We start from the raw sequence: 114,065 nt of genomic DNA, 5'->3' as shown, positions 1-114,065 counted from the left end.
AGGCCCGTGCGCCGTTCCAGCCGGCGCCGACCACCACGCCGATCGAGGCGAGCTCGTCTTCCGCCTGCACGATGGCAAAGCGCTGCTGGCCGGTGGCCGGGTCCACGCGGAATTTGGTGCAGTACTTCTGGAAGGCCTCGGCCACCGAGGACGACGGCGTGATCGGATACCAGGCCGCGACCGTGGCGCCGCCATACACGCAGCCCAGCGCCGCGGCGCTGTTGCCGTCCACGAAGATGCGATGGCCCACACGATCGGCGCGCTGAACCCGCAGCCCCAGGGGCTCGAGGTTCTCCCGCGCGAAGTCGCAGCCCAGGTGCAGCGCCTGCACGTTGGAGGCCAGCAGCTTTTCCTTGCCCTTGTACTGCTCGCCGAACAGCTTCTCGACCACTTCCGGCTCGATGCCCAGCAGGATGGCCAGCGCCCCCACATAGACGATGTTCTTGAACAGCTGGCGCTGGCGCGGGTCCTGATAGACGGCGTTGCAGATTTCGGTCAGCGGCATGCCGATCACGCGGACGTCGCTGCGGAACTTCGACGGCGGCAGCGGCCGCGTGCTGTCGTAGAAGAGATAGCCGCCGGGCTCCAGCTCGGCCAGGTCGGCGTCCCAGGTCTGCGGGTTCATCGCCACCATCATGTCGGTGCCGCCGCGCCGCCCCAGGTGGCCCTCTTCGGTCACGCGCACCTCGTACCAGGTCGGCAGGCCCTGGATATTGCTGGGAAAGATGTTGCGCGGACTCACCGGCACGCCCATGCGCAGGATGGCCTTGGCGAACAGCTCGTTGGCGGAGGCCGAACCCGAGCCGTTGACGTTGGCGAACTTGATGACGAAATCGTTGACCGCTTCGATCTGCGGGATGGCCCCCGCGCTTGTCACTTCGTGTGCTTCGCTGTTCCCCGAGGGGGCCTTCGCGCCTTCGGGCGGCCGTACGGCGCTCATTGCACCACCCCCTGCCCCGCCGGCGTCATCTTCAGCAGGAACTTCTGCATGTCCCACGCCCCCGTGGGGCAGCGCTCGGCGCACAGGCCGCAGTGCAGGCAGACGTCCTCGTCCTTGACCATCACGCGGCCCGTCTTGAGCCCGCCGGACACGTACAGGTCCTGCGCCAGGTTCAATGCCGGCGCCTTGAGCCGGGCCCGCAGTTCGCTTTCCTCGCCGTTGGCGGTGAAGCTGATGCAGTCCATCGGGCAGATGTCCACGCAGGCGTCGCATTCGATGCAGGCGGACTCGGTGAACACGGTCTGCACATCGCAGTTCAGGCAGCGCTCGGCCTCCTTGAAGGCGGTGGCGGCGTCGAAGCCCAGCTCCACCTCCACCCGGATGCTGGCCAGCGCCGTCTCGGCCTTGGCCCACGGCACCTTGTAGCGCAGGTCGTTGGAGGTGTCGTTGTCGTAGCTCCACTCGTGGATGCCCATCTTCTGCGACACCAGGTTGGTCATGGGCGCCGGGCGAACGTAGACCGGTTCGGCGCGCAGCAGCTTGTCGATCGACACCGCGGCCTCGTGGCCATGAGCAACGGCCCAGATGATGTTCTTGGGACCGAAGGCCGCATCGCCGCCGAAGAACACGTGGGGCACCGTGGACTGGAAGGTGTTCTTGTCGAGCGTCGGCAGCCCCGACTTGTCGAAGGCGATGCCGCAATCGCGCTCGATCCACGGGAAGGCGTTCTCCTGGCCCACCGCCACCAGCACCTCGTCGCATTCGAACCAGGCGTCGGGCTCGCCGGTGGGCACCAGCGTGCGGCGGCCCTGCGCGTCGTACTCGGCGCGGACCACCTCGAACGTCATGCCCAGCAGCCTGCCCTCCTCGTGGACGAAGGCCTTGGGCACGTGGAAGTCGATGATCGGAATGCCCTCGTGCTGGGCGTCTTCCTTTTCCCAGGGCGAGGCCTTCATCTCCGCGAAGCCGCTGCGCACGATGACCTTCACGTCGGTGCCGCCCAGGCGCCGGGCCGAGCGGCAGCAGTCCATCGCCGTGTTGCCGCCGCCCAGCACGATCACACGCTGTCCGATGCGGCTGACGTGGCCGAAGGAAACGGATTTGAGCCAGTCGATGCCGATGTGGATGCTGGCCGCCGCTTCCCGGCGGCCGGGAACGTCCAGATCACGCCCGCGCGGCGCGCCGCAGCCGACGAAGACCGCATCCCACCCCTGGGCCATCAGCGCCTTCATCGAACCGATGCGCTCGCCGCCGCGGAACTCGACGCCCAGGTCCAGGATGTAGCCCGTCTCCTCGTCGATCACCGATTCCGGCAGGCGAAAGTGCGGGATCTGGGTGCGGATGAAGCCGCCGGCCTTGGCCTCCTCGTCGAACACCGTCACCTCGTAGCCCAGCGGCGCCAGGTCGCGCGCAACGGTGAGCGAGGCCGGCCCCGCGCCGACGCAGGCGACACGCTTGCCGCTCTTCGGCGCGAGCTTCGGCATGCGCGCGCGCACGTCGTCCTTCATGTCGGCCGCCACACGCTTGAGCCGACAGATCGCCACCGGTTCCGGCGCCTGGGCATTGCTTTCCTCCACCCGCCCGCGCCGGCAGGCCGGCTCGCAAGGCCGGTCGCAGGTGCGCCCCAGGATGCCGGGAAAGACGTTGGAGACCCAGTTGATCATGTAGGCGTCGCTGTAGCGGCCCTGCGCGATCATGCGGATGTATTCGGGGACGGGGGTGTGCGCCGGGCAGGCGTACTGGCAATCGACGACCTTGTGGAAATAGGCCGGGTTGGCAATGTCGGTTCGCTGCAAGGCGTGTCTCCTGACAGTCGCCCGGAACCCCGGAGGGGCCGACGAGCGGCGCTGCGGCAAGTATGCGCCGCGCCGGCGTGCGTAGGGCCTTGGTGAAATCCCGCAGGCGCCCCGCTGCCGGCACTACGATATGCATGAGCACAGCAGACCAGCAACCGACCCAAAAGCACTCAAGAACCATGAAGGCGCAAGAACGAGAAGAGCTTCTCCAGGCACTGAAGGCTCGCTTCGAGCAGAACATGCACCGGCACAAGGCCATCGCGTGGGCCGACATACGAGCCAGGCTCGAGGCCCATCCCGGCGCACTGAGGTCGCTTCGCGAGATGGAGGCAACGGGCGGGGAACCTGACGTCATCGGCCAGGACAGCGAAGCCGGGCGCTACATCTTCTGCGATTGCTCCGCGGAGAGTCCGAGTGGCCGCAGGAGCCTCTGCTACGACCGGCAAGCGCTCGACGCCCGCAAAGAAAACAAGCCGGAGAGCAGCGCAGTCGAGATGGCTGCCGCGATGGGTATCGAGCTTCTCACCGAGGAACAATACCGGGAACTGCAGAAACTCGGTGAGTTCGACATCAAGACCTCCAGCTGGATCAGAACACCGCCCGAGGTCAGGGCGCTCGGAGGCGCCCTCTTCTGCGATCGGCGCTATGGCAGGGTGTTCGCGTACCACAACGGCGCGCAGTCGTACTACGCGGCCAGGGGCTTCCGCGGAGCACTTCCAGTGTGAGCCCGCCCGCCTACTTGCAGGCGAAGCTGGAAGCCGATTCGAGATCGCCGCTCACATAGTTCGCCACCTTCGGATACGGGCACAGGGGCCGCGTCCGGGCGGCCGACCAACCGGCAGGCAACTCCGTGTTGACCACGTTGGCACCGGCCCCGCGCGCGGTGGCGACAACGGAATCCGGCGCCTTGCCCTTCTCTACCCATGCCACCAGCGGCGTCAGCATGTCGAATTGGTCCGTGGCCGGGCCTCGCCCACAGTGGTTCATGCCGGGCACCGGAAAGAAGCGCGCAAAGCCGGACGCATCGCCGCCATTGGCCGCGCGCAGTTCGTCGTACCAGCGCGTCGTGTCGTCCGACGAGAACACCGCGTCGCTGGTGCCGTGGTAGACCATGAGCTTGCTGCCGCGATCGCGCAGCGTCGCGAGGTTGCTCGGGTTCGGCGGCGTCATGAAGGACATGGCCGACTCGGTATAGAGCGCGGTGGTCGCGAAGATGCCCGGCGCATCGGTGTCCATGCTGTAGCCCAGCGCAAAGTCGATGCCCGACGGGCGGCTCGTGCCCAGCGGCGGCGCGCTGAACACAAACCCGACCGCGGCGGTGTCCAGGTTCTGCGAGTTGGAGAACTCCCATTGCCGCCAGTCGGCACCGTTGATGCCCGCGTCGTAGGGGAAGCTGCTGTAGAGCGCGGTGCCCGCGGTGTTGCGCGCGCCGCTGAAGACGTTGTCGAGCACGGTCTTCTGCGCGGCCGTGAGGCAGCTGCCGTCGCGGGCTGCGCCGCACGTGGGTACGTCGGTGGCCAGCTTGAAGGCTGTCTTGCACGCCTGCACATCCGCGACGATGCCGTCGGTCGCGCCATCCAGTGCGTCGCACTTCGACCGCACGGCGCCGGCGACCGTATCCATCTCCGCCTGCGTGAAGGCCGTCTGGAGATCCGGCTTGCCCGCCGGCGTGTTGGCGGTGGTTACCTGGGCGTACTGCTGAACGCCGTAGAGCTGCGCGACCGCAGCCTTCGGCAGGTTGAAACCGGGATTGCCCGCCAGGATGCCGTCGTACGCGTTGGCAGACCGTGCGGCAGCCACCATCGCGTGGCGGCCGCCGTTCGAGCAGCCGCCGAAATAGGAGCGGTCGGCCCCGCGGCCGTAGGCCTGGGCGATCAGGTTCTTGGCCATGGGCGTCAGTTGCGCGACGGCGTTGTAGCCGTAGTCCAGGCGTGCCTGCGGGTCGATGCCGAAGACCGGGATCTGCGCGCCGGAGTGGCCTGCATCGGAACTGATGACGGCAAAGCCCATGTGCAGCGCCGTGGTCGTCGGGGACCCTCCTCCGATGTTGCCCGATGCCGCAACCACGTTCCCGTCCAATCCGCCGTTGGCCTGATAGAAGAAGCGCCCGTTCCAGTCGACCGGCAGGCGCATCTCGAAGCCGATCGCGTAGGTGCGGCCGTCGACGCTGCTGGTGCGTTCGTTCATCTTTCCCTGCACCAGGCAGTGCGCCGGCGTTGGCGTGCTCACACCGGCCACCGTGAACGTGCCGGCCGCCACGGAAGTGACGCTGGTGTAGGCCGTGCCACTGAAGGCGGCCTTGCTCGCGAGATCGCTGCACGACTGCAGCGTGCCGGGGCGAGCCTCCGGGGAAGCCGCGGGCGGCGGAGCGACGGGCGCCGGAGCCGGCGTGTCAGGTGCGGCCGGAGCGATCGGCAGAAACGAAATTCCACTCCCGCCGCCACCTCCACCGCACGCCGCGAGCAATGCGGCCGCCCCCACCACGGCCCATGCCGGCCGCCATGACGATGACACGATGTGATCCATGCTTGTCTCCGCAGCCGGCGGCATTTCGTCGGCCATAAAGGTTATTGAAGATAACCAATATAGTTTTGATTAATAACCAAAAAACGAGGACAAACCCGGATGCGAAGGATTCGCACCAGAGGCGAAAGCAAAAGTGTCAGTTCAAATGTTGTGAATGTTTCATCCAAAAACACCCCCTTGGTGATGGACGTCGGTTTTGTAACGCCTAGTCTCTGACTCATACCTCTCATAACCAATACGGAGGTGGCCATGATTCCTCGCCTGCACAACCCTCGCGTCGGCTGCCATGCGGCGTCCGGCCTCATCCAGCATGACGATGTGCAGGCCTGGGAGCAGCTCAACGAGCAGCCCTTCGCCTTCCGGCACGGCCTGGCCGGCCATCCGCTGTTGTCGATCGAGCGCCTGGCGCGTCTGTCGGAGCGCGCGTTCGACCGCGACCATTACAAGCGTTACTTCAAGGCCGCCGAATTGAAGCTGCCGCGCGACGCGCTCAAGGCCCGGTTTCGCGAAAACATCGAGCAGATCGGCGAGAACGGCAAGTGGGTGGCGCTGCATTACATCGACGAGATGGATCCCGCGTACGGTGATCTTTTCGATCTGCTGCTGGCCGACGTCGAGGAAATCACCCGCCGCCCGGTACGCAGCCAGATGACATGGGGCAGTCTGTCGGTGTTCCTGAGCGCGCCGTGGCTGCCGGTGGCCTACCACTTCGACCACGAGACCAACTTCCTCATGCAGGTGCAGGGGGAAAAGGACCTGCGCCTTTATCCGCGCGAGTTCGGCACGCTGACGCCGCCCGAGATCGAGGACTTCTACCGCCACAACCCGGTGGCCGGCATCTACCGCGACGACCTCGCGGACGCCGGCAGCGCCTGGAGGCTCGTGCCCGGCATCGGCGTCCATCATCCGCCTCTTGCGCCGCACCGCCTCCAGAACGGCAAGGACGTGTCGGTGAGTCTGGCGCTCTACTACGTGATGCCGGAGATGGAGGAGCGCGGGCACGTCTACCAGGTGAACTACTGCATGCGCAAGCTGGGCCTGCGGCCGCGTGCGCCGGGTGAATCGGCGCTGTCGGACCGCATGAAGATCAAGTTCATGCGCGCGCTTTCGACCTCGAACCCGCGCACGCACGACGAGCTGCTTTACTCGGGCGTTTCGCGGCTTGCCGCGCCATTCCGGTGGGTCAAGCAACTGCGGCAGGGACGGGCATAGCCAGCCTCGGCGGTAATGCCGCCGGAACGCGCTTTGCGCTTCAGTTTCAGCTCCGCCAGACCTTCCAGCGCATCGACCGTGCGGCCGGCCTGCACATCCGCCAATCCCTGGTCGACCTCGTCCCGCAATAGCAGGTGGGTCTGAAGCCTTCTCAGCTCTTGCCTCCCATGCAAGTTCGACACGCCGTCTTCTCAGGCACACCAGGTAGCCCAATCTGTTGAATATCGGCCATGCACGGCCGCTGGCACGAGTCGCGCAAAAGTCGCGCATTCGCCGGTTCGCTCCTAAGGCTCATCTCGCCTCAACCCAAGCTGCTTCGCCAACCGAGACAGATAGGGCTGCGTGACCCCGAGTTGCTCGGCGGCACGCGTCTGGTGGCCTCCCGAGCGTTCAAGCGCACGCTGCAAGATCAACCGTCGTGCCGCTGCGACCGCCTCGTTGTAAGGCAGATCGAACAGCTCTTCGGTGCTGGTCACCGGCGTGGCGTCACTGAATGCTCCGCCTACCAGTTCTTCGGACAGATCGAATAGCGAGACCGTGTCGCCGGCCAACAGCGCGCATCGCTGCATCACGTTCGACAATTCGCGCACGTTGCCGGGCCAGCCGTAGCGGAGCACCGCTTGGCGCACTTCTTCAGTCAACTTCGGGATCGTCCGCCCCGCCTCCGCAGCATGCTGCTCCAGAAGCCATTCGGCCAGCGGCAAGATGTCGCCCGCCCGCTCGCGCAGCGGCGGAATCCGGATGCTGATGACTTTCAGCCGATAGTAGAGATCCTCGCGAAAGCTGCCTTCGCGAATCGCCGCGCCCAGATCCCGGTGCGTGGCCGCGATGACCCGGACATCGGCCTTGAGAGTTCGGTCGCTGCCCAGGCGCTCGTACTCCTTTTCCTGCAACAGCCGCAATAACTTCGCCTGCAGCGGCGGCGGCATTTCACCGATTTCGTCGAGAAACAAGGTGCCGCCACGCGCGGTCTCCACGCGGCCCGTGCGCGCACGATCGGCTCCGGTGAAGGCTCCTTTCTCGTGTCCGAACAGCTCACTCTCGAGCAGCTCCCCCTTGAGCAATGCGCAATTGACAGCCAGAAAAGGCTGATCGCCGCGGTTGCTTTGCAAGTGCAAGGCCCGCGCGATCACCTCCTTGCCGGTGCCCGTCTCGCCCAGCAGCAATACAGTCGCATTGCTCGGCGCCACGCGCTCGACCGTGTCGGCAATCCGCGCCATCGCAGGGTCGCTGCCGCGCACCCACAAGTGCTTGCGCCCGAGTTCGCTGCGCAAACTGTGCACGTGTGCCTTCAACCGCCGCGTCTCCAGCGCCCGCCGCACCACAAGCTGGATGGTCGTCGAATCGAAAGGCTTGGCGATGAAGTCGTACGCGCCGGCCCGCATGGCGCGCACGGCCTTGGCCATGTCGCCGTGCGCCGTGATCACGATGACCAGGGGCGCAGCCGGCAGGCTCCGAAGGCTGTCGAGCACGGTGAGCCCATCCATGCGCGGCATCTCCAGGTCCAGCAGCAGCAAGTCGGCGCCTTCGGCCATGCGCAAGGCTTCGACGCCGTCGCGCGCAACATCGACCTCATGGCCTGCGTCCCGGAGCCGGTCGCTGAGGATGCGTGCGATGCCCGCATCGTCGTCTGCAACGACGATGCGATTCATGCCTCGGCCTCCATCGGCAGGCTCAGGACAAAGACGCTTCCTCGCGCCGCGCCGGATTGCAGCGCGATGTCACCGCCATGCAGGCGCGCCAGGTTCTTGGCGATCGCGAGCCCGAGGCCGCTTCCGGCCGCGGCTTCGGCGCCATGGCCACGGTAGAAGCGCTCGAAGAGATGGGGACGGTCTTCGAGCGGCACGCCCACTCCCTGGTCTTCCACCAGAATCTTGACGACTTGCCGATTTGCTTCAATGCGGACATCGACTCGTGACTGCGGCGGGCTGAATTTCACGGCGTTGTCCACCAGGTTGATGAGGATCTGCTTGAGCTTGTCCGCGTCAGCCTGAACATGCACTGTCGATTCGCCATCGGGCATCGACAGCTGCACGCCCTTGCGGTCCGCGACGGGGCGCAGCAGCACTGCGACTTCGGCCAGCATCGGCTGTAGCGGCACGGCTGCCCGATCCAGTTCGATGTGCCCGGCCTGCAGCCTCCCCCACTCCAGCAGTTCATTGACGACGCGAATCAGCCGCCCGCTGTCTTTCTCGATCATGCCCACGTATTCCTGCTGCGCTGTCGTGAGGCCGCCGGCCAGGCCGTCGCGCAGGTTCTGTGCTGAGCCGAAGATGCCGGTGAGCGGTGTGCGCAGCTCGTGCGACACGTTCGACAGCACCGCCGATCGCAGCTTGTCCAGTTCGAGCAGTTCCAGGTTGGCGGCGGCCAGGCGCATGTTCGACTCGCGCAATTCCGAAGTGCGCGCGTCAACCTGCGCGGCGAGTGTTTCGTTCTGGCTCTCGATCACGAACTGCTGTCCGCGCAGTTCCTGAGTTAACGCCATCAGCTTGTGCTGGCCAAAGATCAGATCGTCGGTGCGTTTGTGGTTGGTGAGCCCCTGCCACACAATCACGCCGAGCAGCACGAGCGCAATCAGCTGCTGCGGCAAGCCGGGAGGCATCAGCAGCAGGGACAGCGTGAGCGCTACGAGCGCGAAGCTCCAGCCGTTGGATTGCCACGCATGGCACTGCTTGAGCTCGAGCGTACAGACGCTGCAGCGCCCGTAGGGCTGCGTTTCAACGTTGCGCCGTAGGACGCAATTCAGGTTGATCGCGGGCCTCTTCGCCGTCGATTTTGATGTCGTGGTGATCATCGAAACCTCCTTTCAGCCAGCCGCGGCGGCCGACCAAGTCGCGCCCGAGAACGTAGAACCAGCAGCCTGCGCAGAAGCCCAATGTCGGCGCGATCAGAAACGAGGCCGTCGGCACCGTCAGGAGCACAAATCCGGTGACCGGGAAACCCGCCGCGATCAACGCAAGACAGGCGGATTGCACCACCACGGAAATGGCGCACGCGCCGCGGCTCCCACCCAGGTCGAAGTACATGTCGCCGATCCGGTGCTGGCCGCGAAAGCGCGCGAACCGCGCGACGACCTGAGCAATCGGCGCCCACCGCGGGGACACGGCCTGCAGCAGCGTGAGGATGAACGTGACGTACGCGAAGCGCACGTCCTGCGTGAAGATCGCGGCGATCAGAAATGCCGCCTCGGTCAGGCGCTCGACGCGCATGCCCGGACCGAACTGCAACTCTCGGACTGTATCCATGGTCACCTCGATCAAAGTCTAATGACTACGACTGCGCGGCGCCAGCAGATTCGTCATATCCAAAGAGACATGGGCCATGCAGTTCTACACATGAACGAACCGCCACTTTTGCGGACCAAACTGCCTGGTTTCAGAGGAGAAACGCCAGCTCGAACAGGTTGGCACGCCTTTCGCTGTACGAGTTGCTCCATTCCTCAAGGAGCAATGCAATGGCAGACGAAAGCAGAGAACTGGTGGTGCTCATCACGCACGGCATCGACCACGAAATGTCCTCGGTGGGCTTCACCATCGCCAACGGCGGGATCACCAACGGATTGAAAGTTGCGGTCTTCCTGACCAGCGCCGGCGTGGACCTCGTGCGCAAGAAGGCGGCCGACACCACCCACGTCAAGCCGCTTGATCCGCTGGCCCAACTGGTGCGCGACTTCGTGGCGCGCGGCGGCGCCCTGTACGCCTGTACGCCGTGCGTGAAGGCCCGCGGCTACGAGCAGCCCGACTTCGTCGAAGGCGTGACCATCGCGGGCGCGAGCGTGATCCACGAACGCCTGCTGCGCGGCGCCGCAAGCCTGAGCTTCTGACAGCCTCACCCCAGGAGCCAAACATGGCCGCGCAAGTCGATCGCGCCGAGCTCGAGGGCAAGGTCCAGGCAATGTACAAGGAAGTCGCCGAGCATCCGCACGGTGAGTTCCACTTCGAGATGGGACGGGCGATGGCTGAACGGCTGGGCTACCGGCCAGCCGACCTCGACAAGGTTCCGGCCGAGTCCATCGATTCCTTCGCCGGCGTCGGCTATTACTTCCACCTGCTCGATGATCTCGAAGGCGCGCGCGTGCTCGACCTCGGCAGCGGCTCGGGCATGGATTCATTCGTGGCCAGCTTGCTGACGGGGCCCTCCGGGACCGTGATCGGCCTGGACATGACGGACTCGCAGCGTGCCAAGGCGGAGGGCCTGCGCCAGCGCGACGGCGTGCGCAACGTCACCTACGTGAAGGGCTACATCGATGCCACGCCGTTCGAGGACGGTAGCTTCGACGTCGTCATCAGCAACGGTGTGATCAACCTCGCCGTCGACAAGCCACAGGTATTCCGCGAGATCGCTCGCCTGCTGCGACCTGGCGGCAAGCTGGCCCTGTCGGACATCGTGACCGACGTGCAGTTGCCGGAGAACATCACCTGCAACACCACGCTGTGGGCCGCCTGCATCGGGGGTGCCTGGCAGGCCGCCCGCTACAAGGACGCCATCGAGACTGCCGGCCTGCGCGTCGTAGCCGAGCAGGTCAACGATGAGTACCGCTTCCTCTCCGACAACGCGCAGGGCGCAACGAAGAAGTTCGGCGTGAAGAGCATTTCGCTGCGTGCCGACAAGGTCTGAGGACGAAATGCCAAACCGACCCGAGATTTGGAGTGAACCCCTGTGGCTGGACCGCCGGGCAGCGTCATCCTTGGCGATCAGATGCCGGCTGAACTGCCAGGCACATCGAAGCCGATCTGCTTGTGGTGCTTGATCGCCAACAACTGGACAATGCCCGCATCACCTGGATCGCCATCGGACACAAGGTACAGGACCAGGTATTCGTCCATCACGTATTCGCGCACCTCGGCATTGGGGCGCAAAGCGGGCAGCCGCAGGCCGATGCGTTCGAGAAGCCGCTCCGCCTCCACGGATTCGACGGCGCGTTTCAGGAAATGCCGACCCATGCGAGGATGCCGCTGCAGGTTCGGAACAACGACATCGCTCAGCGCATCGAGCAGGCGCTCATAGCCTTGCGCAAAATCGTTGTCGAGCCAGAACGCTTCGATGCTTTCGAGGTTCGATGCAAAGTTGCGCGCGTACTGCACGCGCGCCAGGGCCGCCCCCTCTTCTTCTTCGCGGCCAGCCATTTCAGCCGGCAGTGCCGCCGGAACGCGCCCTGCACTTCAGTTTCAGCTCCGCCAAGCCTTCCAGCGCATCGATCGTGCGGCCGGCCTGCACATCCGCCAATCCACGTTCGACCTCGTCCAGCAACAGCAGGTGGATGCGTGCACGCTCCAGCCGGTGATAGTGGTCCAGCCGTTTGGCATCGATCATGGCCACGGCCGGTTCGCCGTTCTTCGTGATGATTTTTTCCGCGCCGTTCTGCACCTCCAGTACGAGGTCCGAAAGGTGGGTGCGCGCTGTTGAAAACGGAACAATGTCGCGAACCGAAATGGACATGCGATTCTCCAGGAGCCGAGAAGTGCTCAATATTTTGCTCATTTTAGAGACTCCTTTGCTCTCACGCCTCATGCAAGATCGAGACGCCGTCTTCTCGGGCGCATTAGGCAGCCTGATCTGTTGAATATCGGTCATTCGCGACCGCTAGCACGACCGCCCTGCTTCGCCTCACACCACCGGCGGCAACCGAGGCTCGGGCCTCGGGCCTCGGGCCTCGGGCCTCGGGCCTCGATAAGGAGCATGCCAGGGCTTGCGACGGATGCCAGTCCGGCGCCGGCGAATCGGGCGCTCCGTTTATTGCATCCCCTGCATCAATAGGACCAAATATTGCAATTCCCCTAACCCAGCCTGCATCGCACACTCGCTCCCCACAACTGCTGCCGTTGGATGCAGTCAGCAAAGGAGACACCAGTGGATGCACAGAAAGACCAGCTGCAATCGTGGATCGGGCGCAGCGAGACGATCGAAGACACCGTCAACCCCACGCCCGTCGTCGCGCTGACGGCCACACTGGACCATCCGGCGACGCCGGTCACTGCCGGCACCGCGCTTCCGCCCCTTTGGCATTGGCTCTACTTCCTGCCCATGCACCGGCAGAGCGAGATCGGCGCCGACGGCCATGCCAAGCGCGGCGGCTTCCTTCCACCCGTTCCCCTGCCCCGGCGCATGTGGGCCGGCAGCCAGTTCGAGTTCCGCTCCCCGATCCGCGTGGGCGACCGTGTCGCGCGGACCTCGACCATTGACGAAGTCACGACGAAGGAAGGCCGCACCGGCAAGCTCGTGTTCGTGAAGGTGCGCCACGAGGTGCGCTGCAACGAGGCCGCAGAGCCGGCGCTGGTCGAGTTCCACGACATCGTTTACCGCGAAGCACAGCGCCCGGACGACATCGTGCCCCCACCCCAGGCCGCACCGCCCGAGGTCGCCTGGCGCCGCCGCATCGTGCCGGACGATGTGCTGCTCTTCCGGTACTCCGCGCTCACCTTCAATGGCCATCGCATTCACTACGACCGCCAGTACGTGACGCAGGTTGAAGGCTATCCCGGCCTGATCGTGCACGGTCCCCTGATCGCGACATTCCTGATGGACCTCCTGCGCCGCCAGATGCCAGAGGCCGACGTGGCGAGCTTTCGCTTCAAGGCCGTCCGTCCGACTTTCGACCTGAACGCGTTTCACGTCAGCGGCCAGCCTCTGGCAGATGGCAAGTCGATCCACCTCTGGGCCTCGGACCACGAGGGTTGGCTGACGATGGATGCCACCGCGGTCCTGCGCTGACTCACCCGCCACATCAAGAGAGACCCACCCATGCAGCCACTCAAGGGCATCACCGTCGTCACGCTGGAGCACGCGATCGCCGCCCCCTTCGCCACCCGCCAGCTGGCCGACCTCGGCGCCCGCGTCATCAAGATCGAGCGCCCCGGTTCGGGCGACTTCGCCCGCGGCTACGACGAACGCGTTCGCGGTCTGGCGTCGCACTTCGTCTGGACCAACCGCTCCAAGGAAAGCCTCACGCTCGACGTGAAGCACCCCGAGGCGGCCCAAGTGCTCGAGCGGCTGGTCATGGAAAAGGCCGATGTCGTCGTGCAGAACCTGGCACCGGGTGCCGCAAGGCGCCTCGGACTGGGCTACGAGAAGCTCTCCGGCGCCAAGCCGAGCCTGATCGTTTGCGATATTTCCGGCTATGGCGACGATCCGCACCATCCCGGCCCGTACCGCGACAAGAAGGCCTACGACCTGCTGATCCAGAGCGAGGCCGGCTTCGTTTCCGTGACAGGCACGCCTGAAGAGCCCTGCAAGGCGGGCCCTTCGATCGCGGACATCGCCGCGGGAATGTACGCCTACAGCAACATCCTCGCGGCGCTGTTGCAGCGCGGCCAGACCGGCAGGGGCCAACGCATCGACATCTCGATGCTGGAGTCGTTGGCCGAGTGGACCAGCTACCCGCTCTACTACGCCTTCGAAGGCGCGGAGCCACCGCCGCGTACCGGCGCCAGCCACGCGACCATCTATCCCTACGGCCCGTTTCCTGCCGGCGACGGCACCTCCGTGATGCTGGGCCTGCAGAACGAGCGCGAATGGGTGAGCTTCTGCGACAAGGTGCTGCAACAGCCCGAGCTCGCGACGGCCCCCCGTTTCACCGCCAACTTCAAGCGCGTGGCGGAGCGCGTGGCGTTGCGGCAGATCATCGTCGACGCCTTCAGGCCACTGACCGGTGCGCAGGTGGTCGAGCGGCTCGAACTCGCACAGATCGCCAACGCCCAGGTCAGCACGATGAAGGACGTGTGGGCGCATCCCCAGCTCGAGGCGCGCGGACGCTGGACCGAGGTGGGAACGGCCGTTGGGCCGGTGCCCGCCATGCTGCCGCCCGGTACCTGGGACACCGGCCCGCGCATGGATCCGGTGCCCGCACTCGGCGAGCACACGGACGCGATCCTGGCCGAGCTCGGCTTCAGCGCGGCCGAGATCGACAGGCTGCATGCATCCAACGCCGTCTGAGGTCGCCGTGATGCTCGCCGAATTGCCGCCTCCTGCTCGCACCTACCTCTTCGTGCCCGGCACGCGCCCGGAACGTTTCGACAAGGCGCTGGCCAGCGGTGCCGACAGGGTCGTGCTCGACCTCGAGGACGCCGTGGCCGCCGATGACAAGGCCTCCGCGCGCAGCGCCATCGCGACATGGCTGCAGGCTGCAGCGCCCGCAGACCGGTCGCGCATCGTGGTGCGTATCAATGATGCGGGTTCGCCCTGGTTTGCCGCCGACCTTGCGGCGCTGGGCGGCGCGCCCGCGGCCAGCGTGCTCCTGCCCAAGGCCGAGTCGGCCGCGCAGATTGCCGAGACCCAGGCTGCGTTGCCGCGTGTCGGCATCCTCGCGCTCATCGAAAGTGCACGCGGTGTGTCCGAAGTGGACGACATTGCGGCCGCCGGCGCGCAGCGCCTGGTGTTCGGCACGCTCGATTTCGCGCTCGACCTCGACATCGACACCTCGGCGGACGCCTCCGGCCTTGGCTATGCCGCCAGCCGCATCGCCATCGCTTCGCGCCTGGCCGGCCTGCCGGCGCCGGTGGCAGGCGTGACGCCGCAGCTGGACGACGAGGCACGCTTGCTCTCGGATCTCGCCGATGCGCGGCGGTTTGGCTTCGGCGCCAAGCTGTGCATCCACCCCCGTCAGGTACAGCCGATCCACGCCGCGCTGCGTCCGAGCGCGGAGGCACTGGCGTGGGCTCGGCGCGTCCTGGTTGCCGATGCCGCATCGCCAGGCGCTGCCCGGCTCGACGGCCGCATGGTCGACCGGCCCGTGGTACTCCAGGCGCAACGCACTCTGGCCCTCGCCCGCAACTGACCTCGTTCACTCACTCACCGCAGAAGGAAACAAGCAACATGGCCTCTACCATCATCGACTCGCGCATCTTCGGCGACATGTTCAGCGACGCGCGCATGCGCGACGTCTGGTCCGACGAGAACCGCACCGCCAAGTATCTGGACATCGAGCGCGCCCTCGCCAAAGTGCAGGGCGAGCTCGGCATCATCCCGAAGGAAGCGGCGGACGAGATCGTCCGCAACTGCGAGCTCTCCCAGATCGACTGGGCAAAGCTCAAGGCCAAGACCGAGCAGATCGGCTATCCGATCATTGCGGTCGTCAACCAGATCAACGCCAACTGCCGCGACAAGCTCGGCGAGTATTGCCACTGGGGCGCCACCACGCAGGACATCACCGACACGGCCGCGGTGCTCCAGATGCGCGAAGGTCTCGCGCTGGTCGAGCAGGACCTCAACGAGATCGGCGATGCGCTGGCTGCCCTGGCGAAGAAGTACCGCGACACGCCGGTCATCGGTCGCTCCAACCTGCAGCAGGCCACGCCGATCACCTTCGGCTACAAGATGGCGAGCATCCTGGCGGGGATCGATCGCCACCGTGAGCGCCTGCAGCAGCTCAAGCCGCGCGTCCTCATGGGCGAGTTCGGCGGCGCGTCCGGCACCTTGTCCTCGCTGGAGAAGGGCGCGATGGAAACCCAGGCCGGCCTGATGAAGGAGCTGGGCCTGTCACAGCCCCTGATCTCGTGGCACACTGTGCGCGACACCATCGCGGAAGTCGGCGCCTTCCTCGGCCTGGTGGGCGGCTCGCTCGGCAAGATCGCGATGGATGTCAAGCTCATGATGCAGACCGAAGTGGCGGAGGTCTTCGAGCCGTTCGCGCCGGGCCGCGGTTCGTCGTCGACCATGCCGCAAAAGCGCAATCCCATCTCCTGCCTCTACATCCACGCCAACATCTCGGTGGCGCGCCAGCATGCGGCGGCCCTGATGGATGCGATGGTGGCCGACCACGAGCGCTCGACCGGACCCTGGGAGATCGAGTGGGTCTCGCTGCCAGAGATCTTCTGCCTGATGTCAGGTGCGCTCAAGCAGACCAAGTTCATCCTGAAGGGCCTGGAGGTCGACGCGACCCGCATGCGCGCCAACATCGACATCACGAACGGCCTTGTGATGTCGGAGGCAGTGATGATGGGCCTCGGGCCGTACATCGGCCGCGAATATGCGCACGACCTGGTCTATGACCTGTGCCGCCAGGCACTGGCCGACAGCCGGCCGCTGATCGAGATCCTGGCCACCCATCCGGAGATCAACAAGCACGTCACGCGAGCCCAACTCGACGCAATGTGCGACCCGGCCAACAACCTCGGCCAAGCCGGCGTCATGATCGATCGCGTGCTCGGCGCGCGCCGCTGAGTTCGTCTTCGCTACCGACCAAACCGGCACAGACCGGTGCGCATTTTTGCGCCCCTCATACCGGAGACAACGTCGTGAACATCCGCAAACTCCTGAAGCTGCTCTATGTACAGGTCCTGATCGGCCTGATCCTCGGCATCACCGTGGGCCACTACTGGCCCGACTTCGGCGCCGCCCTCAAGCCCTTGGGCGACGGCTCCGTCAAGCTGGTCAAGATGATGATCGCGCCGGTGGTGTTCTGCACCATCGTGAGTGGCATCACTTCGCTTGGCGATTCCAAGGAGATCGGCAAGACCCTGCTCAAGGCGATGGGCCTCTTCTACGCGTTGACGATTCTCGCGCTCATCACGGGCCTGGTCACCGTCCTGCTGATCCAGCCAGGCGCCGGCATGCACATCGATCCGAAGAACCTCGACGCCTCGGTGGCCACACGGTTCGCGAACCAGGTGCATATCCACGGCTTCACCGACTTCGTCATGCACATCATCCCGAATGCGTTCGTCGGCGCCTTCGCCGAAGGCGAGGTGCTGCCCGTGCTGCTGCTCGCGGTGCTGTGCGGATTCGGGCTGACGAAGATCGGGGCGGCGGCCAAGCCGGTGCTCGAGGGTATCGAAGGCTTCTCGCACATGCTCTTCGCGGCCTTCGGCATCATCATGCGGCTGGCGCCGATCGGCGCCTTCGGCGCGATGGCTTTCACCGTGGGGCGCTACGGCATCAAGTCGATCGGGTCGCTCGGGCTGCTGATCGGCACCTTCTATGTGGCCTGCATCTTCTTTGTCGTCGTGGTGCTCGGCGTGCTGTCGCGCCTGCACGGGTTCAAGCTGTGGCAGCTGATGCGCTACATCAAGGAAGAACTGCTGGTGGTGCTCGGTACCTCGTCCAGCGAACCGGTCCTCCCCCGTCTCCTGCTCAAGCTCGAACGACTGGGTTGCAAGAAGGGCGTGGTCGGACTGGTGCTGCCGACCGGCTATTCGTTCAATCTCGACGGCACGGCCATCTACCTCACGCTGGCGTCCATGTTCATTGCCCAGGCCTGCGACATCCATCTGTCGTGGCTCCAGATCGGATCGATGCTGGGCATCATGCTGCTGACCTCCAAGGGCGCAGCGGGCGTGACGGGCAGTGGCTTCGTCGCATTGGTTGCCACGCTCACGGTCATGCATGATCTGCCGGTGGCCGGCGTCGCGCTGATCGTCGGGATCGATCGCTTCATGTCCGAGGCGCGCGCGCTCACCAGCACCATCAGCAACGCGGTGGCTTGCATCGTGGTCTCGATCTGGGAAAACGCTTGCGACCGCAACGTGCTGCGGCGCGAACTGGCAGCGAACTACGCCAACACCGAGCACGAACTCGAAGACGGGTCCGCGGACCCGCGGCCGCCGCTCGGCCACGCTGGCCCGGCACACTGACGCCAAGCGCCGAGCACTCACCGCGCGGCCGCCTTCCGGCTTCCGCGCTTCGCCTTCATCTCGGCGAAGAACTCGAAGAACTGCATGGCGGCCGGAGAGAGGGTGCGGCCCTTGCGCCGGATCAGGCCCACCTTGCGGCTGACGACCGGGTCGACCAATGGCACGCTGACCAGAAGCGGGTGATCGGCCCCCGGCATGGCGATCGAGGGAACTGCCGCGACGCCGAGCCCGGCTTCGACCAGCCCCAGCAACGTCGTGACGTGCTGCGCCTCGTAGATCGCTTGCGGGCGCCCTGGCAAACCTGACAGCGCCTGGTCCAGCAGCAGGCGATTTCCGGACGCCTTGCTCACCGAGATGTAGTCGTACTTCGCCAGTTCAGTCCAGCTCACCCTGCGTTTGCCAGCGAGCGCATGGTCGCGCCGGCAAGCGGCGACAAAGCGCTCCTCCATCAGCGGCCTGAACTCGATGTCGGGCTCCTGGCCGCCGATGAAGTTGAGCCCGAAATCCGCCTCCCCGCGCGACACCGCGGCCAGCACCTCGTTGGCACTGGCGTCGAAGACCTTGACCCGAACCTTCGGGTATCGCTCGTGATAGCGCGAGATCACCTGCGACACGAAGTAGTAGACCGTCGACGGCACGCAAGCGATGGTGACCTCGCCCATGCGCGTCGTCGCCACGCCGCGGATGCCCAACAGCGTGAGGTCCAGATCGTCGAGCAGCTGCTGCACCTTCCGGTCGAAATCGCGCCCGACCGCCGTCAGGCTCACCCGCCGCGTGGTCCGCTCCAGCAGCCGCACGCCAAGCGCTTCCTCCAGCTTCTCGATGCGCCGGCTGAACGCGGGCTGCGATACGTGCAGCGCCTCGGCCGCCTTGCGGAAACTGCTCAGTTCGGCCACGGCGCGGAACGCCTGCAGGTCGTTGAGGTTGAAGTTGATTGCCATCGCCGCCGTCCCGCGAACTTGTTGACTGATCGACAGTGTGCATCAATCGATCTTAAACATGCAATTTACGGCAGGCATCGAAGCGAACACCATACGTCCACGGTCGAGGAAGCGACCTGGATGCCAATATTTCAACTATCGGAGACATCGATGCAATCTCGTAACGCACCCGTCCTGTGTGCCCTGGCTTCGGCGGCCGTGCTCTTCTGCAGCAGCGCGTTCGCCGCCTATCCCGAGAAAACGATCACCATCGTCGTGCCGACCGCCGCGGGGGGCGCCAACGACGCGATGGCGCGGGTCATCGGCCAGGCGATGTCGGCCGCGCTCAAGCAACCGGTCGTCATCGACAACAAGGCGGGCGCCAACGGCGCGATTGCCAGCGAGTTCGTCATGCGCGCCGCGCCGGATGGCTACACGCTGATGCTGGGCTATGTCGCCACGCATGCGATGAATCCCGCGCTGCAGAAGCTGCGCTACGACCCGGTGAAGGACTTCGAGCCCGTGGCCATGGTCGGCACGTCCGCGACGCTGATGGTCGTGACCCCTTCCGTCACGGCGAACAATGCGAAGGAACTCGTCGCCGCGCTCAAGGCCGCGCCCGACAAGACAAGCTACGCATCTGCCGGCAATGGGACCGCACCGCATTTCGCCGCCGAGATGTTCAAGCTCTCGACCGGCACCAGCATGCTTCATGTGCCGTACAAGGGGTCGGCGCCTGCAATCACCGACACCCTCGGCGGCCAGACACAGGTGATGTTCCCGAGCCTCTTCACTGCCATGCCCTACGTCAAGGCCGGCAAGCTGAAGGCGATCGGCGTGGCCGGTACCAAGCGTTCGCTGCAGATGCCGGACGTGCCGACGCTCAAGGAACAGGGCATCGACAACGTGGATGTCTCGCAGTGGTACGGCATCTTCGCGCCAGCCAAGACCCCGAAGCCCGTGATCGAGCAACTCAACAAGGTGCTCAATGCGGCGCTGGCCGACCCCGGCATCATCAGGAAGCTGGAGGACCACGGGGCCGAGGTGGAGATCATGACGCCCGAGCAAATGCGCACCTATGTGCAGCAGGAGCAGGTCAAATGGAAGAAGGTGGTCCAGTCTGCAAAGCTTTCGGCCGACTAGGATGAAACGCTTCCTATCCAGCCGGTGTGAGTTGCACCGCGTAGCCGATTTGCTGAAGTCGTCGGATCAGGCGGTTGGCGGTTTTGTGAGCGTCGGCGCGGTCGAAGTGAGCGGCACCGAGGTCATGCCATTCGGTGCCGTCGCGCAGCATGTGCCAAGCGGCGGTGAGCATCGAGGCGGCCACGGCGATGATGGCCTTCTTGGCGCCGCGTCGGGCGCGCAGCCGATGGAACTGCGCCTGCAGATAGCCGCCCTTGACCCTCACGGCGGACCAGGCGGCCTGCACCAGCGTGGTCTTGAGCCATTGGCCGCCGCGGCGCAGCCGGGTGGAGCGGCGCTTTCCGGCGCTCTCGTCGTTGCGCGGGCACAGGCAGGCCCAGGACAGCAAGTGGCCGGGCGTGGCAAATCGCGACATGTCGATGCCGATCTCGGCCACGATCACGTGGGCGCTGACAGCGCTCAGGCCCGGCATGGTGCTCAGGAGCTTGGCGGCTTGTCGAAACGGCTCGAGCCCCAGGCCCACCTCCTTCTCGATGGCGGCGATGGCCTGGTCCAGCGCGTCGATATGGCTCAGGTGCAGCTTGAGCATGAAGCGGTGGTGCGTACTGACGCGCCCGCGCAGCGCCTCCAGCAACTCGGCGCGACTGGCCTTGACGCGGCCGATGCAGGAGATCAGGTGCTGCGGGTCGTCCTGGCCGTCGATGATGGCCTGCAGCACTGCGCGCGCGCTCTTGCCCAGGATGTCGCTGAGCACGACGCTGAGCTTGAGGTTGGCGTCCTCGAGCACCTTCTCGATGCGTTGCGCGTGCGCGCTCCTCTCGCGCACGAGCTGCTTGCGCGTGCGCGTGAGCGTGCGCAGCTCCTGCACGGCCACCGGGGGCACGAAGCTGGCGCGGATCAGGCCGTGGGCCAACAGGTCGGCCAGCCACATCGAGTCGTTGACGTCGGTCTTGCGCCCGGGCACGTTCTTCACGTGCGCGGCGTTGGCCAGCACCAGCTCGAAGTGGCCTTCGAGCACATGCCACACCGGCTTCCAGTACACCCCGGTGGCCTCCATGGCGACCACCTCGACCTGGAAGGAGTCGAGCCAGTCGCACAAGCTCAGCAGAGCCGAGGTGGTGGTGGCAAAGGTGCGCACTTCCTGCAACGGGGGGCCGTCGCCAGCGATGCGCACGCACGCCACCACGGTTTGTTTGTGAACGTCCAGGCCCGCGCAGCGGGAATGAATGACTTCCATGATCGCCTCCAATGCGCGGCGACATCGGCGTGCGGCCCACGTCATCGAACTCTAGGATGCGTGCTCAAGGGCGCGAAGCCCCAGGCGACAGTACGGGGTGCTCGTGGAGCCGCGGGTCCCACTGAGATACGGGCTAAACGCACCAAGTTTGAACCGACCTCTGTGCCGGACGCCGCAGCAGCAATTAAAGCCGCGTTTCATGCGGCGCGGAAGGCGCATGGCGCCATGGACCACTGAGATGAGCAGGACCATTCCATGTGTACTGATGCGTGCGGGTACCTCGCGCGGCCCCTTCTTCCTGCGGGAGTGGCTGCCTGAAAGCGACGAGGAGCGCGACCAGGCGCTGATCGGTGCGATCGGTGCCTCCGATCCGCTGCAGCTCGACGGTGTGGGCGGCGGCAGCACCCTCAATAGCAAGGTCGCCATCGTTTCCCGTTCAAAGGAACCGGGCTGTGATCTGGACTACCTGTTCGCGCAGGTAGGCGTCGGCCACCGTTCCGTCGACACCCGGCCGAACTGCGGCAACATGCTGTCGGGCGTCGCACCCTTCGCGATCGAGCAGGGGCTGGTCGAGGCGCAGGATGGGGTCACGCAGGTACGTGTCTTCAACGTCAACACGCGATCGCGCGTTGACGTCACGGTCAGGACGCCCGGCAAGCGCGTCACCTACGAGGGAGACGCGCGCATCGACGGCGTGGCGGGTACGGCTGCACCGGTCCTGCTGAACTTCCTGGACGCCTGGGGCGCTGTGACAGGCAAGGTCTTTCCGACCGGCCGGCGGATCGACACGATCGACGGCATCGAGGTGACCTGCATCGATGCGGCCATGCCGCTCATGATCGTGCGCGCGCGCGACCTCGGCGTCGCCGGCGGCGAAAAGCCTGCGGCGCTGGATTCGAATGGGGCGCTGCTGGAGCGGCTCGAGAAGTTGCGCCTGCAGGCCGGCCTGCTGATGGGGCTCGGGGATGTCTCAGGCAGCGTCATTCCCAAGCCGGTGCTGGTCAGCGTGGGGGACTCGCCAGACAGCATCACCTCGCGCTACTTCACCCCGCGCCGCTGCCACGCCTCGCATGCGGTCACGGGTGCCATCGGCGTGCTCAGTGCCTTCGCACTCCCGGGCACGGTCGCAAGCGCCGCAGCTCGCGAGCCGGGTCGTCACAACCTGGTCCTGCTGCACCCGGCAGGGCAGATCGACGTGGAAGTCGAGCTCGAGGGCCGGGCGGACGACGCAACGGTGAAGGCAGCGGCGCTGGTGCGTACCGCCAGAAAGATCATGCAGGGCGAGATGCAGTTGCCCGACTATGTCTTCACGCGGCCCGAGGCCGCTCCACGCCAGTCGGCCACGTTCCCGCGCAAACCCGTCACGATCATCGTGCCGACCCGTGCAGGCGGCGGCAACGACACGATGGCCAGGATCATCGCGTCCGAATTGAAGCCATTGCTCGGCCAGGAAGTCGTCGTGGACAACCGAGCCGGCGCCAATGGCGCCATCGCAAGCGAGTATGTGGCCCGGGCAGAACCGGACGGCCACACCCTCATGTTCGGCTACGTGGGCACCCACGCCATGAACCCTGCACTCCAGAAGCTGGGCTATCACCCTGTCAAAGACTTTGAGCCGATCGGCTTGATCGGATCGTCGCCGACCCTGATGGTGGCCAACCGGGACGCCGGCTTCGACGACGTGCGCAGTCTCCTGAAGCATCTGCGCAGCGCGCCAGGCGGCATCCGGTATGCGTCGGCCGGTGACGGTACGCCGCCGCACTTCGCTGCCGAACTGTTTCAGCTCAGTACCGGTACCAAGATGGAGGGCAGAACATTCGAGGGAGCCGCGCCTGCCATCCTGGACACATTGGATGGTCGCTCGCAGGTCATGTTCCCGAGCCTGTTTACCGCGCACCCCTTCATCCTCGACGGCCGGCTGCGGGCGCTTGCCGTCGCAGCCCCAGCGCGACTCGATGGTTTGGCAGCGGTTCCCACGCTTTCTGAATCAGGCATCGACGGGGTCGATGTCTCGCAGTGGTACGGCCTGTTCGCACCGGCTGGCACCTCGCCTGCAGTCATCGCACAGATCAACCGCGCCCTGAATGAGGTTCTTGCCAACCCGCAAGTGATTGCCCGATTCGAACGCCAGGGTGCCCGGGTTGAAGCCGGTACTCCCAATGCGTTGCGGGAGCGCGTTCGCCGCGACTTCGGCCGTTGGCAGGACGTGGTGGCGAAGGGCGGCCTCGCGCCGCAAGATGCCCGCCTGCTTGCGGTGGACTGACCGCGGGCCCTGGCGGGCGATGCCAGGCATGCACTTCAGGGAGCGTGCGCAAGATCCTGCTGTTCCTTGATGCCCTGTGACCCGGCAGATGGCGGCTTTTCAACAGTGGTACATCGAAACCCGTCCGATGCAGGCCAGGGCCGCGGCCGAGCGACCGCTATAGCCAGTCAGCACCATCTCACACCACCGGCGGCAACCGATCCAGCAGCTTGTCGAGCGTGATCGGATAGTTGCGCACCCGAACGCCCGTGGCGTTGTAGACGGCGTTGGCCACCGCGGCTGCGACGCCGCACATGCCGAGCTCCCCGACCCCCTTGGCCTTCATCGGCGAAGAGATCGGATCCGTCTCGTCCAGGAAGATCACGTCCTGATGGGGGATGTCGGCGTGCACCGGCACCTCGTAGCCCGCGAGGTCGTGGTTGACGAAGAAGCCATGCCGCTTGTCGAGCGCCAACTCCTCCATCAGCGCCCCTCCGACGCCCATCGTCATGGCGCCGATCACCTGGCTGCGGGCGGAGGTGGGATTCAGGATGCGCCCGGCGGCACAAACCGCGAGCATGCGCCGAACGCGGATCTCGCCGGTGGCGGCATCGACGCCGACCTCCACGAAATGCGCACCGAAGGTGGACTGCTGGTACTTCTTGTCGAGGTCGCCGTACTCGATGCCGTCCTCGGCCACGAGGCCGTTCGCGCCCGCTGCTTCGGCGAGCGGCACCGCACGCTCGCCGGCGCGCACCATGCCATCCGCGAATTCCACGTCGACCGCGCCGAAGCCCAGCTTGCTTGCCACGGCTTCGCGCAGCTTCATGCACGCCGCATAGACGCCCGAGGTCGAGTTGTTGGCGCCCCACTGCCCGCCCGAGCCGGCCGACTCGGGATAGGCCGAGTCGCCCAGGCGCACGAGCACTCTGTCGAGCGGCACGCCCATCGTCTCGGCGGCGGTCTGCGCGATGATGGTGTACGAGCCCGTGCCGATGTCGGTCATGTCGGTTTCGACCGTGACCATGCCCCGATTGTCCAGGCGCACGCGCGCGGCCGACTTGGTCAAGAGGTTGTTGCGGAATGCCGCGGCAACGCCCATTCCCACGAGCCAGCGTCCCTCGCGCTGCTGTCCGGGTGCCGCGTTGCGCTTGCTCCAGCCGAAGCGCTCGGCGCCCGTGCGCAGGCATTCGATCAGCTTGCGCTGGGAATACGGGCGCTGCGGCTGCTCCGGATCGACCTGCGTGTCGTTCCGCACGCGAAACTCGACCGGGTCGAGTGCGAGTTTCTCCGCCATCTCGTCCATCGCGATCTCCAGCGCCATCATGCCCGGCGCCTCGCCGGGCGCGCGCATGGCGTTGCCCTCGGGCAGGTCCAGCACGGCCAGTCGCGTGGTCGTCAGGCGGTTGGCACCGGCGTACAGCAGCCGGGTCTGGTTGACCGCGGTTTCCGGCTGTCCGTCCGGCAGGTCGCCGGACCAGCCTTCGTGGGCAATGGCGGTGATCTTGCCGTCCCTCGCGGCGCCGATGCGGATGCGCTGGATGGTCGCCGGCCGATGCGTGGTGTTGTTCACCATCAAGGGCCGCTGCAAGGCCACCTTCACGGGCCGTTTTGCCGCCCGCGCGCCCAGCGCGGCAAGCACCGCATCCGCGCGCACGAACAGCTTGCCGCCAAAGCCGCCGCCGATGAAAGGCGAGACCAGGCGCACGTTCTCCTTCGGGATGCCGAGCATCTTGGCGACATCGCCGACGCCCCAGGCAATCATCTGGTTCGATGTCCAGACAGTGAGCTTGTCGCCCTTCCACTGCGCAATGGAGGCGTGCGGCTCCATCATGGCGTGCGACTCGTCGGGCGTGGTGTAGGTTGCATCGAGCTGCACGGCGGCCGCGGCGAACGCGCCGGGGAAATCGCCCGTCTTCGTTTGCGGCTCGCCAGAAAACGGACTGGGCTTGGGCATCTGTGCCGCCTCCTTTTCCGCGGCCAGGTCGAAGCGCCCCGGCCCCCGCGTGTACCCGATACGCACCAGCTGTGCCGCCGCGCGCGCCTGCTCGAAGGTGGTGGCGACGACGAGCGCCACGGCCTGGTGGTAGTGATCGATCTCGGGCCCGCCCAGGAGCTTGGCCGTATTGAAGTCACCCTTGCCCAGCTTGCCGGCATTGCGCGCCGTGACGATGGCCAGCACGCCCGGCGCCGCGCGCGCGGCGCCCAGGTCCATCGAGGCGATGCGGCCTTTCGCGATGGCGGCGCCCACCACCCAGCCGTAGGCGGCGTTGGGCACCTCGGTGTGGCGTTCATAGGCGTAGCGTGCGGTGCCGGTGGTCTTCATCGGGCCGTCGATCCGGGCCGTCGGCTTGCCGATGATCTTGAGCTGGTCGATGGGATTGGTCGTGGCAGGCGTGTCGAATTTCATGGTCAGCTCCTCGCTTGCAGCAGCGCCGCAGCCAGCGCGCGCTCGGCCAACGGCAACTTGAATGCGTTCTCGTGCGTCGGCTGTGCGCCGGCGAGCAGCTGCGCGGTCACGGCCTTGGCGCCCTGCGACATCGCGGCCTCCGCGGTTTCCAGGCGCCACGGCTTGTGGGCCACGCCGCCCAGTGCCACGCGGCCCGAGCCATCGCGCTGCACGATCGCCGCGACGGAAACGAGCGCAAAGGCATAGGAGGCGCGGTCGCGGACCTTGCGGTAGATCTGCGTGCCGCCGATGGGCCTGGGGAGCGTGACGCCGGTGATCAGTTCGTCCCGCTCCAGCGCCGTCTCGATGTGCGGCGTGTCGCCGGGCAGGCGATGGAAGTCGGCAATCGGGATCACGCGGGAGCGGCCATCGGGGCGCACCGTCTCGACCGTTGCGTCGAGCACGCGCATCGCCACGGCCATGTCGCTCGGGTTCGTCGCGATGCAGGCCTGGCTCGTGCCGACCACCGCATGCTGGCGTGTGATGCCACCGATGGCGCTGCAGCCGCTGCCGGGCTGGCGCTTGTTGCACGGCTGGTCCGTGTCGTAGAAGTAGGGGCAGCGCGTGCGCTGCAGCAGGTTGCCCGCCGTGGTGGCCTTGTTGCGCAACTGGCCAGAGGCGCCGGCCAGCAGCGCGCGGGACAGCACGCCGTAGTCGCGGCGCACGCGCTCGTCGGCAGCCAGGTCGGTGTTGCGCACCAGTGCGCCGATGCGCAAGCCGCCTTCGGACGTGGGCTCGATCTTGTCCAGCGCAAGACCGTTCACGTCGACCAGGTGCGTCGGCGCTTCGATCTGCAGCTTCATCAGGTCCAGCAGGTTGGTGCCGCCGGCAATGAACTTGGCACCGGGGCTGCGGGCGACAGCCGCCGCAGCCTCTGCCGGGGACTGCGCCCTCTCGTAGGTAAACGGCTTCATGTCCGGCTCCCGGCCACTTCGGTGATGGCATCGACGATGTTGGAGTAGGCACCGCAGCGACAGATGTTGCCGCTCATGCGCTCGCGCAGCTCTTCAGCCGACAGGAGAGGATGCGCGGTGAGATCGGCGCTCACGTGGCTCGGTACGCCGCGCTTGATTTCGTCGAGCACGGCAACCGCCGAGCAGATCTGGCCAGGCGTGCAGTAGCCGCACTGGTAGCCGTCGTGCTTGACGAAGGCGGCCTGCAGCGGGTGCATGTTCTGCGGCGTGCCGAGTCCCTCGATGGTGGTGACCTGCCCGCCGTCGTGCATGACGGCGAGCGTCAGGCAGGAATTGATCCGCCTTCCGTCGGCGATGACCGTGCAGGCGCCGCACTGGCCGTGGTCGCAGCCCTTCTTGGTGCCGGTCAGGTGCAGGTGCTCGCGCAGCGCATCGAGCAAGGTGGTCCGCGCATCGAGCTCGAGCGAATGAACTTGCCCGTTGACGTTCAGCGACAGCTTCACGCGGGGTCCTGCCGCTGCTGCTGCTTTCGGGGCCGCGGCTTCGGCAGGTGCCGAAGACGAAACCGCCGCAGCGGTGGCGGCGCCGGCGATGAGTGCATCACGCCGCGAGATCAAGGGGATCGTGGGACTGTCCATGTCGGCTCCTGTCGTTCGAAGTTCGGGTGCAGCGGCCATCTTTTTTTTGATACCACGCGCCATCGGCGGTCGCAATAGGAGAACGGATGCCATGCACCTGCGAACAGTTTCATCGTGTCTTTGGCTCCTCATTTTTCTGGCGCCACGTGGGGATTGATAGAGCATTCCGCTTGTTTTCTTGCCCAATCCGCTGATGTCGCAACCTCCTGCGAACGGAAGTTCCTATGCCGGGCTCGCCAGCCCTTGCCTGGGCGCCTCGGTGCCCCTGGCGCCTCCCCGCAGCTCCTCGATGTCGCGCTTGGGCGGCGCACCGAACAGGCGGCTGTACTCGCGGCTGAACTGGGAGGGACTTTCGTAGCCGACCTTGAATGCCGCAGCCGCTGCATCGAAGTGTTCGCTCAGCATCAATCGTTTCGCTTCGTTCAACCGCAGCCATTTCTGGTACTGCAACGGGCTCATCGCGGTGAGCTGGCGAAAGTGGTGATGAAACGTGGGTGCACTCATCTGCACGCGGGCCGCGAGTTCGTCGATGCGAAGCGGCGATGCATAGTTCAGCTTCAGCCAGTCGATGGCTCTTGCAATCCGGTGGCCCTGTCCGTCCACGGAGGCGATCTGCCGCAGCCTGGAGGCTTGATCGCTCATCAACAGCCGGTAGTGGATTTCCCGATGGATCAGCGGTGCGAGAACGGGAATGGCTTCGGGCTCGTCCAGCAGCTCCAGCAGGCGCCCGAACGGCGCCAGGATGGCAGGCGTGGCCACACCGATTCCCACCCCCACCCCGACCGGGCGATCGCGATGCGGCGGCAGGCTGCGCTGCGCGATCAGCTCGGCCAGCACGCGCACGTCCAGCTTCAGGACCAGCCCCAGGCAGGGCCGATCAGGGCTTGCCACCCTCACCTCCGAATTGGCGGGCACGTCCAATGAGGTGATGAGGAATCGCGAGGTGTCATAGGGATACGCCTCGCCGCCCACCCACATCTGCTTGGCACCCTGGGCGACGAGGACGATGCTCGGCTCGACCATGCAGACGGCAGGCGGCGCGGGGGATTCGCGCCGAAAGAAGCCGAGGCCGGGTACGGGTGTGTCGAAGTCGCCTGTTTGCGGGGTCCGTGCGCCGATGATCTGCGCCATCGCCTCCTGCGGCGGCCTGCACTGAGCTGCCGTGTCGTGGTGTCTGGATGCCATGCTGCCTGGAGCCTCCGCGGAAGACTCTAACTCGCCAGGCAAATCTCCCTCTACAAAAGAGGATCGAAGCCATAGGATCAGGCAAGAAATCCAGCGAAATGCGCAACCGATTGCGTGGGCATCCTTCGAAATCCGCCTTGAACAACTTGTCGTTCGTCAAGAGGCGGCATTCACCAGCAGACGAGCTGCCGCCGAGACCAGGGCCAAGTAGGTGAGGATCATCCCGAAGCCACGCAGCGCCGCAACATCGCGCAACATGCCGATCGCATGCAGCAGCCGCCCGAAGCCGAGCACGCCTCCCATCGCCGGGAGCATCCAGGCCGGCGCTGCTTGCGCTTCCACCAGGCCCAGGGCGATGAGTGCCAAGGGCACATATTCCACGAAGTTGCCCTGCGCCCTGATGCGCCGGCGCAGTGGCTCGTCCGTGCCCTCGCCTATCAGAACGCCGACCTTGACGCGACGCAGCGTGACAGGAACCGAGAGAGCGACCAGCGCGACGGCAAAGGCTGCCGCGAACAGCGAAGTGACGGGAAGGAATGCCATGGATTTTCACTGGTCCTGTGTCGCGGGGATGCCGATATTGCCGTGCGCGGCCACCACATTGCCGGCCGGGGCGTAAGGCGACGGAATGTCGCGGGTGGCGTTCTGCGTCGCGAACGAGACGACCAGCAGCACGAGGCCCACCGCTGCCGGCAGCGCGCCGCCGGGCTTGCGGACACCCACGTGTGCCGACGCGGACAGCAGCAGGTGAAAAAGCACGCCGGCATAGGCCAGATCGCTCAGAGCCACGCTGACGCGCGACAGGATGGCGGCCACCGCGAGGATCTTCACGGCGGTGAGCATCGGCACAAGATAGCCGGGGTAGCCCAGGTCGGCGAGGGCCCGGCGAACCCAGTCCCTCCTGGCGATGTACATGGTTGCAGAAGCCAGATAAAGCAGGGACAGCAGCGTCGTGCTGGTCCAGTACGAGTAATTTCCAGTCATGAGGTTTTTTTCCAAAGCGAGCGTGATTGCATCGACTTGCGGCAAGGATGTCGCCTAACATGAAAGCCCGCAAGTAGGATGAAAAAATAATGCTTAGTATGGAAAAGCAGACCAAGGGCGGCAGCAAGATCGACATGCACGAGGAAATGCGCCGCGCATTCGCGCTGCTCTCGGGCAAATGGAAGCTGGAAATCATGTGGCTGCTCAACCAGCGCATCTACCGCTTCGGGGAGCTGCGAAAAGCCATTCCCGGCATCACCCAGCACATGCTGACGGCGCAGCTGCGCGAGCTCGAGAAGGATGGCCTGGTGTCGCGCACCGTGTTCGCGGAAGTGCCGCCCCGCGTCGAATACGAGATGACGGCCAAGGCGCGTGCGCTCGGGCCGACGATGCAGGCGCTGGCCGCGTGGTGGCAAGCCTATGGAGACAGCGTGCCGAAGCGGGCGGCCTTGCGCGGGCGCAAGGCCGCAACCAGGTAGTTCAAGCGCCTGCGGCAGGCGATGCCGCCAACGCTCAATCGAGCCGCAGCTTCGCGACCTTGGCCAGAGACTGCCAGGCCGCGAGGTCGCGGCGCACCGTGGCCGCAAACTGGTCTGCGTCCTTGATCGGCGGGCGCGGCATGTTCTGCACGGCGAATTTCTGGATGATCTCGTCGGTCGAGAGGATGCGGTTGATCTCCTGGTTCAGGCGCACGACCACCTCGCGCGGTGTGCCGGCCGGCGCAAAGACGCCGTACCAGCCGTCCGCATCGAAGCGGTAGCCCTGCTCGGTCAGCGTGGGCACATCGGGCAGCGCCGGCCCGCGAGCGGAGCCCGTGCAGCCCAGCGCCAGCAGCTTGCCGCTGCGGATGTGGGGCACCGGCGAAGCGATGTCGACGAAGCCCACGCCGATGCTGTTGCCCAGCAAGTCGCTCAGCAGCGGCGAAACGCCCTTGTAGGGCACGTGCACCATGTCCATGCCGTACTGGGCCTTGATGCCCTCCATCACCAGGTGGCCGGTCGATCCGCTGCCCCAGGAGCCATAGGCCAGCTTGCCGGGGTTGGCCTTGGCATGGCGCACCAGATCCGCCAGCGTCTTGATGCCCGTGGCCGGGTTCGCTACCAGCAGGATGCCTGCGGAGCCGACCTGGGCAATGGGCAGCAAGTCTGCTTGGGCGTCGTAGGGCATCTTCGGCTGGATGACCGGGTTGATGGCAATGGCCGAGGACGGCGACAGCAGGATGGTGTAGCCATCGTGCGGCGCCTTGGCGACGGTGTCGTTGCCGATCAGGCCGTTGGCGCCCGGCTTGTTGTCCACGACCACGGGCTGCTTGAGGGCCTGCTGCAGCGGCACGGCCAGCAGGCGCGCGAAGATGTCCGAACCTGCGCCCGCAGGGCCTGACACGACCATGCGGATGGGGCGTGCCGGCCAGGCGCCGGCTTCGTTGGCGCGCAGCGGTGCTTGCAGGACGAGCAGGCCTGCGCCGGCCAGCAGGCTGCGGCGGGAAATGACGGTTTCGATCATGCTTGGGTCTCCTTGTCTTTGGTCCAGGGCTCGGCCGTGCCGGCGCCGGGCCGCAGCACCTGCCCGGTCAGGAACTGCGCGCGTGGACCGGCGAGGTAGCCGAGCAGCGGCAGGCAGGCATCCGGCGCGAGGCCGGGCGGCAGTTCCAGCGCGTTGATGCGCAGCGCGCGCGCACCCCATTCGGCGGCCAGCGTGGCCACCAGCATGCGGGCTGCTTCGGCGTCGCCGGCCAGCGCCCAGGGGAGTTCCGGTGCGGGCCGGGGCAGCAGCAGCGTGAGGCTGGCCAGCGCCGCATGGCGCGACCGGAAGCAGCGGGCTGCGTGGAGCACGGCATCGAGCTGCGCGCCGGGCTGCGCATCCAGTGCGCGGCCGTCGATGACGCCCGGGTAGCCCTGTCTGCCGGCGCGGTCTGCATGCGAAAGCGCCCACGCGTCCAGTGCGGTCCGCCAGGCCGGCTCGCGCACCGACTCGCAATGCGGCTGAAGCGGCGCCTCGAACGGCAGAGGCGGATGCTCGGATGGCGGCAATGGCTGGCTGCCGCCGCAGACGGAGGAGCCGCCATCCAGCACCAGCAGTTGCCCGGTGAGCACGCGCGCCCCCGGGCTGGCCAGAAAGCACAGCGCCTCGGCCATGTCCTCGGGCTCGGCCATCCGGCCCATGGGGATCTTCGACACCGCCTGCGCCGGGTTCAGCCGGCCGCCATCGATCAGGCGCTGCACGAGTTCGGTTCGCACGAAGCCCGGTGCCAGTGTGGTCACCGTCCAGTCGGGCCGGGCTAGCGCCAGCGCCCGGCCCTGGGCAATCAGGCCGGCCTTGCTGGGGCTGTAGAGCCCGCGCCACGGAATGGCCCGCAGGCCCGCGCCGGACGCCAGGTTGACGATGCGCGCACCCGGCCGCAGCTGCGGCGCACAGGCCTGCACCATGCGCGCCGGAGCCGCCAGGTTGAGCGCCAGCAGGCGTGCGGCCGTGCCGTCGTCGTGGCCGGACGTGGCTTCGGCGCCGCCGGCCGACAGGCCCGCGTTGTTGATCAGTGCGTCGAGCGGCGGGACCTCCTGCCCCAGGTGCTCGATCCGGGTGGCATCCGTCAGGTCGGCCACCAGGCTCAGGGGCCGCTCGGCCTCGGTGGGCCAGAGGGCTTCGAGGCGCTGCAGCCCACCCGCATCCGCGTCGACCAGGACGCAGCGCCATCCCGCGCGCGCAAGGCCCAGCGCCGTGGCGCGGCCGATGCCGGCGCCAGCGCCGGTGACCAGGGCGGTCGCCATCACGAGCCCCGCACTTCGCGCAGCAGCGCATACACGGCGTCGTGCGGCGCCGCGCCGCCGACCGGCTGGCGCGCGCCGAACAGGGCGGCATCGTCCTGCGTCAGCTCGGACCGCGTGCGCTCCTCGATCCAGTCATAGATCACCGTGCGCGCGGCCACGCGCCATTCGCCGCCACGGCGCTCGAAGCGGTCCGCGTAGCGGCCGCACAGGAAAGTCTCGCGATCGGGCTGTGCGGCCGTGGCCTGCAGTGCGAAGAAGCTGCTTTCCACCGCCGCGGCATCGCCGTGCAGCTCGATCAGCACGTTGGTGATCTGGTGGACGCGGCGTCCGCCCTGCCGCAGCCTGGGCAGCGCCTGCGCGATGAAGCCGGTGGCGCTGCCGTTCCAGGCGCCGTGGCAGTCCGTGGCGTCCTCCCAGTAGGCCGAGCGCAGGGCCGCCTCGTCGCAGCGGTCGATGCCGCGGCAATAGCGCAGCAGGCAGTCGCGGATCGCCTCGCGGTCCAGCAGGGCCTGCAGGGCTGCCGGGCCCGGCACGGGGGCACTCATTGGTGCATCCTTGGTGCTGCGTGCCTTCCCGCCAGGCGGGAGCGAGCTTGCTTGGGGCGGCCCGGCGCGGCGCTCATGCGGCCGCGGGCGCGGCGCGCCGGAACAGCTGCACCAGATTGCCCTCGGGATCGCGCAGCGACAGCACGGCGCCGTGGCCGCCCATGTCGCGCAGGCCCAGTACCTGCCCGCCTGCGGCGCCGATGCGCTCCTGTGCGCCCTCGAAGTCGTCCACCTCCAGCACCATCACCAGTCCGCTGGTGGCGGGCGCCGCCTCCTCGGGGCAGGCCAGCGCCACGTTGGTGTTGCCCACGCCGTACTGGATCCAGCGGTCGCCGTCGCGGAACTTCATCGGCAGGCCCAGCGCGCCTGCGTAGAAGGCATGCAGGCTGGCCGGCTCCCTCGCCACGACGAACACGTTCTGCACCCGCCGCGGCGGCCGGATGGCGGCGCTCACAGCGAGGTCTCCGAGGCGCCGCCGTCCAGGCGCAGCACGTCCGCATTGAAGAAGCGCGAGCCGTCGCCGGCCAGGAAGCAGATGGCGTCGGCGATGTCCTCCACCGTGCCGAGCCGCCCCAGCGGCGTGCGGCCGATGCGCCGGGCATCGAGCTCCGCATTGCGATGCTTGGCCGTGCCTTCGGTGGGCACCGCGCCGGGCGCCACCGCGTTCACGCGGATGTTGCGCGCGCCCAGGTCGGCGGCCGATGCGCGGGTGATGCCCAGCACGCCGGCCTTGATGCCGCTGTAGACCACCGAGCGCATCGGTGACTTGAAGGCCGCGATGGAGGCCACGTTGATGATCGAGCCGCCGCGCTCTGGATCCATCGCCTCGGCCGCGGCCTGGATGCCCCAGATCACCGACTTGAAGCCGATCTCCACCATGCGGTCCATGACCTCCGGCGTGATCTCGGCCAGCGGCTGGTAGCGCACCCAGGCGGCGTTGTTGACCATGACGTCCAGCCGGCCCGCATCGCGCGCGAACTGCGCCACGGCCTCGCGCATGCCGTCGCGCGTCGACACGTCGCAGGGCAGCCCGATGGCCTGGCCGCCGAGGGCACGGATCTCGGCCACGGCCTCCTCCACGAACTCCGGCTTCAGGTCGTTGATGCCGACGGTGGCGCCCAGGCGCGCCATGGCGCGGGCGGTGGCGCGGCCGATGCCGTGGCCCGCGCCGCTGATGAAGGCCGTGCGGCCTGACAGGGACATGTTCATTGCTTGTCTTTCATGGCTTGTTCCTCGGGCACGAGCAGCGCGTCCAGCGCATGGGCGCCGCGCCCCTGGTCCAGCACCACCAGGGGGTTGATGTCGATCTCGGACACGCTGTCCGCATGCCGCACCGCAAAGCGCGACAGCGCCGCGACGGCCTTCGCCGCCGCCTGCACGTCGGCCTTGGGGCGGCCGCGCGCGCCGTCGAGCAAGGGGAAGGCCTTGAGCGACCGCAGCATGGCGGTCGCCTGCGCCTCGTCGACGGGCGCCGGCTGCAGCGCCACGTCCTTGAGGATCTCGGCAAAGATGCCGCCCAGGCCGACCATCACCATCGGGCCGAACACCGGGTCCTTCTTGCTGCCGAGGATCAGCTCGACGCCGCCCTGCACCATCTGCGCGACCAGCACGCCGGCAATGCGCGCCCGGGGCGCATTCAGCGCGACACGCGCCAGCAGCTTGTTGTATTCCTCGCGCAGCTGCGCTTCGGAACGCACGCCGACGAACACGCCGCCGACCTCGGTCTTGTGCGCGATGTCCGGCGAGACGATCTTGAGCACCAGCGGAAAGCCCATCGCGCGCGCGGCAGCGAGCGCCTCGTCGAAGCTGGCCGCCATCGCCTCCCGCGGCACGGGCAGTCCCGCCTCGGCCAGCACCGCCTTGGCGCTGGCCTCGGTGGCGAAGGCCTCGGCGGCCAGCGGCGCGCGGTCGATGGCCGGCGGGGCGGCCGGTGCCCGGTTGCGCGCGCCGAAGCGCATCAGCGCAGCCACCGTCGCGCAGGCCGCATCGATGCCCTCGACCACGGGAAAGCCCATCGCGTTGAGCCGTGCACGCACGTCGTCGGGGGCACGCGCGCACAGCAGGATCAGGCGCGCGGGATGGTCCTTGCGCACCTGCTCCAGCGCGCCCAGGAACACGTCGCGCAGACGGGGCACGTGGAAGGCGTTGGCCGACTGCAGGATCAGCGCGTCGCAACTGTCGTCCCGCGCCACCGCATCGAGCATCCGGGCCAGCACCTCGGGCCGGCTCGACACCTGCGCCGTCATGTCCACCGGATTGGACGGCGCGGCGAAGGGCACGGCCGACAGGATGCGCTCCTGCGTCTGCGCCGCGAGCTTGGGCAGCACCAGGCCCTGCGCGCTGGCCGCATCGGCCAGCAGCACGCCGAAGCCGCCGGAGGCCGTGAGCACCGCCACGCGGTGGCCGCCGGGCACGCGCGCCGGACCGACCACCGACAGCGCATGGCCGACCTCGAGCAGCAGTTCGATGCTGGGCACGCGCAGCGCGCCGCCCTGGCGCAGCACGGCATCGAACACGGCGTCCGAACCGGCCAGCGCGCCGGTGTGCGAAGCCGCGGCCGCGCTGCCCGCCTCGGAGACGCCGACCTTGAGCACCACCAGCGGCTTGCCGGCCTCGCGGGCCATCGCCATGGCCTGCATGAGCTTGGCGCCGTCGCGGCAGGTTTCCATGCAGCACAGGATTACCGACGTGCCGGGGTCGGCCGCCAACGAGGCGATGGCATCGGCAATGTCCACGTCGCATTCGTTGCCCGTGGTCAGCATGCGGCTGACGCCCAGGCCGCGCTCGCCGGCCAGCCGCAAGGTGAAGCTGCCCAGGTTGCCGCTCTGCGAGACGATGCCCACGGAGCCTGCCGCGGGAAAGGACGATTCCAGCGCCACCGAGAAGGTGGCGATGCTCTTGTCCGGCACGCCGATCGCGCCCAGGCAGTTGGGGCCGACGATGCGCATGGCGCTGGCCCGCGCCACCTCGCCGATGCGCGCCTGCAGGCGGCTGCCCTCCTCGCCCATTTCAGAGAAGCCGGCGGACAGGATGACCGCGGCCTTCACGCCGCGCCGCGCGCACTCCTGCACCGCGTCGAGCACGCCCGCGGGCGGCACCGCGATCACGGCCAGTTCGGGCACCTCGGGCAGCTCCGCCAGGCTCGCATAAGCCTGCAGCGACTGCACCAGGCCGGCCTTGCGGTTGACCGGATAGATGCCGCCCGCATAGCCGTACTTCTGCAGAAACTGCAGCGGCCGCGCGCCGATCTTGGTGACATCGTCCGAGGCGCCGAAGATGGCGATCGAGCGCGGCTTGAACAGCGCCTCGAGGCCGCGCCCCACTTGCGTTGCCTGCATCTCAGCGCCCCTTGTAGACGGGCTTGCGCTTTTCGAGGAAGGCCTTGCGGGCCTCCTGCGCATCCTCGGTTTTGGCCAGCGCCATGGTGATGTTCTGCTCGAAGCGGTAGCCGTCGCGCTGCGGCATCAGGTCCATCATGTTGGCCGCCTGCTTCGCATAGGCAATGGCCAGCGGCGCCTTGGAGGCGATCTCCTGCGCGATCTCCATGGCCAGCGGCATCAGCTGCCCGGCAGGCACCACCTCGTCGAGCACGCCGCGGCGATACAGCTCGGCGGCAGGCACCTTCATGCCGGTGAAGAACATGCGGCGCGTGAACGAGCGGCCGAACAGGGTGCGCAGCATCGAGACGCCGCCGGCCAGGCCGACGTTGATCTCGGGCATGGCGAAGGTGGCGTCCTCGCTGGCCAGGAAGATGTCGCACGCGGCCATGAGGCCGAAGCCGGCGCCCAGCGCGGGACCGTTGACGGCCGCGATCACTGGCTTGGCGCATTCGCGGATCGCATTGCCGGTCTCGCGCGTCCAGCGGTTGTGGTCGAGGAAGTCGCCCGCCTTCTCGGCATCGGGCCGGTCCTTGAGGTCCGCGCCGGAGCAGAAGAACTTGCCGGTGCCCGTGAGGATCGCGACGCGCACGTCCGAGCGCTCGGAGACTTCGTCGAAGATCTCGATCAGGCGGCGGCGCGTGGCGCGGTCCAGTGCATTGACCGGCGGCTTGTCGAGCCGGACGACGGCGATGTATTCGGAAACTTCCAGTTCGATGCTCATCGCACACTCCCGGTTTGGTTGGAAAGGGAAACTCGTTCGTCGGACTGCGGCTGCGCCAGCAGCCGTGCGACATGCATGAGCCGGTCGCCGTAGCGGAACTCGGAGGCGATGAGACGCTGGGCCGTGCGGGTGGCCAGGACCTCCTCGCTCACGCCCATGCCGCCGTGCATCTGGATGGCCGATTCGGCGCAGGCGCGCGCCGACTCGGCCAGCGACACCTTGGCCAGGCGCAGCGTGCGGCGCAGGTCGGCCGCGTTCTGCTCGTATTCGTGGAAGCAGTGGATCACCAGGCCCTTGGCGCCCAGGTACTTCACATACATGTCGGCCACACGATGGCGCAGCACCTGGAAGCTCGAGAGCGCCACACCGAACTGGCGCCGCTCCTTCAGGTGGATGACGGTCTGGCGGATCAGCGTGGCCAGCGCCGCCACCGTGTCGGCGGCTGTCAGCAGCAAGGCGGCGTCGGTCGCCTTGGCGCGTGCCTCGCGCACGGCAGCGCCGCGTGCGATGCAGGCGCTCTCGGGCACCGCGAGCCGCTCCAGCGTGAAGTCGGCACCCAGGCGGCCCTCCATCGTCCTGTAGCGGGCCTTCGGCGCGCCGACGCGTTCGGCATCGACCAGGAAGATGGCGTCATCGCCATCCATCTGTACGGGCACGAGATAGTGCGTGGCGGGCAGGGTCAGGTCGACGCCTTGCACCACGCCGCTCAGCTCGTAGCCGATGTCCAGGTGCCTGGCCGCCACGGCAAGGTGCTCGGGCGTGGCGGACAGCGCGGTCATGGGCGCGATCCGCGCGCTGCCCTCGGCCACCGCCTCCAGCCAGCGATGGGCCGTCTCGGCGCCGGCCGCCTGCAGCAGCAACGGCACCACGGCGCAGGTCTCGACCACCGGCAGCTGCAGGCCATGCGTGGCCAGCCCCTCGACGATGGAGGCGAGGTCGCTCAGGGTTCCGCCGGCGCCGCCGGCCTCCTCGGGCACGAGGGTGGCGGTCCAGCCCAGTTCGCGCACGGGATCGCCCTGGATCTCCTGCGCGACGTGGTCCTCCGCATAGCGGCCCGCTGCGTCCAGCAGCATGCCGGGAAACAGCGATGGAAAAGAAGCGGACATGGCTCAGGCTCCCAGCAATTCGTTGGCGACGACGTTGCGCTGCACCTCGGAGGTGCCGCCGGCGATGGTGCGGGCGCGCGTGAACATGTAGTTCTGGATCCAGGTGGCGTCGGGCACGTCCTCCCCGGCATCGGCGAGGAAGCGGTGGGCCGCATCGGGGCCGACCGCATCGAGGGCGATGGTCGTCAGGCGCTGCGCCACGTCGGCGCAGGTCATCTTGATGGCGGAGGGCTGCACGCCCAGCGGGCGCTGGTGGATCAGGTCGTCGGTGGCCTGCGCCATCATCACGCGGGCACCCTTCACGTCGGCCTCGCACAGCAGCAGCTTGTGGTGCAGGCCGCCGAAGTCGCGCTGTCCCGCAGCGGCCTGCGCCGCCTCCTCGACCAGCTGCGTGACCTGCCGGCGCATGAGCTCCAGCCGCGCCACGTTGGCCGGAGGAAGGCGTTCGCGTTCGAGCAGGAACTTGGCGCAGGTCCAGCCCTTGCCGACCTCGCCGATCAGGTTGTCGGCGCGCACGCGCACGTCGTCGAAAAAGACCTCGTTCAGATGATGCCAGCCGTCGATGGTCTTGATGGGACGCACGGTGATGCCCGGGGTGTCCATGGGCACCAGCAGCAGCGAGATGCCCTCCTGCTTCTTCGCTTCCTTCGACGTGCGCACCAGCATGTAGATCATGCTGGCCTCGTGGGCATGCGAGGTCCAGATCTTCTGGCCGTTCACGACCCACGCGCCGCCTTCCAGCCGCGCACTGGTGGACAGCGAGGCCAGGTCGGAGCCCGAGCCTGGCTCCGAATAGCCCTGGCACCACCAGTCGGAACCGTCGAGGATGCGCGGCAGGAAGCGGGCCTTCTGATCCGGCGTGCCGAAGCGGATGATCACCGGACCGATGTGGCCCAGGCCATGGTGATAGAGCGGCGGGCAGTCGTTCTCGGCCATCACCTCCTCGAAGATGAGGCGCTGGCGGATGTCCCATCCGGTGCCGCCCGCTTCGCGCGGCCAGCTCGGCGCGCCCCAGCCCTGGGCGTTCAGGATCTGCTGCCAGGCCTGGTATTCGCGCTTGGTGATTTTCTGGCCGGCCGCGACGACGGCGCGGATCTCGGGCGGGCAGGCGCTGCGCGCGAACGATTCGAGTTCGCGCCGGAAGCCGGCGTAGTCGATGGACATCTTGTCTCCTGTTGGAAATGGAAAGGGCTCAGCCCTTGCGCAGCTGCGTGATCAGTTCGTCCAGCGCGGCGGCGGCGCCCTCCGGGTCGCGCTGGCGCAGGTTGTGCGCCACCTTGCGGCGCAGCGGAAAGAGGTCGGGGCGCGGACGCACCGAGAGCACGTGCGTCATGCGTTCGCGCAGCACGCTGGTCATGGTCTGCGCCATCAGCGTCAGCGCTTCGTTGTGGCCGGCGGCCGCGATCGAGGCGAAGAAGGCGCTGGCGGAGGCGATGCGCTCCTTGAGCGGGGTGTCGTCGGGATGCGCCTCGATGGCGTCGGCGGCCTGGTGCACGGCGTCCAGCTCGGCCTCGGTGGCGCGTTCGCTCGCCAGGCGCAGCAGGGTGCCGTAGAGCGTGCGATAGGCCTCATCGATGTCGGCGTCTCCCAGCCGACCCTCCACGACCAGCTTGCGCAGCGACTCGGCCAGCATCATGTAGGCGCCCTTGTAGAACACCAGCGCCTGGTCGGGCACGCCGGCGCTCAGGTGCCGGACCTCGCCGATGAAGATGGTGTGGTCGCCGGCCTCATGGGCGGCATGCACGCGGCATTCGAAGCTGGCCAGGCAGTCGTCGATCAGCGGCATGCCCAGCTGGCCGGCGCGCCAGGCCACGCCGTCGAACTTGTCCTCGATCCGGCTCGAGGCGAAGCGGCCCGACAGCGCGTCCTGCTGCTCGGAGAGGATGTTGATGACGAAGCCGTTCGCGGCCTGGAAGGCCGGCAGCAGGCGGCTGGCATTGCGCAGGCTGAACAGCACCAGCGGCGGATCGAGCGAGACCGAACTGAACGAGTTGCAGGTCAGGCCGGCGGGCGTGCCGTCCGGCGCGCAGGTGGTGATCACGGCCACGCCGGTCGGAAAGCAACCGAGCAGCTGGCGCAACTGCGCGGGCTCGATGGCGCGGCGGATGTCTTCGGCGACTTCGGGCATGGCGTCTCCTGGCGCTTGGCCTCAGGCTGCGGCGAGTTCAGGCTGGGCCGCGGGCCGGTGCGGTGGATCGTTGGCGATCTCCTGCTGCACCGCCGGGATGATGACCTTGCCCCAGGTTTCGAGCTGGCGCAGCATGGTCGGGTGGTCGAAGTCGCCCATCTGCGTCTGGAAGCAGTAGTGCACCGGCTTGAGTGTGCGGATCTCGTTGACCACGCGCTCGATCACGGTGTCGACGCTGCCCACGGGCAGCAGCGCGCGCATCTCGTCCAGGCTCGGCTCGCCCTCGACGATGCCTTCCTCGACCTGGTAGTCGTCGGCGATCTGCGCGGTGCGGCGCTTCAGGCTGACGGCAATGCGGCGCTGGTAGCGCGCGCACTCGAGGTAGCGTTCCACCTCGTCCTTGTCGTTGCTGGCATAGGCCGCGCGCAGCAGGCCGACCTGCACGCCGGCGGGGTCCTTGCCCTCGGCCGTGGCCACCTTGTCGATCAGCGCGCGGGTGCCGGCCAGCTTCTCCAGCCCGCCGTCGCCGCCCGAGACGAACACATGGTGGCCGGACTTCACGGCGCGCGACAGGAAGGCCGGATCGACGCTGGTGATCCACATCGGCGGCATGGGGCGCTGCACCGCGCGCTGGCTGATGGCGCTCATGGGCTGGCGGTAATACTCGCCCTCGTAGCTGAACTTGGGCTGCGTGAGGCCGGCTTCCAGCATGTCGAGCATCTCGAAGGTGCGGCCCTTGGCGGATTCCAGCGACACGCCGAAGCGCTCGAACTCGAAGTGCTGATAGCCCGAGCCGATGCCCAGGTTCAGGCGGCCGTCGGACAGCTGGTCGACCATCGCCACGTCCGCGATCAGGCGGGCCGGCGTGTACAGCGGCGCGACCACGATGCCAGTCCCCAGGCGGATGTTGCGGGTGACCGCGGCGCAGTGCGCGATCATGGTCAACGGCGAGGAACACATGCCGTAGTTGCTGAAGTGGTGCTCGGCGTACCATGCGGCACCAAAACCCAGTTCGTCCGCCAGGCGTGTCTGCTCGACGGCGTCGCGCAGGATCTGGTGGGAGGTTTTGTGCTTGTTCCGCTGCTGCATCAGAATGAAGATTCCGAAATCCATTGCTGTGACTCCTGGTTGGCTGGTTTTGATCGAGGTCCATCGTAGGAACTCGGAGCCCCTGCGGATCACCAGCGAACGCACACCTTCTTTGCGTCTTTCGAAATGAAGGCCCTCGATTCGCTGCGCATCTTCGTGGCCACCCAGAAGAAGGGCAGCCTCTCGGCCGCGGCCCGCAGCCTCAGCCTGTCCCCGGCCACCATCTCGCGGCGCATCAGCGCGCTGGAGGAAGAGCTGGGCGTGCAGCTGGTGGACCGCACCAGCCGCAACCTCAAGGTGACCGAGGCGGGCCAGGCCTTCCTGGAGCGGGCCGAGGCGGTGCTGGAACTCATGAGCGAGGCCGAGCAGGTCGTGCACAACGCGCGCCAGCGGCCGGAGGGCCGGCTGCGCGTGCATTCGCGCACGCACATCGGCCTGCGGGTGCTGGCACCGCTGCTGCCGCGCTTCGCGGAGCTGTATCCGGACATCCGCGTCGAGCTCGAGCTCTCCGAGCATCCGGTCAACCTGGTGGAACACGACTTCGACGTCGACATCCGCACCGGCGAATCCACCGATTCGGGCTTCGTCATCAAGCGGCTGCTGTCGAGCGACGAAATCCTGGTGGCCAGCCCGGCCTTCGTGAAGACCTATTCGCGCATCCGGCATCCCAGCGACCTGCCCCAGGTGCGCTGCCTCACCTACCGGCGCGAGCGCGAGGTCATCACCTGGAAGTACATCGACGAGGCGGGCGAACAGCAGGAGCTGGTCATCCAGGGCGTGCTGAGCGCCAACAACGGCGAGCTGCTTCGGCTGGCCGCCATCGGCGGCATGGGCGTGGCGCTGCTGTCCGAGGCCACCGTGCGCAACGACCTGCACGACGGCACGCTGGTGCGGCTGCTGCCCGAGTACCGCTTCGCGGTGCGGGCCTTCTCCAACGGCGTCTTCGCCGTCTTCCGGCAGAGCCGCGTGCTGCCGTTGAAGGTGCGTGCCTTCGTCGACTACGTGGCCGATGCGCTTCGAAGCGAGAAGCGCTAAGTCTCAGGTTGCTGGCCGCGGCGCACCGGGCGATCGCATTGCCGCGCGCCCCGCTAACTTCTGCATCTACCCTGCAGGTCTTCCCATGGCACCCTCATGATTGAAGGTGTTGCGACGACCGGTTGAATCCGCCTTGCGAGCCGCGATCGGAATGGCAGATCAAGCTGCCATCGCGCTCGGGTTAGGGCGCTCGGGTTAGGGATGAACGGGCGCCAACGTTCTGACCCAGCGCTCGAACGCCGCGCTTTCGAACCAATGTACACCGCCTGGCACCTTCGAGATGATGGTCTTGGACTTCAAGTTGTTGAGCGAATACTGCACGTCGGACGGTGCGAGCGAAGGAACGCCGAGCTTTGGCAAGCTTCGCAAGCGCCGCCTTTCCGAATGGTTTGGCATGCGGGTCGTTGACGAAGAGCAAAAGGAGTTGGCGCTGCATCGCATCGAGCGACGCCCAGGTTCCCTCGTGGTTTTCCTCCTTATCCTGCTCTGCCTTTTCGGTTGCCACTGCGCGCTCGAAGGTGAGCGATGGGTCCATGAGCATGGCCACGACCACCGAGAGGAATGGCCCGGGCTGCTGGTGGAATTCTTGGAAGGCCGTCCACCCTGCGGCGACATCCAGGGTACGTCCGCTGGCGATCTGGAACTTCTTTGCGACGAATTCGACTAATTCTCTGCCAAGCAGCGGGAACTCTTGAACAGCGCGCCCACCGAGAAGAGCGGCGCAGCGCTGTTGGAGAAGACGTTGGCGAGCTGCGTGCGCGATGAGCCGGTGAATACGACTCGCAGCTTGTCGCAATTCTTGGTGATGGCGGTGCGCAGTGCCATTGCCATTGCCATTGCCATTGCCATTGCCATTGCCATTGCCATTGCCACCAGCTCATTGTCCTTGATTCGTGCAAGTTCCTGAGCTTCATCGACCAAGAGCAGAAGCTTCTTCTTGGAAACAAGCTTGACAACGAGTTCTTCGATACGCAAGGCGAGTTCAGTTTTCGCGTCGCCCAACTCAACTTCGATAGCGCCCTTCAACTCACCCGCGCTGCCGGATGCCTTGACCTTCTTAACCGGCTCATGCAGCTTGTGGAGCGCCCTTTGCGCCAACGTCCTCGGCGTGAGCGCTTCCTCCAGTCCCCGAACAATCGCAATGCCGGGGTTCAACCTCGTCTGTCAAAGGTCCACGTACGCGACGGTGAAGCCGCGGCGCGCGTCAAGGTAGTTGTCGCCTCTTTCATGCAGCCAGCGGCTGTATGTTGGGGTTCCTCGCATGTGCCTGAACGATGCAGTCACGTTCGGGGTTGAGAGTCACTGCGCCGATGGGCGACCAGTTGCGTGTAGGCCCTGACCATCGTGCTGGGTTGAGCGCGCGTGCACGGGTGTACAGCGCGTGGCGAGCAGCGAGGATGGCTTGATCGTCGCCGTTGTGGCGTTGCGCAGGGCTGACGTAGCGAATGCCGCTGTGTCGATGGTCATGGTTGTACCAACGCACGAAGCCGGCCGCCCAGGAGCGCGCGTGGTCCAGGTCGGCGAAGCCCCTGGCGGGGAACTCCGGGCGGTACTTGGCCGTTCTGAACAATGCTTCCGCATAGGCGTTGTCGTCGCTCACGCGAGGCCTGGAGTACGACGGCTTCACGCCCAGCCAGTTGAGCATCGCCAGCACTGTCGTGGCCTTCAATGTGGAGCCGTTGTCGCCATGCAGCACCGGCTTGGTGTCCAGGGTGGCGATGCCCTCGGCCAGCGCCGTGCGGCGCACCAGGTGCACGGCATGGTCGGAGTCGTCCGTGTCGTGAACCTCCCAGCCCACGATCTTGCGGCTGTACAGGTCCAGGATCAGGTAGAGATGGAACCAGCGCCCGAGCACCTGCGCGGGCAGGTACGTCATGTCCCAGCACCAGACTTGTCGCGGTGTCTCGGCGATGTGCGTCGTGGGAGGGCGCACGACCCTGGGCGCCTTGGCACGACCGCGATGGGCGCTCTGCCCGTGCGCGCGCAGGACGCGACTGAAGCTGGACTCGCTGGCCAAGTACACACCCTCATCGGCCAGCATGGGCACGATGCGCGCCGGCGGCACGGCAGCGAACCGCGGCTCATTGGCCACCGCCAGCAGCTGTGCGCGCTCTTCCTGGCTCAGGGCATGGCCGGGTATGGGGCGCACGGCCTGCGGCCTGCCATCGCCCGCGGTGAGGCCTTCATGAGCCTGCCAACGCTGCAGGGTGCGCACGTCGATGCCGGCGCTCTCGCAGGCCAGGCGCAGCCGCGCGCCGGCGGTGTGAGCCTTGGAGATGTTCTGGGCCACGATCCGGCGATCTTCGAGGCCGATCATTCGTCCCCTCCCTTGTGGAAGATCGCCTCGAGATTTTTTGAGAGTACCAACAGGGCTGCGGTCTCGGCCAGCGCCCGGTCCTTGCGCAGCAGGTCGCGCTCGAGCTCCTTGATGCGTTTGCGGTCGGCCCGCGTGGCCTGCGGGCTGGCACGGGCCTCTTCAGGCTGTGCCAGCGCGGCAGTGGCGCTCGATCGCCACTTGTCCAGATCGGCTGGGTATACCCCGTGCTCGCGGCACCAGGCGCTCTTGGCCGCCTCGGGCATCGCCGCCGTCGTGATCACCGCCTCAAGCCGCGCGCGCGCAGTCCATGCCCGCCCTCGGGCGGGCATGGACTGCGCATCCTCGCGCCAACGCTCCAGTGTCTCCACTCCAATGCCAACCTCGCGCGCCACTACCTCCAGCGCCGAACTCTCCGGCGGCAGCAACCTTGCTACCGCCCGGTCCTTGAATGCTTGTCCGTATCGAGCCACTCTCATCCTTCATCGCCGCCCCCGGGTTCTTGGGTCTAAGGAGGCGACAACTATTGTGACGCGGGGGGGCCGGCAGCGTCGGCTGCTGGCGTCAGGTCTTTGCGCAGAAACACCGTCTTCCCAGTGCGCCGGGGCGCGAAAATGGTCGTACTCACAGCCGGCCCGGCTTGCAACAGGGCGAGGTAGCGCTTTGCGAGCTCCGGTCGGGGGCAGTGCCAAATCTGGTTCAGTTCCATACGAAAACTTATAGTCAATTTTCATAATTATTGAAATCCAGTTTAATTTTTCATAATGCTCGCGCTGCCTTCGTCATAGGAGGGGACATGTCCGATGCCCCCACGCCGCCAACGTTCGCCCCGGCTGATGGGGCTTGTCTCGGACATTAAGAAGTTATCCGTAAATAGTAGAATCTCGTCCTGAGCCGTCATTCACACGGCATGGAGGCGAATGCATGGCGACGCGCAAGCGGGTCGAATCTTGGGTGGTGACCGATGAATTCTGGCGGCGCGTCGAGCCGCTGATCCCGGTGCGCGAGCGTCCCGCGGATAAGGAGTACCTGCGCAAGGCGGGAGCGGGGCGGCCACCCAAGCCCGCACGACAAGTGTTCGAGGCGATCGTGTTCGTGTTGCGCACGGGCTGCCAGTGGAAGGCACTGCCCAAGGAACGCTTTGGCAGCGCCAGCGCCGTGCACAAGCGCTTCCTGGAGTGGGAGGCCGCGGGCGTGTTCGAGGCCATTTGGAAAGCTGGGCTTGCCGAGTATGACCAGATGGAAGGCATCGCCTGGCGATGGCAGAGCATCGACGGGGCCATGTTCAAGGCTCCCTTGGCGCAAGAGGCGGTCGGACGCAACCCGACCGGTCGGGGAAAAGGGAGCAAGCGCCACCTGCTGGTGGACGGTCGTGGCGTCCCGTTGTCGCGCGTCGCGACCGGAGCCAATGAGCATGACGTGACGCAACTCGATGCCGCGCTGCAAGCCATCGTGGTCAAACGCAAGAGGCCAAGCCAGCGGCGCAGCAAGCACCTGTGTGCCGATGGCGGTTACCGAGGCCGGCGCGCGTTGCAGATCATCGAATCGCATGGCTACATTCCTCACGTCGTTGATCGCAGCAAGGCGGTCGATGCCAAGCGGCGCGACCCCACGAAGAGGGCACGGCGCTGGGGGGTCGAGGTCTGCCACAGCTGGTTCAATCGCTTTCGCAAGCTGCTCGTGCGATACGAGAAGCTCGAACGCAGCTTCGTCGCCCTCAATCACATAGCCGCCGCCATCATCGCGTTCCGCAAAGTGTCATTGAAGATCAACATAATTTACGGATAGATTCTAAGCGCTGTCTCAGACATTCATGGCAAAGAACATATTCTTTGCCATGAATGTCTGAGACACAATCATCAGTGAAATGGTCGGAGCGACCCTTCCGGGCGACGTTCCGAAGTCTGAGACGACCGGGCGAGTCGACTTCGTGAGGCGCAAACCGCGAGCAACAAAGTCCGAGACAACCACCCCGGCTACAAATGTGCTTCGCTTTTCCGCTCTACGCTTGAGCGGAATAACCGCCTAATAGCAGCCGTTCGGCGTTGAAGCTGAGCAGAGAGCAGCGGCCCGCCGACGCGCGTCGGCCTGAGTGCTGAAGTACTGGCATTGCTGTGCGCGCTGGGTCGTCGAAATTGTTGATGTAAGAGGAAGCACCGCGGCGCTTGAGGGAGGACCGTTGCCGTCCACCTCACGGCCAATTTCGCCAACTGGCTCTCGAAGGAATGCTATCGCGAGAACACAGGCTGACCTGGTCAACGCAGAGGATCACTCCGGCGGGCGCGCCTCCTGGAGACCGGCACGCTGTTAGACACGAGCTCACGAAGAAGCTCGACGCCGTCACCGGCGTCCGTCATTGCCGCGCCAAAGAAGGTGGAGTAGCGACCCATCGGGCTGGCAAGGACTTTCGCTTGGCCAATTACCGCAAGGCCACTATCCACGCACACGCCGCACCATTCGCTTGACTGTGGGCGCGGACTGACCTTCACCTTTCCTAGAAGCGCTCGTAGTTCGGGGTCACCGGCCACAGCAGTTCTTCCTCGGTGCGGGTGCGCAGCTTGTGCTCCTTCGCAAGTTCAGAAGCCGCTTGGCGGGCCGCCAGGCGCTCCCGGTCGATGTCGCCCAGCAACCGGTGCTCACGCACCGTGTGCCGCGCTTGGGCTTCCTTCAGGGCTTCCTCGCGTGCTGTCATGGCGGCACGGTGCTCGAGCCGCTGCGCGTCCAGTTGCGCCTGGGCCTGCGCAAGCGCATCCCGCAGACGCCGAATTTCGCCCTGGGCGCTGTCCTGAAGCCGGGCCGCCTCCGACAGCTGTCCTTTCAACGATTCGAGCGCCTGTCGTGTTGCCAAGCACAAGAGTGTGAAGCCGATGGCAGCACACGTCGCACTCGCCCTGGGGCTACAGGCCTGCAGCTTCCCGGCCTGCCGGGAAATAGCCGAGTTGGAGACGTGGAGTCGTCGCCCGTTGTCAGACCCCTGCCTGCGTCGGCATGTCCATGCGTTGCGCGTGATCGAGCACAGGGGCCGGGAGTCGTCCGGCAGCCGTGTCGAATGAGCCACGCGGTCATTGCCGATATTTCATGCGTTGTAAGCCGACGGCCACGAGACCGCGCAGGCAACTGCAGCCAGCCAAGTTGCCAGGGTTGCCGATTTCAAGCGCGCTTGCGCTGGATCAACGCGCCTCCCGCGACATCTTTGAAACTCGGCTTTCGTTCAGTTACCCACCTACCGTCTCACATATCCTCATTGGAGTCCCATATGGCCCGCACGCTAGAGTTCTTGGTCAAACGAATGTCACGGATCGTCGGCCTGTCGGCGACGTTCGCCGCCGCCTTGGTAATGGCAGGCTGCGGCGGTGGAGGCGGCTCAGCGGGCTATTTCCCCATCCTGCCCACCAGCAGCACACCTACCGACAGCCCTCCCACCGCTACACCCGACCCCGTCTCGCCCATCACGATCATCGAAGCCAATATCGACACGCTGGTGGCACAGGTCGGTGGCGCCACGCAGGACGTCGCGCTATACAACGACGGCACCGTCGACTGGGCCTTGTACACCATGGCCAATCGGTTCGCCGCCACCCGCATCGGAATGACGAAGGGCCCGGTAATCGAGATCAGCGCGCCGGGCTATATCCAGCACATCACGGTGGTCAAAGGCTTCGGCGGCCAGGACTATGCCTTGCTTTCCATGGGCGGCAAGGGCATTGGGGTGGTGGACATCACCAACCCTGCGGCCATGACCTATGTGCGAACCATGACGGTGAGCTACCTTCCGCCACCATACACCTACACGGACGGTGGCGGCTCGATTTTCACCGAGCCGGCGGCGATCGCGCCGCTGACCAACGGGGTGGTGTCCGACCTATTGGTGGATGACCAGGGCACCAACGCGACGAGCGACGACGAGTTGTTCGTGGCCAACGCTTCCTTCGGCATCCAGAAGACCAAGCTATCGAAATTGTTGAACGCTGGCGGTGACGGTGTGCTCGCCATCGATGGCGCGCAGACCTGGACGCTGAAGTACGCGGGTGAATCCCCGTGGGGCGAGCCATTGAGCCTCAAGCGGCACGACGGACGCCTCTATGCGGCGCTGGGCTTCTTGGGGGTAGGCATTTTCGACCCGGCCGACCTCTCGCGCCAGGGCCACTACAACCTCTACGCCGATTGCGCCAACAGCGCGCAGGAGGACTGGTTCGGCTTTCCCGATCGCAAACCGGCCTGCAACACCAGCTTGCTGGTCAATGCGGCCTTCGTCGACGCAGACGGTATGCCCACGTACCAGCAGGCCGCAGCCGAACTTGGCGAGAAGAGCAGCCTGGCAGCCTATCCTTGGGCCGAATTCGATCGTTACGGCAAGTACTACTACAACGCGCGCGACATGGACCTCGTGAACCTGCCAAACGGCCGGACCATGGCCTATGTGGCCTATTCCCTCGGCGGCCTGGTGGCCGTGGATGTGACCAACGCCGCGGCGCCCGTCTATGCAGGCTACGTGCCGGCCGCGCCCGCCCACGGGCCCGACGAACCTCCTGCGAACTCCGACAAGAAAGGAATCCTGTCGCACTCCGGCTCCGGGATGCTCAAGGAAGCCGGCGTAATAGGCGTGCGCGTCGTACCCGATCCGGACGATGGCACGAAATTCCACGCCTACTACACCGATCATTTCGCCGGCCTGGTTGTGCTCAAGGGTGCCGAGGCCCCCGCTACCGAATGGCGCAGCGGCCCATACAACAACAACACCGACGCACGGATCCACTGGCCCGACTACGAATTCGTCACGTCCTATGACATGACGCCGGTTCCCGTGGGCGACGAGTCGATGCCGAAGTTCCTGACGGCCGTGAACGGCAACTACACCGCGCCGGTGATGCTGGTCACCGGTGAGATCAACGGCCATGGCGGCTCGTTGTTCATGGTGGGAGGCAACACCAGGGCCTCCGGGCAGGTGGACGTGGTAGAGGCGTCGGGTGCAGGCGGGGTGAGCTTCGTCGACATCATTGACCTCAAGACCGCCGGGGTGGCCGAAGCCAGCCGATTTGCCGTACCGGTCAGCCTGGTGAGTACCAACGAAGTCGGCGCGTACGAGGACGGCTCAGCCGGCCAGCCCATCGCCATCGGACATACCGAAGGCGTCACAGTCTCAGGCAACCACCTCTACCTGGGTGATGGCCCGCACGGGGTAAGCGTCTGGCGCATCGCCGATGGTATCAATCCCATCGACGACCCGCATCTGGTGGCCAACACGCTGCAAAGCGAATATCCCATCAGCGACAGCGTGCTGCCCACCCCGCATGCGTTCAAGGTGGCATTCGCCGGCGACCCCGCCCAAGCCTACGTGATGAGTCAGAGCCTGGGCATGCGCCGCATCAACGTCTCGGCCGTCACCGGCGGCAGCGCGCAGGTGGGTTCGCCAGCGTTGGTCAACGCGAAGGGCGGTGTATTCGAGCACAACACCGAGGCCGGCGCCGTGGGCAAGGTGAAGATCACAGGCCAGGACCATGCCTACGGAGTGGCCTACTCCGGCAACTACGCCATCGTGGCTGACGGCGACAACGGCCTGACCGTCTACGACACCACTGCCGACCCGGCCTCGGGCGCCCACGTGGTGGCCAACATCGGGGACTCCGAGGGTGCCAGCGGCAAGCCGCCGCTGGGGCGTGCGGCCTCAGTCAAGCTGTGGGCGAATCCTGCGACCCGGCGCACCTACGCGGTGGTGGCAGCCGGTTCTTATGGTGTCTCGGTGGTAGACATGACGGACTTCCTGGCCACTGGCCGAGCAGAAGATCTGACCGTGGTCAATCACCTCATCAAGACCTTCGAGCCGTTGAAGGCCGATGACGACAACGCGTTCGGCTCGGCCGATGGCAAGAGCGTCGACGTGCATATCGTGGGTGACCTGGCCTACTTCAGCTACGACAGCTTCGGCTTGGTGGCCTATCGCATGCTCGACCTGATCCGCCCCGCCTCCGAGGAGCGCCCGGCGGTGGTGCCGGCGGGCCAGGCGCCCGATGCCTGCCTGGCCGTCACCGACGTCACCAAGCTCAGCGCCAAGCAGGGTGGCGTGGCCGAATGCCGCCCCGCCGCAGCCGGCTATTTCAAACTGCAGAAGCTTGCCGGCTTTGAGAACCTCGAGGGAGGAGCGCTGTACATGACCCCGCAGTACTTCCCAGCCAATCAACCACTGAGCGGTGGCGCTGGCTCGGTCTATACGCTGGGGACGCCGCGCCTGTTGTTCTATGTCGCCTACGGTGACGCCGGCGTCGTCAAACTCGATTGGAGCAACGTTGCTGCGCCGAGGATGATGGCCCTCAAGGGTGTGGTGGGAGGAGCGGTAGCCACCGCGGTCAACAATGGCCGTGTCTACGTTGCGGCGGGAGCGGGTGGGCTCAGCGTACTCAAATGAACTGGCACACCAACACGTAAGTTCCGAAACGCAATGACGCCCGAGGTTGTGATCTGCGTCCTGTCGAGTGAACTTCCACTCGATGGTTCGGCGCAACGCGTTTCGATCTGTTTGCCAGGCATCGACTTCGCGTCGCAGAAGTTGCTGGCTGGGGAAGTGGCGGTTCAGGCAATGGCGGGTGAGGATGCCGATCTCGTTCTCTGCCATGTTGAGCCAACTTGCGTGCTTGGCCGTGTAGTGAAAGCGCACCCAGCGCAGCAGCGTGTTGGCTGCGCGCGCTCCCAACACATCGTCGAAGCATTTCCCGAAATGAATGTTCGGGTTGTCCAGCACGAGGTGAACGCGCGCGCCGTCGCATAAAATGAGAAGAGAGCCAAGGTCCCATCATCAACAGAGATCGGCAGACGGCACGGCTGAAGACGTATGCCTGTGCGCCTCTGCCCTCCCCACGCGCGTCAGAATAGTTGTCGCCTCCTTCGAACCAAGAACCCCGGGGGCGGCGATGAAGGACGAGAGTGGCTCGATACGGAAAATCATTCAAGGCCCGAGCGGTAGCGAGGTTGCCGCCGCCGGAGAGTTGCGCGCTGGAGGTTGTGGCGCGCGAGGTTGATCAAAGGGCAAACGCAATCGCACCGGCAGCCAAATAACTATTCAAGCTGCGCGACCACTACCTCAACCCACCCGAATGGACCGATTGGGCCCTCACTCCCGAGGAGCAGGCCGCAGGGTTCCCGGCGCGACCTGTAGCCAAACCGGGGCACGAAAATGATCTAAAACAGCGCACTCTCACGAAACTCTACAACGCCATCATCTCCGCCGGCCCGCCGCGCCAACTGCTGGACGCGAACGTCGTCAAGAGATCCTGCTTGTAACTTCCAGCTCAGCGCTCTGGCAACCTCCGAAGCGGTCGGGCATGAGTCCCGGCGCGGCCAGCCCCTCGATCCGGAACAGCCCGCCGTCCTGCGCCTTGTTCCCCTGCAGGCGCGCGCTGCGGGAAATGCTGGTCAGGTACAGGTGCTCCAGACGTGGTCCGCCGAAGCAGATGCTCGTCGGATAGCTCGCGGGCAAATCGATCAGGCGTTCCAGCCTGCCGTCGGGCGCGTAACGCGCAAGCCTGGCGGCGCGGGTCAGCACGGTCCAGACGAAGCCCTCTGCATCGACCGTCGCGCCATCGGGGCCCGAATCGAATTCATGCGTCCTCGCGAACACGCGCTTGTTGCGCAGCGGGCCGTCAGGGTCGTAGTCGTAGGCCCAGATGGTGCGCTCCAGGCTGTCGGCCAGGTACAGCACGCGGCCGTCGGGGCTGAAGCAGGGTCCGTTGGCAAAGCCGATGTCGTCGGCCAGCTGCTCGACGCGGTGGTCGGTGCGCAGCCGGTAGAGGCCTCCCACGATGGCCTCGCCGGGCTGGCGGTCGACGTGCATGGTGCCGGCCAGGAAGTGGCCCGCCGGATCGCACTTGCCGTCGTTGAAGCGCACCTTCGGGTGGTCCACCGGGATGCCGGCCCGGTGCTGCAGTGTGCGCGTGGCGAAGTCGTAGCGCGCGAAGGTGTTGCGCAGCGCCACCACCACGGCCGCGCCGCGGCAGGGCGCGATCGAGCCCACGGGCGCCGGCAGCTCATGCCGCTCGGGCTGCTCGGCCCCGGCGCGCAGCCGCCACAGCGCGCCGCCCAGCGCGTCGATCCAGTTCAGCGCCTGCGCGTCGGCATCCCAGCAAGGGCTCTCGCCCAGCTGGTCCTTGGTCATCCCGATTCTGGTGATCTCCACGGTCATCGGCGAAGTGTGCAAGGCCGGGCTCACGCCTGCCGGCGCTTCCCGCAAAGCTGCTTTTCATTTCGTGCAGCGCAGCGTCAAAGGCAGCCACCTAGACTGGCTCCAGAGCCCGATCCCGGGCCGGAACAGGAGACAAAATGAGCTATAGAAAACTCGTCCTCGGGTTGGCGCTGGGTGCCTGCGCACTCGCCCCCGCGCTCGCCCAGCAGGTGATCCGCATCGTCGTGCCCTTTGCGGCAGGCGGCGGCACCGACCAGTACTGCCGCATCCTGGCCCAGGAGCTCAACAAGCAGGGCCTGAACGTCATCATCGAGAACAAGCCAGGCGCCAGCGGCATCCTCGCTGCCGACTACGTCGCGCGCGCCAAGCCCGACGGGCAGACGGTGCTGGTGTCGTCGCTCGGCACGCTGGCGAACAACAGCGTGCTCTATGAGAAGCTGCCCTACGATCCGGCGAAGGACTTCGCCCCGGTCACGCAGATCGCCTACCAGCCCGCCATCGTCGTGGGGCGCACCGACCTGCCCTACAAGAACATCAAGGAAATGGTGGCCTATGCCAGGCAGAACCCCGGCAAGATCAACCGCGGCTCGCCGGGCGCAGCCATCCTGACGAACCTGGCGCCCATCGCTTTCGAAAAGGAACAAGGCTTCAGCACGCTGCACATTCCCTTCAACGGCGATGCGCCCGCGCTGCAGGCCCTGCTGGGCAACCAGATCGACATCCACGGCACCTCCATCACGGGATCGCTGCCCTATGTGAAGGCGGGCAAGCTGCGCGTGCTGGGCGTGATGGATTCGCAGCGCCTGCCGCAGGTGCCCGACGCGCCCACCTTCAAGGAGCAGGGCTACGACATGGAAGCCACGCTCTGGTATTCCCTCTCGGTGCCCGCCGGCACGCCCCGGCCGGTGATCGACCGCCTGAACAAGGCGGTGAACCAGGTGATCGCCGATCCCGACTTCGTGGCCCGCGCCCGCGCCATCGGCATGGAGCCGCGCGGCGGCACGCCCGAGGACCTCGACAAGTTCATCAAGGCCGAGGCGGACCGCTGGCTTCCTGTCCTGCGCGGCCTGAACCTGCCCAAGCAATCGCACTGAACGGCACAGGCCATCGGCAAGGCCCGGATTCATCGCCCTCGCAGGGCAATGGGTCCGGGCCTTGTCCGATTTCCGTCATTTGATGACGCTTCTCCGGGTCAGGGACTCGAGCTGGCCGTCGCCCAGGTCCAGCAATTCACGCAGCACCTCGGCCGTGTGCTCCCCCAGGTGCGGCGGAGGGTGGCGCACGCCCGAGCGCGCGCCGTCGATGATGTAGGGCGGTGCGTGGACGGCCTGCGCCCCCGCTTCCGCATCCTCGAACCGGTGCCAGACCTGGGTCTGCGCCGTCCGGTCGGACTGCAGCGCCTCGTACAGGCCCAGCACCTGGCCGCACGGAATGCCGGCCTTGTTCATGCGCTCGAGGAGATCGGCGCGCGAGAACTGCCCGATCCTGCCGAGCAGGATGGGCAGCAGCTCATGCCGGTTTTTCGAGCGCTCGGTGTTGGTGGCGAACTTCGGATCGACGGGCAGCTCCGGGCAGAGGATCACCTCGTCGCAGAACTTCCTGAACTGGCCGTTGTTGCCGACGGCAATCACCAGCGGGCCGTCCGCGGCCTCGAACACGCCGTAGGGCACGATGGACGGATGCGAGTTGCCGAACTTCGCGGGATCGCCCTTGTTCAGCCAGGCGGTCAGCCCGTAGTAGGACGTGATCATCATCCCGCTGTCGTAGAGCGACATCTGGATGTGGCGGCCCTCGCCGGTGCGCGTGCGCTCGTACAGCACGGCCAGGATGGCCTGGGCCGAGTACATGCCGGTGAACATGTCGACCGCGGCGATGCCGAACTTCAGCGGACCCTGGCCCTCCTCGCCGTTCATGGCCATGAGGCCGGTCTCGCCCTGGATCACCAGGTCGTAGCCCGGCCGCGCCTTCTCCTGGCTCAGCACCGAGTAGCCCGAGATCGAGCAGTAGATGATCTTCGGGTTGATCCTGCGCAGGTCCTCGTAGCCCAGGCCCATCTTCTGCGCACCGCCGTACTTGAAGTTCTGGATCACCACGTCGCACTGCGCCGCGAGCTTGCGCACGAGCGCCCGGCCATCCTCGTCCTGCAGGTCCACGCAGATGGAGCGCTTGTTGCGGTTGCAGCTGTTGAAGTAGGAGGTGTTGTGGCGGCCGATGCGCACGCCCCAGTCGCGCGTGTCGTCGCCGCGCTCGGGATGCTCGACCTTGATCACGTCGGCGCCCAGATCGGCCAGTGCCATGCCGCACAGCGGGCCCGCCATCACGCGCGACAGGTCGAGCACGCGCACGCCGGCCAGGGGTTGCATGGAAAGGTGGTTCTTCATTCGATGTCCTCGAGGCGCCCGCCCGGACGCCAGAACACCCAGTCTAGGAGCGCACCCCTCCCGTCATGCACCGGCGCATGAAAAGGTGCTTTGTAGTTTCAGTCGAGCCCGTCGAAGTCCGCATCGTCCGGCCCGATGTGCGCGGGCGAACGCCAGCCTGCATCGCGCATCGAGCGCGCCACCTGCTGGTCCACGCCCATCAGCACTGCAAAGAGCGCCATGCGCACCGGGATGCCGTTGTCGGTCTGCCTGAAGATCGCCAGCCGCGGATCGTGGTTGAGGTCCACGCTCAGGTCGTTCGCGCCCGGGCGCCCGTCGCGCGGCAAGGGGTGCATGAGGATCGTGTCGGGCTTGCAGGCCGCATCCACCAGGGCCTTGCACACCTGGAACTCGGGCGTGTAGCCCTCCAGCGTTTCTCCATTCGCGAACCGTTCCTTCTGCACGCGTGTCGCATAGACCACGTCGGCCCCGCGCAGCCCCTGCGCCAGCGATGAGGTCTGCTCGATGACATGGCCGTTGCGCGCGACCAGCTCGACCAGGTAGGCCGGCATCTCCAGCGACGGTGGCGCAACCAGCGTGAACTTCAGCCCGCGGTAGAGCGACAGCAGCCGGATCAGCGAATGCACGGTGCGGCCGTACTTGAGGTCGCCGACCATCGCCACGTGCGTGCCGTCGACCAGCTTGCCCATGCGCGAGAACTCGCGCTGGATGGTGTACAGGTCGAGGATGGCCTGGCTCGGGTGTTCGCCGGGACCGTCGCCGGCATTGATGACCGGAATGTTGGTGGCACGTGCGAACTCGGCCACCGAGCCCTGCTCGGGATGGCGCACCACCAGTGCGTCGACATAGCCGCTCATCACGCGGCTGGTGTCGTAGATCGACTCCCCCTTGGCCATCGACGAGAAGGTGAAGCCCGTGGTGTCGCACACCGTGCCGCCGAGCCGGCAGAAGGCGGCGCCGAAGCTCACGCGCGTGCGCGTGCTGGCTTCGAAGAACAGGCTGCCGAGCACGGCGCCTTCGAGGATGCGCGTGACCTTCTGCCGGCGCGCAATCGGCTGCATCACGTCGGCGACGTGGAACAGGTCCTCGAGGCTGCCGCGGTCGAACTGCGCAACCGACAGCAGCTGCGGCTTGCCTTCGGCCGCGATGCGCTGCGCGAGCGGGCGCTGCCCTGTGCCCACCGAGCCGGCGTCGAGCGCCTCGCGCTGAAGAATCTCGGCCACGAACTTGCCGACCATCTCCGGCATTGCCCGCGACTCGCTCGAGTCGGACGGCAGCAGCCAGGTGTCCAGCGCGCGGCGGCGCACGCCCAGCCGTTCGGAAAAAGCATCGCGCGTGAGATTGAGGCGGCGCATCGCGTCGCGCAGGAGGTCTTGTTGCTGGCTCATGCGTGAAATATACGCCATGCGCAGAGATCTCAAAAGAAAATATACTCAATGCGTATATTTTCGGCGTGCAAATGATCCACGCCGGCGCCCTGCGATGCAGCGCCCTCGCCTTCAGCCTTCAGCCTTCAATCACTTACCCGTTCTGCGCCTCTCATGTCGAGACAGGCTCGGCGATCTCCGGGGCGAAGATCGACAGCCAAGCAGCCATCGTCCGAAATGCCAGCGAGCACCTATTCGCCCGAATCCAAGCGGGCCTCGAGCCAAGCCCTGATCTCTTTCATGCCCCATTCGGCGGCCTCGACCTCGGTCGCAAATGTCGGCTCCAACCATTGCATGCGATGCTCATCCGGGCGCGGCTCCGAACGATAAGTCGCAGATGCCGCCGGCGCAAAATGGCCGTTGGGAAGCTTGACCCCACGGCTCTCGAGTTCCCATTTTCCTATCGCGAACATCACGGTCTCCGTAGTTTTGATGGACGAATCATTTCTTGATGCCGGGCTACAAACCCGATGCTCGGGGGCGGCGCCCAAACGTTGCAGCAGGCAGCGCAATCCATGAGAGATCCAGCGCACGATCTTGCGGCCTACCAGAATTTCCACCAGCGCCGTGAAGCTGCGCTTTCCTTTCGGACCCGCTTCACCTCGGAAGCGCCTTCCATTCGCCGTTCGCGACGCTGTATTTCCGCCTCGAAAGCATCGGCAACGCCGTGGGCGATCTGATCTCCCAGCTGCGCGCGATCGCGCCATTCACGAGCCAGGCGACCCAGGCGCACATCATCAAGCGCCCCGGAAGGGACGCCGTTGTCCGGCTTGTGTTCTCCGCCTTTGGCGTCATGCGCAAGCACGTCCGGCCCTTTCGAGGGTTCCCGCCCAAAGGGCGTTGCCTACGGCGAAGCGGGGCAGGCGGGCCTGTCGAGCGAGGGCGCGCTCACGGTTTTTCAACCAGCTCTTCTTCCTGCTCCATCCCACTGGGAACAAAGGTCACACCGTGATGAGCCAGATAGTCGCGGATCAGGCGTCGGACCACCTGCGAGGGCGTGACGTCCTGCCGCGCGCAAAGCGCTTCAAAAGCCTTCTTCTTCGAGGGATCAACCAGCACCGTCAGGCGCGCCGTCTTGAGTTCCATGAGGTATCCCTATGCTAGTTTCATGATAATGATAGTATCATCCAGTGCAATCGAATTGCAACCTGCGGGCATTCTGAGCGCCTGCTTGGCCGAGATCCTGGAGCTCTTCATTTGCATTGTTTCGTCGATTCATGCATGGCGCACGTGGCCCGTAAATTCGGGCCGCTGAAGCGCTCGGCTGGGCACCTTCGAGGCAGCAGGACGGCGTCGTACCTTTCGGCGCCCACAGTCCGGGGACACCCATGACGGCTCTCAATGCCGCCGTCTTCGTCTTGCTGCTGGGCGCTGCTGTTTGCCTGCTGCCCATGCGCAATGCCGTGCATGCCGGTGTTGGAATCCTTTCGCAGCTGATGGCCGTGGCGCTGGTCTGGGCGGCGGCGATCCCCATCCTGGCCGGAGGTGCGCCGGTTGTCGGCGAATTGGCATGGGCCTATCCGGTGGGCACGCTCAAGGTGCGGCTGGATGCGCTCGGTGCGTTCTTTCTCGTCTGGTCGCTTCCGATGACCATGCTGGGCGGCATCTACGCCGTGGGCTACCTCAGGCCCTACTTCAAGTCGACGCGGCACGTGGGATTGCACTATGCGCTGCTGAACCTGACCTCCCTGTCGTTCGTTCTGGTCTATACCGCGGACCATGCGCTGATTTTCCTGCTGGGCTGGGAGACCGCGGCGCTGGCGGCCTGGCTTCTCGTCATCTGGGACTACACGAACCAGAAGGTCCGCTTCGCCGGCTTCAACTACCTGGTGTCGACGCACATCGGCCTGATCTTCCTGGTCGCCGCCTTCATGATCCTCTACACCCATTCGGGTTCCTGGGATCTCGGCAGCTTCGGGCAATGGCTGCGAAACAATGCCGGCGCGGAGCGCAACCTGGTCTTCCTCCTGCTGATCGCGAGCTTCGGCCTGAAGTCGGCGTTCTTCCCTTTTCATTCCTGGTTGCCGCGTGCCCATGCCGCGGCGCCTGCGCATGTCTCCGCGCTGATGTCGGGTGTCATCCACAAGGCCGGACTCTACGCACTGGTGCGCTTCGTCTTCCTGATCGGCAAGCCCGACGAGTGGATGGGCTGGTTCCTGATCGGCTTCTCCGCGCTGTCCGCGCTGATCGGTGCCCTGTACACGGTCGGCCAGCGCGACCTGAAACGCCTGCTGGGCTACTCCTCGACCGAGAACGTCGGCATTGCCGGCATCGGCTTCGGCGTCGGCTGCCTGGGGTTGAGCTGGGGCAACGCCTCCTTGGTCGCCATCGGATTCGCGGGGGGATTGCTGCACGTGCTGAACCACGCGTTCTTCAAGTGCCAGCTGTTCTACGCGGCCGGCGCGGTCTACCAGGCCACGCACACCGTCGACATGGAGAAGCTGGGCGGGCTGTCCCGCTTGATGCCATGGACGTCGCTGAGCTTCATCCTCGGCGGCGTCGCGATTGCGGCGATGCCGCCGCTCAACGGCTTCACCAGCGAGTTCGTCATCTATTCGGGCTTGTTCACCAGTGCGCCGATCGGCGTCTGGGCGAAGGTGGCGTTCTGCGCCACGGGCGCATTGCTGGCCTTTGTGGGTGCCGTGTCCGCGTTGAGCATCACGCGCGCCTTCGGCGTGGTCTTTCTCGGCACACCGCGAGACCGCAGCGTGGCGCGGCCGACCGAGGTGAGCCGCTGGATGCTGGCCCCCATGGGCGTGCACGGAATCGGCGTTGTCGCGCTGGGCGTGATTCCGGTGCTGGGCTTCAAGCTGGTACAGGGCCCCGCCAGCATCGCACTGAGAACCCTGCCCGGCCCCGCAGGCGATGTGCTGCAACCCATCGCCACCACGCTGACCTGGATCGGCATGGTTTCCGGAGGGCTCGTGCTGCTGATCGAGGTGCTCATCTGGCTGCGCTCCAGAGTGGCATCCCCCACCGCTTCGAGCCATGTCACCTGGGGATGCGGCTACGGTGCGCCGAACTCGCGCATGCAGTACACCGGGTCCAGCTTCTCCTCGGATTTCAGTGCGCGATTTCGCGGCGTGATGGTGATGCTGCGGCGGCAGAAGCTGCCCACGGGCTATTTCCCGGCCGAAAGCTACCTGATCACCGATTGCGTGGACGCGGTGGAACGGCGCCTCTTCTCGGTGATCGGCCACGGCGATGCCTCGGCGAGCGATCTCTCCAAGCGGTTGCATGAAGATGATCCGCGCGTTGCCTTCGCCGCGGCCTTGATCGGCATCGTCGTGATCGCAGGCGTGCTGATGCTGGTGAGCGGGCCGCTGCGATGACGCTTCCAGCGGGATTCGCGCATGTGCTGCTGGCGCTCGGCATGCCGGTGCTGATGGTCGGCCTCGTGAACCGGACCAAGGCGATGTGGGCGGGGCGCAAGGGTCCGCCGCTGATGCAGTTGGGTTGGGACCTGCTGCGCCTCATGAGGAAGCGACCGGTGCTCAGCGGCGTGGCCACGCCGCTGTTTCGCACGGGCGCCTGGGTGGTCCTGGCCGCATCCATGCTCGCCGCGATGATCGCGCCGAATCTCGGCCGATTCGCACCACTGGAGTTCAACCACGACTTCGTCTTCTTTGCTTACACGCTCGCGCTCGCGCGCATCTTTCTCATGCTGTCGGCCATGGACGTCGGCAGTGCCTTCGAGGCAATGGGTGCGGCCCGCGAGGCATCGTTCACCGCCTTCGTCGAACCCGCGCTGTTCCTGCTCGTCGGCACTGCCGGTGTCGTCACCGGCCACGCCAGCTTCGCCGGCCTCATCGGCCATTTGCACCAGGCCGAATCGTTCCGCTGGCTGGCGCCAGCGCTGATCGTGGTCCTGTTCATCCTGCTGCAGGCCGAGGCTTCGCGGGTGCCCGTGGACGATCCGTCGACACACCTCGAACTGACCATGATTCACGAGGTGATGATCCTCGACCACAGTGGCCCGGAACTGGCGGCGATGCAATACGCCGCGGCCCTGAAGATGACCATCTATGCCGGCCTGGTGGCAGCCCTGCTCAATCCCTTCGACCCCCTGGCCGCACCGCTGGCCTGCGTTCTCTTCTCGGCATGCGCCATGGCCGGTGTTGCCGTGGTGGTCGGGTGCACCGAGTCGCTGGTCGCACGGCTGCGCATGCGGCTGGTGCCGCGATACCTGATGCTGGCATCGGCTCTCGCGGCCCTGTGCCTGGCCGGCGCCGGCTGGCTGACGAGGCCCTGATGACACTGCCACTGGTTATCTTTCTGGCCGCCACGGTCGTCCCGGTCTTCTTCAGCAAGATTCAGTCCATCCCGGTCTGGCTTGCCGTGCAGGCACTGGCTCTGGGCTGGAGCGGCACCTCGCAGCAGGCACAGCTCTCACCCCACGTCCTCGTGGCACTGCTGGAGGTTCTTGTGGTGCGCGGCGCCGTCGCCCCGCTGCTGCTGCGCCGCGCCATCCGTCTGCGCATCGAACCGAACATGGACCTGATGCCGTCGAACCTTTTCACCTGGGCCACTGCCGTCGCGCTCATCGTGCTGGCATTCGAGTTCGGTGCACCGGCCATGTCCGATCGGCAGGCTTTCACGCTCGGCGTCGTCGGCGCCACCGTGGCCGTGGCCTTGCTGGTGCTTGCCACCAACAACTCGCCGCCCGCGCAGCTGGTGGCCGTCCTCTTCATGGAGAACGCGCTGGCGCTGTTCGAGTCGCTGCTTCCCGAGCCTTGGCCATGGCCTGTTCATGCAACGCTGAGCGCCATCTACCTGCTCACGGCCGGTGTCGGCAGCTGGCTGGTCGGCGTGCGGGAGCCGGGCGAGGCGGATGATCCGCTGCATGCCGCGGAGGAGCGCACATGAATACCCGGCTCGTCGCCCTCGAATCCGGCGCGGCCGCCCCGGGTGCTCCCGGGTCCGTGGAGCCCGCCGGTTCCGGCAGCCGGCTCCCGCAGACACGCCATCCGTGGATCGGCCCGGCGCTGGTCGCTGCGGCGCTGGCCATCCTGGGGCTGTGGGTCACCGTCTTCATACGCACGCCGCTGGCGCAGCTTCCGCTCTACTTCGCGCAGCGCTATTTCGTTCTCGATGCCACCTCGCTGCTGTTCCTGCTGCTGATCAACATCGTGTTCCTGGGCATCAGCGTCTACATGGCCTCCCGGGTCCACACATCGGTTGCGCTGGCCAGGCACATGCCGTCCCGGGCCTCCCTCACGCTGGCCTTCATGGTGGCCATGAATTTCGGCGTGATGGCCAACAACCTGCTGTTGTTGTGGGCGTTCATCGAACTGACCGCGCTGTGCGCGGCCCCCCTGGTCGCGCAAGGCAGCGCGAAGGCGCCGCACCGGGTCGCCTGGCGCTACCTGCTGTACTCCAGCATGTCGCTGGCGCTGACTTTCCTGGGCATCATGTGCCTCACGCGCTCGGCCTACCTGCAAGGGGTGGAGATCCATTTCGCGCTCGACCAGATGGCGGCCGCCGTGCCGCCCGTGGGCGATTCCTGGCGGCACCTCGGGCTCGGGCTGATGCTGTTCGGCCTGGGCAGCAAACTCGGCCTCGCGCCGCTGTACAGCTGGATGCCGGAGACCTACGAGGCTGCGCCGACCAGCACGAGCGCGCTGCTCGCGGCCGTGCAATTCAACATCAGCGTGGTCGCCGTCTTTCGAATTCTCCAGGTGTTCCAGGCCAGGGACACGGGCTTCGTGGCCTACCAGCTGCTGATCATGGGCTGCCTGTCGCTGGCCGTCGCTGCGATCCAGGTGATGGCCGCGCGCAGCTACAAGCGGCTGATTGCCTATGCCTGCGTGAGTTCTTCCGGCGTGATCGCCATCGGCCTGTCGGTGGGGCGGGCTGCCGCGTACGGGGTTCTGCTCTACATCGTCAGCAACGCCTTCGTGAAAGCCCTGCTGTTCCTCACCGCGGGACGGCTGCGCGCGGTCTATGGCACCAATGAAATCAAGGCACTGAGCGGTGTGATCCGGGTGCTGCCATTCTCTGGAATGCTGTTCGCCGTGGGCACATTCGCACTGCTGGGGTTTCCCCCGTTCGGCGGCTTCATGGCGGAAATGCTGATCCTGTCAGGCATCGTGCAGTCGGGCAACCTGATCGCGTTCACCGTGATGTGCACGATGCTGACCATCATCTTTGTCGCGACGGGACGCTCGATCTTCCCGATGCTGTGGGGCCCCTCCGACCGGCAGGTTCCGCCGGCCGACGGGAGCTGGGTGACCGCGGCACCCAAGCTCGGGTTCGTCGTGGCCCTGGTCATGCTGGGCGTCTACACCCCGGCGCCCATCAGCCAGCTCCTGCGCCAGGTGGCGCAATCGATCGGCGGGCAGTGATGGAACCATTGGCCATGATGCAGACCCGCGAGATCGTGACCGACGATCTGGCGACGTGGGTGGACCGGTGCGCGCAGGCGCTCGATGCCGGCGATCGGCTGATCACGCTTTTCGGGCGTCCCGATGCGGGCGGCGACACCGTGGTCACGGCCGTTGTGATGGGCGGTGAGGGGGGCCTGCGCATCCTGCGCGGACGCGGGCGGCGCCATGAATCGTTCCCGTCGCTCACGCCCCGGCATCCCGCCGCGCAGATGTTCGAACGGGAGCTGTGGGAGCAGACCGGGCTGATCCCTGCCGGGCATCCCTGGCTCAAGCCGGTGCGCTACGAGGGCGAGCACCAGCAGCACATGACCGACTACCCGTTCTTCAAGGTACGCGGCCAGGAGATTCACGAAGTGGGGGTCGGGCCGATTCATGCCAGCGTGATCGAGCCGGGTCATTTCCGGTTCATGTGCCATGGCGAGCAGGTGCACCACCTGGAGATCCAGCTCGGCTACCAGCACCGCGGCGTCGAGGCGTTGCTCTTGCGCCGCCCGCCGCTTGCACTCGCCTCGCTGGTCGAGTCCATCGCCGGCGACAGCAGCATCGCGTACGCCTGGGGCTACTGTGCCGCCGTGGAGGCGTTGTCCGGCACCCGGATCCGCATCGAGACCGATCTGGTGCGTGGCGTTGCACTGGAACTGGAGCGCGTGGCCATGCACCTGGCCAGCCTCACGGGGCTGGCGACCGACATTGCATTCCTGCAGGGCGGGGCCACCTATGGGCGCCTGCGCACGGCGATCATCAATGCATGCATGCGGATCTGCGGCAGCCGCTTCGGCCGCGGGTGGCTGCGCCCCGGCGGCGTGCGATACGGAATTTCCGAAGAACAGCGGCAGGACCTGCTCGCCACCATCGCGGCCTTCGCGAAAGACTTCGCCGAAGTCAACGATCTGATGCTCGACGCACGCAGCGTCCGGTCACGTTTCCGGGGGGTGGGTGTTGTCGGCAGCGAGGCGGCACGGGACCTCGGACTCGTGGGACTGGCGGGGCGCGCCAGCGGCATGGCGGTCGACATGCGCGTCAGCCTGCCTGGGCGGCTGTACACCCGCGATCCGATCACGCTCCTGACGGAAGAAACGGGCGACTGCTGGGCGCGCCTGAAGTTGCGCATGCGCGAGATCGACGAATCGGTCCGCTGGCTGACCCGCGTACTCGAAACGCCGGAACTCGACCTGGCAAGCGTCGCGCCCGCGTTGCCCGGGCCGCTTTCGCCCGACACGCTCTGTGTCTCGGTGCGCGAAGGATTCCGAGGCCCCGTGGTCCAGTCGTTGGAGACGGGTCCCGACGGGCGCTTGATCCACTACAAGGTTCAGGATCCATCGCTGCTGAACTGGTTCGGCCTTGCATTCGCCCTGCGCGGCAACGAGATCTCGGACTTTCCCATCTGCAACAAGAGTTTTGATCTTTCCTACTGCGGGAACGATCTCTAGGAACATCGGTGCTCAAGTCGATCAGCGTGAGAATCTCGCAAGGGACTCAGTACATCAAGGATCCCCGGCAGGCGAATCCAGTCGGATTCCGCGGCAAGCCCGACATCGGCAATGCCGCTTGCGACACGGGCTGCGACGCCTGCGCGGCCGCATGCCCGACCGGGGCGATCGCGCTCGACCCGGTGCAGATCGACCTGGGGCGCTGCGTGATGTGCGGCGACTGCGTTCCCGCATGCCCCAGCGGAAAGCTCTCGTTCACGAACGACTTCAAGCTGGCCGCGACCGATCGAGAGGGGTTGACCTTGAGCGCGTCGCGACCGATGCCCGATCCCGTGAAGGTGTCCGACGCGCTGCGCAAGCGCTTTGGCCGCTCCCTCAAGCTGAGATCCGTCTCGGCCGGTGGCTGCAACGGCTGCGAGCTCGAGGTCAATGCACTCACCAACGTCAACTTCGACATCGCGCGTTATGGCATCGACATCGTGGCATCTCCGCGGCATGCGGACGGCCTGGTGCTGACGGGACCGATCACCCGCAACATGGCCGCGGCATTGGAACTGTGCTGGGACGGCATGCCTGACCCCAAGCTCGTGATTGCGGTCGGCGCCTGCGCGATCTCGGGGAGCCCGTTCGAAGGCGCGTCCACGCTGGACCGGAGTTTCCTGCAGCGATTCAAGCCGGCGCTCTATGTGCCCGGGTGTCCGCCGCATCCGCTCACCTTCGTCTGCGGCGTGCTCGATCTGCTTGGCATCAGCAGTTGAGTCAACTCCCTGCAGTTGGACGCCTTCAGGTGCCGGCCGCCAGTGGTGCCGGCCTCATTGCTTCGTCCGGATGCATCCACCCAGGCAGCGCGCGCAGCAGACCCAGCCAGCGCTCGATATGAGGGTAGTCGGCTTCCGCAAAACCGGTCTGAGACAACCAGAAGAGGTAGGCGGAACATGAGATGTCCGCAATCGTCGGACCCGAAGGCAGGAGGAACTCGGTTCTTGAGAGCGCTTCGTCGAGCGTCTGCAAGTCTGCGAGCACCCGTTTGCGCAGGTACGCAAGAACATCGGGCGGCTGAGGCTCCCACAACGACGAAAAGCGCAGATTGGGCGCGCTGAAGCCGATGCGGTTCGCCTCCCAGGAAAGCCACTCGAGGATCGAACGCCATTCGGCTCCATGACCGCGGAAAGCGTTCGTGCGCTGGGCGAGATGCATCAGGATGGCGTTCGACTGGCAATGCGCGATGCCGTCATCGATCAGAACGGGAACTTCGCCGAACTTGCTGGCCGCAACGAATGCCGCGAGGCGTTCCGATCTTGGCGTGCCGAGATCAATCCACTGATAACTGTGGGCTGTCCCTGACAGCAGGAGAAAAGATCTGACTTTGTACGAGTGACCAGAGTCGGTACTTCCATAGAGCAGCATGCGTGCCTTCGTGCGGTGTCGGTAAAGAAAATTGGCCCCGCTTCTCCGGGCACGCCAGCCAGGTCGAGGTCAGGCGCTCCGTGGCAAGCATCGGCAGATGCGAAGATATGATAATGAAATTATCATTGCAATGAAACATCAGACGCATTACATTCGATTTCTATCGCACAGAACTTGGAGCATGTGGCGTTTCCCTGCTCAGGAACATCGTGTCCACGGACGTCGTACGCGAGGGCGTTCTCGCGCACCACCGGATGACGGCACTGAACGATGCGCAGCCAATGCCTGCTTGTGATGCCGGACCTTGAACTCGACGCGCCGATGTTTCTCACCCCGCGCGTGGTGATCACGAACATGGATGTTGCCCACATCCGCGCTTCGCTGGCGCGCATGGCCCGGCGCTGAACCCGATTCCCCCATCAGAAACCAAGAACCGTTCTTGCTCATGCCCGACAGCCCAGCCTCCGTGCGACACGTCAAACCCTTCATCTACGAGACCGCCACTTCCAAGCTCCTTCATTTCTGCATCAGCGACATCCAGAGCCGCATGCGCATCAATGATCCCAACGCCTTGGCGCTCGAATACACGCGCACGATGATGGGCTTCCTGCTCTTCAAGCCCGACCCCCGGAGCATCGGGATGATCGGCTTGGGGGGCGGATCGCTGGCCAAGTTCTGCTATCGCTATCTGAGCCGGACCCGGATCCAGGTCGCCGAGATCAATCCGCATGTCATCGCATTGCGCGATGAGTTTCACATCCCCCCTGATGATGCGCGGTTCATGGTCTTTCAGGCCGATGGCGCGGACTTCGTGCATCGCGATCCCAGCCGCTTCGATGTCCTGATCGTGGACGGGTATGTCCTGGAAGGCCTGCCTGCCCAGCTGAGCTCCCAGGGTTTCTATGACGGCTGCTACGAGTCGCTCAGGCCCGACGGGATCATGGTGGTCAACCTGCAGCACGGGGACCCCGAAAGCGTCGACCACCTGATCCGGATCCGCCAGAGCTTCAATGAGTCCGTTCTTGTCGTCGAAGATGGCGAGGAGAGCCACAACATCGTGTTCGCCTGCAAGGGCAATGCCCTCGAGACGTATCGGCTCGGAGCCATCCGCAAGCCGCCCGACCTCGATCCCATCGCCGCCAGCCAGCTGCTGGCAGGGTTTGCACTGATCACATCCGCGCTGAAAGACCAGCGAAGCTAGTCCTTCCTGGATCGCATGGTATTCATATACCATGTGCTGAAGATACCCTTTGGATTTCAACGCAATGCTGAGGATCCATGGAACTCGAAGTTGTACGCAGGCCCTGTTCGCCGAACCTCACGGTCGGTGAAAGGCATCCTCTCGTGGCGCGCTGACCTCCAGAGTGCCCAGCCATGACCAGCCTGCCCTCTCCCGCGCATTGGCTCTGGCTGGATTGGGTACTCGTCGTTGCGCTGGGCTGGCTTCTGATCGGCATCGCCGGCGTCATGGCGTTGCATCGATTGGCACTGGTGTCCCGGCTGTTCTTTCCTGCCGGCGCGCTGCTCGGGCTGGCACTCTTCGGCCTGGCCCTGGGCGCATTGCTCGACACGCCCGAGGTCGCCGTGCTGCCCATCGGGTTGCCCGCATTGCCGTTCCATCTTCGCCTGGACAGCCTGTCGGCCTACTTCCTGATGGTGGTCGGAGGCTCGGCCGCAGGCATCTCCACATTTGCAGCCGGCTACTTCCGCAAAGGCGAAGGCACGCCGCCCGGCCTGCTGTGCCTGGAGTACCACGTCTTCCTGGTCAGCATGGTGGGCGTGATCCTCGCCGACGACGCGTATTCGTTCATGGTGATGTGGGAGACGATGGCGCTGTCGTCGTTCTTCCTGGTGACCGCGAACCACCGCCTGGCCGAGGTGCGCAGCGCCGGCTATCTCTACATCACGATGGCGAGAATCGGCGCCATTGCGGTCCTGCTGTGCTTCGGCGTGCTGCAGGCCGATACGGGCGACTACACATTCGCCAACATGCGCGCCCAGGCGTTGCCCCCGTTGTGGGCCTCGGCCGGCTTCCTGCTTGCGGTGTTCGGGTTCGGCGCCAAGGCCGGCATCCTGCCGCTGCATGTCTGGCTGCCCGAAGCCCACCCCGCGGCGCCCTCCCCCGTCTCGGCCATGATGAGCGGGGTCATGCTCAACACGGCCATCTACGGCCTGCTGCGCGTGTCCCTGGACCTGCTGAACACCCCCATGTGGTGGTGGGGCGGCCTGCTGCTGGCGATCGGCCTGGCGACGGCGCTGTTCGGCGTGATCTTCGCGGCGGTACAGGTCGACATGAAGCGACTGCTGGCCTATTCGTCGATCGAGAACATGGGCTTGCTGTTCGCCGGCATGGGACTGGCATTGATATTCTCAGCCTATGGCATGAAGCCGATGGCCGCACTCGCGTTGACGGCGACCCTCTATCACGTCGCAAGCCACGCGTTCTTCAAGAGCCTGCTCTTTCTTGGCGCCGGCAGCGTGCTTCATGCCACTTCCGAGAGAAACCTGGGCAAGCTGGGTGGACTGATCCGGACCATGCCCTGGGTCGCCTGGCTCACGCTGCTGGGCGTGCTGAGCAGCGCAGGCCTGCCGCCGCTGGGCGGGTTCGTCTCGGAATGGCTGCTGCTGCAGAGCTTCCTCTTCACGCCGGGACTGCCGGTGCCGCTCCTGACCATGCTCATCCCGGTGGTTGCCGCGCTCATCGTGCTGGTGGCCGCCCTGGCCGGCTACACGATGGTCAAGTTCTTCGGCGTGATCTTCCTCGGCCAGCCGCGCGAGGAGAAACTCGCCCATGCCAACGATGCCGGCCACTGGGAGCGCGTGGGCATGGCCTGGCTGGCGCTGGGCTGCGTTGCGCTCGGGCTGCTGCCGACGCAGTTCATCCGGCTGATCGATCCGGTGACGCGGCAACTCGTCGCATCGGGTCTGGGCGGCGAGCCGGCAGCCAACCGCTGGCTGTTGGCGCCGAACAGCCTCGAGCAGGCCAGCTATGGGCCCGTGATCCTGCTGCTCGGCATCCTCGGGAGTTTTGCACTCGCCTATCTGCTGGTGCGCGGCCTGTACCACGGACGCATGCGGCGCAGCCCGCCCTGGGCTTGCGGCTTTGCGTGGGGCACGGCACGCATGCAGGACACCGCCGAGGGCTTCGGCCAGCCCATCCGCCAGATCTTCGAGCCGTTCTTCCTGATGCGGCGCGACCTGCCCACCCCCTTCGATGCGAAGCCGCGCTACCGTGTGACGGTGGAAGACCGCTTCTGGCGCTGGCTCTATGTGCCCATCGCCGACCTGGCCGCGTATCTCGCGCGGCTGGTCGGCCTGATGCAGCAGGGGCGCATCTCGGTGTACCTGCTGTACAGCTTCCTGACACTCGTGGCCACGCTGCTCGTGGTCATGCGGTGAGCCTGCCATGAGTCTCACCGGCGTCATGTCGCAAGTGCTGGAGATCGTCATCGCGATCGCGCTGGCGCCCCTGTTGACCGGCTGGATCAACCTGTGGCGCGCGTGGCTCCAGAACAAGTCTGCACCCAGCCTCTGGCAGCCCTACCGCATGCTGCACAAGCTGTTTCACAAGGAATCGGTGATTGCCGAGCACGCATCGCGCTTGTTCCGCATCGCACCCTACGTGATGTTCGGCTGCATGGTGCTGGCCTGCGCCATCATCCCGACGCTGTCGACCGACTTGCCGCTGGCGCCGGCGGCCGATGCGATCGCGCTGGTCGGCCTGTTCGCCCTGGCGCGGGTGTTCATCTCGCTGGCCGCCATGGACATCGGCACCGCGTTCGGCACCATGGGAGCGCGCCGCGAAATGCTGGTCGGGTTTCTTGCCGAACCCGCGCTGCTGATGGTGCTGTTCTCGGCCTCGCTGATCTCCCAGTCCACGTCCCTCACGACCATTGTCGAGACGCTGGCGCGTCGGGAACTGGCCATCTATCCCGGGCTGGCCTTCACCGGGGTTGCATTCACGATGGTCTCGCTCGCCGAGAACGCTCGCGTGCCGGTGGACAACCCGGCCACGCACCTCGAGCTGACCATGATCCACGAGGCGCTCATTCTCGAGTACTCGGGCCGGCATCTGGCGCTGGTCGAATGGGCGTCCAGCCTGAAGCTGTTCGCGTACTCGTGTATCGGCTTGGCCCTGTTTTTTCCATGGGGCGTGGCCGAAGCCCAGGCCCCCCTGGAGATGCTGCTGGCCCTGCCCGCGCTGATGGGCAAACTCGCCGTTGGCGGCTTTCTGCTGGCCGTTCTGGAAACGGCGAGCGCCAAGATGCGCATCTTCCGCGTCCCCGAATTCCTCGCCACCGCCTTCCTGCTGGCGGTGATCGGCATGCTCGTGCACCTGCTGCTCAACCGCTGACATGAACAATGGCATCCTGACCCAGTTCGTCAACCTGCTCGGCGCAGTGCTGCTGATGCTCGCTTTTGCGATGCTCTCACAGCGGCGCATCCTCACGCTGATTCACCTGTTCACGATGCAGGGCGCCACGCTGGCGCTCGCCACCGTCGTCGTCGGCTACGCGACCCACCAGCACCACCTGTACCTGTCGGGCGGACTGACCCTGGTGCTCAAGGTGCTGTTGATCCCGTACCTGCTGCACCGGGTCGTCCGACGGCTCGGCATCCGCTCGGACGTCGAGACACTGATCAAGATCCCGACGACGATGCTCATCGGCATCGCGGTGGTGATCTTCGCCTTCAATCTGGCCATTCCCATCTCCCGACTGTCATCGGCGCTCGCCAGCGGCACGCTGGGCATCGCGCTGGCCTGCGTGCTGCTGTCGTTCCTGATGATGATCACGCGCGCCAAGGCGATTCCGCAGGTGATCGGCTTTCTCGCGATGGAGAACGGCCTGTTCTTCGCCGCGACGTCGGCCACCTACGGCATGCCGATGGTGGTCGAGTTCGGCATCGCGCTGGATGTGCTGATCGGCGTGCTGATCCTGGGCGTCTTCATGTTCCAGATCCGCGAGCAATTCGACAGCCTGGACATCCGCCACCTGGAAAAGCTCAAGGAAGACTAGATGCTTGCATTGGCCTTCCTCCTCGCAACCCCGCTGGCCGGCGGGTTGGTGCTGGCGCTGGTCGGCCACCGCGACAACGCACGCGACGTCAATGTCGCCTTCAGCCTGGGTACCTTCATTTCCGCCTGCGCGCTCACGGCGCAGATCGTCGAGAGCGGGCCGACGCTGGTGTGGGATCGCGAGTTCTACATCGATGCGCTGAATGTCTTTCTCGTCGCCCTGACCGCGTTCGTCGGCCTGACCACCGCCATCTTCTCGCGCCCCTACATGCGGGTGGAGCGCGACCATGGAAAGATGACCCCGCCACGCATGCGGCTCTACCACAGCATGTACCAGCTGTTCAGCTTCACGATGCTGCTCGCGTTGACGACCAACAACATGGGCATCATCTGGGTGGCCATGGAGGCCGCGACATTGACCACCGTGCTGCTGGTCAGCGTCTATCGCACCGCGGCCAGCCTCGAGGCCGCGTGGAAATACTTCATCCTGTGCGGCGTGGGCATCGCCCAGGCATTGTTCGGAACGGTGCTGCTCTACATGGCGGCCGAAAAGGTGATCGGCCCCGAAGGCGGCGCCCTGCTCTGGACCAACCTCGATGCGGTGAAGGGGCAGCTCGATCCGAACATCATCACGCTGGCGTTCGCGTTCCTGTTCATCGGATACGGGACCAAGGTCGGCCTGGTGCCGGTCCACAACTGGCTGCCCGATGCGCATGCCGAGGGTCCGACACCGGTGTCGGCGGTGCTGTCGGGCCTGCTGCTGAACGTCGCGCTCTATGCGATCCTGCGCTGCAAGGTGTTGACCGACGGCGCACTGGGCAGTCCCCTGGCCGGCCGGCTGATGATGGGGTTCGGCCTGCTGTCGGTGGTGGCGGCGGTGTTCTTCCTGATCCGGCAGAAGGACGTCAAGCGCATGTTCGCCTACTCGTCGATCGAGCACATGGGCATGATGACCTTCGCCTTCGGCATGGGCGGCCCCATCGCCAACTACGCCGGGCTGCTGCACATGACGGTGCACTCGCTGATCAAGTCGGCGATCTTCTTTGCCGTCGGCCATGCGGCGCAGAAGGCCGGCACCCAGGTCATGGAAAACATCCGCGGACTCATCAAGGTCAGCCCGACGGTTGCCTGGGGGCTGATGCTCGGATCGCTCGCCATCCTCGGCATGCCACCGTTCGGCGTCTTCGCCAGCGAGTTCCTGATCGTCACGACCGCAATGCGCGAGCAGCCCTGGGCAACCCCGTTTCTGCTGGTCGCCCTGGGATTGGCGTTCGCGTCCGTCTTCAGCCGGATCCAGCCCATGGTCTTCGGGGAGACCAACGTCAAGCCCCTGGCGCATCCTCCGGCCCTGGTTCCGGTGTTCGTGCATCTGGCGCTGGGCCTGATGCTCGGCCTCTACATCCCGCCCTATCTGAACGCCTGGTACGTCCAGGCGGCGGCCATGCTGGGGAACTGACCGATGGCGCCGCCGGAACTCGGACTCGATCTGCGGCGACTGCCCTCGCCGATGCCCATCTGGCATGGACGGGTGCAGCGCAGCGCCTGGAGCACCGCCGCGCGCCGCGTCGCGGACACCGGCGGGCGCCTGGTCTCGGTCTGGGGCGTCGATCGCCGCGCGCACGGCGACGTGACGGCGGTGTGTGCCGCGTATGCCGTGCGCGAAGGGCTGGTCTGGCTCGAACTTCGCCTGGAAGACGCTGCGCAGGGGTTTCCCGACCTGGCCGGCCTGTTCCCCTGTGCGCAACGCATGCAACGCGCCGTCGCGGATCTGTCGGGCATTCGCGCGGAAGGCCAGGAGGACGATCGCCCCTGGCTCGACCACGGGGCATGGCCGCCCGGACCGCCGCCCCTTCAATCAACCGCCCGGTTCGAGCGAGCCGCGCGGGGCGCGCTTCCCGCCGACTACCCTTTCGTGCGCGTCGACGGCGACGGGGTGCACGAGATCGCCGTCGGACCCGTGCATGCCGGCATCATCGAGCCCGGCCACTTTCGTTTTTCCGTCGTGGGCGAAAAAGTGCTCAGGCTCGAGGAGCACCTGGGGTACACGCACAAGGGCGTGGAGCGCCGGTTCACGGAACTGGCGCCGCTCGAGGGCCACCGACTTGCAGGCCGCATCTCCGGCGACACGACGGTGGCCTACGCCTGGGCCTACAGCATGGCGCTCGAGTCGGCCTGGGGCTGCGACATTCCGGAACGCGCCAGCTGGCTGCGTGCGCTGATGCTCGAGCGCGAACGCGTGGCCAACCACCTGGGCGACCTTGGCGCGCTGGCCAACGACGCGGCGCTCGCCTTCGGCCTGGCGCAGTTCTCCCGGCTGCGCGAAGACTGGTTGCGCCTGTCCGGGCAGATCTTCGGCCACCGCCTGATGATGGACGCCGTCATCCCTGGCGGCGTGGCGGTCGATCCGACGCCGTCCATGCGGGATCGCCTGCGCGCGCAATGCGATGCGGTCGAGCAGGAGGTGCGCGTGTTGAGGCGCATATACGACGAGCATGCGGGTCTGCAGGACCGATTTGCCGGGGCCGGACAGGTCACGCCCGAGCTGGCCGCGCGACTCGGCCTTACGGGCCTGGCGGGACGCGCGAGCGGGCAGGCGGCCGATCTGCGCTGCGACTTCCCGCGGCCGCCCTACGATGGGCTGAAGGTCGAGATCGCGACGCAGCACGACGGCGACGTCGCGGCGCGCGTGGCGGTACGGTTCGACGAGGCGTTCGAGTCGTTGCGGCTCATCCGTGCCATCTGCGCCGGCTTGCCGGGCGGCGCGGCCCGGGCCGAGGTGGCGCACCGGACTTCGGCATCGCTGGGTGCGGGCCGGGTCGAAGGATGGCGCGGCGAGGTGTTCGTTGCGTTGGAAATCTCGGACGACGGCCGCATCGTGCGATGCCACTGCCACGATCCATCCTGGCAGAACTGGCCGGTGCTGGAGCACGCCATCATCGGCAACATCGTTCCGGACTTTCCGCTGATCAACAAGTCCTTCAACCTGAGCTATTCGGGACACGACCTCTGATGTGGCACATCCTCAAGCAGATCGTGCGCACCGGCATCGTCACCGAGCCGGCGCCGCAGGCCGACGATGCCGAACACGCCGCCGTCGATCGCATCCACCGCGACATCCTCGCCATCCTTGGCCAGGCACTGACGATCCGTGCCGTCGATGCCGGCTCGTGCAATGGCTGCGAGCTCGAGATCCATGCGCTCAACAACCCCTACTACAACATCGAAGGGCTCGGCATCAAGTTCGTTGCCAGCCCGCGCCATGCCGACATGCTGCTGGTGACCGGACCGGTCTCGCGCCATATGGAGGAGGCGTTGAAGCGCACTTACGATGCCACGCCGCAACCCAGGCTGGTGGTTGCCGTCGGCGATTGCGGCTGCACCGGCGGCATCTTCGGCGAGAGCTATGCCAGCTGCGGCAGGGTGGCGAATGTGATTCCTGTCGACGCGGTGGTGCCCGGCTGCCCCCCGCCTCCGATCGACATCCTGCGCGGGATCCTCGGTGCAGTGAGACGGTGCCAGCCAGACGTCTGAGACCGCCATGACGCTTCGTCGCTCCCATGCCGACGAAGCGTCTACAGCCGAAGAAGTTCGCCGGGCTTCAGGCCGGGCAAGGCTCCACGGCCTTCTCGCCACGCCGCAACTGCCTCGGCATATCGCTCGCTGCAATCCCGCAAGGGACGATATGTTTGATCATCCTGGGCCGCGTCACCCAATTCCGCGAACAACCAGATGGAGCCGCCAACCGTAGCGAAATCCTTGGCGAGGCAGCGAAGCCCATCGTCTCGCCCTGGGCCTGCAGGCAGGGTATAGATGGATCTGTCCAACTGCACGCAGTCGAGAGCGGCAAAGAGATGCACGATGTGCGGCGGGACAAATGCCGCTCCCTCGGGGCGATGGACGATCAGTAGCTCGAGGCGTGAAGGATTGGTGCTGGGTTCTTCGATGCGCTGCAGCGGTTTCATGTCTTCCGGGGTATCCGTTCAGAATAGGCATTGACGGCACAACATGTACTGCGCTGCGTGCGACCTTCGCTTGATTTGGATCAACAAGGCCAGCGGCCGCCACGTAACCAAGGCCCGGACCCTTTTGTGCCTGCACGTCGCCTGACGACCAAAGCTCCCTGACACCCGTCAGCGAGACCGGCGTGATGGCGCGGCGCTGGATGTGACGTCGCTCGCCAAGGGCAGCGCGATGCACGCCGGCAGCCTGGCCGGCGCCTTGATTCGCAGTTGCCTGTTGGCATTCTTGCGCCCGAAAACGACCTCGATCGCAGACTGCGACACGCCCAACCCGCCCGCCAGGAAGCGCCGCTTGCATTTGCTTTTTATGATAATGAAATGATAATTGCAAATATATATAATGAAAACTATATTTGTGTCAGCTCCATCGAACCAAGTGTTCTTCACCTCGGCCCACTGTTCATGCGCGTGCATTTCCCTCGAGAACTCGTTCACCGGCTCTTTTTCCGAAAGACGGATCGCCAGTTGGCAGGCATGCTCGCGTTCTTGAGCGGGGCAATCAACGTGGGCGCAGTGCGGCGGCGCGCATCCAACATGGCCGAGACTGTGTCTGCCATTTCTAACGACTTGGCCATCGGCTTTGCGACGACGCTTCCCTTGGCCGCAGGGCGTCTCGCATTGGCTGTGCCTTCAACGCTGCAAGACCTCTGGGCCATGGAGAACGATTCGCGGGCCGATGTGCCATGACAGCAGCTGCGGAGAGGCCGGGCCTCGCATCCAATCGACACATCAAGCTCTTGCGCTACCAACCTCGGTCCGGAGGGCGAAGCCGTCCCTTCGGGGCCATCTGGAAACAGGAAGGCCGTATCCGATGGATATCGCCGATCATCCGGGAGCACGACGACGCAGTGGATGCCAAGCTCTTTGTCGACTGGTTTCCGGAGGCAATCTACGATTTTGACCAGTTTGCGGCCGCCGTTGCCTGGCTGCAGTGGGTTTGCAGTCGTGTGCAAGAGTTGCCGGACGTCGCACAAGCTTGCAGAGCCGAAGAATCCCTGGGCTTGAACTGCATTCAATACGCGGGCCCGGAAGACGGGGCGGACCTCGCCGCCCTGCTGGACGGAGGCAGTCAGGCCCGGTTGCCGGATATCGGAATGCTTCGGACCATTGTCAACCTGACCCTGAAGCATCTGCTCCAGGTGCACCCCGTTCTGAGAGGCCTGGCACTGGAAATCGCGGCGGCAGACTCTGCCGAATGTGCGCGCTTGACTCTTTCTGACGGCAGGCTTGTACGCATCTACCTTGATCGCGATACGCATGCAAGCGAGGTGGTTCCGCAACTGCTCGCGGAGAGCGGCCGGCGATTTCACCGGCGCCTGGATTCAGAGATTTCTTTTTTTGTGTTCGCCCAATTGAGAAGTGCCTTGCCTCTCAGGCTCAACGCCAGCGTGCTCGCAACCGGCATGCGGCAACCGCACATTGCCAATGGATTGGTTCGCCTCGTCTGGTCCACGCCGCTCGCCTAGAACAGGGACATCTTCTGCGCCTCCATCCGGCTGCGGCGTATCTGCGGCCTCTGCCAACTCACAGAATCATCAATGTCAGATCTCCTCGAGTGCCACAAGCATCCGCGTGCCCTTGTTGACAAATCACTGAATTCGAAGACCTTGCGCTTCTCGGTCTGGGATGTTCAGAGTCGAATGCTCATCGACCGGCCGAACGACCTCGTGCTGGCATACACACGGCTCATGATGGGGTTCTTGCTGTTCTCGCCCGATCCTCGGCATCTCGCGATGATCGGCTTGGGCGGTGGATCACTGGCGAAATTCTGCTATCGGCATTTGCCCGATACGCGCATCCAGGTGCTTGAAATCAACCCCTATGTGATCGCACTGCGCAATGAGTTCGAAGTTCCCGCCGATGATCATCGGTTCAGTATCAGGAAGGAAGATGCCGCCGACTACATTCGTACAGCCCCGTACCGCTTTGACGTGATCATGGCCGATGGATTCGATGCCAATCAAATACCACTGAATCTTTGCTCGCAATCCTTCTATGACAACTGCCGCGAAAAGCTGGAGCCCAACGGGGTTCTGGTGGCCAACCTCCACGCCGGCCATGAGCACTTTCCGACGCACCTGGAACGAATAAGGAAGAGCTTTGCCGGCCAGGTCATTGCCGTGAGCGACCTCGAGGACAACAACGTCATTGCATTTGCCTTTAAGGAAATTGCGCCATTGGCGCTCCTTCCAAACAATCTGAACCACTGCGCATCGACGTTGGCGCCCGAAGCATGGCGCCAGCTGGAACCCAGTTTCTTCAGAATCAAGAAGTTCGGACGGCAACATGGCGAGTCAGGATCCAGGTCGACCAGATGAGAGTTGACTCGTTGATCCGGATGACTTGGAACGTTTCGCTGGACGCGTTGAAATTTTCCTGGCGGACGCCTTCAGGTGCCGGATCACTTTGCCCGAGGGCTTCCTCGATGCCGACGCCGCAACAGCCACACCCTTTGACGACCGCCTTGATCGATATCGCTGGCATCATTCATGTCGGCCATAGCGGCCATCTTCACCTGAGGTTGAAAACAAACATGTCTGGATTCGCGCTCCGAAATCCCTTGACGACGAAATCCTCCCTTCTGGGTCTCGTTGCCGCACTGTTTGCCCTCACCGTCGTCGCCCAGCCAACGACAACACTGCGCATCACCACAGAATATCCGGCCACTTCGATGCCCGGCCTCGGCGTTTCATCTTTCGCGGAGCGGGTGGCGCAGAAGACGGGCGGCAGACTGATGTTCGAGACCAGCTTCGACGCCACCGCCGGATTCAAGTCCGCCGACATGGTGGATGCGGTCCAGGCGCGCAAGATCGATGCGGCCGATGCCTTTGCCGGCGGCGTGGCGAACAAGTACCCATTGTTTGCCGTGTCGTCACTGCCCTTCCTGGCGGATTCGCTGCCACGTGCAGAAGCGCTTCTCAAGGCTGCACGCCCGGCTTACGAGCGGTTCCTTCAGGCGCACGGGCAAAAGCTGCTGTACACGACGCCGTGGCCCGCGTCCGGAATCTGGTCCAGGAAGCCGGTGACGTCCCTCGATGGACTGCGGGCGCTTCGCATCCGCACTTACGACGACATGTCGCAAGCGACGCTGACAGCGGCGGGCGCCTGGGCATCCAACATCTCGTTCGCCGACGCGATGGCGCGCATCGCCGCCGGCGATGTCGACGCGGTACTCTCCTCCGGCGACGGCGGCGCCGGCCGCAAGCTCTGGCAATACCTGCCGGCGTTCACGGAGATCAACTACGCCATGCCGATCTCGATCGCAACGATCAACCTGGCGGCCTACGAAAGCCTCGACGCAGCCGGCAGGACGGCCGTTGACCAGGCGGCTGCCGAAACCGAGACGGCACAGTGGCAGCGCATTCGCAGCCGCCTGGAAGACAACTACAGGGTCATGCACAGCAATGGCGTCGTGATCGAAATGAATGTACCGCCGAGCGTCACCGGTGCACTGAAGGCGGCGTCGGTCGGTGCGGTCAGGCAATGGAAAGAGAAAGTGGGGCCGGACGCCGATGACATCCTGAAGCGGTTTGGCAGCAACTAGTCGCGTGCCGCGAGGGCCGTGGATGAAGAACATCGATCTGATCCCAAAACGCGTCTCCATACGGTAGCGATTCCTACCGCGCTTCCAGCACCATCGCCGCCCCCTTCTCCGCAATCATGATCGAGGCGGCATTGGTGTTGGTCGACACCATGGCCGGCATCACGGCGGCGTCGATCACGCGCAGCCGCTCGATGCCGCGCACGCGCAGCTGCGGGTCCACCACCGACCGCGCGTCGCCGCCCATGCGGCAGGTGCCCGCAGGATGGAACACGGTGCCGCCCTTGTGGCGCGCGAAGGCCTCGAGCGCGGCATCGTCGGCCGCATCGCGCCCGGGCAGGTATTCCTCGTCCGTGACCAGGTCGCAGAAGGCCGGCTGGCGGTAGATCTCGCGCAGCATCCTGAGGCCCGCCACCAGCACCTTGGCGTCGTGCGGATCGCTCAGGTAATTGGAGACGATGCGCGGCGGGGTCAGCGGATCGGCCGAGCGGATCTGCACCGTGCCGCGCGACAGCGGCCGGCACTGGGTGGCCGAGGCCGAGAAGCCCGAGAAGCGGTGCAGCGGATCGCCCGGCTTGTCCACCGACAGCGGCATCACGTTGAACAGCACGTCGGGCCGGCCACCCTGCGCGAGCGGGCTGCAGACCATGCCGCCGACCTGCCCCGCGCCCACCGTGAGCGGGCCCCGCTGGCGGAACAGCCACTGCGCACCCATGGCGGCCAGGGCGAGCGGGTTGCGCACCTGGTCGTTCAGCGACATGCGCTTCTTCAGCTTGACGATCACCCGCGCCTGGTAGTGGTCCTGCAGGTTCTCGCCGACCTGCGGCGCATCGGCATGCACGGCGATGCCGTGGCCGCGCAGCAGGCCGGCCGGGCCCACGCCCGACAGCTGCAGCAGCTGCGGCGACTGCAGCGCGCCCGCGGCCAGCAGCACCTCGGCGTCCGCGCGGGCGCTGCGCGGCTCGCCATCCTGCAGCCATTCCACGCCGACCGCGCGGCCCTGCTCGATCAGCACGCGCGTCACGTGCACGCCGGTCAGTACCGTGAGGTTTGGCCGGACGCGCACCGGCGCCAGGAAGGCCGTGGCCGCATCGCAGCGCCAGTGGCCGCGCAGCGTCAGCTGATAGGCGCCCAGTCCTTCGGTGCGCGCGCCGTTGAAGTCCGGGTTGCGGCCATGGCCGGCCTGCACGCCCGCCTCGATCCACGCGTTGCAATAGGGGTGCTCGTTGCGCAGGTCGGACACGCACAGCTCGCCCGAGGCGCCGTGGTACTCGCTCTCGCCGCCCCGGTAGCGCTCGGACTTCTTGAAGTACGGCAGCACCTCGCGAAAGCTCCAGCCCCCGGCGCCGGCCACGGCGGCCCAGTCGTCGAAGTCGGCATGCTGGCCGCGGATGTACAGGAGCCCGTTGATCGCACTGGAGCCGCCCAGCACCTTGCCGCGCGGCCAGACGATGGCGCGGTTGCCCGTGGCCTCCTGCGGCTCCACGGCGAACTGCCACGAATAGCGCTTGTCGTAGATGGTGCGGAAGTAGCCGATGGGCATGCGCAGCCAGAAGGCGCCGCCCTCGCCGCCCGCCTCGAGCACCAGCACGCGGCAGCGCGCATCGGCGCTCAGGCGGTTGGCCAGCACGCAACCGGCCGAACCGGCGCCGACGATGATGTAGTCGTAGCCGCCGGCGCCCGCCGTCATGCCTTGACGGTCTCCAGGAAGGGCTTGGCGTCGAAGTACTGCTCGGCCTTCAGTGCGCCCTGGATGTTGGCGTTGGCGACGAAGAAGTCCGTCACCTGCTGCAGCCACCTGGTGACCGTGCCGTCCTGGTAGCGCGTGCGCCATTCGGCGTTGGTGTAGTACTTGGAGGCCTTGAACTGCTCCTTGAAGTCGGCCAGCGGCACCTCCTTGTACTGGGTCTTCTGCAGCATCTCGGCCGCCGCGTCGGGCTTGCCGGTGACCACGTCGTTGACCTCGGCCCACGCGGCGATCAGCTTGGTGATGACCGCGCGGTTCTTGTCGTAGTAGTCGTTGCGCGCGGCCCAGCCGCCCATGATGGCGGCCTCCGGGAAGAAGGCCGAGGCGTCGACCAGCTTGCGCGCGCCCGGCAACTTCTGGCGGATCACCGAATCGAAAGGCACCCACAGCGCCACCGCCGGCACCGCGCCGGAGATGAAGGACGTGACGGCCTCGGTCATGCGCTGGTTGACCAGCTTCACGTCCTTGGCCGGGTCCAGGTTGCCCGAACGCAGCGCGCGGTCCAGGAACACGTGCGCCGTGGTGCCCGTGGTGGTGGAGATCTGCTTGCCCTTGAGGTCGGCCACCGTCTTGATGCCGGCGTCCTCGCGCACCCACAGCTGGGCCGTCGCGTACTCGATGTTGTTCATCAGGAACACCTTGCCCTGGCCGCGCGCCGGAAAGTTGGAAACCACGGCGCCGGTGGACAGCATGTCCAGGCTGCCGCCGATCATGGCCTGGAACAGCTCCAGGCCGGTGGTGAACTGGATCATCTCCAGCTCGAGCCCCTGCTTCGCAAAGGCGCCGCTCTCCTGCCCAATCCAGATGTGGCCGTCCACGGCCGGGGTGTGCAGGTAGCCCACCTTGACCTTGGTCCTCGCCTGGGCGAAGGCGGGCATGCCGCCGGCCAGTGCGGCCGCGCCGGCGGCCTGGATCAGTTGTCTGCGTCGAAGGGCCATGGTGTGTCTCCTGTGGCTGGGTGGTGAAAGCGGCGAAGGGTAGCGAGGCGGCTAGTCCGCCATGCGCACGGCCTGCCGGGCCTGCGCGGCGTATTCCTGCATGACGAGCTCGCGGATGTGGGCGCGCAGTTCGGCGAAGCGCGGCGCCTCGTGCAGGTTCTCCGCGCGCGGGTAGCCGAAGGGAACGTCGATGACGGTGCGGATGCGCGCCGGCCGCGCAGTGACCACGACGATGCGCGACGACAGGTAGATCGCCTCCTCCACCGAGTGGGTGATCAGCATCACGGTCTTGCCGTCGCTCTGCAGCACCTGCAGCAGCAGGTCCTGCATGGCCGAGCGGGTCTGCGCGTCGAGCGCGCCGAAGGGCTCGTCCATCAGCAGGAATTCCGGCCGCACCGCGTAGGCCCGCGCGATCGCCAGCCGCTGGCGCATGCCGCCCGACAGGTGCTTCGGAAAATGCCCTGCGAAGTCCGAAAGCCCCATCAGCAACATGTAGCGCTGCGTGATCTCCTCGCGCTCGGCCGCCGGCACCCGGCTGGCGGAGAGCTTCAGGCCGAACTCGATGTTCTGCCGCACCGTGAGCCACGGGAACACGCCGTATTCCTGGAAGATCACGCCGCGGTCGGGCCCCGGCGCGGCCACCGGCTTGCCATCGAGCAGCACCTGCCCGCTGGTGGGTTGGACGAAGCCGCCGACGATGTTCATCATCGTCGTCTTGCCGCAGCCCGACGGGCCGATGATGGAGACGAACTCGCCGTTGCGGATGTCGAACGACACGTCGTCGAGCACGCGCATGGGGCCATGCTCGGTGGGGAAATCCACCGACACGTGCTCGAAGCTGATGCGGATGGGTTGCGGTGGCGTCATGGCAAGCGGCCCTCCTTCAGGCGATGCGGTCCTGCCAGGCCACCAGCCGGCGCGTGGCAAGGCGCAGCAGCAGGTCCATGACCAGCGCGATCACGCCGATGCAGATGATGCCGACGTAGATGATGTCGAGCTGGAAGAACGAGGAGGCGTTCTGGATCAGCGCCCCCAGGCCCTGCTGGGCCGCGATGAGCTCGGACGCGACCAGCGTGGCCCACGCCACGCCGAGCGCCACGCGCACCGCCGTGAGGATGTGCGGGATGGTGAGCGGCACGATCACCTTGCCGAAGATCTCGACGTCGCTGGCGCCCAGCGTGCGCGCCACCTTGATGTAGATCGGGCTGATCTGCGCGATGCCCTCGTACATGACGATCACGCCCGCGAAGAACGACGCATAGAAAAGGATCGCGGTCTTGGCCGCTTCGCCGATGCCGAAGTACACGATCACCAGCGGGATCAGCGCAATCGGCGGCAGCGCGCGAAAGAAGTTGATGACCGGGTCCATGAAGCTGCGCAGGCCCCGGTACCAGCCGAGGCAGAAGCCCACGGGCACCGCCAGCGACACGCCCAGGGCGACGCCGATGAAGACACGCTGGGTCGACATGTAGATGTCTTCCCAGAGCCTGCCGCGCGACAGCTCGACGAACTTGGCCAGCACCATGTGCGGCGCCGGCACCAGCGCGGGATTGACCAGGCCGCTGGCGCGGATGGCGTACCAGAGCGCCAGGATCAACAGCCACGGCGCCACTATCAGCAGCGCGCGCGTCAGTCTGGAAGGGGAGCTTCTCATCGGCGGTTTGTCTCTCGTTGCGGACTTCGGCCCGCAGGCTTGCGTCTCTATAGGTCTGTCATACTATAGACCATACGTTTGCCTGATAAAACATGTCTTCCAAGTTTCTCGACAGCCCGATGCCCCGCTACCACCAGCTGGCGGACCTGCTGCGCCAGCGCATCGCGCGCGGCATCTGGCCGCGCGAGCACCGGCTTCCCTCGCTCGAGGAACTGACGGCGGAATTCGGCGTGGCGCGCGTCACGGTGCGCCAGGCCATCGACCTGCTCGCGCGCGAGGGCCTGGTGTCGCCGCAGCAGGGCCGCGGGACCTTCGTCACCGGCATGCCCAACCGCGACCGGTTCATCAGTGTGGTCACCAGCCTGGACGAGCTGGCGCGCGTCTACGAGGACACGCAGCCGAAGATCATGAACATCGACGAGGCCGCGACCTCCCCGCCGCTGGCGCCGGGCGAAGGCCAGCCGGCAGCGCGCTATGCCTTCATGCGTCGCGTGCACTTCCGCGACGGCCGCGCCTACTGCGTGATCAACATCTACCTGGACGAACGCATCTTCCGCAAGGCGCCCGAGAAGTTCCGTACCAAGACGGTGATCCCGCTGCTGATCGCGATGAAGAGCGTGAAGATCGCCCAGGCGCACCAGGTGCTGACCATCGGCACGGCCGACATGGAGGTGGCCGGGCTGCTGGCGCTGCCGATGAATGCGCCGGTGGCCGAGGTGCGCCGCATCTTCAAGGACGCGGAGGACACCGTGATCTACCTGGCCGACGTCACCTACCGCGGCGATGCCATCCGTGTCGAAATGAACCTGAAACCATGAAACCGCTGCCCCTTTCCAGCCTCCATGCCGCGCGCATCGAGGCCTTCGTGTTCCGCTGCCCGATCGCCACGCCCGTGCGCACCTCGTTCGGCACCATGCACGACCGGCCGGCCGTCTTCGTGCGCGTGGAAGACCACGACGGCGCCGCGGGCTGGGGCGAGATCTGGTGCAACTTCCCTTCCTGCGGCGCGGAGCACCGGGCCCGGCTCGTGGACACCGTGATGGCGCCGCTGCTGACGAGCCGCGCCTTCGACGGCCCCGCCGAAGCCTTCGACTGGCTGACGCAGCGCACCGCCGTGCTGGCGATCCAGTCCGGCGAGCCGGGCCCGATGGCGCAGGTGATCGCCGGCATCGACCTGGCGCTGTGGGACTTGTGCGCGCGCCGCGCCGGCCAGCCGCTGTGGCACTACCTGGGCGGCGCGCACGACGGCGTGGACGTGTATGCCAGCGGCATCAATCCCGACCGTCCGCAGGAGCTGGCCGCGGCGCGGCTGGCCGAAGGCTACCGCGCGTTCAAGCTCAAGATCGGCTTCGGTCGCGAGCGCGATCTCGCGAACCTGGCGGCCATGCGCGAGGTGCTGGGCCCCGGCCTGCCGCTCATGACCGACGCCAACCAGGCCTGGAGCCTGGAAGAAGCCTGCCGCATGGCGCCGCAACTGGAAGCCTTCGGCCTCGGGTGGCTCGAGGAGCCGCTGCGGGCCGACCGGCCATGGCACGAATGGCAGCAGCTGTCGCAGGCCACGGGCATTCCGCTGGCGGCCGGAGAGAACATCGCAGGCCCGGCGGCATTCGATGCCGCGATCGGGCAAGGGGTGCTGTCCGTGCTGCAGCCCGACAGCGCCAAGTGGGGCGGCATCTCCGGCTGCTGGCCCGTGATCGCGCGCGCCCAGGCGGCGGGCCTTCGCTACTGTCCGCACTACCTGGGCGGCGGCATCGGCCTGCTGCATTCCGCCCATCTGCTGGCCGCGGCCGGCGGCGGCGGAATCCTCGAGATCGATGCCAACCCCAACCCGCTGCGCACCGCGCTCGCACCTGCGCTGTCGCGCGTGACCGAAGGCCGCAGTCGCCTGGGCCAGCAGCCGGGCGTCGGTGTCGAGCCCGATCTGCGCGCGGTGGCGCAGCTGGCTGCGGCGGGCTGCTGACTCAGTCGGTGCGGCTGGCCGGCAGCACGATGGTCATCAACAGCCTGGCGTCTTCCAGCGCGTGCAGGCCGTGCGGCACGCCGCCCGCAAGGTACATGACCTGATCGGCCTCCAGCAGCTTCACATTGCCGTCGAGCTGCACCTCGACCTTGCCGCGCATGCACTGCAAGGTCATCGACGTCGAGACGGCATGCGACGGAACCTGCTTGCCGGCCGGCAGCACCAGCCACATGATCTCGATGTCGCGGGCCTTCAGCAGTGCACAGGTTTCCGTCGCCTGCCCGTCGAGCGCGCCCAGGTTCACGACCTGGCCGGAGGATGCATGCGTGAGTGCCATGCGCGCAGTTTGGCAAGGCGCGCGGGCGCTGTCCAGAGGGCGGTCCTCCAGCGCAGCGCCTGTCGCCTACCGTTTCACCTGCAGGCGGATCGATCCGTTGACCGAGCTCTTGACCCTGGCACTCCCGCCCGAGGCCCAGCGCCTGCCGATTTCGCCATGGAGGCCGGTTGCCTGGCCCACCGCGAATGTGAAGCCCGCAGCGAGCTCGGTGCTCGTGCCGCCGGTGGGCGCGGCGATGTCGGTACGGGTCGCGCCGTTCACGAAGCGCGTGCGGTCCCGCCTCCGCCGGCGCGCGCTTGCACCACCGCGCCTGGGATGCTTGCGTCGCCGAGGTCCATGTGCTCATGGATCAACTGCAGTTGCGGCTCGACCGGACCGCCGCATCGAGCCCGAAAACCGGCGCCGGTTCGGCTTGAAAAGACATCACATTCTTTAATATTTCCCCGGTGAACATTGCGTGCGCGTCCATGGGTCTCGGTCAGCGGCGGCGCGGTGTCTGCGAGCCCCGTCGCGTGCGCTTCCGGATTCGCACCAGTTCGCACATCTCCGTCCCCAGTCCAGTGCACTTCCTGCACTGATCGGACGCATTCCCTCAAAAGCATTAACAGCACTGATGGTTTTTTCGGCTTTGCTGATTTGTGTGTCGAGAGGCCCACGCCATACGATGGGCACCTTGGTTTGCAGAGGCCCGGGCCGTTCATCCAAGGCGGGCGGCTCTCAATGCATCCGGTGGCGCGCAGCTCTAAAGGGAATATTCAATGGCTTCAATTGGTGAATGGCTCGCGGCGGACAGGTCGCCCGCACGAAGATCCGGCACGGTGCGGGTCGGCTCCATGGCGTCGGGTGTCGACGTCGGGCTGCCGTGGGTGGCCGTGCGTGGCGCACGGCCTGGTCGCACGCTGTGGCTGCACGGCCAGGTGCATGGAGACGAAATCAACGGCATCGTCGCCGCACTCCGGTTTGTCCGCGAGCTCGATCCCCAGGCCATGGCGGGAAACGTGGTCGTCACGCCCACCGGCAACCCCCAGGCACTTGACGCGCGGCGCAAGCGCAACCCGTACGACGAGCTGGATCTCGACCAGAGCTATCCAGGCAATGCGGGCGGCCTGATCACGGAGCGCGTGGCGCACGCGCTGTTCGCCGAAGTTCGCGGCGTGGCGGACGTGTTGATCAACCTGCACACGATGAACCCGCTGTTCGACGCGCCACCGTATGCCGTCTACAAGGTGCATCCGGGCAGCACCGTGACCGAAGCCGACGTGCTCGGCGCCATTGCGCCGTTCTTCCCGGCCCTGGCTTGTCGCCAGGACGTGAGCGGCAAGGGCGAGTTGCCCGGCAACATCGCCGGCGCCCTGGACTATCAATGCCTCGCCGCCGGCATCTGCGCCTTCATGCTCGAACTCGGCAGCGGGAGCCGCCTGCAGCCGGACAACGTTGCGCTGGCCGAGCGCGGCTTTGCGGGGCTGGCTCAGCGACTTGGAATCCTCGAAGGCAAAAAGGCGGGTGCATCGACCCTGCGCACCGTCAGTCGCCGCGGCTGGATCACCGCCGACGAAGGGGGGTTGTTCGTGCCCGCATTCAAGGCGGGCGATCGCGTCCCGGCGGGCGGTTCGCTGGGCGAGATGCTGCGGTTCGACGGAAGTTCGGTGCCTGTCGCCGCGTTGGAGCGCGAGGGCATCCTGATTGGCCTTCGCAGCGATCCCGTGGTCCACACCGGCGAACGCCTGGCATTCGTCGCCTGGGAATGGCAAGACGCCTCGGTGGCGGCCTGATCCCATTCTTCTCGTCCCCCGTTCCGCCCCGTTTTCAACTCATCGCCCCGCCCATCGCGAGGCCAGCCCTCCTCAAGGAAGTCAAATGCGATCCATCGTCTCTTGCATCGGCCGCCGCGCCGTCCTCGCCAGCGCCGCTCTGGCGCTCGTATCTTCCTTCAGCGTGCCTGCAGCAGCACAGTCGGACTGGCCCTCGAAGCCCGTGCGGATCATTGTGGGATTTCCCCCCGGCGGCGGCGCGGACGTTCTGGCGCGTGCCATCTCCATCGGACTGGCGCATGAAATCAATGGCACCGTCATTGTGGAGAACCGCCCAGGCGCCGGCGGCCTGACCGCAACGGAGTTCGTGGCCAAGTCGCCGGCCGACGGCTACACGCTCTACATCGCGACCCCTGGCTCGTTCACGATCTGGCCCGGTCTGCGAAAACTCAATTACGACGCCCGCAAGGATTTCGTCGCCATCAGCACCCTGGTGACCATGCCCAACCTGCTGCTGACGAGCGCCAGCGCGCCCTACCAGAACGTCGCCGGACTCATCGCGGCCGCCAAGGCGCCGGGCGCGCAGATCAACTATGGCTCGGGCGGCGTCGGCACCATAGGCCAGATCGCCGCCGAGCAGTTCAATCTCATGGCCGGCCTGCGCCTGACGCATGTTCCCTACAAGGGCACAGCCCCGCTGCTGTCCGACGTCATTGGTGGCGTGGTCCCCATCACATTCGCCGACCCGTCGGCCAAATCGCTGATCGATGGCGGCAAGCTGCGCGTCCTGGCGGTGACCACGTCTCAGCGCTCCCGTCTCTTTCCGAACGTGCCGACGATGGCGGAGGCCGGTGTCCCGGGATATGACCTCAAGAACTGGTATGGCCTGGTCGCGCCAGCGGGCACGCCCTCCGACATCGTCGCGAAGCTCAATGCCGCACTCGTCAAGATCATGGCGCAGCCAGATGTGAGGCAGCGCCTGGAGGGCGCCGGCATGGAAGCCACCTCCAGTTCGCCGACCCAGTTCACGGACCTGATGAACACCGAGCGCACCAAGTGGGGTGCACTGATTGCCAAAGTCGGCATGCGACCCGAGTGATGCGCTTGTGCACCTCCCGCAGACTGAGCAATGAGCAGTACCGACACGATCCCGATGCTTCCCCATACATCACACTGGGGAGCCTTCTCTGCCGGATGGAAGGACGGCCGTCTCCAGGTGCGGCCCCACCCCAACGATCCCGATCCGAATCCCCTGATCGAGAACTTTCCCGAGGCGATCCACCACAGGGCACGCGTGACGACGCCCATGTTGCGCCGCGGCTGGTTGGAGAACGGCCCCGGCCCGGACCTCCGGCGCGGGGTCGACGAATTCGTTGCCGTGGGATGGGACGAAGTGCTGGACCTGCTCGCCAAGGAGCTCGAGAGAGTGCGGGATGCGCACGGCCCGGGTTCCATCTTTGGCGGTTCATACGGGTGGTCGAGTGCGGGACGCTTTCATCACGCCCAAAGCCAGGTGCATCGCTTTCTGAACACGACCGTGGGCGGCTACGTGCGTTCCGTCAACAGCTACAGCGCCGGCGCATCGGGCCCGCTCATGCCGCACATCCTCGGCGCGCTCGACGATGTGTCCAGGCGCAACGTCACTTGGGAGCAGATCGTCGAGCACACCGACGTGGTGCTCGCCTTTGGCGGCATGGCACTGAAGAATTCGCGCGTGGCGTCCGGCGGCGTCAGCCGACACGTTGAACGCGAATCCATGCAGGCTGCGGCTCGACGCGGCTGCAGGTTCATATCCATCAGCCCCCTCAAGAGCGACATGCCCAGCGAGGCGGCGTTCGAATGGCTCGCGCCCACGCCGGGGACTGATACCGCACTGATGCTGGGGCTGGTGCACCGGCTGGTGAGCGAGGGCCTGCACGACCGAAGCTTCATTGACACCTGCTGCGACGGTTGGGAGATTTTCGAGAACTACCTCATGGGCCGTAGCGACGGCGTGCCAAAGAGCTGCGCATGGGCCGCATCAATTTGCGGCATCGCCGAGACAGCTCTCATCGAACTCGCGCGATCGCTCGCCGGCAAGCGCACGCTCGTCGTCATCGCGCATTCGCTGCAGCGCTCGGAACATGGCGAGCAGCCTGTCTGGATGGGTGCAGTGCTCGCAGCCGTGCTGGGCCAACTGGGGTTGCCGGGAGGTGGCTACAACTACGCCCTGGGAACGCTGGCCCACTATGGCAAGCGAAACAATGCGGTCTCGGTGGCCGCTCTCCCGCAAGGCACCAATGGAGTGGAGGATTTCATCCCGGTGGCGCGCATCAGCGACATGCTGCTGAATCCTGGCCAACCGTACGACTACAACGGCCAGCGGCGCATCTACCCGCACATCCGGCTCGCCTACTGGGCGGGGGGCAATCCCTTTCACCATCACCAGGATCTCAAGCAGCTGGCCGCGGCGTTTCGCACGCTCGACACATTCGTGGTGCACGAAATCGCCTGGACGGCCACCGCGCGCCATGCGGACATCGTGCTTCCGTGCACCATGACGCTCGAGCGCGAGGACATCGGTGCAACGCCGACCGATCCGCTGTTCGTGGCCATGCACCGCATCGCCGAACCGCACGGTCTGGCGAGAGACGACTACGACATCTTCTGCGACCTGGCCCGGCGCATCGGCACCTGGGACGCGTTCAGCGAGGGCCGCGATACGCGGCAGTGGCTGGCCCACCTTTACGAGCGGACGCGCAAGGGGTTGCTCGATCTTGGCCTGGAGGCGCCGGATTTCGAAACATTCTGGAAGCGCGAAGAAATGCGGGTGCCGCAGAAGGACGACGACGGCGGCATGCTGCGCGCCTTTCGCGTCAATCCGACCAGGTCGCCATTGCCCACGCCCAGCGGAAAGGTCCAGATCAGTTCAGCAGTCATTGCGGGATTCGGTTATGCCGACTGCCCGGGGCACCCCGCCTGGTTGCCACCGACTTTCAAGCCCGACGCGCAACACCCGCTGTGGCTGATCGCCAACCAGCCCCATTCGAAACTTCACAGCCAACTCGATTTCGGTGGCCACAGCCGGTCGACCAAGCGTCAGGACCGGGAGGTCTGCACCATGCACCCAGCAGCCGCACGGGCTCGCGGGATCCGGGAAGGCGACATCGTGCGGATATTCAACGAGGTGGGCGCCTGCCTTGCGAGCGCGACCCTTTCGCAAGACATGCTGGAGAGTGTGGTGCAATTGCCCACAGGCGCCTGGTACGACCCGGCATACGACGCACTGGGCCGTCCGATGTGCGCGCATGGGAACCCGAACGTGCTGACGCGCGACATCGGGACTTCGTCGCTTGCGCAGGGCTGCGCTGGCCAGCTGTCGACCGTTCAGGTCGAGCGCTACAACGGCGCCCTGCCGGCCATTCGCGCCTTTGAACCTCCACCCGCTCGCTGACGATCTTCTTGGCCAGTTGTCTGTCGTGCACGCTTCAGGCCTTAGTCCTCGTCGCGCACCCGATATTGGCTCATCAGCGTCTGCTGGACGGCCGGTGGCACGGCTTCGTAGTGCGACAGCGCGACGGTGTAGCGGCCCTGGCCGCTGGTCATCGCATTGAGCCGCGACTGGTAGTTGGCCAGCTCGGCCTCGGGCACCTGCCCGCCGATGGCCACCGTGCCGCCCCCCAGGCCCGACGTGCCGGTGACCAGGCCGCGCCGCGACGACAGGTCGCTCGTGACATCGCCGACAGCATGCTCGGGCACGGCGATCTCGATCTGGACGATCGGCTCGAGCACGACCGGCCGGGCCTCGCGGATCGCGGCCATGAAGGCCTTGCGGCCGGCGGTCGCGAAGGCGATGTCCTTGCTGTCGACGCTGTGGTGCTTGCCATCGTGCACCACGACACGCACATCGACCACGGGGTAGCCGGCGATCGCGCCGTACGCGAGCACCTCGCGCACGCCCTTCTCGACCGCGGGGATGAACTGGCCCGGAATTGCGCCGCCCCTGACTTCGTCGGCAAACTGAAAGCCGGCACCGCGCGCCAGCGGCTCGATGCGCAGGAAGACCTCGCCGAACTGGCCGGCGCCGCCGGTCTGCTTCTTGTGGCGGTGGTGGCCCGCGGCCGGTGCGGTCACGGTCTCGCGGTAGGCAATGCGCGGCGGCCGCGTCTGGACCTCGAAGCGGTACACCTCGCGCAAGCGCTCGAGCACGATGCGCAGGTGGAGCTCGCCGAGCCCGTAGAGGACCGTCTCGTTGGTCGCGGCCACATGCTCGATGCGCAGGCACGGATCCTCGGCCGCGAGCTTGCCGAGGATCTCCCAGGCGCGCTGCTCGTCGCCACGGCGCTTGGGCTCCACGGCCAGGCCGTACACCGGCACCGGGAACGCCAGCGGCGCGAGATGCACGTGGCTGTCTTCGGCCGCATCGTGCAGCACGGCATCGAAATGGATCTCCTCGACCTTGGCCACCGCCACGATGTCGCCCGGCACCGCGTGCGACACCTCCACATGGTCCTTGCCCTGGAGCATGAACAGGTGCCCCACCTTGAACGGCTTGCGGCCGTCGCCGATGTAGAGCTGGCTGTCGCGCGTGAGCGTGCCCTGGTGCACGCGCAAGATGCCCATCTTGCCGACATAGGGGTCGATCGTGACCTTGAACACGTGCGCCAGCACGTGCAGCGACGGGTCGGGCCTGGCCTCCATGGGCTTGGCCTGCGCGCCCTCGCCGACGATGAAGTCCGGCGGGTTGGCCTCGCTCGGGTCGGGCAGGAGCTTGACGATCACGTCCAGCAGCTCGGCCACGCCGGCGCCGCTGCGCGACGAGACGAAGCACACCGGGATCAGGTGGCCCTCGCGCAGCGCCTGCTCGAGCGGCGCGTGCAGCTCGGCCGGATCCACGTCGCCCTCCTCGAGGTAGCGGTCGACGAAGGCCGCGTCGACTTCGACCACCTGCTCCACCAGCGCGCGGTGCGCCGCTTCGACGGGACCGAAGTCGGACTGCCCGAAGCGGTTGAAGAAGCAGTCCACCACCTGCCTGCCGACCCCGTCAGGCAGGTTCAGCGGCAGGCATTCGCGGCCGAAGGTGGCCTGGATGTCGGCCAGCAGGCCTGCCAGCGAGACGCCCTGCGAGTCGATCTTGTTGACGATGATCATGCGCGCGAGGTGGCGCGAGGCCGCGTACTCCATCATGCGCACCGTCATCGGCTCGATGCCGGTGGCGGCGTTGATGACCACCGCCGCCGTCTCGACCGCCTCCAGCGCCGGCAGGCTCTGGCCGAGGAAGTCGGGGCCGCCGGGCGTGTCGATGAAGTGGATGCGCGTGCCGGCATGCGTGAGGTGCATCACCGATGCGTTGAGCGAGTGCTGCATGCGGCGCTCCAGCGGGTCGTGGTCGCTGACGGTGCTGCCGCGCTCGATGCTGCCGCACGCTGCGATGGCGCCCGCCTTGTGCAGCAGGCTCTCGGCGAGCGAACTCTTGCCGGCGGCCGCGGCACCCACGAGCGCCAGCGTTCGTACCGCCTTCATCTCGGCCGCGAACCCGTTCGATCGGCTTGGCATGGCAGGGACTCCTTTGCGCGTCCGCAGGGGCGGCCCGGCGGCCCGCAAGGCTCGGGTGCTGCGCGTGGACGCCGGGCCAGCGTACGGGATTGGCCGCGCCGATGCAAGCTGGTTGCTGCCTACTTCGAACGCCCGTCGAAATGCTGCACCGGCACCGCATCGAGGTCGATGCCCTCGAGGCAGCGGATGTTGACGGCCGCCATCCTGTTGCCCTTGGGATCGGTGCCCTCGCCGAAGGGATGGATGCCGCAGACCGCGCAGAAACGGTGCGAGATCACGTGCTTGTTGAACATGTAGGTGCTCATGTCCTCGGGCGGTGTCTTCAGCCTGAGCCGGTCGTGCGGCACGAACCACAGCAGCGATCCCTTGCGCTGGCACATCGAGCAGTTGCATGCCATCGCCCCCTGGATGTCGCCCTCGACTTCGAAGGCGATCCGACCACAGTGACAGCTGCCTTGGTAATTCGTCGTCATCGGTCCTCCGAAGAGAAGTTGTGCGGGCCGCAGTTTAGGCCGAATACGCGGGCTCGGAGCTTCGCATGCTCAGTGCCTCGTCCAGGCGATGGGCGCCGGCGCATCGCCTCGCCGATGGCTGTCCCACATGCGGCGGTACGCGTCCTCGATCCCGCGCCGATAGCGATCGACATCGAAAAGCGGTGCCTCGGTTCTTGCCTTCAGGAGTTGTTCTCTCTGGCGTTCCAGAACGCCGGGATTGGCTGCCAGACTGCACGCCATCGCTTCGTATTGCTGCAGCGAATTGGCCACCATGCCCGGCAAGCCGACAGCGCAGAGAAGGCTCGCGGCGACACGGCTGGAGAAGGTGTCGCCAAGGCATGTGAGCATGGGCAAGCCCGCCCACAGGGCATCGCTTCCCGTGGTGTGTGCATTGCACGGAAAGGTATCCAGGAACAGATCGGCCAAGGCGTGCCGGGCCAGATGAAGAGGCAATGGCTGCCTCGATGCGAAAACCAGGCGTTCCGCCGCAACGCCCTGCTTCGCTGCATGCGCTCGCAGCCTCGGTGCGATGTGGCCGTCCGGCTCGTAGAGCCACAGCACGCTGCCGCTGACCGAACGCAGGATTCGCATCCACAGTTCGAAGACGGATGGCGTGATCTTGTAGGTGTTGTTGAAGCAGCAGAACACGAAGGCCTCGGCCGGCAATCCGGCCGCACGCCGCTCGGAGGCCCTGTCGCCCATCGTCGTGGCGATGGGTCGCATGCCGGGGCTGTTGGGCTGGTAGCAGCCGGGCAGCGTGACGATCTTCTCCGTGTAGAACGGCGCATGGTCGATGGGCGTGACGATCGCGTCCCCGATGATGTAGTCGATGAACGTCGCCCCCATGCTGCCCGGATAGCCCAGGTAGTTGACCTGCACCGGCGCCGCACGTCCCGCAAAGATTCCCAGGCGGCAGTTCTGCGTATAGCCTTTCAGGTCGATCGCTATGTCGATGCCCAGTTCGCGGGCAAGAGCGCAGATCGCCGCATCCGAAATGTCGACAACATCGAGAAAGTGGTCGGCTGCCTTGGCGAGGCGAGCCGCCACGTCGTCGCGATGCCGCACGCCGAACGAGAACAAGAAAACCTCGAACTGCGTCCGGTCGTGCTGCTCGATGAGCTCGGCCATGAGCACGGCCGTCGCGTGCGCATGGAAATCCGCCGAGAAGTAGCCGATCCGGATTCGCTCGCGGCGCTCGGGCTGTGCCATGGGCAGGCACACCACGTTCGCGCACATGTCCTTGGCGAAGGTCTCGCCAGCCTGCCTGACCCTCTGGGGATCGTCACTGCAAACAGCCATGACGAACGGAGTCGCGGACGGCTTGCCGCTCGCAACGGCGGCGAGGACCTTGGCGCGTTCATGCTCGAAATCGTCCCATTGGACCGTCTGGAGCATCGCCAGCAAATGGTCGCCTGCCGCATAGGCCGGCATCGGAACGGATGTCGCGGCCTGCCGGAAGTGCAGGAACGCTTCTTCATATCGGCCCGTGCACACCAACGCTCGCCCCGCATGGAGATGATCGAGGCCACCGCCATCACCCGCTTCGGACGGCGCACGCATGCCGATGGCTTGCCGAAATGCCTCGGCCGCCCCTGCCGGCTCGCCCATCCCCATCAATACATAGCCGCGCGCCTGGTGGATGCCCGGGGAAACCATTCCGCGCGCCACCGCGTTCTCGCTCGCAGTCCATGCATCCTGGTGGCGATGCAAGCCGCACAGGGTATAGATGCGCCTGATCTGCGCATCCACGTCGTTCGCCGAATGAAGAAGGACTGCATCGAAGTCATCGAGCGCCTCTGCATGGTGCGATCGCCTGAGCAGTTCTACGCCTCGGTTGTAGAGCGTGTCAGGCGACGAAGGCTGCTTCTCCAGCGCCAGGTTGTAGCAAGCGAGCGCTTCATCATGCCGGCCCAGCCGCACGAGCGTGATGCCGTAGTTCGTCAGCACGTCGTAGGCGTTCGGGTTCAGGGCAAGTGCTGCCTGAAAAGCATCCGCGGCTTCTTCGTACTTTTCCAGGCGATGCAGCGCATCGCCACGCGTCGCGTGCGCATTGGGCACTCGCGCTTCCCTGGCAATGGAAAAATCGGCGTAGCGCAGCGCGATCTCGGGGCGATTCCGTTGAAGATTCAGGATGCCGAGCATTGCGAGGCTCGAGTAGTGCTCGGGCCTGCGCGCCAGGAGCGCTTCGTAGGCGGCTTCCGCCTTTTCCAATTGCCCGTCCTGGTGCAGGCGCAGGGCGGCATCGAACGCATGAACATCGTCGCTTTCTGGCTTTTCCATCTTCTCTTTCAGCTTTGGCGCAATTACACCGCATCCGCACATCGATCAATGAAAGCCGGTGCAGCTGTCGCCTTGTGGCACGGCCTTTGCATTTGGGTGACCGCACCGGCCGCTATATGCAGTCAAAAGTCCGCAAAAATCAAAGGCTCAGCTGGCCTATTGGATCGCGCTTCACCGCCAACTCTCGTGGAGAAGAATATTGAGTGCTATAAACGGACGGCACTATTAAAGTTCTACATGTAACATCAGACCTACTTACATGTTGAAATTCAAAACACTCCTCGAACCGAAGATGACCTCAAAAAGCAAACTGCTTCTCGGCGCCGCACTCCTGGCGGGTTGGATAGGCCTGGCCGCGGCCCAGGACGCCGACCCGACGAACATGGTTCGCGGCGGCCTGCAGGCCATCCAGCTGGTGGACCAGGGCAAGATCGGCGAACTCTGGGACGGCTCGGGTCCCGCCACCAAAAAGCGGGTCGCACGTCCCGAGTTCGTTCGCCAGGTCGAGGCGTCGCGGTCACCGCTCGGTGCGGCGCAGCAGCGCACGTGGATCTCGGTCAATCGCCAACTGGTTGCGAACGAAGATCCCGACGTTGCCGGCCAGTACATCAACGTCGAATACGAAACCCGTTTTGCCAACGCCGGCAACCGGGTGGTGCGCGAGATGACGAGTTTTCGCCTCGACCCCAGCGGCACGTGGCGCCTGAGCGGCTACGTGCTGCGTTAGGCCACTCCCGCCAAGCCGCTCCCTTCGATGCGCCGCGGTTCCCGCGGCGCATCTGCCTGGCGAATGCCCCATGGCGGCAGGCGTTCGCAGCAGCAATCTCCCCTTCCCGCCCGACGGATCGTCGCACCGCCTCCTGAGCGCGGGTCGTAGCCATCCGCAGCAGCTCGCACCGAGGCGCCTCGCGAGCCAGATGGTTCACCGTCTTCCGGCAACGCCCCTCCTCCCCGGCCTCGGCCACCCCTGCGCACAGCAACGGCATCGGCCGACACCCGTCGACGCGCCAATTCGGTGCAAATCAATTCGTCGTGCGTCAATTCGGTGCCATCCAATTTGGGGCGCTCCAATTCGGTGCGATAACGCCATCAAGCAACTGATATAAATTTTCAATCGATTACTACGGAAATCCGTGGCAACTAATTCAGCACTTAAAAACTTAGTATTACTATTGCAATAAATAATCAATAGAAATTTCCAACAAGATCCGCTGGAGATATATGCTAAGTAATTTCAATTGATAATGAATTTACATTACTATTAATAAGGCCAAATCAATAAAAATCTTTAATTTCCATAATGCCGCAATGACGCTAATCCGCCACACGCCAGTTGCATTCCGCCGCAATCTCTTAAGATCCGCCAAAAAAATGTTTCCGTTTAATTGCAATTGACCAAATAGTTTTGCAATTACTTCTAAAGGTTTAAGGGCATATGCCCCATGAATCCCGCTTGCCGTGGAGCAAGGCTTTTGGCGTCTTGAACAATCGAGGAGAAATGCATGAATAAGTCGTACCGCAGCATCTGGAATGAGGCATTGGGCGCCTGGGTGGCCGCGTCCGAAACCACCCGAACACGCGGCAAGCGTGGTTCAAGTCGCGTGGCCATCGCCGCGGCGGCCGGCGTGCTGGGATTGCTGTCGATCTCGGCGCAGGCGCAGGCGGTGAATTGCAATGTGGCGCCTTGGAATGCCTACAACGGCACGGCGTCCTGCATGGGCCTCAACTCCTCGGCCACGGGGACCGGAGCCACCGCGCTGGGGGCTCTGGCGACCGCCACCACCGGCGGCGGGCTTGCAGTCGGGTACAACTCCTTGAGTGCCCAACTGAATGCCATCTCTGTGGGTTTCCAGGCCTATACAGCAGGCATCAACTCCATCTACCTGGGCGCGCGCAGCATTGCCGGCACAGGCGCGCTGGCCAACAGCACCATCGCGATTGGCCAGGATGTGACCTCCAGTGCTGACAGCGCCATCGCCATCGGCACCCAGGCCAAATCCAGCGCGCTCTATGCCACAGCGATCGGCATCAGGGCAACCGCCACCGGACAGGCAGCAGTCGCCCTGGGTGAGGATGCGAACGCCCAGTCTGCGAACAGTGTTGCCATTGGTTTGGAAGCCACCACGTCAGGTTCGACCGGTGCGGTTGCGATCGGCGCCCGCTCGACCACGAGTGGTGTCAACGCGACAGCGATCGGGGTCGGCGCAAATGCCACGGACACCAATGCCTTCGCCGCTGGCACCAACGCGGCCGCGACCGCGCTGCGCAGCGTCGCCATTGGCGCCGGAGCAACGGCAAGCGACGACGCAGCCGTCGCCCTCGGCAACAGCGCCCGGGCGCTTGGGAACAGTTCGCTTGCACTCGGAGCGCAAGCGGTCGCTGTCGGGGCCAGCACGGTTGCGGTCGGCCAGGGTGCCGGCGCGGGCTCGACCATCGCCAATACGGGTTCGGCCGCTGTGGGCATTGCCGCCGGGACGCTGGTCAGCGGCGCGCTGAACACCGCCATGGGGGGAGGCATTGCGAGCGTGATGCGGGGCGCGGGTTCGGGCGTCACGGGAACGCGCAACGTCGCCTTCGGCTCAGGCGATGGCACGGTCGCCTACGATGCCACCTTGGCGGCTTCGGCAGGCAACCTGGTCAGCGGCGACGACAATGTCGCCATCGGCACCAACGCAGGCATCGGCGTCGCGGGCAATGCAACGACGTCGATCGGCCTGAACGCGAATGCGAGCGCGAACAGGGCGACAGCCATCGGTTCCAAGGCAAACGCTTCCGCACTGGATGCCATCGCGCAAGGCACCAACACCAGCGCAGCCGGCCGCAATGCCATCGCCATCGGCTTCCAGGCGATCGCTTCGGAGATCAACTCCATCAATCTTGGCGCACGCACGGTGGCGGGAACGGGCGCCACCGCGGCGGAAGTTATCGCCATTGGCACGGATGTGACGGCATCCCAGGAACGCGCTGTCGCAATGGGACGCACAAGCCGGGCAACCGGCGTGGACGCGGTGGCGATTGGTACCCGGACCAATGCGGCTGCCGACTACGCGACCGCGCTCGGTTCGGGCGGAACCACTGCCGCGACGGCCGTGCGCGCCACCGGCATCGGCGCGGTGGCGCTGGGCGGCAATGCCACCGCCGGCGCCCTTGCATCGGGTGCGAATGCGATCGCCATCGGCGGCGAGTCCGTCGCCGACGCGGATGACGCCGTCGCCATCGGTCACGGTTCCATCGCCACCGGCGGTCGCGCGGTTTCGATCGGCTCGGGCAACGTCGCCAGCGGTGACGGCGCCGTGGCCATCGGCGATCCCAACACTGCGACCGGCAACGGCGCGATTGCCTCGGGCCTGGACAACACCGCCACCGGCAATGGTTCGGTGGCGATGGGTAACACCAATATGGTCGGCGGCGGCGGCCAAGCGGTGAGCACCCCCGGCACCGCGGCGCAGGGCGCGGTCGGCATCGGCTACCAGAACACCGTGATCGGCCAGGGCAGCGTCGCGATCGGCAGCACCAGCAGCGCGCTCGCCGCGGGCGCGGTGGCGTTCGGCGACACGGCGGTGGCCAACAACGCGAACGACGTGGCCCTGGGTTCCGGCTCCACGACGACCACGGCGGTCGGCACGCCCAATGCCGTGATCGGCGGCGTCACCTACAACTTTGCCGGCACGACGCCGGCTTCGACAGTCAGCGTGGGGGCCGTGGGTGCGGAGCGCACCATCACCAACGTGGCGGCGGGCCGGCTTTCCGACACGTCGACCGACGCGATCAACGGCTCGCAGCTGTACGCCACCAACCAGCAAGTGACGGCGAACACGACCAACATCGCGACCAACACGGCCAGCATCACCAACATCAACAACACGATCGGCGACATCAACAACGGCGGGGGCATCAAGTACTTCCACGCCAACTCGACGCTGCCCGACTCACAGGCGCTGGGCACGGACTCCGTCGCCATCGGCCCGAACGCGGTCGCCAACAACGCCGGCGACATTGCATTGGGCGCCGGCTCCACGACGACCACGACGGTCGGCACCGCGAGCGCCGTGATCGGCGGCACAACCTACAACTTCGCCGGCACCACGCCAACGAGCACGGTGAGCGTCGGCGCGGCGGGTGCGGAGCGCACCATCACCAACGTGGCAGCCGGCCGGATTTCCGACACCTCGACCGATGCCATCAACGGTTCGCAGCTGTTCGCCACCAACCAGCAGGTGACGACGAACACGACCAACATCGCGACCAACACGGCCAACATCACCACCATCGGTGACACGCTCAACGACATCAACAACGGCGCGGGCATCAAGTATTTCCATGCCAACTCGACGCTGCCCGACTCGCAAGCGATAGGGACGGACTCCGTCGCCATCGGCCCGAACGCGGTCGCCAACAACGCCGGCGACATTGCGCTGGGGTCCGGTTCCACCACGACCGCGGCGGTAGGCACGGCCAATGCCGTGATCGGCGGCACGACCTACAACTTCGCGGGCACCACGCCGGTGAGCACGGTGAGCGTGGGTGCGGTCGGCGCGGAGCGCACCATCACCAACGTGGCAGCGGGCCGGCTTTCCGACACCTCGACCGATGCGGTCAATGGCAGCCAGCTGCACGCCACCAACCAGCAGGTAACGGCGAACACGACCGAGATCACCAACATCAACAATGGCGGGGGCATCAAGTACTTCCACGCCAACTCGACCCTGCCCGACTCGCAGGCGCTGGGCACGGATTCCGTGGCCATCGGACCTGACGCGGTCGCTAACAATGCTGGTGACATCGCGCTGGGCTCCGGCTCCACGACGACCACGGCGGTCGGCACACCCAACGCCGTGATCGACGGTACCACCTACAACTTCGCGGGCACGACGCCGACCTCGACGGTCGGCGTTGGCGCGGTGGGCGCCGAGCGCACCATCACCAACGTGGCGGCGGGCCGGCTTTCGGACACTTCCACCGACGCCATCAACGGTTCGCAGCTGTATGCGACGAACCAGCAGGTGACGGCGAACACCACACAGATCACCAACCTCGGCGACACCATCGGCGACATCAACAACGGCGCGGGCATCAAGTATTTCCACGCGAACTCGACGCTGCCTGACTCGCAAGCGATAGGGACGGACTCCGTCGCCATCGGCCCGAACGCGGTCGCCAACAATGCCGGCGACATCGCGCTGGGCGCTGGCTCCACGACGATCACGGCAGTCGGCACGGCCAACGCCGTGATCGGCGGCACCACCTACAACTTTGCCGGCACAACGCCATTGAGCACGGTGAGCGTGGGTGGGGTGGGCGCCGAGCGCACCATCACCAACGTGGCGGCGGGCAGGCTCAATGCCAACTCGACCGATGCGGTCAATGGCAGCCAGCTGCACGCCACCAACCAGCAGGTGACGGCGAACACCACCGAGATCGACAACATCAACAACACGATCGGCGACATCAACAATGGCGGGGGCATCAAGTACTTCCACGCCAACTCGACGCTGCCCGACTCGCAGGCGCTGGGCACCGATTCCGTGGCCATCGGCCCGAACGCGGTCGCCAACAACCCCGGGGACATTGCACTGGGGTCCGGTTCCACCACGACCGCGGCGGTAGGCACGGCCAATGCCGTGATCGGCGGCACGACCTACAACTTTGCCGGCACCACGCCGGTGAGCACGGTGAGCGTCGGTGCGGTGGGCGCGGAGCGCACCATCACCAACGTGGCGGCGGGCCGACTTTCCAACACCTCGACCGATGCCATCAACGGTTCGCAGCTCTTCGCAACCAACCAGCAAACCACGGCGAACACGACCGAGATCACCAATCTCAACAACACGATCGGCGACATCAACAATGGCGGGGGCATCAAGTACTTCCACGCCAACTCGACGCTGCCCGACTCGCAGGCACTGGGCACGGACTCCGTGGCCATCGGCCCGAACGCGGTCGCCAACAACGCCAACGACGTGGCATTGGGTGCCGGCTCCACCACCACCACGGCAGTGGGCACAGCCAACGCCGTGATCGGTGGCACGACCCACAACTTTGCCGGCACCACGCCGGTGAGCACGGTCAGCGTCGGTGCGGTGGGCGCAGAGCGCACCATCACCAACGTGGCGGCGGGCCGGCTCGACGCCAACTCGACCGATGCCATCAACGGTTCGCAGCTCTTTGCCACCAACCAGCAGGTGACGGCGGACACGACCGAGATCACCAACATCAACAACACGATCGGCGACATCAACAATGGCGGGGGCATCAAGTACTTCCACGCCAACTCGACCCTGCCCGACTCGCAGGCGCTGGGCACCGATTCCGTGGCCATCGGCCCGAATGCGGTTGCCACCAACGCGAACGACGTGGCGCTGGGCGCCGGCTCCACCACGGTGGCCGCAGTGGGCACGGCCAGCACGGTGATCAACGGCACGACCTACAGCTTCGCCGGCACCACGCCGGCGAGCACGGTCAGCGTCGGTTCGGTGGGCGCGGAGCGCACCATCACCAACGTGGCGGCGGGCAGGATCTCGGGCAGTTCGACCGATGCCATCAACGGCTCGCAGCTGTTTGCCACCAACCAGTCGATCGAGAACCTCAGCACCACGGTCACGGCCAACAAGATCAGGTACTACAGCGTCAACTCCACGGGCGGGGGCAACGAGGACAACCTTGGCGCCACGGGGGCCGACGCCATCGCGTCGGGCAAGGATGCCAGCGCAACGGTTGCCGGCGCGGTGGCCATCGGCTCGGGCGCCGTGTCCGACCGCTTCGTGGCGCCCTCCACCGGCACCATTCCGGCGGGCAGCTCGTTGATCAGCTACAACACCACCGACCGCGCCCTGCTGGGCGCCCTGTCCCTGGGCAGCGCCACCAGCTACCGCCAGATCACCAACGTGGCCGACGGCACGCAGGCGCAGGACGCGGTCACGGTGCGCCAGCTCTCGGGCGCGCTGATGTCCTTCGCGGTCACGCCGACGCTGTACTTCCATGCCAACTCGAGCGCGGCGGATTCGCTGGCCATCGGCGCGGAGTCGGTGGCGGTGGGCCCGCAGACGGTGGTCAACGGCAACAACGGCATCGGCATCGGCAACGGCGCCGTGGTGCAGCAGAGCGCGCCGGGCGGCGTGGCGATCGGCCAGGGCGCGATCTCGCACATGGCCGACTCCATCGCGCTGGGCACGCAGTCGTCGGCTGCAGCCGTGCAGGGCGTGGCGCTGGGTGCGGGCAGCAGCGTGACGCAGGCCGGCGGCGTGGCGCTGGGCGCGGGCTCGGTGGCCTCCACCGCCGCGGGCGTGGCCGGCTACGTGCCGCCCACGGCCACCGAGGCGCAGCGCATCGCCATCGGCGCCACCACCAGCACGCTGGCGGCGGTGTCGGTGGGCGACGCGGCCAACGGACAGTTCCGCCAGATCACCGGCGTGGCGGCGGGCTCGGCCGACAGCGATGCGGTCAACGTCTCTCAGCTGCGCGGCGTGCAGGGCCAGGTGGCGGTGATCGACCAGTCGACGGTCAAGTACGACACCAACCCAGATGGCTCCATCAACTAAACAGCGTGTCGATGGGCGGCAGCAACGCGACCGGTCCGGTCACGGTGCACAACGTGGCGCCCGGCGTCGCGGGCACCGACGCGGTCAACGTGAACCAGCTCAACAGCGGCATCGCGGGGGCCAACGCCTACACCGATGCGCGCGTCAATTCCCTGGGCAGCGAGATCCGCAGCATCGCCAAGGATGCCAGCGCGGGCGCTGCCGGTGCGATGGCGATGGCCAACATGCCGCAGGCCTACATCCCGGGCAAGAGCATGGTGTCCGCGGGCGTGGCGGGCTTCGACGGCCAGGCCGCGCTCGCCATCGGCGTGTCGAAGCTCTCGGACAACGGCCGGTGGGTCGTGAAGTTCAGCGGCTCGGCCAACTCGCGCGGCAAAGTCGGCGTGGCAGCCGGTGCGGGCTTCCATTGGTAAGCCGGCAGCATCAAAAGAGGAACAACATCATGACAACGCAATTCCATCGCTTCTCGGCCATCGCAGCGGGGGCCGCGGCACTGCTGATGCTGCAGGGCTGCAGCTCCTATGTGAGCCGGGGTATCACCGACGATGGCAAGGCCACGGAAGTGGTCTTCCCGAACATCGACAACGACGCGTGGCTCAAGGAAGGCACCTTCCCGAACCTGGACAACCTGCGCGCCGTGGCGCCCGGCGTCACGAAGGACCAGCTGTACGACCTGCTCGGCCGGCCGCATTTCAGGGAGGGCATCGCGAGCCCGCGCGAGTGGGACTACATCTTCCACTTCCGCAAGGCCGGCGGCGGGGTGACCACCTGCCAGTACAAGGCGATCTTCGACAAGGACTACAAGGCACAGACCTTCCATTGGCTGCCGGCCGGCTGCGGCGACGTGCTGGCGGCTCGTGCGGTGCCGGCGGTCGAACGTCCGGCCGCCGCGAGCCCGGTGGCACCGCGCCGGACCACGCTGGGTGCCGATGGCCTGTTCCGCTTCGACGGCCGGTCGCTGGCCGACCTGCTGCCGGAGGGGCGCCGCAAGCTCGATGCCCTGGCCGGCGACATCAAGGCGACGGATACCGTCAAGGTCACCGGCCATACCGACCGGCTCGGCAGCCAGGCCTACAACAACGCGCTCTCGCTGGCGCGCGCCAACACCGTGCGCGACTACCTCGTGCAGGCCGGCGTGCCGGCGCAGAAGATCCAGGTACAAGGCAGGGGCGAATCCGAGCCGAAGGTGCAATGCGCGCAGACGGGGCGCGCAGACCTGATCGACTGCCTGGCGCCGAACCGCCGCGTCGAGATCGAGGTGTTCGCCGAACGCTGAGCTTCGAGCGGGCTTCGCCGAGCGCAGGCGTTCCGGATCATCCTGCGAGGTGCCTGCCTGAAACGGGCACACGCAGCGTGGTCCACGGATCACAGCAATCGCAACCCCCTGGGGAATCGAATGAAGCTCTGCGCTGATTCGGGCACATTGCCCGCTTTGCCGATCTCGGTGAAGCCCTCTTCCGTGATGCGAGTCACCGTTGCGACCTGCCAGACGGCTTGCCGCGCCCGTGACTTGATGGCGGCGAACTCGGCCTCGATCAAGCCGGTGGCCAGAAGCATCGAAACCTGCCGGACTTCCTCCGGATCGGTGACGCGGACAGGCAGCTGCACCCGTTGCAGCCTCAACAGAAGAAAGAGCGGCATTCGGTTCTCCGATGGCCGGCTCAAGCAGATGCCTCGAATGCCGGCCGTTTGGGGTGGGTTTGAATGTGAATTTGTCACATTCAAAACACCCGACGAAGTCGGAATAAGTCGATCGGTCTTGTACGCCACGGTCGCTTCGACCGAACCCGCGTAGCGCATCGGCCACTCACCATTTTGTGGGAGTGGCGCCCATGCGCCACCGCCACACAATGAATGTGAAAACGCCTCCCACGGCAGCTGTGGATGGGCCTGTGTTCCCTTCGCGGCGGTTGTATCGCCACGAAGGGTGAGCCGCCCGCAACCCGCTCCGAAGAGGACCCCGCCCATCTCCGACTGCGCGGCCCCATGAGGTCGGCGGCCAATTGTGTCTGATTGTGATTCGGAACACATCCACGACTCGAAACCCGATGTCAAGCGACATGTTGCTCCGTAGCATTCCCTGAAGACTGCTTCACGAGCTGGTCTGAGAGATGGTTCAACGATTCAGGGTCATGCCAAATGCAGAGAAAGTGGTGTCACGCAGGCGATGGAATGGTCGCTCTGCCACGAATGGAAAACAGGCTCTTCGGGCCGCGATGGCGCGCGGCCCTGGCGCATTTCCTGCCCGCCAAACATCGCGGTCCCGCCGCTGCGGCGGCGAGGGAACGAAACCGCAACGCGCTGCCCGCCAGGGTGTGCGCACTCTTCTTCATCGCCAATTTCGCGCAGTTGGTCGATGCCGACGGGCCGGAGGTTGCCGCAGACGTCAGCCGCGAGATCAGGCGCCGGATTCGCGCGAGCTTGCTGGCCTCGGCCGACACCGACCTGACGTGCCTGCGCGACGACTGCTTCCTGCTGCGGGCCAGCGTCGTCTGCACGGCCGGCTCACCGCCTGCGGAGCAGTCCAGCTGCGGACAGCTCGAAGAACTGCTGACGAATCTCGGCAGCGAGCCGCTGAGGGTGCGCGGCATGACGGCACTGCCGCGGCTGCATGCGGACTGGATCGCGATGCGTGCGTCCAGGCGAATGGGCGCCGCAGAGATCGAGCTGGCGCTGTGGGCTGCGCAGGAGCGGCTCGCGCCGGATGTCGTGGTCGACTGCGTCGATCGCGTCTACGACGTGCACGTCGAGAAAAAGGCGGGAAGACTCTGGTTGCGGGGCCATGCCCTGCACGAGGCCGAAGAACGAAGCCGCATCGAGGCGCTGTTCCGGCTGCTTCAGGCGGACTGCAAATGAGGTGGCCGACATAACCTTCGCCATGTACCTCCATCCCCTCATTGCCAGCGTGCCGCCCGCCGATCGGGCCGCCTTGATCCGCAGCAGCGAACTTCGTTCCTATCGGCGCAACGAGACGGTGCTTCTTGCGGACACATGGACCGATCGCATCTTCTGCGTGGCCAGCGGGCTGCTGCGAGCCGTCGATCGGGACGTCACGACCGATTTCATCCGCCGAGGCGATTTCTTCCTCGGCCCCTCGTTGAGCGAGGACCGCTATCAGACCACGTCGACCCTGGTTGCAGCGCTGCCCTCGTCGGTCTACCTGATGCCGATCGCCGCGATCCGCAGGCTGTGTGCGGTGTATCCCGAGGTGACCATCGGCCTGCTCGAAGTCGCGATGAAACGCATCACCATGATTCGTGGCCAGCTCCGCCGGATCTCGTCGCTGTCGGCCGAGAACCTGGTGGGCCGCGTGCTCCATGAGCTGACTCAACTGGCGCCTGCCGGCGCCGGTGGCTACGACAAGCGCATCACGCAGGCGGTCATCGCATCGTATTCGGGGCTGTCGCGCGAGGTGGTCAACAAGACCATGCGCGACCTGGAGAGCCGCGGCCTGGTCCGCCGCGACGAGAAAGGCATCCACATCCCGCCGAACTTCGCCTCGACGGATTTCGGCAGCCTGCTGCCGGCCGCGCAGGACACGCCTGACGTCGAAGCCCACGAGGCCCATCCGATGTTTGACCCCGAGTTGTTCGCCACGCCGGAAGGCATGGGCAAGACCGGACCGAAGGCAATCTGACTTCCAGGCCGGAACCGCCCATCGCTCCGATCAAGGAGCAGGCATCCGAGTCGCCTCTCCTCCACTCCTGAGGGACGTGATCGCGAAGCTCACCGCCCGCTTCGAAGCCAGCTGCGATTTCCCGCACCTGCTGCAGCAATAGAACCGCAACCAGGGAAGAAGCTTCATCCACCAATGCCGATGGATGCGCTCCAGATGCGCAAGCCCGCATGAACAGTTGAACAAGGGACCGTTCGCGGCGGCGTCCGCAAGCGCCTGCGAGTCCGCCACATTCCCCGTTGCATGCCTCGGCTTGCCGTGTTGCAGTTGGCGCTTGTAGTTCATGCAAGCCATCGTGCCAACATGGCTGCGAATCGCGCGGCAGGCTGTGATCTTCCTCACCTGCTGCAGCAAAAAACTCTGGAACAGCCCCATCGCGCAGCATGCATTCCACTGCAAGCTGTGCAGCCTGCTCGGTCGCTATCCGCGGCGAGAGTCCAAGGCTGCCGGCAAGAACAGGCGGATCGATGTCCCCCGTCCAACGGCGCTGGAGATGCGCATGCGACCGCCCGACTGGGCCGCAAAGCCGGCCACCGCCGAGAGTCCCATGCCAGAGAAGGGAGAGGCTTCCTTGGTCGTGAAAAATGGACTCGCAGCTTTTTCGGCAACGGCCGGACTCATACCGGTGCCGCTGTCGGTGACGTCCAGGCACAGAAGGCGGCTGTCCTGCCGATCGTGGGCGCCCCGCAGCATCAGTTTGCCGCCTTGAGGCATGGCCGCCTGGGCGTTCAACACGGTCTGTATCAGCGCTTCCTCGAGAGCGGCGGCATCGACGAACAATGCCGGGCAGTCTCTCTCGACATCCACCGTGACGGTGATGCGACGGTCAAGGGTATGCCACAGGAGGTTGGCGAAAGAACTGAGGAATGGCAGCACCTCGAGGGATTCGGGCGCCAGCGTCTGACATTGGGCATAGGCGACCAGGGCCGCAGCCAGTGCGTCGCCCCTGCGCACGACCTGAGCCGGTCGGCCGGATGCCTCCGAAGATCCCGAATCATCACGGCTGGCCAGGAGCGTCCGCATGGAGGCAAGCAACTCTCTCAGCGCTGCGGAAGCACCCATCGCGAGACCATGGTCAGGATCCACCGGCTGCGTTGCCATCGATGCTCCTTTTCTCCTGGTTCGATCGGCTTGGAAATGCTACGCCGGGAGCCGAATGCCCGCGTGTTCTCGGCGTTCCTTTCAGGGACATCGAATCTGAAAGAAGGGTTACCAATGTTGCCTTGATGTCATCAAGTCCGGCGCGGCCGATCGACTGGCCATCTCGGTGCCGCGGCGGGAGCGGCACAGCCGTCTGAGCGAGGACCCGCGCCTGGCGTGACCCGCGCGGTGTCGGGCTTGCTGTCGGCGAACGCGTTGGCCGGACTGCCGGCCACACGCCGTTCAGCCGGACATGCGCCAACTGCCGTCGTCCCGGCGGCAGGCGATGTCTTCATCGTTCCATCCGAGCGTGCAACAGCGGGCGCACGCCGGCGATGTGCTGAAAGAGTGCCTGATCTCGTTCAGCCGGGACACGCCGCAGGGCCGCATCATTGCCGACTGGTGCACCAGCAGCAAGGTGGAGGCAGCGTCATCGGTCGAGGTGCGCTCCGGGCAGATGGCCTGTGCACTGGCGTCCTGGGGCGCCGGCGCCGGCGTCGCGATCGTGGACGACCTGACGGCACGCGCCTATCGCAGCGACGAACTGGACTTCCGGCCCATCGTCGGCAATCCATCGCTGGGCATCTTCGCGCTCACGCACGGGGCTTCGCACCTTCGGTGCTTGGCAAGCGGAGGGTCGAACTGGCTGCCGCTTCGCTGAAGCAGGTTCCACGCGGCTGAGGTCTCCCGTTCATCCGCGTTTGGTGGATGAGGACGCTCGGACCGGTGACGGCCGCGGCCTTGCACGCCGCACGGCGGGCCCGGCGAATGCAGCGCGCTTGGGCGCCGTGCGCTCGAGCTGCCGCGCGATGTTGCCGCACACCAGGTCGCACAGTTCGTAGACCGCCGGATCCGCGATCCGGTAGTAGGCGCTGTTCCCCCGGGCCTGCCTCGACACCAGCCCGTGCTGCGTCAGCAGCGCCAGGTGCCGGGAGATGTTGGCCGAGCTGTAGCCGCACAACTGCGCCAGCTCGCCCACGTTGCGCTCCTGCTGGCGCAGGAAATTGAGAATCTGCAGCCGCGTCGGCTCGGCCAGCGCCTGGAAATACGCTGCCACCTGCACCAACGCATCGTCGGAAAGTCCTTCCATGCTCGGACACGCCTGATGTTGATCTGGCGCAATCATGCCTGAGCCCCCGCTTCTCATACTGGTCCTCATGAAATCTTCATGTTGCCTACTTGACTATTTAGCTATGTACGCAAATACTATACGGAATGCCGATGTGTTTCCAGTCCCGGGTTGGTCGGACTGGGCATCGGCCTTTTGAATTGCCCGTATGTCCAAAATCCGCCCACTGACCCTCGCCGCCCTGGTCGCTTCGCTCGCGCTGGCCGCGCCCGCACGGGCCGCCCCCGAGACGTTGAACGCAGTGACGGCGCAGCCCGCCGCGGCCGCCGCATCGGGCTTCGACGGCGTCGTCGAGGCGGTGCGCCAGACCGTGATCGCCGCGCAGGTGTCCGGGGCGGTGGTCCGGCTCGACGCCAAGGCGGGCGACGCCGTCAAGGCCGGCCAGGTGCTGCTGCAGATCGATGCCAGGGCCGCCGACCAGACTGCCGCCGCCAGCGACGCGCAGGTCCAGGCCGCACGCGCATCGCTGGAGGTCGCCACCAGGGAATACGAACGCCAGCAGCAGCTGTTCAAGAAGAACTACATCAGCCGGGCGGCGCTCGAACGCGCCGAATCCGAGTTCAAGGCGACCCGGGCGCAGGTCGCCGCGCAGGGCGCCCAGGCCGGCGCGGCGCGCACGCAGAGCGGGCTGCACGTCATCCGCGCACCCTACGCGGGCATGGTCGCGGACGTGCCGGTGTCGCTGGGCGACATGGCCATGCCGGGCCGGCCCCTGGTCACCGTCTACGACCCGTCCGCGCTGCGGATCACCGCGGCGATCCCGCAGACCGTGGCAGCGCAGATGGCGGCGGGCCAGCTGCCCCGGGCCGAACTGCCGGGCCTGGCTGCACAGCGCCAGTGGGTCACGCCGGCCCGCATGCAGCTGCTGCCCACGGTCGACGCGGCCACGCACACGGTGCAGCTGCGCGCCGACCTCCCGGCGGGCCTGGACGGCGTCGTGCCGGGCATGTTCGCGCGGCTGTGGCTGCCTTCGGCCAGCGAGGGTTCCAGCGTGAGGCCGAGCCTGTCGGTCCCGCTCTCGGCGATCGTGCGCCGCGCCGAACTGACCGGGCTCTACGTGCTCGATCCGCAGGGCCGGCCGCTGCTTCGGCAGGTGCGGCCGGGCCGCGTCGACGGCGACAAGGTCGAGATCCTCTCGGGCCTGATGCCCGGCGAGCGGGTGGCCACCGACCCGCAGGCCGCCGCCCGCTTTCGCCAGACCACGCCATGACGCAGCAAGGCCGGTCTTCGTCGCTGGGCATCTCGGGGCGCATCGCGGCGTTCTTCCAGGGCGCCCGGATCACGCCGCTGCTGGCGCTGATGGCGCTGCTGCTGGGCGCTTTCGCGGTGATGGTGACGCCGCGGGAGGAAGAGCCGCAGATCAACGTCACCATGGCCAACGTGCTGATCCCCTTCCCGGGCGCCAGCGTGCGGGACGTGGAGCAGATGGTGGCCGGACCGGCCGAGCAGGTGCTGGCGCAGATCGCGGGGGTCGAGCATGTGATGTCCGTGTCGCGCCCGGGCATGGCCGTGATCACGGTGCAGTTCAAGGTCGGGGTGCCGCGCACCGAGGCGCTGGTGCGCCTGTACGACACGGTCAACGCGAACGCCGACTGGCTGCCCCGGGGCCTGGGTGTGCTCGACCCGATCGTCAAGCCCAAGGGCATCGACGACGTGCCCATCGTGACGCTGACGCTCTTCAGCAAGAACACCGCGGTCGGCCCCTTCGACCTGGAGCGCGTGGCCCACAGCATCGAGGCCGACCTGAAGCGCGTGGCGGGCACCCGCGAGGTGAACACCATCGCCGGCGCGGGCCGCGCGGTGCTGGTCGAGCTCGACCCTGCGCGCATGGCCGGCGCCGGCGCCACCGTGGCCGACCTGCGCACGGCGCTGCAGTCCGCCAACCTCGGGCTGCCGGTCGGGGAGCTGATCTCGGGCAACCAGGCCGTGGCCATCGAATCCGGTCCGTTCCTGCGGCAGGCCAGCGAGGTCGGCGAACTGGTGGTCGGCGTGCGCGGCGGCAAGCCGGTGTTCCTGCGCGACGTGGCCACCGTGCGCGACGGGCCGCTGCCGCCCAGCCGCTACGTCTGGCATGGCGAGGCCGGCAGGGACGGTGCCGGCCCGGCCGAATATCCGGCGGTCACGCTCTCGATCACCAAGAAGCCGGGCGAGAACGCCATCGACGTCGCCGACGCGGTGATGCGGCGGGTCAACGTGCTGCGCAACACCGTGATTCCCGCCGACGTGCGGGTGGCCGAGACCCGCAACTACGGCGCCACGGCCAACGACAAGGCGCAGAAGCTGATCCAGAAGCTGCTGTTCGCCACCGCCTCGGTGGTGGCGCTGGTGTTCGTGGCGCTGGGCCGGCGCGAGGCGGCGATCGTCGGCGCCGCGGTGGTGCTGACGCTGACGGTCACGCTGTTCGCCTCCTGGGCCTGGGGTTTCACGCTGAACCGGGTGTCGCTGTTCGCGCTGATCTTCTCGATCGGCATCCTGGTCGACGACGCGATCGTGGTGGTCGAGAACATCCACCGCCACCAGCAGCTGCACCCCGGGCGCACGCTGGCGCAGATCATTCCCGGCGCGGTCGACGAGGTGGGCGGCCCGACCATCCTGGCCACGCTGACGGTGATCGCCGCGCTGCTGCCGATGGCCTTCGTGTCCGGCCTGATGGGGCCCTACATGAGCCCGATCCCGATCAACGCGAGCATGGGCATGCTGCTGTCGCTGGCGATCGCCTTCGTGGTCACGCCCTGGCTGGCGCGGCTCTGGATGAGGGCCGCGCCGGCCCACGCCGCCGAGCCGGACGGCCGCACGGCAGCGCACGGCCTGGCGGGCAAGCTCGCGCCGCTGTTCGAGCGCGTGTTCCGTCCGCTGCTCGACGAGCGGCGCGGCGTGCGCAACCGCCGCTTCCTGGGCCTGGGCATCGGCCTCCTGATCGCGGTCTCGCTCGCGCTGCCGGCGAGCGGCCTGGTCCTGCTGAAGATGCTGCCCTTCGACAACAAGTCGGAATTCCAGGTCATCGTCGACATGCCGGCCGGAACCCCGGTCGAACAGACCGCCGCGGTGCTGCAGGAGCTGGGCGCATACCTGGCCACGGTGCCCGAGGTCACCGACTACCAGGCCTATGCCGGCACGGCCGCGCCGATCAATTTCAACGGGCTGGTGCGCCAGTACTACCTGCGCGCCGGCGGCGAGGTCGGCGACCTGCAGGTCAATCTCGTCGACAAGCACCAGCGCAAGGCGCAGAGCCACGCGATCGCCACCCGCGTGCGCCCCGCCCTGCAGAAGATCGGCCAGCGATTCGGCGCCAACGTCAAGGTGGTGGAAGTGCCGCCGGGCCCGCCGGTGCTGTCGCCCATCGTGGCCGAGATCTACGGGCCCGAGGCCGAAGGGCGGCAGCAGGTCGCCAAGGCGGTGCGCGCGGTGTTCGAGAAGACCGCAGGGCTGGTCGACGTGGACGACAGCAGCATCGCCACCGCGCCCAAGACCCTGCTGCTGGTCGATCGCCAGAAGGCGGCGATGCTGGGCGTGCCGCAGCAGGCCATCGTGACCACGCTGCGGGCGGGCCTGGCCGGCGAGGCCACGGCCTATCTGCACGACCAGAGCAAGTACCCCGCCGCCGCGACCCTGCAGCTGCCGGCCGAACGCCAGGGCGACCTGAACGCGCTGCTGCAGCTCACGGTGCGCAGCGCCGCGGGCCACCTGGTGCCCATTCGCGAACTGGTCAGGGTGACGGACACGGTGCGCGAGCAGCCGCTCCATCACAAGGACCTGCTGCCGGTGAACTACGTCGTCGCCGACATGGCCGGAAAGCTCGACAGCCCGCTGTACGGCGTGTTCGCGATGCGCGGCGAACTGGCCCGGATCGCGACGCCGGGCGGCGGCACGCTCGTGGAATACTTCATCCGCCAGCCCGAGGACGCCTGGCGCGACTACGCGCTCAAGTGGGACGGCGAGTGGCAGATCACCTACGAGACCTTCCGCGACATGGGCGCCGCCTACGCGGTGGGCCTGGTGCTGATCTACCTGCTGGTGGTGGCGCAGTTCGGCTCCTACCTGACGCCGCTGATCATCATGGCGCCGATCCCGCTGACGATCATCGGTGTGATGCCGGGCCACGCGCTGCTGGGCGCGCAGTACACCGCGACCAGCATGATCGGGATGATCGCGCTGGCCGGGATCATCGTGCGCAATTCGATCCTGCTGGTGGACTTCATCAACCTGCAGGTGCGCGAGGGAATGCCGTTCAAGGACGCCATCGTGCACTCGGCCGTCACGCGCGCGCAGCCGATCATGCTGACGGGCCTGTCGGCCATGCTCGGCGCCTTCTTCATCCTCGACGACCCGATCTTCAACGGCCTGGCGATCTCGCTGATCTTCGGCATCTTCGTCTCCACCGTGCTGACGCTGGTCGTCATCCCGATCCTCTACTACGTCGCCTACCGCCACCGGCTGGGCGCGATCACGGCGGGGTCCGCGGAGCCGGACCCGGCCTCTTTCACCGTCCCACCACCTCAAGGAGCTTCCACATGACTTCCTGGCAACTCGTGCGGCTCGTCGCCGGCACCCTCATCCTGCTCTCGCTCGCCCTGGGCGTGCCGGGCAGCCCGATCTACGTCAGCACCTGGTGGCTGGCCTTCACCGCCTTCGTCGGCGCCAACCTGCTGCAGAGCGCGCTGACCAAGTGGTGCCTGATGGAGACCATCATGCGCAAGCTCGGCGCGCGCCCGGGCTGCTGACCATGGCCGTCGCGCCCGGGCCGATGCGCCTGCGAGCCTCGCTGCTCGTGGCCGCGATCGCGCTGGCGTGCGCCGCGCCCGCGGCGCGCGCGACGGACCTGCTCGACGTGTGGCGTGCCGCCGAACAGGCCGACCTGGACCATGCCGTGGCGCGCGAGGCGCATGCGGCCGCCATGCCGCGCCGCGACCAGGCGGCCGCGCTGTGGCGGCCCAGCGTCAACGTGAGCGCCTCGGCCGGCATTGCGACGCACGAAACCCGCACGCGCGGCGCGCAGTTCTCCGCGCCGGGCTCCAGTCCATCGAGCGGCGTGAACTTCAACACCTCGATCAAGGACGGCACGGCGGGCCGCTGGGCCATCTCGGCGAGCCAGCCGCTGTACAACCCCGAGCGGCGCGCCCAGCAGCAGCTGCTGGGCCTCTCGGCCGATCAGGCCGACCTCGAGTGGCAGTCTGCCCGGCAGACGCTGATGCTGCGCACCGCGCAGCGCTATTTCGACCTTGCCCTGGCGGCGGAATCGCTGCGCGTGCTGAGGCTCCAGCGCGACGCG

The 114,065-nt window shown here is 66.2% G+C and carries 100 protein-coding genes and 2 pseudogenes (2 of these 102 only partly in view); 51 read left to right on the top strand and 51 right to left on the bottom strand.

Going from position 1 to position 114,065, the window contains the following annotated elements:
- Together VAPA_RS30030 and VAPA_RS30025 are read right to left on the bottom strand one after the other, a co-directional pair.
- A protein-coding gene (locus tag VAPA_RS30030; RefSeq protein WP_413470492.1) for a 2-oxoacid:acceptor oxidoreductase subunit alpha crosses the window boundary here: on the bottom strand, positions 1-940 show its beginning. 983 nt of this gene lie to the left of the window's left edge; only the first 940 of its 1,923 coding nucleotides appear in the window; its start codon is at positions 938-940; its stop codon lies off the left edge, out of view.
- Positions 937-2,736 carry an FAD-dependent oxidoreductase gene (locus VAPA_RS30025; RefSeq protein ID WP_021003986.1) on the bottom strand — a complete coding sequence of 600 codons (1,800 nt, stop codon included), beginning with the start codon at positions 2,734-2,736 and terminating at the stop codon, positions 937-939. Before VAPA_RS30025 ends, VAPA_RS30030 begins: the two co-directional genes overlap by 4 nt.
- Positions 2,737-2,915: 179 nt before the next feature.
- Between VAPA_RS30025 and VAPA_RS30020 the strand changes: the two genes are divergently transcribed.
- Complete coding sequence (locus VAPA_RS30020; RefSeq protein ID WP_021003985.1) at positions 2,916-3,461, top strand: DUF4256 domain-containing protein; 546 nt, start codon at positions 2,916-2,918, stop codon at positions 3,459-3,461.
- A 10-nt stretch (positions 3,462-3,471) separates the two neighbouring features.
- Here VAPA_RS30020 and VAPA_RS30015 read toward each other — a convergent pair whose 3' ends face one another.
- The gene (locus tag VAPA_RS30015) at positions 3,472-5,262 is read right to left on the bottom strand and encodes a tannase/feruloyl esterase family alpha/beta hydrolase (RefSeq protein ID WP_021003984.1); all 1,791 of its coding nucleotides are present in this window, start codon (positions 5,260-5,262) and stop codon (positions 3,472-3,474) included.
- 249 nt (positions 5,263-5,511) lie between these two features.
- On the opposite strand from VAPA_RS30015, the gene VAPA_RS30010 reads away from it, so the two are divergent.
- The gene (locus tag VAPA_RS30010) at positions 5,512-6,474 is read left to right on the top strand and encodes a hypothetical protein (RefSeq protein WP_021003983.1); all 963 of its coding nucleotides are present in this window, start codon (positions 5,512-5,514) and stop codon (positions 6,472-6,474) included.
- A gap of 284 nt (positions 6,475-6,758) precedes the next feature.
- Here the strand turns inward: VAPA_RS30010 and VAPA_RS30005 are convergent, their stop codons facing one another.
- From VAPA_RS30005 to VAPA_RS29995, 3 genes are read right to left on the bottom strand one after another with little or no spacing between them, the layout of a single operon-like run.
- The gene (locus VAPA_RS30005) at positions 6,759-8,126 is read right to left on the bottom strand and encodes a sigma-54-dependent transcriptional regulator (protein WP_021003981.1); all 1,368 of its coding nucleotides are present in this window, start codon (positions 8,124-8,126) and stop codon (positions 6,759-6,761) included.
- Positions 8,123-9,268: a sensor histidine kinase gene (locus VAPA_RS30000; protein WP_021003980.1), complete on the bottom strand. Its 1,146-nt coding sequence runs from the start codon at positions 9,266-9,268 to the stop codon at positions 8,123-8,125. Before VAPA_RS30000 ends, VAPA_RS30005 begins: the two co-directional genes overlap by 4 nt.
- A complete protein-coding gene (locus VAPA_RS29995; protein ID WP_021003979.1) occupies positions 9,192-9,719 on the bottom strand; it encodes a DUF4395 family protein in 528 nt (175 codons plus the stop codon). Before VAPA_RS29995 ends, VAPA_RS30000 begins: the two co-directional genes overlap by 77 nt.
- Positions 9,720-9,928: 209 nt before the next feature.
- Here VAPA_RS29995 and VAPA_RS29990 point away from each other — a divergent pair, with 209 nt between their 5' ends.
- Positions 9,929-10,297 carry a DsrE family protein gene (locus VAPA_RS29990; protein WP_021003978.1) on the top strand — a complete coding sequence of 123 codons (369 nt, stop codon included), beginning with the start codon at positions 9,929-9,931 and terminating at the stop codon, positions 10,295-10,297.
- Between the two features lie 23 nt (positions 10,298-10,320).
- Complete coding sequence (locus VAPA_RS29985; protein WP_021003977.1) at positions 10,321-11,091, top strand: methyltransferase domain-containing protein; 771 nt, start codon at positions 10,321-10,323, stop codon at positions 11,089-11,091.
- Positions 11,092-11,168: 77 nt separating this feature from the next.
- Here VAPA_RS29985 and VAPA_RS29980 read toward each other — a convergent pair whose 3' ends face one another.
- Together VAPA_RS29980 and VAPA_RS29975 are read right to left on the bottom strand one after the other, a co-directional pair.
- The gene (locus VAPA_RS29980) at positions 11,169-11,600 is read right to left on the bottom strand and encodes a type II toxin-antitoxin system RelE/ParE family toxin (protein WP_021003976.1); all 432 of its coding nucleotides are present in this window, start codon (positions 11,598-11,600) and stop codon (positions 11,169-11,171) included.
- Between the two features lies 1 nt (position 11,601).
- The gene (locus VAPA_RS29975) at positions 11,602-11,913 is read right to left on the bottom strand and encodes a type II toxin-antitoxin system Phd/YefM family antitoxin (protein WP_021003975.1); all 312 of its coding nucleotides are present in this window, start codon (positions 11,911-11,913) and stop codon (positions 11,602-11,604) included.
- Positions 11,914-12,300: 387 nt separating this feature from the next.
- Between VAPA_RS29975 and VAPA_RS29970 the strand changes: the two genes are divergently transcribed.
- From VAPA_RS29970 to dctA, 5 genes are all read left to right on the top strand, one after another.
- A complete protein-coding gene (locus tag VAPA_RS29970) occupies positions 12,301-13,185 on the top strand; it encodes an HTD2 family dehydratase (protein WP_051255429.1) in 885 nt (294 codons plus the stop codon).
- 30 nt (positions 13,186-13,215) lie between these two features.
- Positions 13,216-14,406, top strand: a complete 1,191-nt coding sequence (locus VAPA_RS29965) for a CaiB/BaiF CoA transferase family protein (RefSeq protein WP_021003973.1) — start codon at positions 13,216-13,218, stop codon at positions 14,404-14,406.
- 10 nt (positions 14,407-14,416) lie between these two features.
- The gene (locus VAPA_RS29960) at positions 14,417-15,247 is read left to right on the top strand and encodes an HpcH/HpaI aldolase/citrate lyase family protein (protein ID WP_021003972.1); all 831 of its coding nucleotides are present in this window, start codon (positions 14,417-14,419) and stop codon (positions 15,245-15,247) included.
- 38 nt (positions 15,248-15,285) lie between these two features.
- Positions 15,286-16,632, top strand: a complete 1,347-nt coding sequence (locus tag VAPA_RS29955) for a class-II fumarase/aspartase family protein (protein WP_021003971.1) — start codon at positions 15,286-15,288, stop codon at positions 16,630-16,632.
- A 74-nt stretch (positions 16,633-16,706) separates the two neighbouring features.
- Positions 16,707-18,041: a C4-dicarboxylate transporter DctA gene (gene dctA / locus VAPA_RS29950; RefSeq protein WP_021003970.1), complete on the top strand. Its 1,335-nt coding sequence runs from the start codon at positions 16,707-16,709 to the stop codon at positions 18,039-18,041.
- A gap of 17 nt (positions 18,042-18,058) precedes the next feature.
- Here the strand turns inward: dctA and VAPA_RS29945 are convergent, their stop codons facing one another.
- Positions 18,059-18,982 carry a LysR family transcriptional regulator gene (locus VAPA_RS29945; protein WP_021003969.1) on the bottom strand — a complete coding sequence of 308 codons (924 nt, stop codon included), beginning with the start codon at positions 18,980-18,982 and terminating at the stop codon, positions 18,059-18,061.
- 150 nt (positions 18,983-19,132) lie between these two features.
- On the opposite strand from VAPA_RS29945, the gene VAPA_RS29940 reads away from it, so the two are divergent.
- Positions 19,133-20,104, top strand: coding sequence for a Bug family tripartite tricarboxylate transporter substrate binding protein (locus tag VAPA_RS29940; protein WP_021003968.1), 972 nt, complete (start codon positions 19,133-19,135; stop codon positions 20,102-20,104).
- A 13-nt stretch (positions 20,105-20,117) separates the two neighbouring features.
- On the opposite strand, the gene VAPA_RS29935 is transcribed toward VAPA_RS29940, so the two are convergent.
- Positions 20,118-21,341 carry an IS110 family RNA-guided transposase gene (locus VAPA_RS29935; protein WP_021003967.1) on the bottom strand — a complete coding sequence of 408 codons (1,224 nt, stop codon included), beginning with the start codon at positions 21,339-21,341 and terminating at the stop codon, positions 20,118-20,120.
- A gap of 238 nt (positions 21,342-21,579) precedes the next feature.
- Here VAPA_RS29935 and VAPA_RS29930 point away from each other — a divergent pair, with 238 nt between their 5' ends.
- Positions 21,580-23,604 carry a 4-oxalomesaconate tautomerase gene (locus tag VAPA_RS29930; RefSeq protein WP_041946686.1) on the top strand — a complete coding sequence of 675 codons (2,025 nt, stop codon included), beginning with the start codon at positions 21,580-21,582 and terminating at the stop codon, positions 23,602-23,604.
- Between the two features lie 178 nt (positions 23,605-23,782).
- Here the strand turns inward: VAPA_RS29930 and paoC are convergent, their stop codons facing one another.
- From paoC to VAPA_RS29900, 6 genes are all read right to left on the bottom strand, one after another.
- Entirely contained in the window at positions 23,783-25,993 is a 2,211-nt protein-coding gene (gene paoC, locus VAPA_RS29925; RefSeq protein WP_021003965.1) for an aldehyde oxidoreductase molybdenum-binding subunit PaoC, read from the bottom strand.
- A gap of 2 nt (positions 25,994-25,995) precedes the next feature.
- Positions 25,996-26,946, bottom strand: coding sequence for an FAD binding domain-containing protein (locus VAPA_RS29920; protein WP_021003964.1), 951 nt, complete (start codon positions 26,944-26,946; stop codon positions 25,996-25,998).
- Positions 26,943-27,584 (bottom strand): aldehyde dehydrogenase iron-sulfur subunit PaoA, encoded by a 642-nt coding sequence (gene paoA, locus VAPA_RS29915; protein WP_021003963.1) that lies wholly within the window; start codon positions 27,582-27,584, stop codon positions 26,943-26,945. Before paoA ends, VAPA_RS29920 begins: the two co-directional genes overlap by 4 nt.
- Positions 27,585-27,806: 222 nt before the next feature.
- Entirely contained in the window at positions 27,807-28,769 is a 963-nt protein-coding gene (locus VAPA_RS29910) for an AraC family transcriptional regulator (protein ID WP_021003962.1), read from the bottom strand.
- Positions 28,770-28,925: 156 nt separating this feature from the next.
- Entirely contained in the window at positions 28,926-29,312 is a 387-nt protein-coding gene (locus VAPA_RS29905; protein WP_021003961.1) for an MAPEG family protein, read from the bottom strand.
- Between the two features lie 6 nt (positions 29,313-29,318).
- Positions 29,319-29,798: a DoxX family protein gene (locus VAPA_RS29900; protein WP_230559103.1), complete on the bottom strand. Its 480-nt coding sequence runs from the start codon at positions 29,796-29,798 to the stop codon at positions 29,319-29,321.
- A 53-nt stretch (positions 29,799-29,851) separates the two neighbouring features.
- Between VAPA_RS29900 and VAPA_RS29895 the strand changes: the two genes are divergently transcribed.
- Positions 29,852-30,232: a winged helix-turn-helix transcriptional regulator gene (locus VAPA_RS29895; protein WP_041946685.1), complete on the top strand. Its 381-nt coding sequence runs from the start codon at positions 29,852-29,854 to the stop codon at positions 30,230-30,232.
- A gap of 34 nt (positions 30,233-30,266) precedes the next feature.
- Here VAPA_RS29895 and VAPA_RS29890 read toward each other — a convergent pair whose 3' ends face one another.
- From VAPA_RS29890 to VAPA_RS29840, 11 genes are all read right to left on the bottom strand, one after another.
- Positions 30,267-31,256 (bottom strand): Bug family tripartite tricarboxylate transporter substrate binding protein, encoded by a 990-nt coding sequence (locus tag VAPA_RS29890; RefSeq protein WP_021003958.1) that lies wholly within the window; start codon positions 31,254-31,256, stop codon positions 30,267-30,269.
- Positions 31,253-32,518, bottom strand: a complete 1,266-nt coding sequence (locus tag VAPA_RS29885) for an SDR family NAD(P)-dependent oxidoreductase (RefSeq protein ID WP_021003957.1) — start codon at positions 32,516-32,518, stop codon at positions 31,253-31,255. The genes VAPA_RS29890 and VAPA_RS29885 overlap by 4 nt, the downstream gene beginning before the upstream one ends.
- Positions 32,518-33,063 carry a nuclear transport factor 2 family protein gene (locus tag VAPA_RS29880; protein WP_021003956.1) on the bottom strand — a complete coding sequence of 182 codons (546 nt, stop codon included), beginning with the start codon at positions 33,061-33,063 and terminating at the stop codon, positions 32,518-32,520. The genes VAPA_RS29885 and VAPA_RS29880 overlap by 1 nt, the downstream gene beginning before the upstream one ends.
- Positions 33,064-33,136: 73 nt before the next feature.
- A complete protein-coding gene (locus tag VAPA_RS29875) occupies positions 33,137-33,517 on the bottom strand; it encodes a VOC family protein (RefSeq protein ID WP_021003955.1) in 381 nt (126 codons plus the stop codon).
- A complete protein-coding gene (locus VAPA_RS29870; protein WP_021003954.1) occupies positions 33,514-34,272 on the bottom strand; it encodes an SDR family NAD(P)-dependent oxidoreductase in 759 nt (252 codons plus the stop codon). Before VAPA_RS29870 ends, VAPA_RS29875 begins: the two co-directional genes overlap by 4 nt.
- Complete coding sequence (locus tag VAPA_RS29865; protein ID WP_021003953.1) at positions 34,269-36,401, bottom strand: acetate--CoA ligase family protein; 2,133 nt, start codon at positions 36,399-36,401, stop codon at positions 34,269-34,271. Before VAPA_RS29865 ends, VAPA_RS29870 begins: the two co-directional genes overlap by 4 nt.
- Position 36,402: 1 nt before the next feature.
- Complete coding sequence (locus tag VAPA_RS29860; protein WP_021003952.1) at positions 36,403-37,164, bottom strand: enoyl-CoA hydratase/isomerase family protein; 762 nt, start codon at positions 37,162-37,164, stop codon at positions 36,403-36,405.
- Entirely contained in the window at positions 37,161-38,270 is a 1,110-nt protein-coding gene (locus VAPA_RS29855) for an acyl-CoA dehydrogenase family protein (protein ID WP_021003951.1), read from the bottom strand. Before VAPA_RS29855 ends, VAPA_RS29860 begins: the two co-directional genes overlap by 4 nt.
- Before the next feature lie 3 nt (positions 38,271-38,273).
- Positions 38,274-39,434: an acyl-CoA dehydrogenase family protein gene (locus VAPA_RS29850; RefSeq protein ID WP_021003950.1), complete on the bottom strand. Its 1,161-nt coding sequence runs from the start codon at positions 39,432-39,434 to the stop codon at positions 38,274-38,276.
- A gap of 28 nt (positions 39,435-39,462) precedes the next feature.
- The gene (locus VAPA_RS29845) at positions 39,463-40,398 is read right to left on the bottom strand and encodes a flavin reductase (RefSeq protein WP_021003949.1); all 936 of its coding nucleotides are present in this window, start codon (positions 40,396-40,398) and stop codon (positions 39,463-39,465) included.
- A gap of 21 nt (positions 40,399-40,419) precedes the next feature.
- Positions 40,420-41,511: an LLM class flavin-dependent oxidoreductase gene (locus VAPA_RS29840; RefSeq protein WP_021003948.1), complete on the bottom strand. Its 1,092-nt coding sequence runs from the start codon at positions 41,509-41,511 to the stop codon at positions 40,420-40,422.
- 102 nt (positions 41,512-41,613) lie between these two features.
- On the opposite strand from VAPA_RS29840, the gene VAPA_RS29835 reads away from it, so the two are divergent.
- Both VAPA_RS29835 and VAPA_RS35305 read left to right on the top strand, forming a co-directional pair.
- On the top strand, positions 41,614-42,522 hold the full coding sequence (locus tag VAPA_RS29835; protein WP_021003947.1) for a LysR family transcriptional regulator: 909 nt from the start codon (positions 41,614-41,616) through the stop codon (positions 42,520-42,522).
- 280 nt (positions 42,523-42,802) lie between these two features.
- Entirely contained in the window at positions 42,803-43,189 is a 387-nt protein-coding gene (locus VAPA_RS35305; RefSeq protein WP_230559102.1) for a hypothetical protein, read from the top strand.
- On the opposite strand, the gene VAPA_RS35300 is transcribed toward VAPA_RS35305, so the two are convergent.
- Both VAPA_RS35300 and VAPA_RS29825 read right to left on the bottom strand, forming a co-directional pair.
- Complete coding sequence (locus VAPA_RS35300) at positions 43,186-43,677, bottom strand: hypothetical protein (RefSeq protein ID WP_230559101.1); 492 nt, start codon at positions 43,675-43,677, stop codon at positions 43,186-43,188. The genes VAPA_RS35305 and VAPA_RS35300 overlap by 4 nt on opposite strands.
- Before the next feature lie 70 nt (positions 43,678-43,747).
- Positions 43,748-45,309, bottom strand: a protein-coding gene (locus VAPA_RS29825; protein ID WP_155248141.1) for an IS3 family transposase whose coding sequence is annotated in 2 segments (ribosomal slippage) — positions 43,748-44,880 and positions 44,880-45,309 — 1,563 coding nt in all. Because the reading frame shifts where the segments join, the coding sequence is not laid out codon by codon here.
- Positions 45,310-45,760: 451 nt separating this feature from the next.
- On the opposite strand from VAPA_RS29825, the gene VAPA_RS34190 reads away from it, so the two are divergent.
- A complete protein-coding gene (locus VAPA_RS34190; protein WP_021003945.1) occupies positions 45,761-46,624 on the top strand; it encodes an IS5 family transposase in 864 nt (287 codons plus the stop codon).
- A gap of 706 nt (positions 46,625-47,330) precedes the next feature.
- Here VAPA_RS34190 and VAPA_RS29810 read toward each other — a convergent pair.
- Positions 47,331-47,657 (bottom strand): hypothetical protein, encoded by a 327-nt coding sequence (locus VAPA_RS29810; protein WP_021003944.1) that lies wholly within the window; start codon positions 47,655-47,657, stop codon positions 47,331-47,333.
- 435 nt (positions 47,658-48,092) lie between these two features.
- Between VAPA_RS29810 and VAPA_RS29805 the strand changes: the two genes are divergently transcribed.
- Complete coding sequence (locus VAPA_RS29805; protein ID WP_155248140.1) at positions 48,093-51,239, top strand: LVIVD repeat-containing protein; 3,147 nt, start codon at positions 48,093-48,095, stop codon at positions 51,237-51,239.
- Positions 51,240-51,434: 195 nt separating this feature from the next.
- Here the strand turns inward: VAPA_RS29805 and VAPA_RS35295 are convergent.
- Both VAPA_RS35295 and VAPA_RS29795 read right to left on the bottom strand, forming a co-directional pair.
- A pseudogene (locus tag VAPA_RS35295) lies at positions 51,435-51,572 on the bottom strand (IS630 family transposase); the annotation flags it as partial.
- A 519-nt stretch (positions 51,573-52,091) separates the two neighbouring features.
- Entirely contained in the window at positions 52,092-52,982 is an 891-nt protein-coding gene (locus VAPA_RS29795) for an SMP-30/gluconolactonase/LRE family protein (RefSeq protein ID WP_230559100.1), read from the bottom strand.
- 164 nt (positions 52,983-53,146) lie between these two features.
- On the opposite strand from VAPA_RS29795, the gene VAPA_RS29790 reads away from it, so the two are divergent.
- On the top strand, positions 53,147-54,103 hold the full coding sequence (locus VAPA_RS29790; protein WP_021003940.1) for a Bug family tripartite tricarboxylate transporter substrate binding protein: 957 nt from the start codon (positions 53,147-53,149) through the stop codon (positions 54,101-54,103).
- Positions 54,104-54,178: 75 nt separating this feature from the next.
- Here VAPA_RS29790 and VAPA_RS29785 read toward each other — a convergent pair whose 3' ends face one another.
- The 5 genes from VAPA_RS29785 to VAPA_RS29770 form a co-directional block, all read right to left on the bottom strand.
- Positions 54,179-55,390 (bottom strand): CaiB/BaiF CoA transferase family protein, encoded by a 1,212-nt coding sequence (locus VAPA_RS29785; RefSeq protein ID WP_021003939.1) that lies wholly within the window; start codon positions 55,388-55,390, stop codon positions 54,179-54,181.
- A 98-nt stretch (positions 55,391-55,488) separates the two neighbouring features.
- Positions 55,489-56,778, bottom strand: a complete 1,290-nt coding sequence (locus tag VAPA_RS29780) for an aspartate carbamoyltransferase (RefSeq protein WP_021003938.1) — start codon at positions 56,776-56,778, stop codon at positions 55,489-55,491.
- 230 nt (positions 56,779-57,008) lie between these two features.
- Positions 57,009-57,377 (bottom strand): hypothetical protein, encoded by a 369-nt coding sequence (locus tag VAPA_RS34655; protein ID WP_155248139.1) that lies wholly within the window; start codon positions 57,375-57,377, stop codon positions 57,009-57,011.
- A complete protein-coding gene (locus tag VAPA_RS29775; RefSeq protein ID WP_155248138.1) occupies positions 57,362-57,622 on the bottom strand; it encodes a hypothetical protein in 261 nt (86 codons plus the stop codon). Before VAPA_RS29775 ends, VAPA_RS34655 begins: the two co-directional genes overlap by 16 nt.
- 83 nt (positions 57,623-57,705) lie before the next feature.
- Positions 57,706-57,903 carry a ribbon-helix-helix protein, CopG family gene (locus tag VAPA_RS29770; protein ID WP_021003935.1) on the bottom strand — a complete coding sequence of 66 codons (198 nt, stop codon included), beginning with the start codon at positions 57,901-57,903 and terminating at the stop codon, positions 57,706-57,708.
- A gap of 242 nt (positions 57,904-58,145) precedes the next feature.
- Between VAPA_RS29770 and VAPA_RS29765 the strand changes: the two genes are divergently transcribed.
- Genes VAPA_RS29765 through VAPA_RS29740 form a run of 6 tightly spaced genes read left to right on the top strand, consistent with a single transcriptional unit; the run spans position 58,146 to position 65,391 of the window.
- On the top strand, positions 58,146-60,149 hold the full coding sequence (locus VAPA_RS29765; RefSeq protein ID WP_021003934.1) for a proton-conducting transporter transmembrane domain-containing protein: 2,004 nt from the start codon (positions 58,146-58,148) through the stop codon (positions 60,147-60,149).
- Positions 60,146-61,069, top strand: a complete 924-nt coding sequence (locus tag VAPA_RS29760) for a respiratory chain complex I subunit 1 family protein (protein ID WP_021003933.1) — start codon at positions 60,146-60,148, stop codon at positions 61,067-61,069. Before VAPA_RS29765 ends, VAPA_RS29760 begins: the two co-directional genes overlap by 4 nt.
- Positions 61,069-61,683 carry a hypothetical protein gene (locus tag VAPA_RS29755; RefSeq protein WP_021003932.1) on the top strand — a complete coding sequence of 205 codons (615 nt, stop codon included), beginning with the start codon at positions 61,069-61,071 and terminating at the stop codon, positions 61,681-61,683. The genes VAPA_RS29760 and VAPA_RS29755 overlap by 1 nt, the downstream gene beginning before the upstream one ends.
- Positions 61,680-63,161 carry a complex I subunit 5 family protein gene (locus tag VAPA_RS29750; RefSeq protein WP_021003931.1) on the top strand — a complete coding sequence of 494 codons (1,482 nt, stop codon included), beginning with the start codon at positions 61,680-61,682 and terminating at the stop codon, positions 63,159-63,161. Before VAPA_RS29755 ends, VAPA_RS29750 begins: the two co-directional genes overlap by 4 nt.
- 14 nt (positions 63,162-63,175) lie before the next feature.
- Complete coding sequence (locus tag VAPA_RS29745; protein WP_051255426.1) at positions 63,176-64,633, top strand: hydrogenase large subunit; 1,458 nt, start codon at positions 63,176-63,178, stop codon at positions 64,631-64,633.
- 8 nt (positions 64,634-64,641) lie between these two features.
- The gene (locus tag VAPA_RS29740) at positions 64,642-65,391 is read left to right on the top strand and encodes an NADH-quinone oxidoreductase subunit B family protein (RefSeq protein ID WP_021003929.1); all 750 of its coding nucleotides are present in this window, start codon (positions 64,642-64,644) and stop codon (positions 65,389-65,391) included.
- Positions 65,392-65,416: 25 nt separating this feature from the next.
- Here the strand turns inward: VAPA_RS29740 and VAPA_RS29735 are convergent, their stop codons facing one another.
- Positions 65,417-66,040, bottom strand: a complete 624-nt coding sequence (locus VAPA_RS29735; RefSeq protein ID WP_021003928.1) for a glutathione S-transferase family protein — start codon at positions 66,038-66,040, stop codon at positions 65,417-65,419.
- A gap of 270 nt (positions 66,041-66,310) precedes the next feature.
- Between VAPA_RS29735 and VAPA_RS35470 the strand changes: the two genes are divergently transcribed.
- The 8 genes from VAPA_RS35470 to VAPA_RS29700 all read left to right on the top strand — a co-directional run bounded on the left by VAPA_RS35470 (position 66,311) and on the right by VAPA_RS29700 (position 74,588).
- Positions 66,311-66,445, top strand: a complete 135-nt coding sequence (locus VAPA_RS35470; RefSeq protein ID WP_268977830.1) for a hypothetical protein — start codon at positions 66,311-66,313, stop codon at positions 66,443-66,445.
- Positions 66,446-66,485: 40 nt separating this feature from the next.
- Positions 66,486-67,241 carry a fused MFS/spermidine synthase gene (locus VAPA_RS29730; protein WP_021003927.1) on the top strand — a complete coding sequence of 252 codons (756 nt, stop codon included), beginning with the start codon at positions 66,486-66,488 and terminating at the stop codon, positions 67,239-67,241.
- Positions 67,242-67,414: 173 nt separating this feature from the next.
- A complete protein-coding gene (gene hyfB / locus VAPA_RS29725; RefSeq protein WP_021003926.1) occupies positions 67,415-69,439 on the top strand; it encodes a hydrogenase 4 subunit B in 2,025 nt (674 codons plus the stop codon).
- A 7-nt stretch (positions 69,440-69,446) separates the two neighbouring features.
- Complete coding sequence (locus VAPA_RS29720) at positions 69,447-70,394, top strand: respiratory chain complex I subunit 1 family protein (RefSeq protein WP_021003925.1); 948 nt, start codon at positions 69,447-69,449, stop codon at positions 70,392-70,394.
- A 1-nt stretch (position 70,395) separates the two neighbouring features.
- Positions 70,396-71,058, top strand: a complete 663-nt coding sequence (locus VAPA_RS29715) for a hydrogenase 4, membrane component E (RefSeq protein ID WP_021003924.1) — start codon at positions 70,396-70,398, stop codon at positions 71,056-71,058.
- Positions 71,059-72,513: a hydrogenase 4 subunit F gene (locus VAPA_RS29710; protein ID WP_021003923.1), complete on the top strand. Its 1,455-nt coding sequence runs from the start codon at positions 71,059-71,061 to the stop codon at positions 72,511-72,513.
- A 3-nt stretch (positions 72,514-72,516) separates the two neighbouring features.
- Positions 72,517-74,067, top strand: a complete 1,551-nt coding sequence (locus VAPA_RS29705) for a hydrogenase large subunit (protein ID WP_021003922.1) — start codon at positions 72,517-72,519, stop codon at positions 74,065-74,067.
- Positions 74,067-74,588 carry an NADH-quinone oxidoreductase subunit B family protein gene (locus VAPA_RS29700; protein WP_021003921.1) on the top strand — a complete coding sequence of 174 codons (522 nt, stop codon included), beginning with the start codon at positions 74,067-74,069 and terminating at the stop codon, positions 74,586-74,588. The genes VAPA_RS29705 and VAPA_RS29700 overlap by 1 nt, the downstream gene beginning before the upstream one ends.
- Positions 74,589-74,629: 41 nt before the next feature.
- Here VAPA_RS29700 and VAPA_RS34650 read toward each other — a convergent pair whose 3' ends face one another.
- The gene (locus VAPA_RS34650) at positions 74,630-75,019 is read right to left on the bottom strand and encodes a hypothetical protein (RefSeq protein ID WP_021003920.1); all 390 of its coding nucleotides are present in this window, start codon (positions 75,017-75,019) and stop codon (positions 74,630-74,632) included.
- Between the two features lie 267 nt (positions 75,020-75,286).
- On the opposite strand from VAPA_RS34650, the gene VAPA_RS34645 reads away from it, so the two are divergent.
- The 4 genes from VAPA_RS34645 to VAPA_RS29675 all read left to right on the top strand — a co-directional run bounded on the left by VAPA_RS34645 (position 75,287) and on the right by VAPA_RS29675 (position 78,620).
- Entirely contained in the window at positions 75,287-75,763 is a 477-nt protein-coding gene (locus tag VAPA_RS34645) for a hypothetical protein (RefSeq protein ID WP_155248137.1), read from the top strand.
- 161 nt (positions 75,764-75,924) lie between these two features.
- Positions 75,925-76,542 (top strand): hypothetical protein, encoded by a 618-nt coding sequence (locus tag VAPA_RS29685; RefSeq protein WP_155248136.1) that lies wholly within the window; start codon positions 75,925-75,927, stop codon positions 76,540-76,542.
- Between the two features lie 72 nt (positions 76,543-76,614).
- Positions 76,615-77,394: a fused MFS/spermidine synthase gene (locus VAPA_RS29680; RefSeq protein ID WP_021003916.1), complete on the top strand. Its 780-nt coding sequence runs from the start codon at positions 76,615-76,617 to the stop codon at positions 77,392-77,394.
- Positions 77,395-77,540: 146 nt separating this feature from the next.
- Complete coding sequence (locus VAPA_RS29675) at positions 77,541-78,620, top strand: TRAP transporter substrate-binding protein (RefSeq protein ID WP_230559099.1); 1,080 nt, start codon at positions 77,541-77,543, stop codon at positions 78,618-78,620.
- Between the two features lie 73 nt (positions 78,621-78,693).
- On the opposite strand, the gene VAPA_RS29670 is transcribed toward VAPA_RS29675, so the two are convergent.
- The 4 genes and pseudogenes from VAPA_RS29670 to VAPA_RS35645 all read right to left on the bottom strand — a co-directional run.
- Positions 78,694-80,307, bottom strand: coding sequence for a GMC family oxidoreductase (locus tag VAPA_RS29670; protein ID WP_021003914.1), 1,614 nt, complete (start codon positions 80,305-80,307; stop codon positions 78,694-78,696).
- A complete protein-coding gene (locus VAPA_RS29665) occupies positions 80,304-81,302 on the bottom strand; it encodes an ABC transporter substrate-binding protein (protein ID WP_021003913.1) in 999 nt (332 codons plus the stop codon). The genes VAPA_RS29670 and VAPA_RS29665 overlap by 4 nt, the downstream gene beginning before the upstream one ends.
- Positions 81,303-81,353: 51 nt before the next feature.
- Positions 81,354-82,169, bottom strand: coding sequence for an ABC transporter ATP-binding protein (locus VAPA_RS29660; protein ID WP_021003912.1), 816 nt, complete (start codon positions 82,167-82,169; stop codon positions 81,354-81,356).
- Positions 82,170-82,272: 103 nt separating this feature from the next.
- Positions 82,273-82,671 (bottom strand): annotated as a pseudogene (locus VAPA_RS35645) (ABC transporter permease); the annotation flags it as partial.
- 377 nt (positions 82,672-83,048) lie between these two features.
- Here VAPA_RS35645 and VAPA_RS29650 point away from each other — a divergent pair.
- Positions 83,049-83,774, top strand: coding sequence for a GntR family transcriptional regulator (locus VAPA_RS29650; RefSeq protein WP_021003910.1), 726 nt, complete (start codon positions 83,049-83,051; stop codon positions 83,772-83,774).
- Entirely contained in the window at positions 83,771-84,916 is a 1,146-nt protein-coding gene (locus tag VAPA_RS29645) for a mandelate racemase/muconate lactonizing enzyme family protein (protein WP_021003909.1), read from the top strand. The genes VAPA_RS29650 and VAPA_RS29645 overlap by 4 nt, the downstream gene beginning before the upstream one ends.
- Before the next feature lies 1 nt (position 84,917).
- Here the strand turns inward: VAPA_RS29645 and VAPA_RS29640 are convergent, their stop codons facing one another.
- Both VAPA_RS29640 and VAPA_RS29635 read right to left on the bottom strand, forming a co-directional pair.
- Positions 84,918-85,253 (bottom strand): cupin domain-containing protein, encoded by a 336-nt coding sequence (locus tag VAPA_RS29640; protein WP_021003908.1) that lies wholly within the window; start codon positions 85,251-85,253, stop codon positions 84,918-84,920.
- A 66-nt stretch (positions 85,254-85,319) separates the two neighbouring features.
- A complete protein-coding gene (locus VAPA_RS29635) occupies positions 85,320-85,514 on the bottom strand; it encodes a hypothetical protein (RefSeq protein ID WP_041946681.1) in 195 nt (64 codons plus the stop codon).
- Positions 85,515-86,011: 497 nt separating this feature from the next.
- Here VAPA_RS29635 and VAPA_RS29630 point away from each other — a divergent pair, with 497 nt between their 5' ends.
- The 3 genes from VAPA_RS29630 to VAPA_RS29620 all read left to right on the top strand — a co-directional run bounded on the left by VAPA_RS29630 (position 86,012) and on the right by VAPA_RS29620 (position 90,437).
- Complete coding sequence (locus tag VAPA_RS29630) at positions 86,012-87,025, top strand: M14 family metallopeptidase (protein ID WP_021003906.1); 1,014 nt, start codon at positions 86,012-86,014, stop codon at positions 87,023-87,025.
- 85 nt (positions 87,026-87,110) lie between these two features.
- On the top strand, positions 87,111-88,103 hold the full coding sequence (locus VAPA_RS29625) for a Bug family tripartite tricarboxylate transporter substrate binding protein (RefSeq protein ID WP_021003905.1): 993 nt from the start codon (positions 87,111-87,113) through the stop codon (positions 88,101-88,103).
- A gap of 30 nt (positions 88,104-88,133) precedes the next feature.
- Positions 88,134-90,437, top strand: a complete 2,304-nt coding sequence (locus VAPA_RS29620; protein WP_021003904.1) for a molybdopterin-dependent oxidoreductase — start codon at positions 88,134-88,136, stop codon at positions 90,435-90,437.
- Between the two features lie 41 nt (positions 90,438-90,478).
- Here VAPA_RS29620 and fusA read toward each other — a convergent pair whose 3' ends face one another.
- The 3 genes from fusA to VAPA_RS29605 all read right to left on the bottom strand — a co-directional run bounded on the left by fusA (position 90,479) and on the right by VAPA_RS29605 (position 95,313).
- Positions 90,479-92,539: an elongation factor G gene (gene fusA / locus VAPA_RS29615; protein WP_021003903.1), complete on the bottom strand. Its 2,061-nt coding sequence runs from the start codon at positions 92,537-92,539 to the stop codon at positions 90,479-90,481.
- A gap of 119 nt (positions 92,540-92,658) precedes the next feature.
- On the bottom strand, positions 92,659-93,012 hold the full coding sequence (locus tag VAPA_RS29610) for a GFA family protein (RefSeq protein WP_021003902.1): 354 nt from the start codon (positions 93,010-93,012) through the stop codon (positions 92,659-92,661).
- 69 nt (positions 93,013-93,081) lie between these two features.
- The gene (locus VAPA_RS29605; RefSeq protein ID WP_021003901.1) at positions 93,082-95,313 is read right to left on the bottom strand and encodes an O-linked N-acetylglucosamine transferase, SPINDLY family protein; all 2,232 of its coding nucleotides are present in this window, start codon (positions 95,311-95,313) and stop codon (positions 93,082-93,084) included.
- A 259-nt stretch (positions 95,314-95,572) separates the two neighbouring features.
- Between VAPA_RS29605 and VAPA_RS29600 the strand changes: the two genes are divergently transcribed.
- The 4 genes from VAPA_RS29600 (at position 95,573) to VAPA_RS29590 (ending at position 104,127) form a co-directional block, all read left to right on the top strand.
- Positions 95,573-96,040 (top strand): DUF4019 domain-containing protein, encoded by a 468-nt coding sequence (locus VAPA_RS29600; protein WP_230559098.1) that lies wholly within the window; start codon positions 95,573-95,575, stop codon positions 96,038-96,040.
- 775 nt (positions 96,041-96,815) lie between these two features.
- Positions 96,816-102,851, top strand: a complete 6,036-nt coding sequence (locus VAPA_RS29595) for an ESPR-type extended signal peptide-containing protein (RefSeq protein WP_021003898.1) — start codon at positions 96,816-96,818, stop codon at positions 102,849-102,851.
- Between the two features lie 11 nt (positions 102,852-102,862).
- Positions 102,863-103,264: a YadA family autotransporter adhesin gene (locus VAPA_RS35290; protein ID WP_021003897.1), complete on the top strand. Its 402-nt coding sequence runs from the start codon at positions 102,863-102,865 to the stop codon at positions 103,262-103,264.
- 29 nt (positions 103,265-103,293) lie between these two features.
- Positions 103,294-104,127 (top strand): OmpA family protein, encoded by an 834-nt coding sequence (locus tag VAPA_RS29590; RefSeq protein ID WP_021003896.1) that lies wholly within the window; start codon positions 103,294-103,296, stop codon positions 104,125-104,127.
- Positions 104,128-104,216: 89 nt separating this feature from the next.
- Here VAPA_RS29590 and VAPA_RS29585 read toward each other — a convergent pair whose 3' ends face one another.
- Positions 104,217-104,492 carry a hypothetical protein gene (locus VAPA_RS29585; protein ID WP_021003895.1) on the bottom strand — a complete coding sequence of 92 codons (276 nt, stop codon included), beginning with the start codon at positions 104,490-104,492 and terminating at the stop codon, positions 104,217-104,219.
- A gap of 531 nt (positions 104,493-105,023) precedes the next feature.
- On the opposite strand from VAPA_RS29585, the gene VAPA_RS29580 reads away from it, so the two are divergent.
- Positions 105,024-105,707, top strand: coding sequence for a hypothetical protein (locus VAPA_RS29580; RefSeq protein ID WP_021003894.1), 684 nt, complete (start codon positions 105,024-105,026; stop codon positions 105,705-105,707).
- A gap of 22 nt (positions 105,708-105,729) precedes the next feature.
- The gene (locus VAPA_RS29575; RefSeq protein ID WP_021003893.1) at positions 105,730-106,488 is read left to right on the top strand and encodes a Crp/Fnr family transcriptional regulator; all 759 of its coding nucleotides are present in this window, start codon (positions 105,730-105,732) and stop codon (positions 106,486-106,488) included.
- 459 nt (positions 106,489-106,947) lie between these two features.
- Here VAPA_RS29575 and VAPA_RS29565 read toward each other — a convergent pair whose 3' ends face one another.
- On the bottom strand, positions 106,948-107,628 hold the full coding sequence (locus VAPA_RS29565) for an ATP-binding protein (protein ID WP_021003891.1): 681 nt from the start codon (positions 107,626-107,628) through the stop codon (positions 106,948-106,950).
- 292 nt (positions 107,629-107,920) lie between these two features.
- Here VAPA_RS29565 and VAPA_RS29560 point away from each other — a divergent pair, with 292 nt between their 5' ends.
- Complete coding sequence (locus VAPA_RS29560; protein WP_021003890.1) at positions 107,921-108,328, top strand: LysR substrate-binding domain-containing protein; 408 nt, start codon at positions 107,921-107,923, stop codon at positions 108,326-108,328.
- Between the two features lie 30 nt (positions 108,329-108,358).
- Here the strand turns inward: VAPA_RS29560 and VAPA_RS29555 are convergent, their stop codons facing one another.
- The gene (locus VAPA_RS29555) at positions 108,359-108,757 is read right to left on the bottom strand and encodes an ArsR/SmtB family transcription factor (protein WP_051255425.1); all 399 of its coding nucleotides are present in this window, start codon (positions 108,755-108,757) and stop codon (positions 108,359-108,361) included.
- 187 nt (positions 108,758-108,944) lie between these two features.
- On the opposite strand from VAPA_RS29555, the gene VAPA_RS29550 reads away from it, so the two are divergent.
- The 4 genes in view from VAPA_RS29550 to VAPA_RS29535 are tightly spaced (at most 2 nt apart) and all read left to right on the top strand, a layout consistent with a single transcriptional unit that may run on beyond the window.
- On the top strand, positions 108,945-110,006 hold the full coding sequence (locus VAPA_RS29550; protein WP_021003888.1) for an efflux RND transporter periplasmic adaptor subunit: 1,062 nt from the start codon (positions 108,945-108,947) through the stop codon (positions 110,004-110,006).
- Positions 110,003-113,311, top strand: coding sequence for an efflux RND transporter permease subunit (locus VAPA_RS29545; RefSeq protein ID WP_021003887.1), 3,309 nt, complete (start codon positions 110,003-110,005; stop codon positions 113,309-113,311). Before VAPA_RS29550 ends, VAPA_RS29545 begins: the two co-directional genes overlap by 4 nt.
- A complete protein-coding gene (locus VAPA_RS29540; protein WP_021003886.1) occupies positions 113,308-113,517 on the top strand; it encodes a YgaP family membrane protein in 210 nt (69 codons plus the stop codon). Before VAPA_RS29545 ends, VAPA_RS29540 begins: the two co-directional genes overlap by 4 nt.
- Positions 113,518-113,519: 2 nt before the next feature.
- Positions 113,520-114,065, top strand: the beginning of a protein-coding gene (locus tag VAPA_RS29535; protein WP_021003885.1) for a TolC family protein. 864 nt of this gene lie beyond the right edge of the window; 546 of the gene's 1,410 nt are visible here — the first part of the coding sequence; its start codon is at positions 113,520-113,522; the stop codon falls past the right edge of the window.

Source organism: Variovorax paradoxus B4 (genome assembly GCF_000463015.1).
Taxonomy (GTDB): Bacteria; Pseudomonadota; Gammaproteobacteria; order Burkholderiales; family Burkholderiaceae_C; genus Variovorax; species Variovorax paradoxus_E.
Note: the sequence above shows the minus strand (reverse complement) of the source record. Positions and strands in the feature narration are given on the sequence as shown.

Excerpts from the sequence above, each read along its gene's own strand:
- VAPA_RS30000 (WP_021003980.1), bottom strand. The coding sequence starts at position 9,268 with ATGATCACCACGACATCAAAATCGACGGCGAAGAGGCCCGCGATCAAC.
- VAPA_RS29600 (WP_230559098.1), top strand. The coding sequence starts at position 95,573 with ATGTTGAAATTCAAAACACTCCTCGAACCGAAGATGACCTCAAAAAGC.
- VAPA_RS35290 (WP_021003897.1), top strand. The coding sequence starts at position 102,863 with ATGGGCGGCAGCAACGCGACCGGTCCGGTCACGGTGCACAACGTGGCG.
- VAPA_RS29780 (WP_021003938.1), bottom strand. The coding sequence starts at position 56,778 with ATGAGCCAGCAACAAGACCTCCTGCGCGACGCGATGCGCCGCCTCAAT.
- VAPA_RS29850 (WP_021003950.1), bottom strand. The coding sequence starts at position 39,434 with ATGTCCATCGACTACGCCGGCTTCCGGCGCGAACTCGAATCGTTCGCG.
- VAPA_RS29595 (WP_021003898.1), top strand. The coding sequence starts at position 96,816 with ATGAATAAGTCGTACCGCAGCATCTGGAATGAGGCATTGGGCGCCTGG.
- VAPA_RS29735 (WP_021003928.1), bottom strand. The coding sequence starts at position 66,040 with ATGCTGCTCTATGGAAGTACCGACTCTGGTCACTCGTACAAAGTCAGA.
- VAPA_RS29880 (WP_021003956.1), bottom strand. The coding sequence starts at position 33,063 with ATGAGTGCCCCCGTGCCGGGCCCGGCAGCCCTGCAGGCCCTGCTGGAC.
- VAPA_RS29865 (WP_021003953.1), bottom strand. The coding sequence starts at position 36,401 with ATGCAGGCAACGCAAGTGGGGCGCGGCCTCGAGGCGCTGTTCAAGCCG.
- VAPA_RS29855 (WP_021003951.1), bottom strand. The coding sequence starts at position 38,270 with ATGTCCGCTTCTTTTCCATCGCTGTTTCCCGGCATGCTGCTGGACGCA.
- VAPA_RS34650 (WP_021003920.1), bottom strand. The coding sequence starts at position 75,019 with ATGAAACCGCTGCAGCGCATCGAAGAACCCAGCACCAATCCTTCACGC.
- VAPA_RS29970 (WP_051255429.1), top strand. The coding sequence starts at position 12,301 with ATGCAGTCAGCAAAGGAGACACCAGTGGATGCACAGAAAGACCAGCTG.
- VAPA_RS29835 (WP_021003947.1), top strand. The coding sequence starts at position 41,614 with ATGAAGGCCCTCGATTCGCTGCGCATCTTCGTGGCCACCCAGAAGAAG.
- VAPA_RS29985 (WP_021003977.1), top strand. The coding sequence starts at position 10,321 with ATGGCCGCGCAAGTCGATCGCGCCGAGCTCGAGGGCAAGGTCCAGGCA.
- paoA (WP_021003963.1), bottom strand. The coding sequence starts at position 27,584 with ATGGACAGTCCCACGATCCCCTTGATCTCGCGGCGTGATGCACTCATC.
- VAPA_RS29680 (WP_021003916.1), top strand. The coding sequence starts at position 76,615 with ATGTCAGATCTCCTCGAGTGCCACAAGCATCCGCGTGCCCTTGTTGAC.
- VAPA_RS29660 (WP_021003912.1), bottom strand. The coding sequence starts at position 82,169 with ATGACGCCACCGCAACCCATCCGCATCAGCTTCGAGCACGTGTCGGTG.
- VAPA_RS29795 (WP_230559100.1), bottom strand. The coding sequence starts at position 52,982 with ATGACCAAGGACCAGCTGGGCGAGAGCCCTTGCTGGGATGCCGACGCG.
- VAPA_RS29935 (WP_021003967.1), bottom strand. The coding sequence starts at position 21,341 with ATGGAAGTCATTCATTCCCGCTGCGCGGGCCTGGACGTTCACAAACAA.
- VAPA_RS29620 (WP_021003904.1), top strand. The coding sequence starts at position 88,134 with ATGAGCAGTACCGACACGATCCCGATGCTTCCCCATACATCACACTGG.
- VAPA_RS29670 (WP_021003914.1), bottom strand. The coding sequence starts at position 80,307 with ATGACGGCGGGCGCCGGCGGCTACGACTACATCATCGTCGGCGCCGGT.
- VAPA_RS29630 (WP_021003906.1), top strand. The coding sequence starts at position 86,012 with ATGGCTTCAATTGGTGAATGGCTCGCGGCGGACAGGTCGCCCGCACGA.
- VAPA_RS29930 (WP_041946686.1), top strand. The coding sequence starts at position 21,580 with ATGAGCAGGACCATTCCATGTGTACTGATGCGTGCGGGTACCTCGCGC.
- VAPA_RS29805 (WP_155248140.1), top strand. The coding sequence starts at position 48,093 with ATGGCCCGCACGCTAGAGTTCTTGGTCAAACGAATGTCACGGATCGTC.
- VAPA_RS29785 (WP_021003939.1), bottom strand. The coding sequence starts at position 55,390 with ATGAAGAACCACCTTTCCATGCAACCCCTGGCCGGCGTGCGCGTGCTC.
- VAPA_RS29845 (WP_021003949.1), bottom strand. The coding sequence starts at position 40,398 with ATGCCCGAAGTCGCCGAAGACATCCGCCGCGCCATCGAGCCCGCGCAG.
- VAPA_RS35470 (WP_268977830.1), top strand. The coding sequence starts at position 66,311 with ATGCGCAGCCAATGCCTGCTTGTGATGCCGGACCTTGAACTCGACGCG.
- VAPA_RS29945 (WP_021003969.1), bottom strand. The coding sequence starts at position 18,982 with ATGGCAATCAACTTCAACCTCAACGACCTGCAGGCGTTCCGCGCCGTG.
- VAPA_RS29980 (WP_021003976.1), bottom strand. The coding sequence starts at position 11,600 with ATGGCTGGCCGCGAAGAAGAAGAGGGGGCGGCCCTGGCGCGCGTGCAG.
- VAPA_RS29770 (WP_021003935.1), bottom strand. The coding sequence starts at position 57,903 with ATGGAACTCAAGACGGCGCGCCTGACGGTGCTGGTTGATCCCTCGAAG.
- VAPA_RS29700 (WP_021003921.1), top strand. The coding sequence starts at position 74,067 with ATGTGGCACATCCTCAAGCAGATCGTGCGCACCGGCATCGTCACCGAG.
- VAPA_RS29645 (WP_021003909.1), top strand. The coding sequence starts at position 83,771 with ATGAAACCGCTGCCCCTTTCCAGCCTCCATGCCGCGCGCATCGAGGCC.
- VAPA_RS29760 (WP_021003933.1), top strand. The coding sequence starts at position 60,146 with ATGACGCTTCCAGCGGGATTCGCGCATGTGCTGCTGGCGCTCGGCATG.
- VAPA_RS29720 (WP_021003925.1), top strand. The coding sequence starts at position 69,447 with ATGAGTCTCACCGGCGTCATGTCGCAAGTGCTGGAGATCGTCATCGCG.
- VAPA_RS29765 (WP_021003934.1), top strand. The coding sequence starts at position 58,146 with ATGACGGCTCTCAATGCCGCCGTCTTCGTCTTGCTGCTGGGCGCTGCT.
- VAPA_RS29575 (WP_021003893.1), top strand. The coding sequence starts at position 105,730 with ATGTACCTCCATCCCCTCATTGCCAGCGTGCCGCCCGCCGATCGGGCC.
- VAPA_RS29590 (WP_021003896.1), top strand. The coding sequence starts at position 103,294 with ATGACAACGCAATTCCATCGCTTCTCGGCCATCGCAGCGGGGGCCGCG.
- VAPA_RS29625 (WP_021003905.1), top strand. The coding sequence starts at position 87,111 with ATGCGATCCATCGTCTCTTGCATCGGCCGCCGCGCCGTCCTCGCCAGC.
- VAPA_RS29730 (WP_021003927.1), top strand. The coding sequence starts at position 66,486 with ATGCCCGACAGCCCAGCCTCCGTGCGACACGTCAAACCCTTCATCTAC.
- VAPA_RS30010 (WP_021003983.1), top strand. The coding sequence starts at position 5,512 with ATGATTCCTCGCCTGCACAACCCTCGCGTCGGCTGCCATGCGGCGTCC.
- VAPA_RS30005 (WP_021003981.1), bottom strand. The coding sequence starts at position 8,126 with ATGAATCGCATCGTCGTTGCAGACGACGATGCGGGCATCGCACGCATC.
- VAPA_RS29920 (WP_021003964.1), bottom strand. The coding sequence starts at position 26,946 with ATGAAGCCGTTTACCTACGAGAGGGCGCAGTCCCCGGCAGAGGCTGCG.
- VAPA_RS29955 (WP_021003971.1), top strand. The coding sequence starts at position 15,286 with ATGGCCTCTACCATCATCGACTCGCGCATCTTCGGCGACATGTTCAGC.
- VAPA_RS29580 (WP_021003894.1), top strand. The coding sequence starts at position 105,024 with ATGGTCGCTCTGCCACGAATGGAAAACAGGCTCTTCGGGCCGCGATGG.
- VAPA_RS29910 (WP_021003962.1), bottom strand. The coding sequence starts at position 28,769 with ATGGCATCCAGACACCACGACACGGCAGCTCAGTGCAGGCCGCCGCAG.
- VAPA_RS29650 (WP_021003910.1), top strand. The coding sequence starts at position 83,049 with ATGTCTTCCAAGTTTCTCGACAGCCCGATGCCCCGCTACCACCAGCTG.
- VAPA_RS29860 (WP_021003952.1), bottom strand. The coding sequence starts at position 37,164 with ATGAGCATCGAACTGGAAGTTTCCGAATACATCGCCGTCGTCCGGCTC.
- VAPA_RS29885 (WP_021003957.1), bottom strand. The coding sequence starts at position 32,518 with ATGGCGACCGCCCTGGTCACCGGCGCTGGCGCCGGCATCGGCCGCGCC.
- VAPA_RS29705 (WP_021003922.1), top strand. The coding sequence starts at position 72,517 with ATGGCGCCGCCGGAACTCGGACTCGATCTGCGGCGACTGCCCTCGCCG.
- VAPA_RS30020 (WP_021003985.1), top strand. The coding sequence starts at position 2,916 with ATGAAGGCGCAAGAACGAGAAGAGCTTCTCCAGGCACTGAAGGCTCGC.
- VAPA_RS29560 (WP_021003890.1), top strand. The coding sequence starts at position 107,921 with ATGCGCCAACTGCCGTCGTCCCGGCGGCAGGCGATGTCTTCATCGTTC.
- VAPA_RS29940 (WP_021003968.1), top strand. The coding sequence starts at position 19,133 with ATGCAATCTCGTAACGCACCCGTCCTGTGTGCCCTGGCTTCGGCGGCC.
- VAPA_RS29840 (WP_021003948.1), bottom strand. The coding sequence starts at position 41,511 with ATGGATTTCGGAATCTTCATTCTGATGCAGCAGCGGAACAAGCACAAA.
- VAPA_RS29545 (WP_021003887.1), top strand. The coding sequence starts at position 110,003 with ATGACGCAGCAAGGCCGGTCTTCGTCGCTGGGCATCTCGGGGCGCATC.
- VAPA_RS29640 (WP_021003908.1), bottom strand. The coding sequence starts at position 85,253 with ATGGCACTCACGCATGCATCCTCCGGCCAGGTCGTGAACCTGGGCGCG.
- VAPA_RS34190 (WP_021003945.1), top strand. The coding sequence starts at position 45,761 with ATGGCGACGCGCAAGCGGGTCGAATCTTGGGTGGTGACCGATGAATTC.
- VAPA_RS35305 (WP_230559102.1), top strand. The coding sequence starts at position 42,803 with ATGATGGTCTTGGACTTCAAGTTGTTGAGCGAATACTGCACGTCGGAC.
- VAPA_RS29565 (WP_021003891.1), bottom strand. The coding sequence starts at position 107,628 with ATGGCAACGCAGCCGGTGGATCCTGACCATGGTCTCGCGATGGGTGCT.
- VAPA_RS29995 (WP_021003979.1), bottom strand. The coding sequence starts at position 9,719 with ATGGATACAGTCCGAGAGTTGCAGTTCGGTCCGGGCATGCGCGTCGAG.
- VAPA_RS29550 (WP_021003888.1), top strand. The coding sequence starts at position 108,945 with ATGTCCAAAATCCGCCCACTGACCCTCGCCGCCCTGGTCGCTTCGCTC.
- VAPA_RS29960 (WP_021003972.1), top strand. The coding sequence starts at position 14,417 with ATGCTCGCCGAATTGCCGCCTCCTGCTCGCACCTACCTCTTCGTGCCC.
- VAPA_RS29540 (WP_021003886.1), top strand. The coding sequence starts at position 113,308 with ATGACTTCCTGGCAACTCGTGCGGCTCGTCGCCGGCACCCTCATCCTG.
- VAPA_RS29790 (WP_021003940.1), top strand. The coding sequence starts at position 53,147 with ATGAGCTATAGAAAACTCGTCCTCGGGTTGGCGCTGGGTGCCTGCGCA.
- VAPA_RS29610 (WP_021003902.1), bottom strand. The coding sequence starts at position 93,012 with ATGACGACGAATTACCAAGGCAGCTGTCACTGTGGTCGGATCGCCTTC.
- VAPA_RS29890 (WP_021003958.1), bottom strand. The coding sequence starts at position 31,256 with ATGATCGAAACCGTCATTTCCCGCCGCAGCCTGCTGGCCGGCGCAGGC.
- VAPA_RS29905 (WP_021003961.1), bottom strand. The coding sequence starts at position 29,312 with ATGGCATTCCTTCCCGTCACTTCGCTGTTCGCGGCAGCCTTTGCCGTC.
- VAPA_RS29715 (WP_021003924.1), top strand. The coding sequence starts at position 70,396 with ATGAACAATGGCATCCTGACCCAGTTCGTCAACCTGCTCGGCGCAGTG.
- hyfB (WP_021003926.1), top strand. The coding sequence starts at position 67,415 with ATGACCAGCCTGCCCTCTCCCGCGCATTGGCTCTGGCTGGATTGGGTA.
- VAPA_RS29755 (WP_021003932.1), top strand. The coding sequence starts at position 61,069 with ATGACACTGCCACTGGTTATCTTTCTGGCCGCCACGGTCGTCCCGGTC.
- VAPA_RS29870 (WP_021003954.1), bottom strand. The coding sequence starts at position 34,272 with ATGAACATGTCCCTGTCAGGCCGCACGGCCTTCATCAGCGGCGCGGGC.
- VAPA_RS29965 (WP_021003973.1), top strand. The coding sequence starts at position 13,216 with ATGCAGCCACTCAAGGGCATCACCGTCGTCACGCTGGAGCACGCGATC.
- VAPA_RS29555 (WP_051255425.1), bottom strand. The coding sequence starts at position 108,757 with ATGGAAGGACTTTCCGACGATGCGTTGGTGCAGGTGGCAGCGTATTTC.
- VAPA_RS29710 (WP_021003923.1), top strand. The coding sequence starts at position 71,059 with ATGCTTGCATTGGCCTTCCTCCTCGCAACCCCGCTGGCCGGCGGGTTG.
- VAPA_RS29665 (WP_021003913.1), bottom strand. The coding sequence starts at position 81,302 with ATGGCCCTTCGACGCAGACAACTGATCCAGGCCGCCGGCGCGGCCGCA.
- VAPA_RS29750 (WP_021003931.1), top strand. The coding sequence starts at position 61,680 with ATGAATACCCGGCTCGTCGCCCTCGAATCCGGCGCGGCCGCCCCGGGT.
- fusA (WP_021003903.1), bottom strand. The coding sequence starts at position 92,539 with ATGCCAAGCCGATCGAACGGGTTCGCGGCCGAGATGAAGGCGGTACGA.
- VAPA_RS29975 (WP_021003975.1), bottom strand. The coding sequence starts at position 11,913 with ATGTCCATTTCGGTTCGCGACATTGTTCCGTTTTCAACAGCGCGCACC.
- VAPA_RS30015 (WP_021003984.1), bottom strand. The coding sequence starts at position 5,262 with ATGGATCACATCGTGTCATCGTCATGGCGGCCGGCATGGGCCGTGGTG.
- VAPA_RS29895 (WP_041946685.1), top strand. The coding sequence starts at position 29,852 with ATGGAAAAGCAGACCAAGGGCGGCAGCAAGATCGACATGCACGAGGAA.
- VAPA_RS29745 (WP_051255426.1), top strand. The coding sequence starts at position 63,176 with ATGATGCAGACCCGCGAGATCGTGACCGACGATCTGGCGACGTGGGTG.
- VAPA_RS29605 (WP_021003901.1), bottom strand. The coding sequence starts at position 95,313 with ATGGAAAAGCCAGAAAGCGACGATGTTCATGCGTTCGATGCCGCCCTG.
- paoC (WP_021003965.1), bottom strand. The coding sequence starts at position 25,993 with ATGAAATTCGACACGCCTGCCACGACCAATCCCATCGACCAGCTCAAG.
- VAPA_RS29585 (WP_021003895.1), bottom strand. The coding sequence starts at position 104,492 with ATGCCGCTCTTTCTTCTGTTGAGGCTGCAACGGGTGCAGCTGCCTGTC.
- VAPA_RS29990 (WP_021003978.1), top strand. The coding sequence starts at position 9,929 with ATGGCAGACGAAAGCAGAGAACTGGTGGTGCTCATCACGCACGGCATC.